The following is a 115,343-nucleotide window of genomic DNA, read 5'->3' as shown; positions in this document are numbered from 1 at the left end:
GTGGCACGCGGGCACCGGGTCACGTTTTGCGCCAGCGCGGCGTTCGCGCCGTTGATCGAGCGCTGTGGTTTCAATTTCTTGCCATTGGGTACCCGTGAGGAATATGACGAGGTCATGGCTGACCCGGCGCTGTGGCATCCGCGCACGTCACTGCCGACCCTCTGGAAAACCATCGCCAGCACCCTGCGTGAACAGTACCGGCTGCTGGAACAGGCCTGTGACGACGAGACAGTCATGCTGGGTTCCCTGTGGGCATTCTCGGCGCGTCTGCTGCAGGAAAAGCACGGTGTCCCGCTGATCACCGCACAGGTGTCGCCGTTCGGTTTCTGGTCGGCCGCAGCGCCCTCGACCCATCCACCGGGCGCCAACCTGCCGGCCTTCGTGCCTTATCCCGTGAAGCGGCTGCTGCTGGGAATGATCGAACGGGCATTTCTCGACCGAGTCATGGCGCCTGAGCTCAACAGCTTCCGCCGCGAACTGGGGCTCGCGCCGACCAAACGCATCATCAGCCAATGGATTTCCTCGCCTGACCGGGTGCTGGGGTTGTTTCCGGAGTGGTTTGCCCCGGTGCAACATGACTGGCCTGCCCAGACCGTCCTGACCGGCTTCCCATTGTTCGACGAGTCGGGTCTGCAACCGCTCGACGCCGAACTGGAAGACTTCCTGAACGAGGCATCTCCAGTGGTGTTCACCCCGGGCTCGACCATGGTCAACGGCGAGCAATATTTCACCGCGGCGGTTCAGGCGCTGAAGCTGGTCAACCGCCGCGGCGTGTTCCTGACCAGCCAGTCGGTGGGTCCTTCAGTATCCGGTGAAGGCAGAATCCTGGTACGGCGCTACGTGCCGATGAGTCGCATCCTGCCCCACAGCGCGGCGCTGGTGCATCACGGCGGTGTCGGGACCACGGCCCTGGCCATGGCCGCCGGCGTGCCGCAGATCGCCACGCCATTCGCTCACGACCAGTTCGACAATGCTGCACGAATGGAACGTCTGGGCTGTGGCATGCGGGTCTTCCCGCCCGCCTCCGCCGAGTCGCTGGCCGCAGCGCTGGACAAGGTCTTGAACAGCCAGGAAGTACGCGCCAGTTGCGACCGCTACCGCACGTTGATTCCGAGCGGTGACAGCGCCAGTGAAGCGGCAGCCCTGCAGATCGAGGCGCTCGCCCGGTCTGCCAGGTCACGCGCTGCCTGAGGCCGACATCGCCCAGCGCAATCATGGATGAAACAGCCACCGACAGGAGAACGCCAGCCGTTCTTCTGTCAGGGCTTTGAAAAGGACGACGAACATGGACGTGCTCTACCCGCTTACCGCCCCGCAACTGGACATCTGGCTGGATCAAGTGCTGCACGGCGACAGCCCGCTGTACAACATTGGCGGGTATGCCTGCATCAACGGCCCGGTCGACGCCGCAAAGTTGCAACAGGCGATCGACCAGGTGATCAGTCGTCACGACGCTCTGCGCATTCAACTGGTACCCGGCTCGGCGGAGCACCCCCTGCCGCGACAACGCTTCCTTGAATCGGCCAGCGCATCGCTGACCTTGCACGATGTGTCAGCAGAAGCCAATCCGCAGGCCAGCGCCCTGGCCCTGCTGCAAGTCAACCTGCAAACACCGTTTTCCTTTGAAGGCGGACTGCTGTTTCGCACGGACCTGATCAAGGTTCGCGAAGACCTCCATTACTTTTTCGTCAACTGCCACCACCTGATCATCGACGGCTGGTCCTTCGCCATGATCGGCCGAGCGATCAGCGAAGCCTACACCGCCGCATTGGATCCGGCGGAAGCGTCGCTGCCGGCACCGACCTACCGGGCGTATGTCGAGCAACATAAGAACGACAAAGACTCACCTGCCTTCCAGCGTCAGCGCCAATACTGGCTGGACAAATACCACAGCGTGCCCGAGCCCCTGCTCGCACCCCGTCACCCCGGTCGCTTCGAGCAACGCCTGGCCCCCAGCCAGAACCACGCCTGGCGCTTGCCCCGTGCGCTCTACAATCGTCTCGGCGAACGGGCGAAGGCCTGCGGGCAGGCGACGGTTTTCCATGCCATGTTGGGGCTGCTCTACAGCTATTTCGCGCGTATTACCCAACGCGATGAAATCGTGATCGGCATGCCGGTCCTCAACCGAGCCAATGCCACACACAAGGCCACCCTCGGCCTGTTCGTCGGCATGAGCCCGGTACGCCTCAGCCTGGGCACCGAACTGAGTTTCAGTGAGCTGGTGACCAGGATCGCCTTGACACTCAAGCAGGACTATCGTCATCAACGCTATCCATTGAGCGAACTGAACCGTGAGCTCGGCCTGCAGAATGTCGGCCGTCGGCAATTGTTCGACCTGGTGGTGTCCTACGAACAAGACCAGGACACCTGGTACGGGACCGCCCCCGCCCAACCGGTCAAACTCAGCAATGGCTACGAACAGATGCCCCTGTCGATGCACATTCGCGAAGCCGCGCCGGACGATGATGTGTGGATGCACTTCATCTACAACGAAGCCTGGTTCGACGCGGCGCAGATCGAGACCTTGCAGCAGCGTTTCATGACGGCGCTGCACTGTGTGGTCGATGATTTCGAAGTGCCAGTCAACGCCCTCGACATCATGCCTCCTGCCGAACGCTACCGGGTGGTCAATGAATGGAACCACACGGCTGTCGACTACCCCAGGGAGGTACTGCTTCATCAGTTGATCGAAGCCCAGGTAGCCGCGCATCCCGAAGCCACAGCGGTACGCTTCGAAGACCAGGCGCTGACCTACGATGAACTTAACCGACGGGCCAATCAGGTAGCTCATGCCCTGCTCGAAACAGGCATCGGCCCTGACGCACGGGTTGCCATCTGCCTGGAGCGCAGCCTGGAAATGGTGGTGGGCCTGCTGGGCATTCTCAAGGCGGGCGGCGCCTACGTGCCCCTGGACCCGGGCTATCCTGCCGACCGCTTGCGCCACATGTTGAGCGACAGTGCCCCCAGCGCACTGATCACCACGCGCACGTTGCTCTCGAATCTGCCCGCGGTGACAATGCCAATGCTGTGCCTGGATACCGATCTCGAGCACCTGTCCCGGCAACCGCAGCACAACCCGGACCCCATCGCGCTAGGGTTGACGCCCCGGCACCTGGCCTACGTGATCTACACCTCCGGCTCCACCGGCCTGCCCAAAGGCGTCATGAACCAGCATGACGGGGTGGTGAACCGATTGCTCTGGGCCCGCGACGCTTACCAGGTCGATGAACACAGCCGTGTCCTGCAAAAAACCCCGTTCAGTTTCGACGTGTCCGTCTGGGAGTTTTTCCTGCCGCTGCTCAGTGGCGCGCAACTGGTGGTCGCCGCTCCCGGCGGGCATCAGGACCCCCGCTACCTGCTGGACATCATGGCGAGTGCCGGCATCACCCTGCTGCATTTCGTGCCATCGATGTTGCAAGTGTTCCTCGATCAGGTCACGGCGCAACCGCTGCCAGACCTGCGAAAAGTCCTGTGCAGTGGCGAAGCCTTGCCTTATGCATTGCAGACGCGTTTCTTCGAGCGCCTGCCAGGGGTGCAGTTGCACAACCTCTATGGCCCCACCGAGGCGGCCATCGACGTGACGGCCTGGCATTGCCGGCCCGACGTGCACCCGGGCATCGTCCCCATCGGCCAACCGATCGCCAATACCCAGCTGTACATCCTCGACGCCAACCTGCAACTGTTGCCGCCGGGCATCACCGGCGAGCTTCACATCGGCGGTATAGGGGTCGCACGGGGTTACTTGAACCGTGAGCAACTGACCGCCGAACGGTTCATCCGCGACCCGTTCCAGGCCGACCCGCAGGCGCGCCTGTACAAGACCGGCGACCTGGGTCGCTGGCTGGCCGACGGCAGCATCGAATACCTGGGTCGCAACGACTTCCAGGTGAAGATCCGTGGCCTGCGTATCGAGCTCGGTGAGATCGAAGCGCGCCTGGCGGCATGCGCAGGCGTCAAGGAAGTCGTGGTCATTGCGCGCCAGGAAAGCGAAGGCGATGCCTGCCTCAGCGCCTACCTGGTGGGCGAATCCGATTGCGTGCTGTCACCCCAGGCCCTGAGTACAACTTTGCGCCAGCACGTGCCCGACTACATGGTGCCCCGGCACCTGATCCAGCTCGAACAATTGCCCTTGAACGCCAACGGCAAGCTCGACCGCAAGGCCTTGCCGGAACCCGCGCAATCCTTCGGCAGCACCGACGCAACCGAACCGCGCAACGCTCTGGAACAGGCACTGGCCGAGCTCTGGGCAGACAATCTGCAACGCCCCGTGCCCGGCGTTCACGACAATTACTTCATGCTCGGTGGCGACTCCCTGAAAGTCATCCACTTGCAGATCAAGGCCCGTGAACACGGGATCGGCCTGACGCTGGCACAGGTCTATCAGCACCCGACCATCGCTGAACTGGCCCAGAGCCTGCAGGCGCAGGCCGTCGCGCCGGCAGACCTGTCGCCCTCGGCCCATGTCGCCCCGTTCGCCCAGGTGCCGGAGGCGATCCGCCTGACCAATGAAGGTGAGTTCGAGGATGTTTTTGCCGCCTCGCAACTGCAGGTCGGGATGATCTACCACTCGATGATGCACCCGGATTCGGCGATCTATCACGACATCTTCCGCTACCGCCTGCGCCTGCGCTGGGATCCGCTCGCCTGGGACCGCGCCTGCCGCGCGTTGATCCGCCGTCACCCGGCATTGCGCATGTCGTTCGACATCGGCCATGCCGAAACCCCCATGGCCCGGATTCATTCAAGCGTCGAACCGCCGGTGCAAGTCATCGACGCCGTGTCACTGAGCCCTGAAGCCAGGGCCCAGGCGATTGATGCCTATGTGGAGGAGCGCAAGCGCTACCGCGAAGACTGGCAACGGGCGCCGCTGTATCAGTTCTGCGTGTTTGTCGCGGCCCAGGAAATCGACCTGGTGTTGAGTTTCCATCATGCGATTCTCGATGGCTGGAGCGTCGCCACCCTCATGCGTGACCTGATCAGGCTCTATACCGCGGAACCCGGTACGGACGCACTGCCCGCGCTGACCACCACCCCTGCCGACTTCGCCGTCCTGGAGCGGGAAGCCATGGCGTCCGACGTCCACCGCCACTTCTGGAGCGAATACCTGCGCGATGCACCGGCCGCCTCCATGACCAGTTGGGTCTCCGTGGTCGCCCCCGACCCGGTTCAGCACCGCTCGGCCTGGCGGGAACTGCCCCCGGCGGACCTGGCGCGGCTCGAGGCGTTCTGCCGCGTCCAGGACCTGCCGTTGCGCGCGGTCCTGCTGGCGGCCCACGGTTTCGCCCAAGCCATTCTGTCCAACCAGACGGAAGTGCTGTGTGGCGTCATCAGCCACGGTCGGCCGGAATTCGAAGATGCGGCCTCGGTGCTGGGCCTGTTCCTCAATACCCTGCCCATCCGCTTCAACACCCAGGGCGGCAACTGGCTTGAGATGATCCGCGCACTGATCGCCCAAGAGCAGCAGGTGTTCGCCCACCGGCGCTATCCGTTCGCACTGATCCATCGCGAAACCGCCGTGGCCCTGGACGTGGTGTTCAACTACGTCGACTTCTACGTGCTCCAGGACATGCTGGCGCAGGACGAGGAAATCCTCACCGAATGGGACACCACCGAAGCCAGCAACTATGACCTGCTGACCACCATCGGTCGCCATCCCGCCAACGGCTCGCTGATGCTGAAAATGGACTACTGCACGGCGCGGGTCGCCACCAGCCAGGTCGAGGCCTACGCCGATTACCTGCTGCGCACCCTTGAGCTGATGATCGCCGGGCCCGGTTCCGCGCCAAGCATACCGGCCTGGCTGCCCAACCCCGTCCAGGCCACGCCGGCGGAGGTCACGGCAATGCCCCATGCCAATCTGTCGTCCTTGTTGCTGGACCGCCTGGCGGGCCACGACGAACGAATCGCTGTGAGCTTCGAGCAGACCCACCTGTCCTATCGCCAACTGAGCGACACCTGCGCGCAACTGGTGAGTTGGTTGCACCGACACGGCATCGGACAAGGCGATCGGGTGGCGATCATGATGCCCCGCTCGCCCGAGCTGATCGTTGCCCTGCTCGGCGTGGTGCAGGCGGGCGCGGCCTATGTGCCGATTGACCTGAGCTACCCCCATGAACGTATCCGGCTGATTCTCGAAGACTCCCAACCGAGCCTGCTGCTGTTTGCCGATGCGTCGGCCACCCTGGCGACCACCCTGGCAGGCCAGACGGTCAAGCGTCATTGGAACGACGTGGCCGCCGGATTCGATGACGACCTGGCCCGCAGTCATGAGCTGGTGGCCCAGATTGCCGCCGGCATTGCAGGCGAAGATAACGCCTACCTGCTCTATACCTCGGGCTCGACGGGACGCCCCAAGGGCGTGGCCATGCCGCACCGTGCACTGACCAACCTGGTGCTCTGGCAGAACCGCCAGCAGGACATCGGCATACCGTTGAAGACACTGCAGTACGCGCCCATTTCGTTCGACGTCTCGTTCCAGGAGATTTTCTCCACCCTGTGCTGCGGTGCAGAGCTGGCCATGATCGACGAAGGGCTGCGCTATGACTTCATCCGGCTGCTGAAATTTATCCAGCTGCAAGACATCAATCGGCTGTTCCTGCCCTACGTCGCCTTCCAGGGGTTGGCGGAAGTCGCCGAGCAACTCGATCTCCGCCCCGCCTCGCTGCGCCAGATCAGCGTGGCCGGCGAGCAGCTGAAAATCACCGCCGAAATCCGCAACCTGCTGGATGGCCTCGACGATTGCCGAGTGGAAAATCACTACGGCCCGACCGAAGCCCATGTGGTCACTTGCCTCAAGCTTGAAGGCGCCGCAGCGTCCTGGCCGAGCATGCCGCCGATTGGCACCGCCATTGACGGGGTCCGCATGCATGTCCTGGATGCCACGGGCAACGCCTGCCCGGTCGGGGTCACAGGAGACTTGTTCATCGAAGGTATCTGCCTGGCGAACGGCTACTGGAATCGACCTGACCTGACTGACGAGCGCTTCATCTATCGCCAGTTGGACGGCAAGACCCGGCGTCTTTATGAAACCGGCGACATCGGGTTCTACCTGCCTTCGGGTGACCTCGTCTATCAGGGCCGCAGCGACGCGCAGGTGAAGATCCGCGGCTATCGCGTCGAACTGGGAGAGATCGAGGTGGCCATGCTCGGCTCCAGCCGGTTCGGTGCCGACATCCAGCAGGTGGCGGTCATCGACAAGGCGGCAGCGGACGGCAGTCGCTACTTGGTGGGCTTCGTCCAGGCCATGCCGGGGCGCGAGCCGGACCTGGATCAACTCAAGGCCGAGATGCGCCTGGCGTTGCCCGACTACATGGTGCCGAACACCCTCGTCGGCATCGCGCGGATACCCCTTGGCCCCACCGGCAAGATCGACCGCCGGCAACTGCAGAAGATCGAAGTGCAAACCACTCTGTTGCGCCCATTCACCGCGCCCAGGAACGCCATGGAGGATTTGCTGCAAGCCTACTGGCAAGAGGCCCTGGGCCTGGAAGACATCAGCGTGCATGACAACTTCTTCGAGCTCGGCGGCAATTCGCTCAAGGCCGTGCAACTGGTTGCCATGCTGACCCGACACCAGGGCCTGGAGCCGTCACTGTCCGACTTCATCCAGGCACCGACCATTGCCGAGTTCGCCCAGGTCCTGCAGCGGACCGACGCCGTGCCCTCTGACACCGGTGCGCTGGTGGACTTCAAGAATGCCGGCCGGGCGCCGACGCTGTTCCTGGTCCACCCCATCGGCGGGCATGTGCTGTGTTACGCCGCCCTCGCCCGGACGCTCAAGGATCAGGTTCATCTCTATGCGCTGCAAGCGCCAGGGACCTGGGATGCCCGTGAGCCGCTGCAATCGGTGCAGGCCCAGGCCGTGTGCTACGCAGACGCCATTGAACAGGTCGCACCCCAAGGCCCGCTGAACATCGGCGGCTGGTCCTATGGCGGCATCGTCGCCTATGAGCTGGCGAGCGAGTTGCGGCGGCGCGGACGGCGCCTGCACAACGTGTTCCTGCTGGATACCATCGTGCGCGTCAAGCAGGGCGAGGTCCGGATAGAACGCAGCGAGTTCATGAACTGGTTCATGTGGGAATTGCTCAGCGGCGACGGCCAGAAGGAATACGACTACCAGGCCCTGGACTTCTCTTCCATGACCGATGCGGACGCTTTCGATGCGATCAAACGGCACGGTATCGAGCAAGGCATTTTCGACAACAACATCACCCGGACCGCCTTGACGCAATTGTTCCAGGTATTCCATGCCAACTGGCAATCGTTGCTGGACTACCGCTTCCCGCCGCTGGACTTGCCGATCACCCTGTTCGCTGCGGATGTCGAGCTGCCCGATGTGTTGCAAGCGCCCCATGAGCTGGTGGGCACCGCCTTTCACGACCCGTATCGCGGCTGGCGGACAATTGCGCCCCAGGTGCAGCGGGTGGCCGTGGAAGGCGACCATCTGACCATGATGCGCGAGCCGTACATCGAGCGGGTGGGCGACATCATCCGCTCACGAATGGACGCGGCCCGGGCTGCACATGCCAGTGCCCTGGCGGCGCTGGCCTAGACGCTCAAGGGTCGACTGAAATTAATCCGTGGCGAGGGGATTCATCCCCGCTGGGCTGCACAGCAGTCCCGATACAGTTGATTGAATCCAGCTGACACACCGCTGTGCCTGGTTTGGGGCTGCTGTGCAGCCCAGCGGGGATGAATCCCCTCGCCACAACGATTCATACAAATCTCAAGTGAATAGCACCACGAAACAGGTGAAACCAACATGACAAAAACCAGGAAAGCCATTGTGGCGGGCGCCGGTATCGGCGGTCTGACCGCAGCCATCGCCCTGCAACGAGCGGGCTGGCAGGTCAAGGTCTTCGAAGCGGCCCAGACGTTGCGCACCGGTGGCACCGGTTTGTCCATTATGGCCAATGCCATGGCGGCGCTGCATTCGATCGACGCCCACGTTCCGGTGGAACAGGCGGGCCAGGCGATCCGGCAGTTTTTCTTCAAGAAGCACAACGGCGAACCCATCACCCGCATGCCGATCCACGAGGTCGGCGAGCAACTGGGCCATCCCAATGTGAATATCCAGCGCCCTTTGCTGCTGCGCGCCCTGGCCCAGCAGCTCGCACCCGACAGCCTGACCACCGGGTTGCGTTGCGTGGGCTACAGTCATCGCCCGGATAGCGTGGCGGTGCAGTTCGAAGACGGCAGTACTGAGGAGGCTGACCTGCTGATCGGCGCCGATGGCCTAAACTCGGTTATCCGCCGCCAGATGCTCGGCGAGACCCCTACACGCCCCTCGGGCTATATCGCCTGGCTGGCGGTAACGCCGTTGAGCCATCCGGCAATGACCGAAGGCTACGTGGCGCATTACTGGGGGCGCGGCAAGCGGTTCGGGCTGTGTGACGTAGGAGATGGCCACGCGTACTGGTGGGGGACCTGCAACCGCGCCAATGCGGCGGATGACGCCTTGAACGTCAGCAAACAGGAAGTGCTCGACGCCTATGCCGGCTGGGCACCGGAAGTCGTTGCCGCCATCGAGGCCACGCCCGAGAGCGCCCTGTTGAAAATGCATGCCCGGGATCGTCACCCCGTGAAGCAATGCCGTGACGGACACGTGGTGCTATTGGGCGATGCCGCCCATCCGATGCTGCCCAGCCTGGGCCAAGGCGCGGCACAGGCCATCGAGGATGCCGTGGTGCTTGCCGATTGCCTGACGCAGGCGCCGGATCTTGGCGGCGCGTTGGCACAGTACCAGGCGTATCGACTCCCTCGGGCCAACGGCATCGTCAATGCCGCACGCTTCATGAGCGGCATCGAACAGGCCGAGTCGACATTCGCCTGCTGGGCGCGGGAATGGTACTTCCGCCTGACACCACAGAGCAGCTGGCGCAAAAAGAACCTTGACATCCTGTCGTTCAAACCCGGCCTACAACCGGTTGCAGCCTACGTCAATGACTGAAATCGACTCGCACATAGACAAAAAATGAAAAAAAATTCAAAAATAGGAGGCGTCCTACAGATTTGGAACTTTAATTCTGAACGTTTGGCCAGGAAAAAAGCGCCATCGGGACGTCGAAAAACAGACGCAGGAAGCCTCCAACGATCCAGACTTCTCTGTAACCCTATGTTTTCAGATAGAAAATCCAAAAGCATTCGAACAGGCAGGATGCCTATACAAACCAAGGTTTTTGCAAGTGAGAGGTTTTCCCAGGAATCGTCAGCTAAAACAGGACCGTCAGACTGTCCCTGTTTTCCCTTACAGACTTTTCCTACATGAGAATGCTTAATAGTCCCACCGGCTGAATCGTTTTTCATGTGAATGGATTCACAGGTGATTTTGATCCTCAGGTCTTAAATCCAGAAAAGGCTTCAGCATTTTAGGAAGCGATCGGATTTTTCTCCGTCGACGGTCACTGAGATGCAGAGCAGTTTCGATATGCAGGATAAGCATATGAATCGACATGCGGTTTTTGGAGGTGCGCAAAACACGCACATCTACGCGGAGCTAGGGAAGCTGATTTCAAGTGTCGGACACGAGAGTTTCTTGACCAACATGCACCAACTGATCGAAACATCGGTGCCTGTCAGTCGACTCGAACTGAGTGAGTGGACAATTGACGATGCCCAGGCAACGGTCCTCGATGTGCAGTTGCTCGGGGATGCAGGCCAGCCGAAAAGCCCGCAGATGCAATCCGTCTGCCCTACCACTGCGATACAGCGCAACGACCATCCCCTGGTGAAACGGGTGCTGGAAGTGGACGACGCCCTGCTGATCCACCTGGGCGCACGGATGAAAAACGAAAGAGACAACAACTGCCTGGGTACTTCCCATCAATGCAGCCTGATTTCGCGCAAGGGCAACCGTCGCTGCGTGATCTCGTTGCATCGGCCCCAGGCACAGCGCGACTTTTCCCTGCAGGAACTGTCCTTTTTGAAATACCTCTCCGAGACACTGTTGCCGCTGGGGGAGCGCCATGCCCACCTCAATCGGCAGTCGTCTATCAGGAACCCGGGCAGCGCCGCCTCTCATCCGCTGAACATCGCCGACCAGACACAGTTGCAACGGGATTTCGATGAACGATTGAGCCCATGTGACGTGACCCTGTCGGTGCGGGAAAAAGAGGTCTGCCTGGGACTCCTGGCAGGCGGTACCGTCCCGGAGATTGCGGAAAAGCTGCAGGTCAAGAACAGCTCCATCGAAACCTACCTCAAACGCGCCGCCGCCAAGCTTGGCGTCAGCGGACGGCATGGGCTGGCGAAATGGATGATCGGATCCTGATGCGCAGGCACCGGCGAGCAAGGATCTAACCGAACCCCTCCTGCCAGAGCCACCGGGGCCTGGCAGGCATCACGATGAGGCAGGTCGATGCGTAAACTCCTGAGCCCCTTGACGGCCGCGACACTCCTGCTCGGCGGTTGCTCGCTGATCCCGGACTACCAGCGCCCCGATGCCCCCGTTGCCGCGCAATATCCCCAGACATCCGCCTATGCCCCGGCCCTGGCGGGACCCGCCGCGGCCGATCAGGGCTGGCGGGACCTGTTCCATGATCCGGCGCTGCAGCAACTCATCGAAAGCGCATTGGCCAACAACCGCGACTTGCGTGTGGCGGCCCTGAACGTCGAAGCCTATCAGGCGCAATATCGAATCCAGCGGGCGGACATCTTCCCGGCGATCAGTGCCAACGGCACCGGCTCGCGGCAGCGGCTGCCGGGCAGCCTGACGGGCACCGGCAAACCGGCAATCAGCAGCTCATATTCCACCACCCTGGGCATCAGCTCCTACGAGCTGGATCTGTTCGGACGCATACGCAGCCTCAGCGACCAGGCGTCCCTCATCTATCTGTCCAGCGAAGAAGCCCGCCGCAGCACCCAGTTGAGCCTGGTGGGCAGTGTCGCCAGTGCCTATCTGACCTGGCGGGCCGATCAGGAGTTGCTGGCACTGACCCGTGACACGCTGCAATCCTACGAACAGAGCCTGCGCCTGACGGAACGAAGCAATCAGGTGGGCACTGCCTCGGCCCTGGCCCTGAGCCAGTCACGCACCTCGGTGGAAGACGCCAGGGCACGCTTGGCGCAGTTCCAGCGCCAGGTCGCCCAGGACTTCAACAATCTCACTCTGCTGGTGGGCACTTCGGTTGCGGACGACCTGCCCGCCCGCCCCCTTTCCTCCGAGCTGCTGAGCGAGGTACCGGCCGGCTTGCCTTCGGACCTGTTGCAACGCCGCCCGGATGTCCTCGAGGCCGAATACCTGCTGCAAGCGGCCAACGCCAATATCGGCGCGGCCCGTGCCGCTTTCTTCCCGAGCATCAGCCTGACCGCCAACGCCGGCACTTCGAGCAACGAGCTGTCCGGGCTGTTCAAGGGCGGGTCGGGCAGCTGGCTGTTCCAGCCACAGATCAACCTGCCGATTTTCAATGCCGGCAGCCTTCGGGCAAGCCTGAACTATTCGAAAATCCAGAAGGATATCCGCGTCTCCCAGTACGAGAAGTCGATCCAGACCGCCTTCCGGGAAGTCTCCGATGGCCTGGCGGCGCGCAAGACCTACAAGGAACAATTGGTCGCGCAGACCGATCTGGTACAAGCCAACCAGGACTACTACAGGCTGGCGGAGCGTCGCTATCGAATTGGCGTCGACAGCAGCCTGACGTTCCTCGATGCACAACGCTCGCTGTTCAGCGCTCGCCAGACCCTGATCGTCGATCGGCTGTCGCAGCTGCTCGCCGAGGTCAATCTGTACAAGGCGCTGGGTGGGGGTTGGGTCGAACGCACAAACACCATGACTGTGAGGTGAACGAAGATGGGCACATTCGAACCTGGAACACTTGTCCGCTTACGCTCGGGAGGCAAGACCATGGTGGTCAAGCCGTCCTCATCGATCGCCCAGTTGCCCGATACCTTGCTGCTGCTTTGCGAGTACCGGGCCAAGAATCGGCTGGTGCAGGGATTCTATGCCGTGCGCGACCTGATCCCGGCGTCTGCGGCCCCCAATGGTGAAAGAACCTGACCTGGCTTGGGCACGTTTAACACCCACGCAAGCTGACCTATCGCCATCGCGAGCAGGCTCGCTCCCACAGGGGATTGGCGCCGGACGCAAATGCCGAACGCGCCCCGGATAATGTGGGAGCGAGCCTGCTCGCGATGATGGCGGCACAGTCAACATCGTAGAGCTTCATCACGGCCTTACACCGTTCGCGAATACTGGACCGTCGGGGCTGCTTCCAGGTAGGCGTCGAAGGCCATGGCGACGCTGCGCATCATCAGTTGTCCCTGGGGCAGCAGCACCAGCGCGTCGGGGTGGATCTGCAGCAATCCGTCGCGCACCTGTTCCTGGAGCCGGGCCAGCGCGCTGGCGAAGTATTCGCTAAAGCCAATGCCGTGACCGGCCTCGATCCGGCCAAAATCCACACGCCCATGGCACATCAGTTCGTTGATGACTTCACGTCGCAAGCGATCGTCATCGCTCAGGCGATAGCCGCGCTGCACCGGCAGCAGCCCCTGATCCAAGCGGGCGTAGTACTGGGACAGTTCCTTGACGTTCTGGTTATAGCTGTCGCCGACCTTGCCGATCGAGGACACACCCAAGCCGATCAGGTCGCAGTCCGCATGAGTGGAATAGCCCTGGAAATTGCGCTGCAGGGTACCTTGGCCACGGGCACGCACCAGCTCATCGTCCGGCAGCGCAAAGTGGTCCATACCGATGTAGACATAACCCGCCTCGCTCAGCCGGTTGATGGTCAGCTCGAGCAGCTCCAGCTTGCGCTCCGGCGGCGGCATGTCTTCAGGACGGATCATCCGCTGCGCCCTCACCCGCTGCGGCAGATGCGCGTAGCTGTAGGCGGCAATCCGGTCGGGTCGCAGGGCAATGATCTTGTCCAGGGTGACATCGAAACTGGCCAGGGTCTGCAACGGCAAGCCGTAGATCAGATCGACGCTGACCGACTTGAAGCGTGCCTCGCGGGCCGCCGCCACCAGCGCCGCGACCTGGGCTTCGCTTTGTACCCGATTGACGGCGGCTTGCACCTGGGCATCGAAATCCTGGACGCCGAAACTCAGGCGGTTGAAGCCCAGCCGACGCAACCCACTGACCTGCTCGGCAGCGATGGTACGGGGGTCGACCTCGATGGAAAACTCATGGGCATCGCTGTCATCCATGTCGAATGACTGGTGCAGGCAGGCCATCAATTCGGCCAGTTGCTCGTGGGTCAGATAGGTCGGCGTGCCCCCTCCCAGATGCAATTGGGTCAGTTTGCGCGAGCGGTCGAACAGGCTCGCTTGCAGGGCGATTTCCCGCTTGAGGTACGTCAGGTATTCGGCGGCGCGATGACTCTTGCGGGTGATGATTTTGTTGCACGCACAGTAGTAGCACAAGCTCTGGCAGAACGGGATATGGATGTACACCGATAACGGCTTGGGCACCAAGGCCTGGTTGCTGCGCCGGGCCGCCTCGCGGTATTCATCCATGGCAAATGCCTGGTGAAACTGTGGTGCCGTGGGATAGGACGTGTAGCGAGGGCCCGGACAGTCGTATTTCTCGACCAGGGCACGATTGAATGCGGATGGGGAACTCATGATGGATTCAACCTTTCAAAAGGCCTGGTAAGTATCGGTTCGAAGGGCACGGCAACTGCATCGTCAGGGCATGGGTCGAACAGATTGCAGATCGCGTCCACGTTCAACCGGCCGGCCGGCAGGATGCCGATGAAGCAGCTCGACAATTCGATCAGCCCATCGATATTCAAAGCTTCCAACTGCGGCCAGACCGACGCGAAATGCTCGCGAAAAACCAGCCCGAATCGGGCCTCGATGGCCGGGATGTCCAGTTCCAGGTCACAGGACAGCCGTTCGGTCACCGTCGCGCTGACCTGATCCGCAGCCTCGCAGCGCCAACCGTGACAAACCGGCAGTTGTCCGGCCTCCAGTTGTTGACGGTACTGCAACAAATCATTGGTGTTCTGCACGTACAGATCGTCGATCCGGGTAATGGCCGCCAACCCGAACCCCACGTGATCACAGCAACCATACCGGGTAAAGCCTTGGCAGTTATGGTGCAAACGTCCATGTTCCTGGGCGACCGCCAGGTCGTCGTCGGCCCGGACAAACAGTCCCTGGCCAATGTAGTGGTACCCCGCTCCGATCAGTTGTTCACAGCTGTCCCGGCGCATGACGTCCTTGTCCGCCTGACTGCAAAAACTGCCGGTCATGGCGTCTGTCGAACGATAGCGATAAGGTGCCCGGGCATAGTCGAAAACATGCAGCCGGTCCGGCTCCAGTTCGATCAAGGTGGCCAGCTTCAGTGCGAAACTGTGGGGTGTCTGCCAGGCGTGGCCATAACCGAGGTCAATGCTGATGGAGCGAAAGCCAAAAGTGCGCGCCGCGTCGATCAATGAATGGATCGGAGCCGGGTTCTGATAGCAATCCACCGACAGGTCGCGGTCGGCGCCCATGTCGGGGACCCCGATGCTGACGTGAGTGAAGCCCTGATCGCGAATCAGCCCCATGGTCGACCAGTCGGTGTGATGCAGGTCCAGCTCGATGCCCTGGTCGCCGCTTTCGGAAAAGTCGAAGCGCTTGCGCAGTTCTCCCATCAGCCGCTGTAGATGGACGATCACCGGTGTGCCGCCGGTCAACCAGAACTGATCGACCCGCCGGCCCGTCCCCAGGTGACAGCCGACCAGGCCCATCTCGTACATCAGCGATTGCAGATAGACGTCGATCTCGGCGCATTGGCAAACGCTGGCAAGGGGCGAACACGATGCCAGCCTCAGGCGTGACGGCAGGTGCACCGACAACGAGAACGGTCGCCGTTGTCGGCGGCTGTGGCGCAACCCCCGGAGCAGATCGAGGGAGCCGACGCCTCCGTGGAATTTATGTAGCGGGTCGAGCATGACAATCTCCGAGTGGCTGCGCGGGGATATTGTCCGGCTTCACCTGCCACGCCACCTTGACCTGTATCAAGCGCCTCGCCCCCTTACCAGCTGACGTAGAACATGCCCTTGGCCAACAGTACGATCGCCACCAGATGCAGGAACACCCGGGTATGGATGATCTGGACGTAACGGGCGTTCATGCGTCCACGCTGGAACAGCCACATGGCCCAGAGAAAATGCCCCAGCACGCTACCCGCCAACAGGATCTTCAGCCCCAGCAACACACCGAACGACGATTGCCACGGCGATATCAACAACGGCCAGTAGCGCAACCAGACCATCCCGCCACCCGCACCGAACAGCACCAGCAGCACCCAGGGCATCAACTGACGGGCACGCCGGCTGATGCCCTGTTCGAGCAGCACCATGACTTTTGCCGGCAGTTGCTGACGAATGCTCTCCAGGAACAGCACCTCGAAGAACACCGTGCCGATGAACACCAGGGCGGCGAAGAGGTGCAGGGTCAGGAACAGCGGATAGATCATGAGGGCCGTCCGGTTGCGCTCGATGGTTTACCCGAGACTAACGCGTGGGCCGGATCCCCGGGTTGATGCCAATCAAGGAACCGCTCATCAAGCACCACTCCCCTGTGGGAGCGAGCCTGCTCGCGATTGGCGGCGGCACATTCAGTATCCATGCAAACTGATCCACCGCTATCGCGAGCAGGCTCCCCACAGAGGCATGCGGCGTCAATGGAACGTAACTTTCCCGCACAAGGTTCCCGACCGCTGATCCGTTAGTTCAGCTTTTTGACACTTCCCCGACATTCGGTCACAACTTTCGCGCTCCGTCAGGTCCTAACCCTGTGGTCGCCGATGGAATATTGGCATCTACCGTGGTTCCAGCCCGATACGGAGATAAGCTCATGATTTTCAACGTACAAAATTTTGGCGCCAAAGGAGACGGTATTACCGATGACACCGCGGCCATTCAGGCAGCGATTGATGCGGCGGCAGCGGCAGGCGGGGGGCAGGTGTATGTGCCGGCCGGGACCTACATCGTTTCGGCAGGCGAGGAACCTTCCGATGGCTGCCTGATGCTCAAGAGCAATGTTCATCTGTATGGCGACGGCATGGGCGAAACCACCGTCAAGGTGGCCGACGGCTCCGACACCAAGATCACCGGCATCATCCGCTCCGCCTACGGCGAAGAGACCCACGATTTCGGCATCAGCCAACTCACCATCGACGGCAACCGCGACCACACCACGGGCAAGATTGATGGCTGGTTCAACGGCTACATTCCCGGGGAAGAAGGCTACGACTCCAATGTCACCATCGACAGCGTCGAGATCAAGGACTGCTCCGGGTACGGCTTCGATCCCCACGAGCAGACCGTCAACATGGTCATCAAAAACAGCGTGTCACACGGCAATGGCCTGGACGGCTTCGTGGCCGACTTCCTCAGCGACAGCACCTTCGAAAACAACGTCGCCTACGACAACGACCGGCACGGTTTCAACGTCGTCACCAGCACCCACGACTTTACCCTCACCAACAACGTCGCCTATGACAACGGCGGCAACGGCATCGTGGTGCAGCGCGGCAGCGAGGACATCCCCTCCCCCAGCAACATCACCATCACCGGTGGCGAGGTGTACGGCAACGGCGCCGAAGGGGTGCTGATCAAACTGTCCAGCGAAGTGACAGTCACCGGCGTCGATATCCACGACAACGCCAGCGCCGGGATACGTATCTACGGCAGCAACCACGTCGAGATCATCGACAACACCCTCAACAACAACTCCCTGGGCGGCGCCGTTCCCGAGATCATCATCCAGTCCTACGACGACACCCTCGGCGTCTCCGGCAAGTACTTCAACGGCAGCGATAACACGATCCAGGGCAACCTCATCAGCGGCAGCGACCTGTCGACCTATGGCGTTGCCGAGCGCAACGAAGACGGCACCGATCGCAACGCAGTCATCGCCAACACCATCAGCCACACCAGCAAGGGCGCCACGTTGATCTATGGCGATGGTAGCTACGTCAGCGCCACGGCACCGATGACCACCGTACAAGGCACGGCCGGCAACGACACGTTGCTGGGCACCAGCGCCAGCGAGATTTTCTACGGTGGCGCCGGCAACGACACGATCAACGGCGCAGCCGGCGGCGACATTCTGGTGGGCGGCGCAGGCATCGATAAACTCACCGGCGGCACGGGCGCCGATACGTTCCGCTTCGCCAGCCAGTCCGACAGCTACCGCAACGCGACCACCAGCTTCGACGACATCATCACCGACTTCGACGTCACCCAGGACAAGATCGACCTCGCCGGCCTGGGCTTTACCGGCCTGGGCAACGGCCGTGGCGGTACCCTGCAGGTCAGCTACAGCGCCAGCAGCGACCGCACCTACATCAAGGACTTCGACGCCGATGCCAGCGGCAATCGCTTCGAGCTGGTTCTTTCCGGCAACCTCGCCAGCACCCTGACGGCCAACAACTTCATCTTCAACCGAGTGGTCACCGGCACCAGCGGCAACGACTCGCTGTCGGGCAGCGACTCGGCCGATACCCTACTCGGCCTGGCGGGCAACGACAGCCTCAGTGGCGGCGCCGGCGATGACAAACTCGACGGAGGGGCTGGTATGGACACCCTTACCGGCGGCGCCGGGGCCGACACCTTCGTGTTTTCCAACCGCCTGGACAGCTACCGCAACTACAACACCGGCGGCGCCAACCTGGGAGACCTGATCACCGACTTCAATGTCGCCTCCGACAAGATTGACCTGTCGGCAATGGGCTTCACCGGCCTGGGTGATGGCAAGAACGATACCGTGTACGTGGTGCTCAACAGCGCCGGCACCAAGACCTACATCAAGTCCCTGACCGCCGACGCCAATGGCAACCGCTTCGAGGTGGCCCTGGAGGGCAACTACCTCAACACATTGACCAGTGCCAACTTCGTGTTCGCGACGTCGTCGCCGACCAACCACGCGCCGGTGGTGGCGACGCCGCTGCTGGACCAGAACGCGACGGAGAACACACCGTTCAGCTACGTGGTGCCGGCCAACAGTTTCAGCGACCCGGACAACGACAGCCTCAGCTACACCGCCAAACTGGCCGACGGCAGCGCCCTGCCCGGCTGGCTGGTGTTCGATGCCGCCACGCGTACCTTCAGTGGTACGCCAAGCGACACCGCCTCGGGCACTTATTCCATACAAGTCACCGCAACGGATGGCAGCAACGCCACCGTCAGCGACAGTTTCACCCTCGCCGTCCAGGACGTGCCCGCCTCCGTCGTGATCAATGGCACGCCGAACAACGACACCCTGACCGGCACCGCGGCCAACGAACAACTGTTCGGTGGGGCCGGGAACGACATCCTGGTCGGTGGCACCGGGGTGGACAAACTCACCGGTGGCGCGGGTGCCGATGTGTTCCGCTTTACCTCGAAGCTCGACAGCTATCGCACCGGCACCACCAGCGCCAGTGACCAGATCCTCGACTTCGACGTAGCCGCCGACAAGATCGATGTCTCGGCGCTCGGCTACACCGGCCTGGGCAATGGCCTGAATGGGACCCTGCAACTGACCTACAGCACCTCGACCAACCGCACCTACCTCAAGGACCTGACGGTCGACGCGAACGGCAACCGCTTCGAAGTGTCGTTGGCAGGCAATCTGGTCAGCAGCCTGACGGCCAGCCACTTCGTGTTCGCCGACCAGAACACCCCCGGTAACGTCGCGCCGGTCGTGGCCATCCCGCTGCTCGACCAGAATGCCAGTGAAAGCACGCCGTTCAGTTACACCGTGGCCCACGACAGCTTCACCGACGCCAACCAGGACGTACTGACTTACACCGCGACCCTAGCCGACGGAGGGGCCCTGCCCGCGTGGCTGAGTTTCGATACCACCAGCCTGACCTTCAGCGGCACGCCGACCAGCACCGCAGCCGGAAACTATGACGTGCTGGTCAAGGCAACCGATCCTGCAGGTGCCTCGGTCAGTGACAATTTCGCCCTGGTAGTGGCTGACGCGCCGGCCAACACCATCACCGGGACCAACAGTGCCGAAACCCTCAACGGTACGGCTGGCGCAGACCTGATCCTCGGCCAGGGCGGCAACGACACAATCAGGGCCGGCACCGGTGCGGACATCGTCGACGGCGGCGTCGGGCGCGATTCCCTGTACGGCGGCGACGGAGCCGACACCTTCCGCTATACCAACGTGTTCGACAGCTACCGCGACTATGACACCGGCGGCGTCACGGCCACCGACACGGTCTATGACTTCACCGTGGGTGTCGACAAGATCGACGTTTCCAGCCTGGGCTTTACCGGCCTTGGCGACGGCACCCATGGCACGCTGTACATGACTTTGAACTCGGCCGGCGACAAGACCTACATCAAGTCCGCCGATGCCGATGCCGATGGCAACCGTTTCGAGATCGCCCTCAGCGGCAACTACCTCAATACCCTGACCGCCAGTGATTTCGTATTCGGCGAGCGCGCCCAGCAAGACATTCTCTATCTGCCGACCCTAGGCCAATCCAATGCCCGCCTGCTGCGCATGACCGAGGACGACGATCAATCCGGCACCTCGATGCTGGTCAACGACCTGGACCGCTACAGCCCCTACGACGTACGCAGCCAGTTCACCGACGCCGACGGCAATGGCATCGACATCGCGGTGGGTGGCAGTACCGTCAACGGCTTGTCGACGCTGCCCCCCGAAGAACTGAAGTTGTGCTGGTGGCTGACCGACACCAACCAGCCAGGGCCCGCACTGTTGCGCGCCGTGACGTTGCTGAAGGACCAGCTCAGTGAACTCGAGGCCATCGATAACGTCACCATGGGCATTATCTGGGGCCAGGGCGAAGAAGCCGCCCAGGAGATTGCCCGCGCCACCGACAAACAGGCAGCGACCGCTGCCTATCAGGCCGCGACGCTGAAGGTGTTCGACTACCTCCATGCCCAGTTCGGCAATTTCAGCGTGTACTTGATGGAAACCGGTCACTACGAGCAGGATGCGGCCCGGGCCCGTGGCTATTCAGAAGAGAAGATTGCTTCGATTGTCGAAGGTGTCGGCTATGTCCGCGCCGCCCAGGAAGCCATGGCCGCCGAGCGCGCCGACGTCAAGCTGGCGGTGGACTACACCGACTTGCCATTGCGCTACGAAGTCGATCCGTTGGTGTACCCCGATGACGTCTGGCATCTGCACGAGGAATCGGCGGAAATCGTCGGTCAACGACTGGCCGACTACATTGCCGATGATCTGGGCTTCCAGGGTAATCCCGACGACAACAACAGCGTGCAGGACATCTTCGACAACGCCCAGAACCAGGGTGGAATGATCTCCGGCACCGACCAGGCGGACACTCTGGTGGGCAGCTCGGGCAATGACACCCTGGATGGCGACCTGGGAGCCGATACTCTGACTGGCGGTGACGGAAATGACATCTATGTGGTCGACAACGCGTTCGACAGCGTGGTGGAAACCAACACCTCGACCTCACAGATCGATACGGTAAAAGCCTCGGTCAGTTGGACGCTGGGGGCCAATCTCGAGAACCTGGTGCTCACCGGCGTCTCGGATATTGATGGCACCGGCAACGAACGACGCAATTTCATCACCGGCAATATTGCCGACAACGTGCTCGACGGTGCCGCCGGCAACGACAGCATGAGCGGCGGCGATGGCGACGACACCTACTATGTCGACAATACCGACGATGCCGTGATCGAGACCAACAGCAATCCGCTGTCCGGAGGCATCGACAGCGTACACAGCCGCCTGGCGACCTACACCCTCACCAGCAACGTCGAGAACTTGTACATCGACACACCCGACGCGGCCAACGGCACGGGTAATGCGCTGGACAACACGTTGTTCGCCGGGGCCGGCAACAACGTGCTGGACGGGCGCGAAGGCAACGACACAGTGTCCTTCGAGCAGGGTCTGGCCGGCGTCACCGTGACCCTCTCGACGTCCGCGCAACAGAACACCGCAGGCTCGGGCCTCGATACGCTGAAGAACTTCGAGAACCTGACCGGCAGCGCCTACGCCGACACCCTGACCGGCAACAGCGCCGGGAACGTCCTGGATGGCGGTGCGGGCAACGATACGCTGGTGGGTGGCTCGGGCGATGACCGACTGATTGGCGGTGCCGGTACCGACACCCTGACCGGTGGAACCGGCGCGGATACCTACGCATTCGGTGCGCTGGCGGACACGGGCACCGGCGCCTTGCGCGACGTGATCAACGGCTTCAAGAGCACCGAACTGGACCAACTGGATTTCACCGGACTGGACGCCAACCCACTGACCGCCAATGTCGATGCCTTCACCTTCATCGGCAGCAACGCCTTCGACACCACCAACGCCACCGGTCAGTTGCGCTTTGCCGACGGCATTCTCTACGGCAGCGTCGACGCCGACGCTACCGCCGAGTTCGAGTTCGAACTGGTCGGCGTCAAGGAGCTGCACGCCAGCGACTTCACGGCGTGAACCTGATGTGAGGGCTCGGCTTGTCCGAATGCCAGTCAGTTAAGCCATAAACCTGTGGGAGCAAAGCTTGCTCGCGATTGCAGTAAGTCAGTCAGCAACAATGTCGACTGGTCTGTCGCTATCGCGAGCAAGCTTTGCTCCCACAGGTTTCCGCGCCGTTTGATTAGGGCAAGCCCGCTCCCACAGGGGCTAAGTGGTGTAAGCAAATCCAGCATTCACCCAGGAACCACTGTGGGAGCGAGCCTGCTCGCGATGCGGCCGTCCATCGAACCTCAACGGAGCGGCCGCCCCGCGATCGTCAGAGCGCGTCGCGGCCCGGTACCCCGTCCACCAAGCGCTGGATCCCCAGCGGATTGGCATTTTTCAGGGGTTCCGGCAGCAGGTTGTCGGGGTAGTTCTGGAAGCACACCGGCCGCAGGAAACGGTCGATGGCCAGGGTGCCCACCGACGTGCCTCGGGCATCGGAGGTGGCCGGGTAAGGGCCACCGTGGACCATCGAATCACACACCTCGACCCCCGTCGGGTAACCGTTGAGCAGGATCCGGCCGACTTTCTGCTCCAGCAGTGGCGTCAACTCGCTGAATCGCTCGAAATCACCCGGCTCGCCGATCATGGTCGCAGTCAGTTGGCCGTGCAGACCGTTCAGTGCGGCGCTCAGTTGCGCCTGGTCGGCTACTTCAACGAACACGGTGGTCGGACCAAACACCTCTTCCTGCAACGCCTCATCCCCTTCGATCAATAGACTGGCGTCGGCCTTGAACAACTGCGGCTGGGCCTGGTTGCCCTGCTGTGCGCGACCGGCCAGGTGCTCGATGCCCGGGTGGGCAAGCAACTTCTGCAAACCCTTGCCATAACTCTGCAAGGTGCCGGCATTGAGCATGGTCTGTGGCGCCTGGTCATCGATCAGCGCTGCGACCTGTTGAGTGAATGCCGTGAACTGCGGCGAACGGATGCCAATCACCAGGCCCGGGTTTGTGCAGAACTGGCCACAGCCCATCACCACCGAGGCGGTCAGGTCGCGAGCAATACTGTCGGCGCGGGTCGCCAGCGCTTCAGGCAGGACGATGACCGGGTTGATGCTCGACATTTCAGCGAACACCGGGATCGGCTGCGCACGCGCGGCGGCCATGTCGCACAAGGCACGCCCACCCCGGAGCGAACCGGTGAAACCCACGGCCTGGATCGCCGGATGCTTGACCAGCCACTCGCCGACGCCACCGCCGTAGATCATGTTGAAGACGCCGGCCGGCATCGCGGTTTTTTCGGCGGCGCGGATGATCGCATCGGCCACCCATTCGGCGGTCGCCATGTGGCCGCTGTGGGCCTTGAACACCACCGGGCAGCCAGCCGCCAGGGCCGACGCGGTGTCGCCACCGGCCGTGGAAAAGGCCAACGGGAAATTGCTGGCGCCGAACACCGCCACCGGGCCCAGGCCGATACGGTATTGACGCAGGTCCGGGCGCGGCAGCGGCTTGCGCTCCGGCAAGGCCTGGTCGATACGCGCACCATAGAAATCACCACGGCGCAGGACTTTGGCGAACAAACGCATCTGCCCGCTGGTACGCCCCCGCTCACCCTGGATCCGTGCGGCAGGCAACGCGGTTTCACGGCAGACCACGGCGACGAACTCATCGCCCAAGGCGTCCAATTCATCGGCGATGGCCTCGAGGAACTCGGCCCGGCGCACCGCGCTCAGGCTGCGGTAAGCCGGGTAAGCCGCGGCCGCCGCCTTGGCGGCTGCATCGACCTCTTCAGCCGTGGCCTGGATGAAATCACCCGGCAAGGCTTCGCCAGTGCTGGCATCGAGGCTCTGCAAACGCGTCTGGCCGGCCGCGCTGCGCGCCCCACCGATGTAGTTGTGACCAAGGATCTGGTTCATCGCAAGTCTCCTCTTAAAGTGTGCCGATAGTACCCGGGTTGAACACCGCGTCCACCGGGGCAATGCCGTTGACCAGCGGCGCGCCGAATTCGGCCTGGCTGATTTCGAACACATCCCCCGGCTGGGTACGGATGCCATCGGCGAACGACAGGGTCGCGGTGCCGAAGAAGTGAACGTGCACATCCCCCGGACGCAGGAACTGACTGTACTTGAAATGGTGGAATTCCAGGTTTTCAAGGCTGTGGCACATGTTGGCCTCGCCACTGAGGAATTCGTTCTGCCACAGCACTTCGCCGTTGCGCAGGATACGACTGCTCCCGGATAGATGTTGAGGCAATTCACCGACACGAAGTTCCGGACCGAAGCTGCAGCTGCGCAGTTTCGAATGGGCCAGGTACAGATAATTCTTGCGCTCCATTACGTGGTCGGAAAACTCGTTGCCCACCGCGAAGCCCAGGCGATAAGGCTTGCCGTCGAGACCTATGACGTACAGGCCGCTGATTTCCGGCTCTTCGCCGGCGTCTTCGGCGAACGGCGGCAACGGGAACGGATGCCCCGGACGGACGACGATGCTGCCGTCGCCCTTGTAGAACCACTCCGGTTGCACGCCGGCCTGGCCGGCCTCGGGTTTGCCCCCCTCCACGCCCCACTTGAAGATGCGCATGGTGTCGGTCATGGCGGCTTCGTCGCCGGCCTGCTGGTGCATCTTGTCCCGGGCCGAGGCACTGCCCAGGTGGGTCAGGCCGGTGCCGCTGACCAGCAGGTGCGCCGGGTCTGGATGATCCAGCGGCGGCAGGATGCGCAGCTCACCGCGCAACCGCGCGTAATCATGCTCGGCACCGAATCCCAGGCCGTTGACCTGCTCTTGCAGCTTCACACCCGCCCCGATGGCCGCCAGCGCCAGCTCACGCACGGTCGTCGCGCATTGCACTTCCCGCACCCGGTCGCCGTCGACCACACCGACGCGGCGCTCACCGTTATCCAATTCGAACTGAACTAAACGCATGGTTTTCTCCTGTAAACACAACTCAAATACAGCATCAGCCCCCTGTGGGAGCGAGCCTGCTCGCGATGACGGCGGCACATTCAACAGGGATGCAAGCTGACCCGACGCTATCGCGAGCAGGCTCGCTCCCACAGTGGATCGGGGCGCCCCCCCTGAATCAGGTACGCGTCGCCCCCCGCGCACTGGCTGCGAACTGGTCCGCCGGCAGCGCATGCTTGCGCTCCAGCAGGCGGTACACCACGCCGGTCAACACCAGGCCGAACACCATCACACAGGACAGGAAGTACAGCCCCGAAGCCAGGTTGCCGGTGTATTCCTTCAGTGCACCGATCACGAACGGCCCGATATAGCCACCCAGGTTACCCACCGAGTTGATCAACGCGATGCCCGCCGCCGCGCTGGCGCCTGCAAAGAACCGTCCCGGCAAGGTCCAGAACACCGCCGTGCAGGAGAACAGTGCAAACGCCACCAGGCACAGCGCCGCCAGTTGCAGCACCGGCACCGACAGCCAGGCGCTGAGGAACAGCCCCATGGCACCCAATACGTAGAGCACGGCCAGGTGACCATAGCGATCGTTCAAGCGGTCGGAGCTGCGGGGAATGACCAACAATCCGATGATGCCGAAAATATAGGGCACCGAAGACACGAAGCCGGTCACCAGGTCGCTGCCGCCGAACTGCTTGATCAGCGTCGGCAACCACAGGCCCAGGCCATAGATACTCAGGGTCACCGGCAGGTAGAACAGCGCCAGCAGCAAGACCCGCTTGTCCTTCAGGGCGTGCAGCGGATTACCGTGACGGGTCTGGCCGTACTCCTGCAGGTCCTTTTTCAGTTCACCGGTCAGCCAGTCCTTCTCGGCCTGGTCCATCCACTTCACCTGTTGCGGGCCATCCGGCAGGTAGCGCAGCACCGGCCAGGTCAGCAGCATCGCCGGCAGGCCAATGACGATGAACAACCACTGCCAGCCGTGCAGGCCCAATACACCGTCCATGCCTAGCAACCCACCGGAAACGGGACCGGTGATCATCATGGCAATGGGTTGGGACAGAATGAACAGGCCCAGGATCTTGCCGCGATGGCGAACCGGGAACCACTGGGTGATGTAGTACAGCACGCCGGGAAAGAAACCGGCTTCGGCCGCACCGAGCAAAAAGCGCATCACATAGAAACTGTGGGGGCCCTGCACAAACGCCATGCCGATGGTGATGGCGCCCCAGGTGATCATGATCCGGGCGAACCAGCGCCGGGCGCCGAAGCGTTCGAGCATCAGGTTGCTGGGAATTTCCAACAGGAAGTAACCGATGAAAAACAACCCTGCGCCCAAGCCGTAGGCGGCATCGCCGATACCCAGTTCAGCGCCCATGTGCAGCTTGGCAAAGCCCACGGCAGAGCGGTCTACATAGGCGATCAGGTACAGCAGGATCAGGAAGGGAATCAGTTTCAGTGTGATGCGACGGATAAGCCGCAATTCCTGGCTCATGGGACCGGTCTCCGATTGTTGTTGTTATGGAACCTCGGGGGATTTCTCTCGCGAATGCACGCCAGGACAACCCCTCCATTGAGCCGGACTATATAGTAATACTATTTACCCAACAACACTTCCAAACCGCACAAATTGCGCTTATGTTACGCTTCATCCAGAACAATATAGTCATACAATAAGAGAATCGATCATGTCTGATAAAAAACCCTCCCTGCGCTCGGCCCAATGGTTTGGCACCGCCGACAAAAACGGCTTCATGTACCGCAGCTGGATGAAAAATCAGGGCATCGCCGACCATCAGTTCCATGGCAAGCCGATCATCGGCATCTGCAACACCTGGTCGGAACTGACCCCGTGCAACGCGCATTTCCGGCAGATCGCCGAGCACGTCAAGCGCGGCGTGATCGAAGCCGGGGGTTTCCCGGTGGAATTCCCGGTGTTTTCCAACGGCGAATCGAACCTGCGCCCTACCGCCATGTTGACCCGCAACCTGGCGAGCATGGACGTGGAAGAGGCGATTCGCGGCAACCCGATCGACGGCGTGGTGCTGCTCACCGGTTGCGACAAGACCACCCCCGCCCTGCTGATGGGCGCCGCCAGTTGCGACGTGCCGGCTATCGTCGTCACCGGTGGCCCCATGCTCAACGGCAAGCACAAGGGCCAGGACATCGGCTCGGGCACAGTGGTCTGGCAGTTGAGCGAACAGGTGAAGGCCGGCACCATCACCCTCGACGATTTCCTCGCGGCCGAGGGCGGCATGTCCCGCTCGGCCGGCACCTGTAACACCATGGGTACCGCCTCGACGATGGCCTGCATGGCCGAAGCCCTCGGCACGTCGCTACCCCATAACGCCGCGATTCCGGCCGTGGATGCGCGCCGCTATGTGCTGGCCCACATGTCCGGCATGCGCGCCGTGGAAATGGTCCGTGAAGACCTGAAGCTGTCGAAGATCCTGACCAAGGAAGCCTTTGAAAACGCCATCCGGGTCAACGCGGCCATCGGCGGCTCCACCAACGCGGTGATCCACCTCAAGGCCATCGCCGGGCGCATCGGCGTGCAGCTGGATCTGGACGACTGGACCCGCATCGGTCGCGGCATGCCGACCATCGTCGACTTGCAACCCTCGGGACGCTTCCTGATGGAGGAGTTCTACTATGCCGGTGGCCTGCCCGCCGTGCTGCGTCGCCTCGGTGAAGCCAACCTGATCCCCCACCCGAACGCCCTGACCGTCAACGGCAAGAGCCTCGGCGAGAACACCAAGGACGCACCGATCTACGGCCAGGATGAAGTCATCCGCACCCTGGACAACCCGATCCGCGCCGACGGCGGCATTTGCGTGTTGCGCGGCAACCTGGCGCCATTGGGGGCGGTGCTCAAGCCCTCTGCCGCCACTCCCGAGCTGATGCAGCATCGCGGTCGCGCAGTGGTGTTCGAGAACTTCGACGAGTACAAGGCACGGATCAACGACCCGGAACTGGAGGTGGATGCCAACTCGATCCTGGTGATGAAGAACTGTGGACCCAAGGGTTATCCGGGCATGGCTGAAGTGGGCAACATGGGCTTGCCGGCCAAGCTGCTGGCCCAGGGCGTGACCGACATGGTGCGGATTTCCGACGCCCGCATGAGCGGCACCGCCTATGGCACCGTGGTGTTGCACGTGGCACCGGAGGCCGCGGCCGGCGGTCCGCTGGCCGCAGTGAAGGAAGGCGACTTCATCGAACTGGATTGCGCCAGTGGTCGCCTGCACCTGGACATTTCCGATGCCGAACTCGCCGCCCGCCTGGCCGATCTGGCCCCGCCACAGCAACTGCTGGTAGGCGGCTACCGTCAGTTGTACATCAACCATGTACTGCAAGCGGACCAGGGCTGCGACTTCGACTTCCTGGTGGGCTGCCGCGGCGCCGAGGTGCCGCGACACTCCCATTGATCCCACCAAATCCCTGTGGGCTTTTGTGGGAGCTGAGCTTGCTCGCGATAGCGGTGTAACAGACAACAGAGATGTTGACTGGAAGGGCCTCATCGCGAGCAAGCTCGGCTCCCACAAAAGCCCCACAATGGATCGGCATCTAAATCAAAAATCGCACTAGCGACCCGCCCTCGCTGCGCCTGCTATCATGCGCAGCATCTCCTCCACAGGATCGCGCCGCCCCCCATGGATTACCGCAAACCTTCCGACCGCAAAAGCATGCACGCGCGCATCGTCCAGGAACTGGGCATGCAGATCGTGTCCGGACGCTTCAAGCCCGATGACAAGTTGCCCGCTGAAGCCTTGCTGTGCGAAGAGTACGCCGTGAGCCGTCCGGTACTGCGTGAAGCCACGCGGGTGCTGGTTGCCAAAGGCCTGGTTTATTCGCGGCCGCGAGTGGGCACGGTGGTCAAGGCCCGTCGGGAATGGCACATGCTTGACCCGGATGTGTTGCACTGGTTGATGCAGAGCAGCCCGCAGAATGAGTTCTTCGGCTTGTTGACCAGCGTGCGCAGCATCATCGAACCGGCCGCTGCCGCCCTGGCCGCACAGTTCGCCACCGACGCCGACATCGCCGCCATCCGCGAAGCCTATGAGCGCATGGACGCGGCACCGACGCCCGAAGCGCTGCTGCAACCGGACCTGGATTTCCATAGCCGGATCGCCGACGCTACCCACAATGACCTGCTCGCCAATCTGTGCAACATGCTGTCGGTGGCCATTGCCGAAGCACTCAAGCATTCCAACCAGCGACCGAACCTGCATGAGCTGGCGATGCCACGGCACAAGGCGATCCTCACCGCCATCGAGAATCGCGACGCCCTCGGCGCCCGCCATGCGACGTTGGTGCAACTGGACGACGCCCGCAGCGCGCTGAACGTGGTACTGGGCAACGAAACCAACTGATCCCCCGCCATCGTTGCCGAACAGACCCGGCACACTTCTTCCCAGGCACGGTGGTATCTATGTACCACCCGCACCGGACTGAGCAGTCGATACTTTTCACGCCGTCATCCCGACGGCCATGTTTTGTGAAAAGGACTTCTCATGACCACCCCCTCCACCGCTGACGCGATCCCCGCGTTGGCCCAAAACGTCAGCCTGCACTTCGCCAGTCGCCCGACCTTCGAACAGGTCGCCCGAGGCATGCTCGAACAAGCGATCAAGCAAAGAGACCCCTGGCTGAAGATCGACCTCTCCAGGACCCAATTGGCGATGCCAGACCCGGTCACACGCGGTTGGCACTTCCAGCCCTTGATGTCCGCAGCCCTCGACTACCTGGCCACCGGCACGCCCCCGGACTTCGACCCACAGGGAGCGTTTGACTGTTTTCTCTCCGACAGCCCGCCACGCCGCCTCTGGTCAGGCGATCGGGGCCTGGACATGCAGCTCATCAAGAAATCCATACTTGAACTGGCCTGGACCCTGCCGATCGGGCTGGAGGATGCCCTGGTCCGCTACTGGAACGAGGACATCGACAGCGGTGACCAGACCGCGACAAGTGGCCGAACCAGCCGCTGGCGCTGGCTCAGCGATGTACTCAGGAACACACTGAGCATCCGTGGTCTGCAACAACCCGAGCTCACGGATACGGCACGGGAGGCCCTGGACCAGATCGTCCGTTGGCCGGACCGGGCGCTGCGCTTTTGTCTCAACCGACAGGCCCCTGTGTACGCCTACAACCTGGAAACCTGGCTCACCCAGGGCAGCACCCGCACCGTGCTGGTCGGCGGCGATATCCTCCTGGTCCGCATCAAGAACGGCACCGCCGAATTCCTGCTGTGCAGCCCCGGCAGCGCCGTCAAGTCTTTTGCTTCCCTGGAGGCCTTCAATCAGCATTGGGGCGAATGGATTGCCCGCCAGTACACCGTCGGCACCATCACTTGCCAACGCTACGAAATCGGCGGCAACGTCTTCGAGCGCCAGGCGGCGATGTTGCTGGAGCAGCAATTGGTCGACCTCAAGGCTGTGCAACTGCCTGCCCGAATCGACCAGCAAGACCTGAAGCGCCTCTATGCCGACTTGAGCGACCCGGCGCGCTCGCTGCTGGAGGCCCCCCGACCGTCGCCTGACACTTCGGCACGCCTTGGGTCGCTGTTGCCCGAATGGCTGAAAAACGCCTCCATCGTCGACCAGACGACCTTCCAGCACTACAGCCTGGTCCTGGCCAGCGCAAAAAAACGCCATCAGGGCCAGACATTTCTCGGTGGCATCGACGACATCAAGGCCTTCACCGTCGACGCCTTGCTCGGCCGCCTGCGACAGACCAACGACAGCAGCGCGGACAAGCTGCCATCGGGCCGTTACCAACCCGACGATGTAGTGCTGACGTTCAGCGTTTCGGCAGGCTATCCCGGAACCGTCGGCCTCACCGAGAAGCGGCAGATGAGCCTGACCGAACTGGCCATCCACAATCTCGTCGCCCGCCCCAGCGGCACCTTCACCCTCAGCCATCGCCAGGGCCAGACGCTGCCGACCTGGCTGACGCCGGGCTTCATAACCGCGCTGATCGAACAGGTCGATATTGGCGCGACCTATCCTCGCTATCTGCAACAGCATTTACTCGGCGACTCGCCCCAGGCACAGAACCGGCAACGGATCTTCGCCGAACAGATCCCGGCGCAACTGATGCTCGAGGCGCTGAAGCAGAGGCTGAACCACGAGAACGGCGTGACCCTCCAAGGCTTGCGCCTGCTGGAAGCGGTCCAGCAACCCGACGCGGCGAGCCAGCAGGTCGAGGGTCGCCCGGTAGTGATTCGCCACCTGGGTTTGCTGCGCAAACCCCAGGCCCAGCCCGATATCGTGACCAACATGTTCATCATCGAAGGGCAGGACACCGCCACCGGCCCGCACCTGTTGTATCGGCCGCTCTACGCGCCCTCGCTGCAAGAGTTTCCCACACGCGAAGCGCTGTTGCAGGCCATCGCCACCACTGGGAGCCTGCAGGACAGCATCCTGACCTGGTTGCCTGACGCCGCACGCCCGATCTATGCCAACGGCGGATTCCTGGAACCCCACATCGTGCGGTTCTTCAGCGGCGACGAATTCAATGTTCCCGACAAACCCGCCCCAGCCACCCTCGCCGTCGACGATACCCGCGGCGAGCTGCTGCAATCGCTGCACGAGGGCGAGCTGATGCAGTACCTCTACGGCTGCAACGCTCAAGCCCTGGTCACCCAGGCCGACCGGGACTCGGTGTCCAACAGCGAGAGCCGCTGGGCGGTGTTGCTCGAAGGTGGCAGTCTGTTGTTCAACACGCTGCTGTTTCCTTTGCTGCGCGGCCCGGCCATGACCACCGTCTGGCTCTGGAACCTGATGGCCAGCGCCCAACAGGACATACCGGCGCTGAGCGGCGAGGACCCGGTGGCCCGGGAGCTGGCTGCCGTCGATCTGCTCGTCAACCTGGCCCTGTTGGTGAGCCAGTCGCCCGCCGGTCATGGGCCTGCGACTCGTGCGGTCGTGCCCGAATCGATAAAGGAACAAGCCATGCGCCCTCCCGCGCCGCGCGCCATCGCCGAGCAATGGCCTGCACCGCAGGCGCCCACCCTCGTAGAGGGCACCGTCACCTTGCCCGACGCCAACATCGATACCGGCAGGCGCCTGGACTTCAGTTTCGCCAGGGCCAGTGGTCGCCTGACACCAGCACTCCAGGCCAGACTGCAACGTTTACAGGTATCGACCCCCTCTTCCCCCCTCGCACCGATTGAGAACGGCCCCTACAAGGGCCTGTACGTGATCAACAATAAATGGCATGCCAAGGTTGAAGGTGTCCTGTATCGGATCACGCCTGAAGCGGGCGGCAGCGCAACCATCGTTGACCCGCTCGATCCACTCGACGCTGAAAAAAACGGTCCCTCGCTGCGAGTCGATAAGAACGGACACTGGCACCTGGATCTGCGCCTGCGTCTACTCGGCGGCGCACCGCCCAAGCGGGTGGAGGCACAGCGCCGTGTCAACCTGCAGCGGGTCCAGCAGTTGACCGAAGAATCCAAGCGGTTGGAGGCGCAAGATGCCGATCGACAAAAAGCCCTGGACGTGGCCCAGCAAGTCATGACCCGGACCGAGGAAGGCGGCAACTACACCGAAGCCCAGAGGGCGGCGAAACGCAAGATTTTCTATGACCTGCTCAAGGAGCAGACCGAGATATACCTGAAGCTGGCGGATAGCGCGGCCGAACGCGTCAGCCTGGGCATCGGTTTCCCGTCCGGTTACATGCATGTGCTCATGGAAAACCTGATCAACAATGCCCGCAAGGCGTTCCTGATCACCGAAAAGGAGCGCGTGGCCATCCAGCGAGTACATCCCCAGTTTGGAGAGCGTGCCGACATCAGGGAAATTGTCGACCGCGACTACGAAGCCTACATGAAGTACCTCGACGCCAAGAGTGACATCAACGACCGAGCGATCTATTGGTTGGAACTCAAGGACAATTACCTCGAGCAGCTATCGAACCTTGATGCGTCGGGCGCGCGGGCATTTGAACGGCTGACCAGCAACCGGCCCCTGGATGAGAAGAACGCCATCGGCAGCAAAACCATGCAGCTCTCCACGCTCCCCGTACTGTCGGTGAAAAACCGGCAATCCGCCCTGCCCAACCGCCTGCTTCGCATTCTCATGCCATTGATGGAGCACATGCGCTCCCATTGGGACCTGCAAACGTACGACGTCTCCCCGGCGGAAAAACTCGAAGTGCTGGAAAGCCTGACCGAGCATTACGGCAAGACCCTGGATACGTTGAAGGGGACAAAGGCCCTTTACCTGGACGACATCAACGAGTCCTATTTCGACAGGTTGGTCAAACTGGTCGAGGGCCTATACCAGGAGGTCTCCAGCAAACTCGCCGCCGAAATCAAACCCGAGCCAAAACCGCGCAAGCGTACGCCGAAACGCCCCAGGACCGGCGCCGGGCTGCCACAGAAAAAGTTGATCAGAACCCGCCACAACGGGGTCTTGATCGGCGACCTGAAACCCGCCGGCACGAGCCTGCCCATCGAAGTCGTCGAAATGCGCTCCGAAGCCAACAACCAAGTACTCGCCACCTATTCGCGCCACGAGGATGTCTGGGATGTGGTCGACGTACGGCGTCCGACCCCGGCGCCCCAGACGCGATCGATCAAGGCGATCCGGGCCCATGGGCGAGCACTGCTCGACGAGCTGGACAAGCGCATGAGCCGCGCTGAAAGCTACAAGACCCACTGCCGTCATCCTCAGGAGATCGAGGAAATCCTGAACAATGAAGCGAGTCACTTCCGCACACTTTCCGAAGAACTCGATCGGGCCCTCACCGCATCGCCAACCTCACGCACCCCGGCAAACGATGCCCTGGGCCAGCTGTTGTCAGACGCCGCCGCCAACCTGACCGCCAAGGGCAGTGACCTGCGTATCGAACTGAGCCTGAAACTGCCACCCACCGACGGCAACCTTCGCTTCCTGTTCGAGAAAAACCTGATCCAGGTGGCCCGGCTCGGCGACCGCACGGCCCTGCAAGGAACCCGCAAGGACTTCCTCCAGGAATACGCCATCAACGACCCTGACGGCTTCCCTATCTGGTACGCGCACTTTCATTACGAAGCCGCCGATACGCCGAAAGACAACTTCAGCGTCGCGCACCTCAAGACCAAGGAACAACGCAAGGAGCACTACCACTCACTACTGGCCAAGGCCACCAGCCCTTATGCGGTGGTGAATGTGCATCGGGGGCAGATCAGCAAGTCGTTGGCGCAGAGCAGGTTCCTGCCGTTGGCGCCTTGATTGCTGGAGGGATAGCGTCCGCTTTTGTGGCGAGGGGATTTAGCGAAACGTCGCACCGCCCCGCTCTGTAGGAGCAAAGCTTGCTCGCGATAGCGACAGACCAATCAACATTGTTGCTGGCTTATCGCAATTGCGAGCAAGCTTTGCTCCCACAGGTATCAGTCAGTGGGCAAACAACGAATTACCTTTCTGCCCCGCCAGCTTCTCCGGCTTGATCAGGAACCGCGCCAATGCCGGCAGCAGCCACAACGCGCCGAACATGTTCCACAGCAGCATGAAGGTCAGCATCAACCCCATGTCCGCCTGGAATTTGATGGCCGAGAAGATCCAGGTGCACACCCCGATCGCCAGGCACAAGCCGGTGAACAGCACGGCTTTGCCGGTGGACTTCAGCGTCTGGTAATAAGCTTCCTGCAACGGCAACCCGGCCCGCAGGAAGCTTTCCAGGCGGCTGTAGATGTAAATCCCATAGTCCACGCCAATCCCCACCCCCAGCGCCACCACCGGCAGGGTTGCGACTTTCACGCCAATGCCCATGAAGGCCATCAGGGCGTTGCCCAGCACCGAAGTCAACACCAGCGGCAGCACGATGCACAGGGTCGCCGCCCAGGAGCGGAAGGTGATCATGCACATGGTCGCCACGCAGATGTACACCAGGATCAGGATGGTCAGTTCCGACTCCTTGATCACTTCGTTGGTAGCCGCTTCGATGCCGGCGTTACCGGCGGCCAGGATGAACTCCAGGCCCTCGCGGTTGTTTTCCTGGGCGAAGGCTTGCACCGCCTTCACTGCACGGTCCAGGGTCTCGGCCTTGTGATCGTTGAGGAACACCAGCACCGGTGCCAGGGAGCAGTTGTTGTTGTACAGGCCATCGGCTCGGGCAATGGAGTTGTTCAGCACGTCTGGGTTGCGCGACAGGGTTTCCCATTTCAGGTTGCCCTCGTTCATGCCCTTGATCATCTGCTTGGACACGGTCACCAGGGAAATCGCCGATTGCACGCCCTCGGTGTTCTGCATCTTCCACATCAAGTCATCGATCGGTGCCATGGCTTCATAGCGCGAGCAGCCTTCGGCCTTGGTCTTGACCATCACCACCAGCACGTCGGAACTGGTGGAATAGTTGCTGATGATGAAGTTGTTGTCCTGGTTGTAGCGCGAGTCGGGACGCAGTTCCGGGGCCCCTTGGTCGAGGTCGCCGATCTTCAGGTTCTGGCTGTACCAGAGACCACCACCGAAGGCGAGCACCGCCAGGGCAATGGACACCGGCGCGACCCTTGCGCTGGCGAAGTTCGACAGCGACCGCCAGAACGGATGCTCGCGCGTCGCGTCTTTCTTGCTGCGCTCGATGGCGCGCTTGCTGATGCCGACGTAGGAAATGGCCACCGGCAGCAGGATCAGGTTGGTGAACACGATCACCGCCACGCCGATGGACGCACCGATGGCCAACTCGCGGATCACGCCGATGTCGATGATCAGCAAGGTAATGAAACCCACCGCATCCGCCAGGATCGCGATCATCCCCGGCAGGAACAGTTGCCGGAAGGTGCGCCGCGCAGCCGTCAGAGCGTTGTCAGCCTCGCTGGACTGCAAGGCAATGCCGTTGATTTTCTGCACCCCGTGGGAAATCCCGATGGCGAAAATCAGGAACGGCACCAGCATCGAATAGGGATCCAGCCCGAACCCGGCCGCGTGCATCAGCCCCAACTGCCAGACCACTGCCACCAACGTGGTGCTCAACACCGCGATGGTGCTGCGCATGCAGTGGGTGAACCAGTACAGCAGGACCAGGGTGATAACGAAGGCCACGCCGAAGAACATCACCACCATGATCAGGCCATCGATCAGGTCACCGACCTTCTTCGCAAATCCGACAATGTGGATCTGTACGTTGGGGTTCTGGACTTCGAACTTGTGGCGGATCTTGTCTTCGAGCTCGTGGGAGAACTTCTGGTAGTCCAGTTTCAGCAACTTGCCCTGGTCCTGGGGATCCGGGTAGGACTCCAGCAACGGGATGTCGACGATGCTCGATTTGAAATCGTTGGCCACCAGGCGCCCGACCTGGCCGGACTTGAGCACGTTGTTGCGCAGCAGGTCGAGGCTGTCGGCCGAACCGTTGTAGCTCTGGGGAATCACCTCGCCGCCGGCGAAGCCCTCTTCCGTCACTTCGGTCCAGCGCACGCTCGGACTCCACAGTGACTTGAGGCCGGAACGGTCGACGCCGGGTATGTAGAAGACCTCGTCATGGATCTGGCGCAGGGTCTCCATGTAGTCCTTGGAGAAGATGTCGCCGTTGGTGGCTTCCACGGAAATCCGCACCGTGTTGCCAAGGTTCGCCAGGTCGTTGCGATGTTCGAGCATCTTCTCGATGAACGGATGCTTGAGGGGGATCATTTTCTCAAAGCTGGTGGAAGGACGGATCAGCGTGGCCTGCCAGAACAGAAAAACGCTGACCAGCAGGCAAATGACGATCACTGCCGGGCGGTTGTTGAAAATCAGGCGCTCGAGGAACGTCGCCTTGTCTTGGTGATGACTGCTCATGGGGTCCGCCTTCTTGTTATTGTGCCCGACTCATATCCGCGGCTCATTTGTTCAGTTCAGCGCCGCTGGCCGTGGTGGTGCGCACGCCGCCCTGTCCGGCCAGGACCAGGTTGCCATTACCCGCCGCCGTGACGGCTGCCACGGAAATCCGGTCCGGACGGTTGAAGACGCTGAAGCTCACACCGTCGTCGGTACTGCGCACCACGCTGCCGCCGTTGCCGACGATCACGATGGAACCGTCCGGCAACAAGGTCGCCCCTGACAAGCCGAACTCCAGGGTACCCCGGGCGACCTTGAGCTCGACCTGCTCCCAGGAGCCGCCGAAATCGGTGGAGCGATAGAGGTTGCCGCGCAAGCCGTAGGCCAGCAGCGTCGAAGGCTGCGCGGTGCCGATGACGCCGAACAGCGAGCCCTGGTACGGACCTTCGAGCTTCTCCCAGGTCTGGCCCCAGTCGGCGGAGCGGTACATGCTGCCAGCCTCGCCGACGATGAACAGCCCGGCGTCTTTTACCGCCGCGATGGCGTTGAGGTGGAACTGATCTTCGTTGTCGAGACGGTCGCTGGCGTCTTCCCAGTGCTTGCCACCGTCGGTGGTTTCGAGCAACGCACCGTACGCGCCCACGGCGAAACCCTGACGGACATCCTTGAACCAGACGTCCAGCAGCGGCGCTTCACGGGTGAGGTCTTCGAACTGCCGGGTCCAGGTGCTGCCACCGTCTTCGCTGGCAAGGATCTGCGCGTCGTGCCCCACGGCCCAGCCATGCTTGTCATCGACGAAGAAAACGGCGGTGAGCAGTTGCCGGGTCGGCACCTTGGCCTGGGTCCAGGAAGCGCCCTGGTCGTCCGAATAGACAATGTGCCCACGATCCCCGACCGCCACCAGGCGCTGGCCGGCGTGAACCACGTCGAGCATCAGGGTCTTGCTGGCCTTGGCCGATTCGACCGAATAGATGACATCGGTTGTCGTGGCTGCAACGGCCAGCGCCGGTGCCGACAACCCCACAGAGCCCAGCAGCGAGAGCGCCGAGGCCAGCAACGCGACTCGGCGCAGCACCGGCTGGCGGGCGCGACCCACGGCCATGACAGGCTCGTTCATAGACCTTTTCCCCCATTATTATTGTTAGGCCATTCGACCTTTCAGGGCGCCGTAGGCAGCTCGATCGGGGCGCAAACCTGCAATCTAGAGCCACTTCGGAAGCTGACCTATCCTATCGGGCTTTCGGAAGGCCTGACAATCGACGCCACGTTATCTTTTGTTAACCAGGGGGGTTGGTGCAGGGGGTGAATGGCGGGGTATTCGGTGGGGTGATAAGCGATTATTTCAGAACCGGCATTGTGGTGCGCCCAATCGCGAGCAGGCTCGCTCCCACAGGGGTCTCGGTTGGTCACACGATGTGTGTTCACTGAAGATCCACTGTGGGAGCGAGCCTGCTCGCGATTAGAGCGCCGCGGTTCACCAGGTAAACCACGGCATCAAGGTCAAGCCAGGCTCTTGCTCACCACCTCGAACACATCGCTGGACAGCGCGCCGGACGCCAGGATGCGCTCCAGCTCGGCTTTCATCAGCGCCTGACGGGCGCTGTCGTATTTACGCCAGCGGGTCAGCGGTGCCAGTTGCCGCGAGGCGATCTGCGGGTTGAAGCCGTTGAGCTGGATGACCAGGTCCGCCAGGAAGCGGTAACCCGAGCCGTCGGCGGCGTGGAAGTTGATCAGGTTCTGCCCGGCGAACGCACCGATCAGTGCCCGCACCTTGTTCGGGTTCTTGAGGTTGAACGCCGGGTGCTCCATCAACGCCTTGACTCGCTCCAGGCCTCCCGGCAGGGGGCTGCCGGCCTGGACACTGAACCACTGGTCCATCACCAGCGGGTTGCCCTTGAAGTTTTCCGCGAACACTTCCAGCGCCCGGGCCTTCTCGGTTTCGAACGGCGAATTGACCAGCACCGCCAGCGCCGTGAGACGTTCGGTCATGTTGTCGGCGCTGTCGAACTGCTCCAGGGTGGCACTCAGCACTTCGGGCTTGTCGGTCAGCATCAGGTAAGACAGGGCGATGTTCTGCAACGCACGGCGGGCAAAATGCTCGGCTTCGGCCACATAGGGCGTGCGTTTCGACAGGTCGCGGTTGGCCTCATAGCGCAACCACAAGGCCTCGAACAGGTTGTCGGCCAGTTGCTGGCGAGCGAACTCACGGGCGGCATGGATCGCCTCGACGTCGGCCACTTCGCTGATTTCCGTCAGGTAGGCTTCGCTTGGCAGCGAGAGCATTTCCGCGACCATGGCCTGATCCAGGGTTTCATCCGACAGTACCGTGCGCAATGCGCTGACCAGACGCGGGTCCAGCACCAGGCTCTCGCCCTTCTTATGCTGAGCAATCAGTTCCTGCAACACCTGCACCGACAGTTGCTGGCCGGCATCCCAACGGTTGAAGCCGTCGCTGTCGTGCTGCATCAGGAACATCAATTGGTCGCGGTCGTAGGGGAAGCTCAGCTTCACCGGCGCCGAGAAGCCCCGCAACAAGGAAGGCAGCGGTTTTTCAGCGATGTCGACAAACGTGAAGGTCTGTTCGGCTTCGGTCACCGAGATCACCCGGGATGTGCCGTTTGCCGTCGCTTCGCCGGTCAGGCGCAGCGGGATCCCGGCGCCCTGGCTGTCCAGCAGGCCCAGCTCGACGGGAATCACGAACGGCAGTTTTTCCGCCTTGTCCGGGGTCGGCGGGCAGCTCTGGCGGAAAGTCAGGCTATAGGTCCTGGCGGTCGCGTCGTAGGACTCGCTGACCGCCAGCCGTGGCGTACCGGCCTGGCTGTACCAGCGTTTGAACTGGGTCAGGTCGACACCGTTGGCATCTTCCATGGCCTTGACGAAGTCATCGCAGGTCACAGCCTGGCCGTCGTGGCGCTGGAAGTAGAGATCGCTGCCCTTGCGGAAACCATCAGCTCCCAACAGCGTGTGGATCATGCCGACCACTTCCGAGCCCTTCTCGTACACGGTCAGGGTGTAGAAGTTGGAAATCTCGATGAAGCTGTCCGGGCGCACCGGATGGGCCATGGGACCGGCGTCTTCGGCGAACTGGTGGGTACGCAGATAGGCCACGTCCTGGATACGCTTGACGGTGGCGGAGTTCATGTCGGCCGAGAACCCGGCGTCGCGGAACACCGTAAAGCCTTCCTTGAGCGACAGCTGGAACCAGTCGCGACAGGTCACGCGGTTGCCCGACCAGTTATGGAAATATTCATGGGCGACGATGGCCTCGACCCGCTGGTGCGCGGCGTCGGTGGCGGTTTCGGCACGGGCCAGCACCGCGCTGGAGTTGAAGATATTGAGGCCCTTGTTCTCCATGGCGCCCATGTTGAAGTCGTTGACCGCGACGATCATGAAGATGTCCAGGTCGTACTCACGGCCGTACACCTCCTCGTCCCAGCGCATGGACTTCTTCAGGCTGGTCATGGCGTGCTGGCATTTGTCGATGTTTTCCGGCTCGACATAGATGCGCAGCGCCACGGTGCGTTCGGTCATGGTGGTGAAGGTGTCTTCGACGCACCACAGGTCACCGGCCACCAGGGCGAACAGGTAAGCGGGCTTCTTGAACGGATCTTCCCAGGTCACCCAATGCCGGCCGTCTTCGCCGGGACCGCTGGCAATCGGGTTGCCGTTGGACAGCAGCACCGGATAGCTATGCTGCTCGGCCACCACGGTGGTGGTGAACGTGCTCATGACGTCCGGACGGTCGAGGTAGTAGGTGATCTTGCGGAAACCTTCGGCCTCGCACTGGGTGCAGAACATGCCGCCGGACTTGTACAGGCCCTCCAGGGCCGTGTTGGTTTCCGGGTGGATCCGCACAGTGGTGTCGACCGTGAACGCCGGGACCTTGGGCTGCAAGGTCAGGTGACTGTCGTCCAACTGGTAGTCGCCCGACCCCAGGTCGGTGTCGTCGAGCTTGATGGAGACCAGCTCCAGATGCTGCCCGTCGAGCACCAGCGGCGGCAGCCCGCCCCCCCGCTCGGGGTTGCGACGCATCACCAGTTGCGCATGGACCAGGCTGTGGTCCTCGAACAACTCGAAGGTCAGGTGTGTCTCGTCGATCAGGTACTCGGGCGCCTGATAGTCCTTCAGGTAGATCATCTTCGGTTGTTCGGTGCGCATGGGTCGAATCCTTCTACTGATGCACGGCGAGCTGGTAAGCCGTGTATTTACGAATGTTGATCACGCCGGTGTCGAAAATCAGGTACTGGCCCTTGATCCCCAGCAGCGTGCCTTCGGCAATCGGGTCCTTGTCCAGGTTGAAACTGACGATCTTGGCCGGGTATTGCTCCACCGGATAACGGATCTCGAGGGGTTCGACGTCCGCTATGGTCTGGATCGCCTGCAGGCCGAATCGTTCCTGCAAGCCCTGCAATCCCTGGGCGCAACTTTCAAACAACGAGTCGCGGATCCGCGGCAGGTCCACCGCGACGGCATCGCCCTTGAGCAAGGCGCGCCAATTGGTCTTGTCCGCTACCTGGCTGCGGAACAGATCTTCGACGAACCCCGACTGCTGACGGGTGGCAACCCGCAGGATCGGCAGCGCCTGGCTCGCACCCTGGTCCAGCCAGCGGGTCGGCAGTTGCGTGGCACGGGTGATCCCGACCTTCACCCCCGAAGAGTTGGCCAGGTACACCACATGATCGGTCATGCAGAACTGCTCGCCCCACGCCGGCTCACGGCAGGTGCCCGCGTCGAAATGGCAGCGCTCGGGGCTCATGATGCACACATCGCATTGCGCCAGCTTGGTCATGCAGGGGTAGCAATAACCCTGGCTGAAGCTGGTCTTGGTCCGGCGTCCGCAGTGGCTGCAGTGGATCGCGCCAAGGAACTCCAGGCGCACCGTGCTGCCGATCAACGGGTTGACCGGCACCTCGACATCACCCAGGCGAAAGGCATATTGAACGGTCGGTCCGTCCAGGCGTGCCGACATCTTGCTGATTGCACCGCGGCCAATCTCGATCAATGGATGGCATCCGACTTGAACAGGAGGTTCGGCACTTCGATCGATTTCGAATGGCACTCCTGCGGGCCCATGTAGCCGGTGCGCTCTTCTTCGGGCAGGTTCTGGATTTCCCAGGCGATCATTGCCTGCAACGACAACTCGCGTTGCTCGGCGGTGAGCTTGTTGCCATCGGCCCATTTACCGATTTCCACGGCCAGCTTCAGGCTCTTGTAGATGTCGGGGGTGATGTTCTGGATCATTTCGTTGAACGAGGACATGGGGTCTCCGCGCGTTCGTTTAAGTGCCAATAATAAAAAAGGTTAAGCTGACTATTGGGGCATTCGTATCATTGCCGGGGCATTTTACGGCGGGCGAAGAGCCCACCCAACAAGCCCGTGAAGCAGCCGACGAGCAGGCCGCCGACGTGGGCCCCGTTGGCGATTTCTCCGAAACCGATCATCGAGACCAGCCCGGACAGGCACAGCGCCAGCCACACCAGCATCATCACCAGCACCCCGCGGGGCAAGTGATAGGCCGGGTTGGGCGCCAGCAGTTGATAGATCCAGCAGTGTCCCAGCAGGCCGTACAACACACCGGACAAACCACCGAACAGCGTCGCGCCGCTGACCAGGTACTGGACGAAATTGGACACGAGGCTGAACAGCAGCGTCAGTCCAAGCAGGTTGATGCTGCCCTGGCGCGCTTCGATCCGCCGCCCCAGTTCCCAGTACCACATGCCATTCATGGCAATGTGCAGAAAACCGAAGTGAATCAGCATCGGTGTCACCAGGCGCCACCACTGCCCCGCAGCCAGGCTGTCGGCCAGGGGCGAGAACTGGATGTAGTCGCCGACGACGCGAAATTCCAGGAAGGTCAGCCACCGCAGGGCCTGGAGATTGTCCCCCAGCAGAGTCACGGCGCTGACGATCACGCTCAGCAACAGCACCAGGGTGGTAACGGGGCTGCGGGTCAGTTGTTCGACGATCCCGGGCCGCCGCGAGCCAGTGCCCATGGCCGGGAGTTCCAACAGTTGCTCCGGATCGCCCACCGGAAAACGCGCGTACAGGGAGCGCACGTCTTCACCGATCTCGTCCGGCACCCAGAGCACCTGCTCCCCCGCCTCTTCGCTGACGCGATGGGGTACTTGCATGCGCTGCAACAGCTTGACGAAGCCGCTCAGGTCCACGGTCAAAGGCAGGCGCAACACTGCGACAAGGCTCACTTCACCACCTCCGGCCGTTCCACATCGACCCAGACGAACTTGTGCGGGTCCAGGTGGGTTTCCTGGTCCAGCCGATAGGCGACCAACTTGCCGTAGAGCACCGCGCTGTAGTCCAGACACGCCAGGTTCGCGCGGATCGGCGCGGGTTTGCCGCTGCGCCAGTAGTGACCGACAAACAGCAAAGGCTCATCGACGCCGTAGCGCAGCAGGTTGTTCTTTTCATCCGGAGACAGTGGCCTGCGTGCCACCGGCTCGGGCAAGGCATCGGGTTGGAACACGATGTCCCCATAGGTTTTCGGATCGTCCTCCCAGAACTTGGTGCGGAAGAACGAGCGGGTCAGGCCATCGCCACCGGTCAGGGTCATGCCATGGGGCAGGCGCATGTCGGTGCCACGCAGCAGGCGGTCGAACACCGTGCAGGCGAAACTGCCCGCCTGCGCCGAGGCCTGAAGAAAGTGTTCGTCGATCCGGGCGTCCGGGAACAGACCACGCAACGGCTCGATCAGGCCGGCATCCCAGCAGGCGTGCACCACCCGGAAGCGCCCGGCATCGATAAACAGCGGCAGTTCATAGAACCACTGGAGGAAATCGTGCCATTCACCGGGGTACTGCTCGAACTGGGTCAGGGTTTCATTGAGCAGGCGGGCATGGCGCGGCGTGTGTTCACGCACATACCGCTGGCCACTGCCCGGCAGTGCCGGCGTGCTCCAGCCCAGGGCGTTGAACTCGTGGTTGCCCATGATGCACAACGCCTGGCCGGCCACGACCATGTCGTGGACGATATGCAACGCCTCGCGGATCCGCGGCCCACGGTCGATGATATCGCCCAGGAACACGGCCATGCGCGACGGATGGCGCCAGACCCCGCCCTGCTTGTGGTAACCGAGTCGGTCCAGCAGGTGTTCCAGGGTCAGGGCGCATCCGTGCACGTCACCGATCAGATCGTAACTGCGCGCAGGATCGAGCATCAGTCGCCTCTACCTCCCAATCGACTGCCCCAGCCGAGCTTGGTCCGGCAGACTTCGTAGTAATTGTGATCCAGTGGATGGATCAGGCGCAGCTTCTGCGCCTTCTTGCTGACGGTGATGGTGTCACCCGGCGCGCAGGTGAAATGGTTCTGGCCGTCGCAGGACACTTGCGGGTAGATCTGCATATCCTTGGACACGACGATTTTCAGCTCACTGTTGCCATCGACCACAATGGGTCGCCCAGACAAGGTATGGGGGTACATGGGTACGATCACAATGGCGTCGAGCTTGGGGTGCATGATCGGGCCACCAGCGGAGAGCGCGTAGGCGGTGGAACCGGTGGGCGTCGCAACGATCAGGCCGTCGGCCTTCTGGCTGCAGACGAACTGGCCGTCGATGTACAGCTCGAATTCGATCATGCGCGTGGATTTGCCGGGGTGCAGCACCACGTCGTTGAGGGCGTCGCCCTGGCCGATGGCTTCGGCGTGACGGCGGACCTCGGCCTGCAGCAGGAAGCGGTTTTCCACCAGATAGTGGCCGTCGAGCACCTCGGCCACTTTGGTTTCCAGCTCGTCGGGGCGGATATCGGTCAGGAAACCGAGGCTGCCGCGGTTGATCCCCAGCACCGGAATGTTGTGCCGCGCCAGGGCTCGTGCGGCCCCCAGCAGGCTGCCGTCGCCGCCGACCACGATCACCATGTCGCAGACCTCGCCGAGCATCTTGCGCGACGACGTCTGCAGGCCATGGCCCGGCAGCACTTCGGCGATGGTATCTTCGAGGATCACATGCAGGTGTCGCTCCAGGAGAAAACGTTTGAGGCGGCGAACGGTGTCCAGGACCTGCGAACTGCCCAGGCGACCGATGATGCCGATATTGCGAAATTGCTCCATGGGGCTCCTGCGAGGGTCTGCGGCGGGCGAAAAACCCGATTATGGGCGAAAGCGGCCCATAGACAAAATTCTTTAAGCCTTCTCTACAGGCTATGCTCGCAAAATGATCCTCTTTCCCGAATTGCTGGACCTGCCCCGTCGCTTGCGCCATCCCGAGGTGCGCGATCTTGCGTGGGTGATACTGGCCCCGCCGATGCTCATCGACACGCCCTGGCCCCAACGTCATCCCCTGACCGGCAGCGACTGGGTGCAACACCCTCACCGACTGGAACAGTGGCTGCAGCAGCTGGACCGCGACAGCTACCCGCTGCTGCACTGGCTGTCCCAGGGGCGGACCCAGCGCCTGGGCCTCTATTACGAGCGGTTGTGGCAGTTTGCCGTGCAGCATGCGCCGGGCATCGAGCTGATCGCCGCGAACCTGCCGATCCGCCGCGAAGGCCAGACCCTGGGTGAACTCGACCTGCTGCTGCGCGATAAAGATGGCATCCATCACCTGGAACTGGCGATCAAGCTGTACCTCGGACCTCAACAGGGCGATGGCCGGGACACCGCGCAGTGGCTCGGTCCGGGCTGTCATGACCGGCTCGACCGTAAACTGACTCATCTGCGGGAACACCAGCTGCCGATCTCGGCGCGCCCGGAAAGCCGTGAAGCCTTGGCAGCCCTGGGCATTGAACCGTCGGGGCTCGAGCTGTTTCGCTCCGAGCTGTGGCTGGGGGGCTACCTGCTCTATCCCTGGCCCGGACAGGCCGAACCGCCAAGCGGCGCGCACCCCAGGCACCTGCGGGGCAGTTGGCTGCGCCAGCGGGACTGGCCGGCGTTCATTGCCCAGCGTCCGCCCGGCCGCTGGCAACCCCTGCCCCGCGCCGCCTGGCTGGCGCCGGCCCACTATCCGGCGGAGCAGACCTGGAGCACTGCTCAACTGGACGCCTGGCGAATGGCCCTGGACCCAATGGCGCCCGCACAGCTGATGGTGCGCCTGAGTGAAAACGCCGAAGGTGAGTGGGAAGAGGCCGAGCGGGTGTTTCTGGTGGCGGATCCGTGGCCGGATGTGCCGGGCAATGGTTGAGTTTTGTGCTGCCTGGGCGGCCCCCATCGCGAGCAGGCTCGCTCCCACAACGGATCTTCAGTGAACACAAGTTTTGTGTTTGTCATACCCCCTGTGGGAGCGAGCCTGCTCGCGATAGCGTCGCTACGGTCTAAAAGGACAAACGCAACGCCAACGCCGCCAACGTCACCAGCAACACCGGCACCGTCAACACCACCCCAACCTTGAAGTAATACCCCCAGCCAATCCGGATGTCCTTGCGCGCCAGCACATGCAGCCATAGCAGCGTTGCCAGGCTGCCGATCGGCGTGATCTTCGGCCCCAGGTCGCTGCCGATGACATTGGCGTAGACCATCGCTTCCTTCACGGCGCCACTGGCCTGGCTGGCATCGATAGACAACGCGCCGACCAGTACCGTCGGCAGGTTGTTCATGACCGACGAGAGCAACGCCGTCAATACCCCGGTGCCTATCGCCGCGCCCCACACACCATAACCGGCGAAAGCGTCGAGCCAGCGGGCCAAGTGGTCGGTCAGCCCCGCGTTACGCAGGCCATAGACCACCAGGTACATGCCCAGAGAAAAGATCACGATCTGCCACGGCGCTTCCTTCATGACCTTGCGGGTGGAAATTTTGTGACCGCGTGCCGCAACCGCCAGCAGCAACGCGGCGCAGACGGCCGAAATGGCACTGATGGGAATGCCCAGGGGCTCCAGGGCAAAGCACCCCAGCAGCAGAATCACCAACACGGCCCAGCCCGCGTAGAACGTGGCGGTGTCGTGGATGGCACGGGCCGGATCGTCCAGTTGATGCGGGTCGTAGTCACGGGGGATATCGCGGCGGAAAAACCACATCAGGATCGCCAGGCTGGCCGCCACGGCCACCAGGTTCACCGGCACCATCACCGCCGCGTAGCGGTTGAAGCCGATGCCGAAGAAGTCCGCCGAGACGATATTCACCAGGTTCGATACCACCAGCGGCAGGCTCGCGGTGTCGGCAATGAAACCGGCCCCCATCACGAAAGCCAACGTCGCCGCCGGGGAAAACCGCAGGGCCAGCAGCATGGAAATCACGATAGGCGTGAGGATCAGCGCCGCGCCGTCATTGGCGAACAACGCCGACACCAGGGCACCGAGCAGCACCATGTAAGCAAACAGCTTGCGTCCACTGCCCCGCCCCCACCGGGCCACGTGCAGCGCCGACCAGGCGAAAAAACCCGCCTCGTCCAGCAACAGACTGATGATGATCAGCGCGACAAAGGTACCGGTGGCATTCCAGATGATCTGCCACACCAGCGGGATGTCGGAAATCTGCACTACCCCGCTCAACAACGCCAGCAGCGCGCCGAACGTCGCGCTCCAGCCAACGCCGAGCCCTTTGGGCTGCCAGATCACCAGGGTTATGGTCAGCAGGAAAATCAATGACGCGACAAGCATGCGTTACAGCCTTGGAAAGAGGGATTGATAAGCAGCGTCAGCAGCAACGCGCCAGCGGACGATCGGTCATCGCCGCCAGGCGCTCGACATCCGCCGCCAGCCAGGCCGCATTGGCCGCCAGGGCCTGCTGCAGCAAGGTGCTGATCCAGGAAGGCAATTGTGGGTGCAGACGGTAATAGACCCACTGCCCTTGCCGCCGATCACTGAGCAGGTCGGCATGACGCAACTGCGCCAGGTGCCGGGAGATTTTCGGCTGGCTCAGGTCCAGCGCGGCCGTGAGCTCACAGACACACAACTCCCCCTCGCGGGCCACCAGCAGCGCAATGCGGGTCCGGGTGTCATCCGCAAGGGCCTTGAAGACATCGACGGGATTGTGGGGATTGGACATGACGGAAAACAGTCTGGGGAAGCGAAGGACGAATATATGGAAACTCGAATATTCAGTAAAGCGGCGATTGGTGCTGCAAGCCCCCCTGTGGCGAGGGGATTCATCCCCGCTGGGGTGCGAAGCAGCCCTAAAATCCAGCAACTCGATATGCCAGATAGAATCAGGGGGCGCTGCGACGTTTCGCTAAATCCCCTCGCCACAGGGGGATGGGGTGTGCCTGCTAGCGCGGATCGACGTTATCCAGCGCCCGGTTCGCCAGTAATCCGCCCAGCTCGATCAATTGCTGAATGCCCAACGCTACATGTCGTCGCGAGCCGTCCAGTTCGAAGGCCAGGTCGCTGATCATGGCGTCCGCAGAGGCCAGGGTTTCACTGAGGTTCGCGAGCAGGCACTCCGTGTCGATGCCATTCACAAGGGTGAAGAGCTTGCCTGGCGGCGGATTCGTGTCGGACTCGGGTTTGAGGTAGAAGTCGAGGGCGCGCTTGGCGGCGTCGTCGAAGGTCGTTGAGTCTGGATCGGTGTCCGGCGGATTGGGTGTTGGTTTGAACATGATTGAAGCTCCTATGGGGTGAAGCCACCAAAAACTGTCGCTAAACAGAAATGGGTGGCAGCTGCACGCAGGTTAGCGAACCGGTCATAGGCACCCGGTAGACCCGAAGGTCTCCCACATACAGCCGCCATAACGTCATTGCAGTCATATCTGCCATGAAGCATGGAGCGCTCATGTGCCTAGAATGATCCGGGTCGCTAAACCCGATCGCTGATTTGTCAGCGACCGGCAAACGATAGAACCCGCGCCCCAGGCGCACAAGCCGGCGGATTCTGGCGCAGTTGTAGGCAATGGCGCAAGGCGGTGTAGCCCGGTGCAGCTGTGTCCTACATCGGACTTACTCTTACGAAAATAAATGCGTCCCCTTTTTTTGTCCTTCCAGTAAAGGTGGAAAACATCACCGACCTCCATCTGGGTCCAGGGATCGACGATGCATAGCAGTCCTCCCTCCACCAGCCTGGCCGGAATGCCCGCGTCATAATCCTCGACGAAAAGCGTCCAGCCCGGAAACCAGGGCGACTCAAGGCCGGCAAGCGGTTGGCTGTCTGGTGAATAGCGTGGGGGAAATCGCTTTTCCATGGGGGTACACCTCGGCTGGTTGAGGGGCCGCCAATAAAGCAGTAGAAACGCAATGACGGTGGGAAGGGCCTGCTTCGCAGTCCAGCGGGAGCAAGCTCCCTCGCCACGGGATTATTAGGACGCGCCGGGGTGAAGGCGTCTACTGTCAGAGCTGACAGTAGACGGGGGATCTGAAGCGAGAGATAAACCTGTGGCGAGGGAATTTAGCGAAACGTCGAAACGCCCCGCAGGGATGCGACGCAGCCCTAAAAGCTTTGGGACCGCTGCGCGCTCCAACGGGGATAAATCCCCTCGCCACAGAGGAAGTTGTTTGCCTAAGGCACCAAGGACATCAAGCCTTTTTGTGCTGCTCGACCCACTGGCCATAGGCATTGATGAATGTCTGCAGGAACGGCTTCACCGACTCCGACACATGACCCGCCTCATCGAACGCCGTACCGGCATTGCTCAGGTAGCCTTCGGGTTGCTGCATGCACGGCACATTGAGGAACACCAGGGACTGGCGCAGATGGTGATTGGCGCCAAAACCGCCGATGGCGCCCGGCGAGGCGCTGATCACCGCACCCGGCTTGCCGCTCAGGCAGCTCTGGCCGTAGGGACGCGAACCGACGTCGATGGCGTTCTTCAACGGTGCCGGCACGGAACGGTTGTACTCCGGGGTGACGAACAGCAAAGCGTCGGCTGCGCCCACCTGCTGGCGGAAGGTGCTGTAGGCAGCCGGGGGCGAGGCATCAATGTCTTCGTTGTAGAGCGGCAGGTCGCCTATCTCGACGATCTCCAGCTTCAGGTTGGCAGGCGCCAGATCCGCCAGTGCCAGTGCCAACTTGCGATTGATCGACGCCTTGCGCAGGCTTCCCACTAAAACGGCCACTGTATAGACATTACTCATTGGATGTTCTCGGCTAGGGATCAAAGGGGACTCTACTTATAGATGATCGGGCGGATTATTGGACCAGCGGAAAGTCGAAAACCGGCCGCTTGGACTATTTTTTTCTTGTAGGAAAACTTACCGCGCATGGGCAAGGTCTACAGAACCGTAAATCGAGTGATCTATTTCCAGAGGTTCTAAGCAATGGCAGCAGTACTTGTCGGACAATTTCATGCGCGGGACGCCGAAGGTCGCGTCTATTCGGTGCATGAATTCCAGGAATCGACCCCGTCGCCGGACGGAAACGGCAAGGAGCCTGTCACCACCTACAAACTGGCCATCGGTGATCGGGTCAGCAAGCTCGATGAGGACAGGTTCCTGCTGGTACAGTCCGGCATTGAATTGGTGCGCGAACCCGAAACGCAAATAGCTTTATGACATAAGCAGAAGTCATGCCCGGACTTGGGTTAGGATTCAGCCATTCAATGGCTCTCCCGCCGCACACGGACTTCTTGCATGCGACTACGCCACATCGAAGTGATCCAGGCGCTGCTGCAGACCGGCCACTTGGGCACGGCGGCCGAATGGCTGCAATTGCCGGTCGCTGACGTCGAGTCGACCCTGCGCGATGCCGAAGCTCAACTGGGCTTCATGCTGTTCGCCAGTGTGCGCGGACGATTGCAGGCTACTCGCGAAACCCTTGAATTGCGCGATGGCATCACGGGCGTGTATGACGCCCTCGAGCCGATACAGCGGTTGGCCAGCAGCTTGAAACACTACCAGGCGCCACCCCTGCGGATCATCTGCACCCCACCATTGGCCCAGCAACTGTTGCCGCGAAGCATGGCCGCCCTGCGCCGCCGCTATCCTGATGCGCCTTGCACGCTACTCAGCCAGCCAACCCGCGACATCGTCCGCAGCCTGCTGCTGCGCGACAGCGATCTGGGTCTGAGCCTGCACGACCCCGAGCATCCGGACATCCACTGCCAGATGATCGCCCAGGGAAAACTGCAACTGCTGGCCCCTCACGGCTGGCTGCAGCCGCGGCAAAAGTACATTTCTCTTCAGGATCTCGCTGGCCAGTCGCTGGTGGGGCTCGACGGCCAGGATCCGCTGAGCCCGGTGTTCGACAATAAACTCGGAGCGCTGCACCCGGCACCGGTAATCCAGATCCGCGTCCAGACCCACCAGATGATGCGCGCCATGGTCGAGGCCGGCGAAGGCCTGGCCATCGTCGATCCCTTTACCGCCTCGGGCGCCAAGGATGGCGGGCTGGACGTATGCCCGGTGTCACCCGCCATTCCCATCTGCCTCTATGCCCTGCGCCTGACCGGCGCGCCCGCGTCACCCACGCTTCAATCGCTGCTGGAGCTGGTTACGGAACAAGCCGAGGCATTGCTGAACCATTGACCGACATACCCAGCGGATCGTCGAACAACCGGTACCAGAACAGCGCCACTTCGGCGGTATGCCGGTCAATTCCGCGATAGCGCAATTGATCGATGCCGCCGAGGACATAACCGCAGCGCTCATAGAGCCGGCAGGCACCCAGGTTGTTGTTCTGGGTTTCCAGCATGATCCCCGGGAGTTTTTTCTTGCGGCTCCAGAATTGCGCCACGTCGAGCAGAGCCTTGGCCACCCCATGACGACGGGCCGGGGCATGCACCGCCAGTTCGTCGATGTGGGCAACGCCGTTCCAGTTGGTACTGATCACCAGGTGCCCCACCGGCTGGTCATCCAGATAGGCCATGAAGATTTCGCTGTCAGGGGCATCGTGAAAGCTGCTGAACTCTTCCGGGTCGATGCCATAGCACTTTTGATAGGGAACAATGGGCGTTACCGGCCATTGGCTCACGGGTTGGCCGATCTGCGCCGCGCCATAGGCGCTGACTTCAAAACTGAAATCACTGCCCCATATGTACGCAGCGAAGCCGTCATCGACGACCCGCACGGACAGGCCTGGGTGTTTGGGATTCATGACCGACTGCATACTGGTATAGGTCCTCATTCCTTGAGCCAACCAATGGCACGTTGCAATCCATTACCCTTGCCTCTCGAAACTGTATACATCAAACGGCTACCCATGGATTGCCGTTACCTCAGGTTAGAAGGTACTGGCGATTGTGGCGAGAAATGAACAATGAACAATGACACTGCTGTCCCCTGTGGGAGCGAGCCTGCTCGCGATAGCGGTGCGCCAGTCATCTCGTGAGTGACTGTTCGACCGCTATCGCGAGCAGGCTCGCTCCCACAGGGGTTCAATCGTCAATTCCTCACTGGCCGGCTTCAGCCAACTGCGTCCACAGTGCCGGGGCGCCAGCGGACTTGGCGATGGCTTCCAGGCGCGCGGCATGTTCGGCCAGGTCGGTTTCACTGGCACGAATGATCCGGGCGGGCTGACGGTCGGCGGGCAAACGACGAATTTCGCTGGCCCGGCCACCCGAGCCTTCGCCGGAGCCATTACCGTCCGACGCGTTGCCAGCAAGGGAGAGGCTGGTTTGACCGCCGGTCATCGTCAGGTAGACGTCGGCAAGAATCTCGGAGTCGAGCAAGGCGCCGTGCAGTTCACGGCCGGAGTTATCGACGCCATAACGCTTGCACAAGGCGTCGAGGCTGTTGCGCTGCCCCGGGTGCCGCTCGCGAGCCATGAGCAAGGTGTCGAGAATGGAGCAATGCTGGCTGATGTCGGCCCGGTCGTGCTGCCCCATCAAGGCGAATTCGTTGTTGATGAAGCCAACGTCGAATGCCGCGTTGTGAATGATCAGCTGCGCGCCCTGGATGAACTCGAAGAATTCATCGGCCACTTCGGCGAAACGCGGCTTGCCCACCAGGAATTCGTTGGTAATACCGTGGACACCGATAGCGCCCTCGTCGCTTTCGCGGTCCGGTTGCAGGTAGACATGGAAGTGGCGACCGGTCAGCCGCCGACCGATCAGCTCGACACAGCCGATCTCGATAATCCGGTGACCATCGGTCACCGGCATGCCGGTGGTTTCGGTATCCAGTACTACAGATCTGTTGGCCATCAGTGTTCAGCTCTCAACGGGCGTGCTTGCAAAGGCGGGGATGGTAACACGCCCAAGGAAAACTGCCGCAGTCGGACCTGTGGGAGCATGGCTTGCCCGCGATGCAGGCGATGCGGTATTTGAAATAGAGGCGTCTGTTTCGCGAGCAAGCTTTGCTCCCAGGGTTCCCCTCGCCGCAGGGGGCTTTGCTGAAGCATCAGGCCTGCTTGTAACCCCGCACCTCATCCACCCCACGGTTGGCCAACTGGTCGGCCCGTTCGTTGCCGTGGTGGCCGATGTGCCCGCGAACCCACTTCCAGGTCACGTTATGGCGGCTGACCTGCTCGTCCAGCAGCTTCCAGAGGTCGGCATTCTTGACCGGTTCTTTCGCGGCGGTCTTCCAGCCGCGCTTCTTCCAATTGGCCATCCACTCGTTGATGCCTTTCATCACGTACTGCGAGTCGGTCACCAGCAGCACGTCGCAGGGTCGCTTGAGTTCCTCCAGGCCGCGGATGGCGCCCATCAGTTCCATGCGATTATTGGTGGTATTGGCTTCGCCCCCCCAGAGTTCCTTCTCCACGCCCTTGAAGACCAACAGCGCACCCCAGCCGCCCGGACCGGGGTTGCCCTTGCAGGCGCCGTCAGTGAAGAGTTCTACGCTATCGCTCATGCCCATCCATCCAGAAAAAATGCAAAGGCCTGCCAGTCGGGAGCGCCAACCTCCAGGTTGACGATGCCGGCCAGGCCATCGGAAACAGTTATGGCTCGATATGGCGACGATTGACCTTGGCCATCGGCAAGGGAATCAGCTTGCCCATCGGCTCGCGTCGCACCTGACGCACCGGGCGCAGCCCGACCACGATCTTGCGGGCCACCAGCAGATAGAAGCCGCCACCGGACAGCTGCCAGTCGCCAGCTTTGCGCTCCCAACCGGCCAGGCGGGCCTGCCACTTGGGCGACGCAAGCGGCGGACGATAGCACCCGAAGCGGCGTTTCTCCAGCGCGAAGCCCAGCAGGTTGAGCCAGTCGCCCACCCTCGATGCCGAGATGCAGCGGGCCTGGCGCAGGGCGTCATGGGCGAAGACATGACGCAGCCCCCAAGTGCTCCAGGGGTTGAGACCGATGATCAACAGATGACCACCTGGGCGCACGCTGCTGGCGGCTTCACGCAGCAGGCCGTGGGGAGACAGGCAGAAATCCAGGCCGTGCTGCATCACTACCACATCGGCGGCGTGCTCGCTCAACGGCCAGGCCTGCTCCTCGCAGACGATCTCCACCCCGGGCAGCGGTGCGCCCAGGCGCACGTTGCGCTGGACCTGCGGTGCCGACGGCGGCGTCTGCGCCGACGGACCGTAGTGCACCAGGTAACCGCCGAAGAAGCGACTCAGCTCGTCTTCGAGCATGCGCCGTTCCTCTTCCAGCAAAAATTGCCCGACGGGGCCGGACAGCCATTCACGGGCCGCGCTGATCAAGGCCAGCCAGTCAGGATCGGCCTGAGCGAACGCTTCGTCAGTCATTGCATTCTCCAACGCGTCAGGAAGTTCTAAGATGCGCCTTTGTTTTCCGCTTGGCGAATTCCGCGATGATACAGATCAGTGCCCTGCCCGCCTTCACCGATAACTACATCTGGTTGTTACAGGATCACTCCAGCCGCCGCTGCGCCGTGGTCGACCCTGGTGACGCCGCGCCTGTCCAGGCCTGGCTCGATGCACATCCGGCCTGGGTCTTGAGCGACATCTTGATCACCCACCATCACCATGATCATGTCGGCGGCGTCCAGGCGCTGAAAAATGCGACGAACGCCACCGTCTGCGGCCCGGCCAGCGAGAACATCCCGGCGCGGGACGTAGCGCTCAAGGATAACGACCAGATCAAGGTGCTCGGCCTGGACTTCGATGTCTACGCCGTGCCCGGCCATACATTGGGGCATATAGCCTATTACCACCATGGCCTGTTGTTTTGCGGCGACACCCTGTTCGCCGCCGGTTGCGGACGGCTCTTCGAGGGCACGCCGGAACAGATGCACCACTCCCTCGGCCGCCTCGCCGCCCTGCCGGACGATACGCTGGTCTATTGCACCCATGAATACACCCTCAGCAACCTGAAGTTCGCCGCTGCGGTGGAGCCGGACAACCCGGACATCGCCGCCCGCTTGGAAAAAGTCGGCCGACAGCGCAGCGAGGGCATCATGACCCTACCGTCGACCCTGGCCCTGGAAAAACTCACCAACCCATTCCTGCGCACCACTGAAACATCCGTTAAACAAAAAGCAGACGAACGGAACAACCAGCGAAACGGGACGCCGAGTGAGGTTTTTGCGGCCTTGAGGGCCTGGAAAGATAAGTTCTAAGCCCCCCATCGACTGATACAAAAATTCTGAATGGTTGACCTGTTGGGGTGCGCTTTCTAGAATCGGCCGACATTTTTGCCCGGAACTTACTTCCAGCCAATGTCGTCATCCATACGCAGGTCCGTCCCGTCAGCTACTTTGACCCGCCTGGCTCAAGCCATCGCGGTGGCTGTGTCCGCGATCCTGGCGGGCTGCCAGAGCTCGGGCCAGATCCCCCAGAACGACGCGGTCACGCCGAAGAACATGGCGGCCCGTGCCAAGCAGAAGCCGGTCTGGCTCAGCGAGAAACCCAGCCCCCAGGCCCCCCAGGACATCTGGGAGCGCATGCGCCAGGGCTTCCAGTTGCAGGAAACCGCCGGGGTCAACCCGCGTATCGAGCAACAGCGCCTGTGGTTCGCCAGCAACCCGGCGTTCCTCGAGGGTGCCGGTGAGCGCGGCAGCCTGTACATGCACTACATCGTCGAACGCCTCGAAGAACGCAACATGCCACTGGAGCTGGCGCTCCTGCCGGTGATCGAAAGCGCCTACAACCCCATGGCCTATTCACGGGCCAACGCCGTTGGACTATGGCAGTTCATTCCGTCCACGGGTCGTTACTTCAACCTGCGCCAGACCCGCTTCTATGACGGGCGTCGCGACATCACCGCCTCCACCACGGCGGCCCTGGACTACCTGACGCGCCTGCACGACATGTTCAACGGTGACTGGCTGTTGGCGCTGGCCGCCTATAACGCCGGCGAAGGTACGGTCAGCCGCGCCATCGAGCGTAACGAAAAACTCGGCCTGCCCACCGACTACTGGAACCTGCCGCTGCCCGCCGAGACCCAGGCCTACGTGCCCAAGCTGCTGGCGCTGTCCCAGGTGGTGCTCGCCCCCGAAGCCTATGGGGTGAACCTCAACCCGATCGCCAATGAGCCCTACTTCCAGGTCGTCGAGATCAACCAGCGCATGGACCTGTCCAAGGTCGCGGAGGTGGCCAACATCGACGAAGACGAGCTGTTCCAGCTCAACCCGGCCTTCAAGCAGCGCACCACCATCGACGGCCCGCAGCACCTGCTGGTGCCCACCTCCAAGGCCCAGTTGCTGACCGCCAGCCTGTCGACCATGCGCCCGGAAGAGCTGATCAGCCAGCGCTCGCTCAAACCGGTTTTCGAATCCGCCGATGACGCTGAAGTGGAAGGCGCCAGGCGCACCTACCGCGTCAAGCGCGGTGACAACCTGGGCCAGATCGCCAAGGCCAACCACGTCCAGACGAAGGACCTGCAACGCTGGAACAAACTCAGCGGCAGCAAGCTCAAGATCGGCCAGACCCTGGTGATGCAGGACGCCAGGCCGGCCAAGGCGACCGGCAAGCGCATCAATACCGTGGTGGCCGCCAACAGCACCAAGGAAAAGACCAAGCAGACCCAATACAAGGTCAAGCAGGGTGATTCGTTGTATGTCGTGGCCAAGCGCTTCAATGTGGAAATGCAACACCTCAAGCGCTGGAACCCACGCATGGGCAAGGCCCTCAAGCCTGGACAGATGCTGACGGTCTATTCCCCACACTGACCTGTGAGAACCCCACAGACCTTTGAAGCAGAGCCCTGTGGGAGCAAAGCTTGCTCGCGATAGCGGTGCACCAGCCAACACAGTTGTCGACTGCCCCACAATCGCGAGCAAGCTTCGCTCCCACAGGTTTGCGGCTAACTGACCGGCATTCCCCCCAGGCCGCCTTTTTCCTGCCGATACAAGCTGTTACTGTACAGGCCATGAAAGCCCAAGCCGCCTGGATCGGATACCAGACTTGATACGTCCCCTCCTCCCGCTCCTGATCAGCCTGGCCCTGAGCTTCCCCGCCAGCGCAACCATCAGCGAAAGCCATGGCTACGCACAATTTGGCACGCTCAAGTACCCGGCCCGATTTACCCACTTCGACTGGGTCAACCCGCAAGCGCCCAAGGGCGGTACCTTGCGAGTCATGGCATTCGGCACCTTCGATACGCTCAACCCCTATACCTTCAAGGGCAGCAGCCCGGTTTCCACACCCAATTTCCTGCAATACGGCATCAACGAGCTGAACGAGCCGCTGATGGTCGGCACGGGCCAGTACGCGCCTTCCGGCGATGAGCCGACGTCGAGCTATGGCCTGATCGCCCAGAGCGTGGAATACAACGAAAACCGCAGCTGGGTGGTCTTCAACCTGCGACCCGAGGCGCGGTTTCACGATGGCGTCCCGATCACTGCCTATGATGTGGCGTTCTCCTACCGGACGCTGCTCAAGGAAGGCCACCCGCAATACCGCACCAGCCTGCAGGAAGTGCTGCGGGTCGACATCCTCAATCCGCTGAAGATCCGTTTTGTCTTCAAGCGCTCGGGCAATCCGTTGCTGATCCTGCGCCTGGGCGAGCTACCGGTGCTGCCTCAGCATTACTGGAAAGACCGCGACTTCAAGTCCACCACGTTCGAGCCGCCCCTGGGCAGCGGACCCTACCGCATCACCAAGGTGCAGCCTGGCCGCCAACTGGTGTTCGAGCGGGTCAAGGACTACTGGGGCAAAGACCTTCCGGTCAATCGCGGCAAGTACAACTTCGACCGGATGGAAGTGGAGTTCTACCGCGACAGCGACGTGGCCTTCGAAGCCTTCAAGGCGGGCGAGTTCGACATCTACATCGAACACCAGGCCAAGAACTGGGCCAACGGTTATGACTTTCCGGCGGTCAACCGTGGCGACGTGATCAAGGCGCAGATCGCCCACCAGATCCCGACGCAGACCCAGGGCCTGTTCATGAACACCCGGCGCAGCACGTTCGCCGAGATCAAGGTGCGAGAGGCCCTGGGGTTGATGTTCGACTTCGAGTGGACCAACCGCACGCTGTTCAGCAGCGCCTACAAACGCACCCTCAGTTACTACCCCAACAGCGAATTTTCCGCCAGTGACCTGCCGGTGGGCCACGAATGGCTGTTGCTCAAGCCATACCGTGAACAATTGCCGCCCCGGCTGTTCACCGAACCCTTCAGCCTGCCCCATACCGACGGTCGCGGCATTCCCCGGGAAACCCTGCGCAAGGCCCTCGGGCTGCTGAAAGAGGCCGGATGGACCCTCCACGGCCAGCGTCTGTTGAACAGCGACAGCAAGCCCCTGAGTTTCGAGATCCTGCTGGTGAACCCGAACCTGGAGCGCATCCTGCAGCCCTACGTCGAGAACCTCACCAACATCGGCATCCAGGCCCGTCTGCGCACCGTGGATCGCGCCCAGTACAAACAGCGCCTGGACCAGTTCGACTTCGACATGGTCCTGCTGACCCTGAACCAGACGCTCAGCCCGGGCCTGGAGCAATGGCAGTACTTCCATTCCAGCCAGGTCGGAGTCAAGGGCAGCAAGAATTACGCCGGGATCGCCAACCCCGTGGTCGACCACTTGCTGGAAAAACTGCTCGCCGCCCAGACCCGCGACGAACAGGTTGCCGCCGGCAGAGCCCTGGACCGTGTACTGTTGTGGCAGCACTACTGCATTCCCAACTGGTATCTGAATTATCATCGCCTGGCCTACCGTAACCGGTTCGCCTTTGTCACCACGCCGCCCTACACCCTGGGCCTGAGCGCGTGGTGGCTGAAATCTTCGGAGAAAGATCAATGAAGCCTTTACGCGCCCTGCTCCTGCAGGCCGGTGGCCTACTTTTCGCCGGGCTGGCCTGCGCCGCGCCGCAGCACGCCTTGACCCTGTACAACGAGCCACCGAAATATCCGGCCGATTTCAAGCACTTCAACTATGTGAACCCGGACGCGCCCAAGGGCGGGATATTCCGCCAGGGTGGCTTTGGCAGCTTCGACAGCCTCAACCCGTTCATCAGCAAAGGCGTGCCGGCTGATGACATCGGCCTGATCTACGACACCCTGGCCAAGCAAGGCCTCGACGAACCCTTCACCGAATACGGCCTGCTCGCCGAAAAAATCGAGAAAGCCCCGGACAATGCCTGGGTGCGTTTCTACCTGCGTCCCGAAGCCCGGTTCCACGACGGCCATCCGGTACGCGCCGAAGACGTGGTCTTTAGCTTCCAGACCCTGACCAAGGACGGCGCACCGATGTTCCGCGGCTATTACAACGACGTCGCCGAAGTCATCGCCGAAGACCCGCTCAAGGTGCTGTTCAAGTTCAAGCACACGAACAACCGCGAACTGCCGCTGATCCTCGGCCAACTGCCGGTGTTGCCCAAGCACTGGTGGGCTGATCGCGACTTCAACTCGGGTAACCTGGAGCCCCCCCTGGGCAGCGGCCCCTACAGGGTCGCCGAGGTGAAAGCCGGACGCTCGATCCGCTATGAACGGGTCAAGGACTATTGGGGCAAGGACCTGCCGGTCAATCGCGGCTTCTACAACTTCGATGTGCTGACCACCGACTACTACCGCGACAACACCGTCGCGGTCGAGGCCCTGAAAGCCGGGCAGTTCGATTTCTGGCTGGAAATGACCGCCAAGAACTGGGCCAACGCCTACAACATCCCGGCCGTCGCCGAAGGCCGGCTGATCAAGGAACAGATTCCCAACGGCAACCCCACCGGCATGCAGGGCTTCGTCTACAACCTCCGTCGCCCGGTGTTCCAGGACGTGCGGGTGCGCAAGGCCCTGAGCCTGCTGCTGGACTTCGAATGGACCAATAAGCAACTGTTCAACGGCGCCTATGCCCGCACCCGCAGTTATTTCGAGAATTCGGAAATGGCTGCCACTGGCCTGCCCGGTGAAGACGAACTGAAAATCCTCGAGCCCCTGCGCGGCAAGATTCCCGAGCAAGTCTTCACCGAAGCGTTCCAGCCTTCGATATGCGATGGCAGCGGCATGATCCGCGAGCAGCAGCGCAAGGCCTATCAGTTGCTGCAAGAAGCCGGCTGGCGCATCGTCGACGACAAGATGGTCGATACCCAGGGCAAACCGGTGGTGCTGGAGTTCCTGCTGGCACAGACCGAATTCGAACGGGTGCTGCTACCGTTCAAGCGCAACCTGAGTGACCTGGGCATCGAGCTGGTGATCCGTCGGGTCGACGTGTCCCAGTACGTCAACCGCGTGCGCTCCCGGGATTTCGATCTGATGGTGGGCAGCTTCCCGCAGTCCAGCTCGCCGGGTAACGAGCAGCGCGAGTTCTGGATGTCGGCCGCCGCCGACAGGCCCGGCAGCCGCAATACCATGGGTTTGAAGGATCCGGCCGTCGACGATCTGGTGGAACAACTGATCAACGCCGACTCACGCAAGAGCCTGGTGGCCCACGCCCGAGCCCTGGATCGCGTGCTCCAATGGGGCTACTACGTGATTCCCAACTGGCACATCAAGACCTGGCGCGTGGCCTACTGGAACCACATCGCTCATCCGAAAGTCACGCCGACCTATGACATCGGCACGACCACCTGGTGGGTCAAGCCGGACACCAAACCTGCCGATGAAGTAAAGCAAGTGATCGAACAACAGAACAACGCTGCCCCGGCGAGCGTGGAGTAACCCGATGCTGGCTTATATTTTCCGGCGGCTGCTGCTGATTATCCCGACCCTGTTCGGCATTCTGCTGATCAACTTCATCATCATCCAGGCCGCGCCCGGAGGGCCGGTGGAGCAGATGATCGCCAAGCTCGAAGGCTTCGAAGGCGCCACCAGCCGCATCGCCGGCGGCGGCGCGGAAGTGTCGGTGGCCGGTTCGTCCTATCGCGGCGCCCAGGGCCTGGACCCGGCGCTGGTCAAGGAAATCGAGCGCATGTACGGCTTCGACAAGTCGGCGCCCGAACGCCTGTGGATCATGATCAAGAACTACGCCCACCTGGATTTCGGCGACAGTTTCTTCCGCGACGCCAAGGTCATTGACCTGATCAAGGAAAAGATGCCGGTGTCCATCTCTCTCGGGCTATGGAGCACGCTGATCATGTACCTTGTGTCGATCCCACTGGGGATCGCCAAGGCCACGCGGCATGGCAGCCATTTTGACGTATGGACCAGTTCGGCGATCATCATCGGCTATGCAATTCCGTCATTCCTGTTTGCCATCCTGCTGATCGTGGTGTTCGCCGGTGGCAGCTATTTCGACTGGTTTCCGTTGCGCGGGCTGACCTCGAACAATTTCGACCAACTGACCTGGGGAGGCAAGATCCTCGATTATTTCTGGCACCTGGCGCTACCAGTGACGGCTCTGGTCATCGGCAACTTCGCTACGATGACCCTGCTGACCAAAAACAGCTTCCTCGATGAGATCAACAAACAATACGTGGTCACCGCCAAGGCCAAGGGCCTGACCCGCAACCGGGTGCTCTACGGCCATGTGTTCCGCAACGCCATGCTGCTGGTGATCGCCGGTTTCCCTTCGGCATTTATTGGCATTTTCTTCACCGGCTCCTTGCTGGTGGAGGTGATTTTCTCCCTCGACGGCCTCGGGCTGATGAGTTTCGAAGCGGCCATCAACCGCGATTACCCGGTGGTCTTCGGCACCCTGTTCATCTTCACCCTGCTGGGGCTGGTGGTGAAGCTGATCGGTGACCTGACCTACACCTTCGTCGATCCACGCATCGACTTCGAAAGCCGGGAGCATTGAGATGAACCTGTCCCCCCTCAATCGCCGCCGGCTCGAACTGTTCAAGGCAAACAAGCGTGGCTGGTGGTCGCTGTGGCTGTTCCTGATCCTGTTCGTGCTCAGCCTGGGCGCCGAACTGATCGCCAACGACAAGCCCCTGCTGGTGCATTACGACGGTGGCTGGTACTTCCCGGCCCTCAAGCGCTACCCGGAAACCACCTTCGGCGGCGAATTTCCGCTGGAAGCCAACTACAAGAGCCCATACATCCGCGACTTGCTGGCAGCCAAGGATGCCTGGGTGCTGTGGGCACCGATTCCGTTCAGCTACCAGAGCATCAACTACGACCTGAAGGTCCCGGCCCCCGCGCCTCCCTCCGAGGTAAACTGGCTGGGCACCGACGACCAGGGCCGCGATGTACTGGCCCGAGTGATCTATGGTTTCCGCATTTCGGTACTGTTCGCCCTGACCCTGACATTGCTCAGCTCGATCATTGGCGTCATTGCCGGCGCCTTGCAGGGGTTCTATGGCGGTTGGGTCGACCTGGCCGGCCAGCGGTTCCTGGAAATCTGGTCCGGCCTGCCGGTGCTTTACCTGCTGATTATCCTGGCCAGCTTCGTCCAGCCCAATTTCTGGTGGCTGCTGGGGATCATGCTGCTGTTCTCCTGGATGAGCCTTGTGGACGTGGTGCGCGCCGAGTTCCTGCGTGGGCGCAACCTCGAATATGTGCGCGCCGCCCGAGCCCTGGGCATGCAGAACGGTGCGATCATGTTCCGTCATATCCTGCCCAACGCCATGGTTTCGACCATGACATTCATGCCTTTCATCCTTACCGGCGCCATCGGCACCCTCACCGCCCTGGACTTCCTCGGTTTCGGCCTGCCTGCCGGCGCGCCGTCCCTGGGCGAACTGGTGGCCCAAGGCAAATCCAACCTCCAGGCGCCCTGGCTGGGCATCAGCGCATTCGCCGTACTCGCGATCATGCTGAGCCTGCTGGTGTTCATCGGCGAGTCCGCTCGCGATGCCTTCGATCCGAGGAAGTGAAATGAACCAGGACAATCTGATCGAAGTCCGCGACCTGGCGGTGGAGTTCGTTGTCGGGCAACACCGCCAGCGCGTGATCGAGGGTGTCAGCTTCGACATCAAGCGCGGCGAAACCCTGGCACTGGTGGGGGAAAGCGGCTCGGGCAAGTCGGTGACTGCCCACTCGATCCTGCGGCTGCTGCCCTACCCGCTGGCCCACCATCCCACCGGCGCCATTCAGTACGCCGGGCAGAATATGCTGGGGCTGAAGGAAAAAACCATCCGTCACATCCGTGGCAACCGGATCGCGATGATCTTCCAGGAGCCGATGACGTCCCTCAATCCGCTGCACTCCATAGGCAAGCAGATCAATGAAGTGCTCGGCCTGCACAAGGGCCTGATTGGCAAGGTCGCGACCCGACGGACCGTTGAGTTGCTGGAACTGGTGGGCATCCCCGAGCCGCACAAGCGCCTCAAGGCCCTGCCCCACGAACTGTCAGGCGGTCAGCGCCAACGGGTGATGATCGCCATGGCCCTGGCCAACGAGCCGGAACTGCTGATCGCCGACGAGCCGACCACGGCCCTGGACGTCACCGTCCAGCTGAAAATCCTCGATCTGCTCAAGGATCTGCAGGCACGATTGGGCATGTCGCTGCTGCTGATCAGCCACGATTTGAACCTTGTGCGAAGAATTGCGCATCGCGTATGTGTCATGCAGCGCGGTTGCATCGTCGAACAGGCATCGTGCGAGGAGTTGTTCCGCGCGCCGCAGCATCCGTACACTCGGGAACTACTGGGTGCAGAACCCAGCGGCACCCCGGCAAACAACGTTGTCGGTCCGCCGTTGTTGCAGGTCGAGGACCTGAAAGTCTGGTTCCCGATCAAGAAAGGCCTGTTCAAGCGCACGGTGGATTACATCAAGGCCGTGGACGGCATTCGCTTCAGCCTGCCCCAGGGCCAGACCCTGGGCATCGTCGGCGAGAGCGGTTCCGGCAAGTCCACCCTGGGGCTGGCGATCTTGCGGTTGATCGGCAGCCAGGGCGGGATCCGCTTCGAAGGCAAGCAGCTGGACAGCCTGACGCAGCAACAGGTACGACCGCTGCGCCGGGAGATGCAAGTGGTGTTTCAGGACCCGTTTGGTAGCCTGAGCCCGCGGATGTGTGTGGGCCAGATCGTCGGTGAAGGCCTGCGGATCCATAAGATCGGCACCGAAGCCGAACAGGAACAAGCGATAATCGCGGCATTGAAGGAGGTAGGCCTGGACCCGGACACCCGGAACCGCTACCCCCATGAGTTTTCCGGAGGGCAACGGCAGCGTATCGCCATTGCCCGGGCCCTGGTGCTCAAGCCGGCGTTGATTCTGCTGGATGAACCGACGTCGGCCCTGGACCGTACCGTGCAACGCCAGGTGGTGGAGCTGTTGCGGTCGCTGCAAACCAAGTACAACCTGACGTACCTGTTTATCAGCCATGACCTGGCTGTCGTCAAAGCGCTGAGCCACCAACTGATGGTGGTCAAGCATGGCCAAGTGGTCGAACAAGGTGATGCCCGCAGCATATTCGCCGCGCCGCAACACCCCTATACACAGCAGTTGCTGGAGGCCGCCTTCCTGGCCCCAACAACTGCCGAATAACCTGAAAGAGGAGCAACACATGGGTTTTCTCGCCGGTAAGCGCGTACTGATCGTCGGTGTCGCCAGCAAGCTGTCCATCGCATCCGGCATCGCCGCCGCCATGCATCGCGAGGGCGCTGAACTTGCCTTCACTTATCAGAACGACAAACTCAAGGGTCGTGTCGAAGAGTTCGCCCAAGGCTGGGGTTCGAGCCCTGAGCTGTGCTTCCCGTGCGACGTGGCCAGCGATGAAGAAATCGCCAAGGTCTTCGAAGAATTGAGCAAGAAGTGGGACGGCCTGGACTGCATCGTGCACTCCGTGGGCTTCGCCCCGGGCGACCAGCTGGACGGCGACTTCACCGAAGCCACCACCCGTGAGGGCTTCCGCATCGCCCACGACATCAGCGCCTACAGCTTCGTTGCCCTGGCCAAGGCTGGCCGCGAAATGATGAAAGGCCGCAACGGCAGCCTGCTGACCCTGTCGTACCTGGGTGCCGAGCGCACCATGCCGAACTACAACGTCATGGGCATGGCCAAGGCTTCCCTGGAAGCCGGCGTGCGCTACCTGGCCGGCTCCCTGGGCCCGGACGGCACCCGCGTCAACTGTGTCTCGGCAGGTCCGATCCGCACCCTCGCCGCTTCCGGCATCAAGAACTTCCGCAAGATGCTGGCCGCCAACGAAGCGCAAACCCCGCTGCGTCGCAACGTCACCATCGAAGAAGTCGGCAACGCCGGCGCCTTCCTGTGCTCCGACCTGGCGTCGGGCATCAGCGGTGAAATCATGTACGTGGACGGCGGCTTCAACACCACCGCCATGGGCAACATCGAAGAGTAATCTTCGCCGCGCCTGAAAAACGCCGCTCGCCCTGAAAAGGACGAGCGGCGTTTTTTTTCATTCCCGATGCCCCAGCCCCCATTTCCCTTGTGCGAGCCTGCTCGCGATGGCGGTGTTCAGTTGCAGGTGTTGGAGGGCATCAGCACCGTTTGCCCTGTTTATGGGCATACATGGCTGCGTCGGCGTCAGCCAGCAAGCTGTTGATCGATTCGTGGTGTTGTGGCCCGTACTCGACCTGCCCGACGCTGAAGCGGATGTCGTAGCCGCGCTGCAGCATCGCATTGCGCTCATCGAGGACTTCCCGGAGTCGCGCCATGATCGCCGAGATCTCGACATGGGAAGAGCCGGTGAGCAAGGCCACGAACTCATCACCGCCCAGACGACCGATCACGTCGCTTTCGCGAAAGGCGATGCGCAGCACGTCGGCGAAGGTTTTCAGCGCGCGATCACCCTCGGCATGCCCGAAGCGGTCGTTGATGGGTTTGAAATCATTGAGGTCGAAGTACAGCAGCGTCGCCGGTCGCGATAGGCGCTCACACACGTCCAGCGCATGTTGGGCCAGTGTCCTGAAGCCACGTCGATTGGACAGCAGGGTCAGTTCGTCCATGCTCGCCATCTGCACGGCGACCATTTCCTGCTCGGCCATGCGCGCCAGGTCGCGCAGCAGCTCGCGCTCTTCGTCATCGAGCTTGCGCGGACGGGTATCGATCAGGCATAGCGTCCCCAGCTTGCTGCCACCCTCCAGCCTCAACGGTTGCCCCGCATAGAAGCGAATGCCGGGGTCACCCGTGACCAACGGATTGTCTCGAAAGCGTTCGTCCTGCTCCGCGTCGCTAACCTCCATGATCTGATCCTGCAAGATCGCATGCCCACAGAAGGAAATCGCCCGCGGCGTTTCACTGATGTTCATGCCACTCCTGGATTTGAACCACTGCCGGTTGGTATCCACCAGGGACACCAGCGCGATAGGCACATCGAACAGGCGTCGAGCGAGGCGGGTCAATCGATCGAAGCGCTCTTCGGGTGCGGTATCGAGCAGTTTCAGCGATTGCAGAGTCTTGAGACGGACGGCTTCGTCGTCAGGTTTACCTGGTTCGAGCATCGGTCACTCCGTTGTCGGTACTGGTTCCAGTCTAGCCCAGCCCCACTCCGCTTCCACCGCTGATGAGGTCGCATGACTGAATCAGACGGGCATTTGCCGACGAGGGCTTATACACTGCGACACAGGTTCAATAAGAGGCGCTGACCGATGAAGCCCGTCCCCCAGGATTCCGCCCCCCGTTTCTGGCGCGATGCGGCCTTGCCCTTCATTGAAGCCCGGGCCATCGCGGATGGGCGCAAGGTCTGTTATTCACGGCATTCCCACGACCATTTCTCCATCGGGGCGATCACTGCCGGATGCAGCACCTACGTGCATGAGCAGTCGAATTTCAAAGTCGAAAGCGGCACCGTGGTGCTGATGAACCCTGGGGATGTCCATGCCTGCAACCCGATTGACGATCAGCCATGGTCATACGTGATGCTCTACGTCGACACCCTGTGGCTGAGGGACCTGCAACGGCGGATCGGCTTTGACGAGCAGCTGGATTTCCAGGGCTTTGCCACCACCCACAGCCGCGATGCCGAGCTGTTTGCCGCGTTGCAAGGGTTGTATGGGCAATTGGTGGATGAACGGCTCGCCCCCCCGTCCAAACAGGCCGCCGCCGAGGCGTTCTTCATCGATCTGCAACAGCGCCTCAACCCGGCGGGACGTCCGGACCGGGGCAGCCATCCCGGTTTGATGCGAGCGGCACAGTTCATCCACGACCATTGCGCCGAAGCCTTGAAGCTCGAAGACATCTGCAGCGCCGCTCAACTGTCACCGTCCTACCTGAGCCGGGCTTTCAAGCGCCATTACGGGATGACGCCCCATGCCTTCCTGGTCAATCGCCGGATCCAGTTCGCCCGCCGGCAATTGCGCGAAGGCAAGCTGATCGCCGACGTCGCCCTGGACAGCGGATTCGCCGACCAGGCGCATTTCCAGCGAGCGTTCAAGCAGCACCTGGCGGCGACGCCAGGGCAGTATCGCGGCTGACACGGGCCATCGGGTGATCCCCTGTGGCGAGGGGATTTATCCCCTCGCCACAAAAAAGCGTGCAGGTCAAAACACCCGAGATACCTCAAGGCAGCAACAAATACACCGCACTGGCTACCAACAACCCCGCCATCGTCCGATTGAACCAGCGCATGGTCGCCGGATTGCCCAGCCAGTTGCGCAGGAAACTGCCCGCATACGCCCAGCACCCCACGGAAACGTAGCAGATCACCAGGTAGACGGCTGCGAATTGCCAGACCAGCCTCGCTTCACCATCGGCCACGAAGGCGCCCATTCCCGCGACACAGGCCAGCCAGGCCTTGGGGTTGAGCCATTGCATCAGTGCCCCATGGAACATCGAGGGCGCGCGCCCTTCATCCGCGCTTCCCAGGTGTCCGTTATCCCGGGCCAGCTTCCAGGCCATGAACAACAGGAACGCCACGCCGCCCAACTGCACCACTCGCGTGAGGTCGGGCCAGCGCTGCAGGACTTCGTGCAAACCCAGCCCCATCAACACCAGCAGCAGGACGAAGCCCAAGGTTGCACCGGCCACATGGCGCAACGTCGCACGAAAGCCGTACCGGGCCCCGGAGCTGAGGGCTACGATATTGACCGGGCCGGGCGTGATGGAGGCGACAAGCGCAAACGCCGCCATGGAGAAAAACAGAGTCATCGCATACCTTCTTCATGTTGGTGAGGTGGCGCACACAGTAAATCTGCGAAAGACGCAGGTATTGAACAAAACTGCCCATTGCAACCACGCGGTATCGCGGTGATTTTTATGTAAATTTTATGCAGTATCCGGCCTGTGGAGCCGATACTGTGCGGCTCATTCAGTCAGGCGTGCCCTATGTCCTTTGCGGTATTGCGATTCATTGGTTTCATTCTCGGTATTTTCCTGATCACTCTGGCCGCGAGCATGGTGATTCCGCTCATCACGCTGATGATCTATGGGCGGAACGATGACCTCTCGGCATTTTTATGGTCGAGCCTGATCACCTTCACCTGTGGCATCGCGCTGGTCGCTCGCGGACGACCCGCACACACGCAGATGCGCCCTCGGGACATGTACCTGTTGACGACCGCCAGTTGGGTCGTTGTCTGCATGTTCTGCGCACTGCCGCTGGTGTTGATCCAGCACATCAGCTACACCGACGCCTTCTTCGAGACCATGTCCGGTATCACCACCACTGGCTCGACCGTCCTGACCGGACTGGACAGCGCATCCCCCGGTCTGTTGATCTGGCGCTCGATGCTGCAATGGCTTGGCGGGATCGGTTTTATCGGCATGGCGGTGGCGGTCTTGCCGCTGCTGCGGGTCGGCGGCATGCGGCTGTTCCAGACCGAGTCGTCGGATTGGTCGGAAAAGGTCACGCCGCGCTCCCACGTCGCGGCAAACTACATTCTGTGGATCTATATAGGTTTGAGCGCCCTGGCAGCCCTGGCCTTGTGGCTGGCAGGCATGACGCCTTTCGAAGCGATCAATCACGCGATGTCCCTGATCTCCACGGGTGGCTTTTCCACGTCGGACTCCTCCCTGGCGCACTGGCCTCAGCCGGCCATCCATTGGGTATCGGTCGTCGTCATGATGGCCGGTTCACTGCCATTTACCTTGTATGTAGCCACCTTGCGGGGCAACAGGCGAGCGTTGCTCAAGGACCAGCAAGTCAGGGGATTTATCGGCTTTTTGGTCGTCACCTGGCTCGTGGTTGGAACATGGCTGAGCCTGAACAGTGACTACACATGGTGGGATGCGGTCCGTATCGTGGCCGTCAACGTGACTTCCGTGGTCACCACCACGGGCGTTGCGCTAGGCGACTACACCCTTTGGGGCAGCTTTGCCTTGTTATTGTTCTTCTATCTCACGTTCGTCGGCGGTTGTTCCGGATCAACCGCCGGTGGCCTGAAGATCTTTCGCTTTCAGGTGGCCCGAGCCTTGCTGATGGGCAGCTTGAAACAATTGATCCATCCGCGGGCAGTGATCCAGAAGAAATACAACAACCATCCCATCGATGAAGACATTGCCCGCTCGCTGCTGACGTTTTCATTTTTCTTCGCCATTACCATCGGCGCTATCGCCCTGGGGCTGGCACTGATCGGCCTGGACTGGACAACAGCCCTGACCGGCGCAGCTACCGCCGTGTGCAACGTGGGACCGGGGCTGGGGTCGATCATCGGGCCGGCGGGCAACTTCTCGACATTGCCGGATGCCGCAAAATGGCTGTTGACCGTTGGCATGTTGCTCGGTCGCCTGGAGATCCTGACCGTCCTGGTATTGTTCACACCCGTATTCTGGAAGTACTGAACCCTTCGGTTCTTTTGCAAAATACGCGGCAAAAAAACCGCGCCGCCTCGATAGAGGCAGCGCGGTTTTTTCGGACAATCAGCGGTCGTTCTTGATTGAAGAGCTGGTCGCGTTGGTCAGTCCTTTAGTGTTGTGGGTACCGGGTGTGGTGTCGGAGATTGCCGAAGCCTTGGTCAAGCCGCGGGTGTCGCGATCATTGGCAATGCTCGACGTGACCGATGCATGGCTCGTACGGTCAGTGCGAGTGGTCCCGGTGTGTTTGCCGCTCACGCCATGATCGCGGGTGCGTGTCGCGGTGCCGGTGTGATCGCTGCTCAGGCCCTTGCCATGGCCACTGGAGTCGCTGGATTTGCCGTTGCCGCCGCCATTGCCTCCGCCGCTGCCGCCTCCGTTGCCACCGCCATGACCGCCCCCATTTCCACCCCCAGCAGCATAGCTCGCGCCGATGGGCGACAGATCCGCCGGCAGCAAGGCAGACGCCCCTAGCATCAGGGTGCAGACTGCGGCGACAATTAATGACTTCTTGTGCTTGGACATGTTGTCTCCGAAAGACAAAATCAACGGTTGAACCTTTAAGAGTCAAAGGTTCAGTTTTTGTTCGCGGTTGTCCGACCAACGACAGAAAATTCACTGTCGATTTTTCGGTGGAGCTGTACCGGATGCAGCTCTATGCTCAGCCCCATGAACAGACAAGACTCGCTGCTCCCACCCCACGCCGAGATGGTCCGCGCCATGCTCGAACGAGACACCGCTTACGAGGGGGTGTTCTTCACCGCGGTCAAGACCACCGGCATTTTCTGTCGCCCCGCCTGCACGGCGCGCAAACCCAAACCGGAGAACGTGGAGTTCTTCGCCCATGCCGACGAAGCCATGTCAGCCGGTTACCGCGCCTGCCTGCGCTGCAAGCCCCTGGATGCAGCCGCCATCGCACCGGACTGGATCCAGGCGCTGCTCAAGGCCGTGGACACTGAACCCGATCTGCGCTGGACAGACGCCCTGCTGCTGGAACAGGGCATCGAGCCCTTGAAACTGCGGCGCTGGTTCAAGCAGCATTTCGGCATGACCTTCCACGCGTACCTGCGGACCCGGCGCCTGGGCATCGCCCTGGGGGGGATCAAGGATGGCAACTCCATCGACAACGCGGCGTTCGATTCGGGCTATGAGTCCCTGAGCGGCTTTCGCGATGCGTTCGTAAAATCTTTCCACATCACGCCTGGCCGCGCAGCCCGCAGTGAACCCCTGCTGTTCACGCGCCTGACCACGCCATTGGGGCCGATGCTGGCCATGGCCGAACGACGCGGACTGGTACTGCTGGAGTTTCTCGACCGCCCCGCCCTGACCCGGGAAATCGAGGAGCTGCAACAGCGCTACGGCTACACCGTCGCGCCGGGGCACAACGCGCACTTGCAGCAGATCGAAACCGAACTGACGGATTATTTCGCCGGGAACCTCACGACATTCAATGTCCCGTTGCACATGCCTGGCAGTGCGTTCGCCGTGCGGGTCTGGGCCGAACTGCAAAAAATCCCCTATGGCGAGACTCGCAGCTATGGCGCCATCGCCGCCGTACTCGGTAGCCCTGGCGCCAGCCGTGCCGTGGGGCTGGCCAATGGTCAGAATCGCCTGGCCATCGTTGTACCGTGCCACCGGGTGATCGGTGCAGACGGTTCCTTGACCGGCTATGGTGGTGGGCAACCGCGCAAGGCCTTCCTGCTGCGCCTGGAAAAAGCCGCGGTGCAGGTTACCCTGCCCCTGGCGTTCTGATCAGTCCGAGGACAACGCCCTGATGCCCGTGCCGTACCACGATGCCAGCGTCTTTCTTGCCAACCTCGATGAAGATTGGCGGCGCCATGTCGAAACGACCGGCCCCTGCCTGCTGCAACCCAGACCGGCCCGCGATCCCTACGAAGTCCTGGTACGGGCCATTGCCTACCAGCAGCTGCACGCCCGGGCCGGCGATGCGATCTTCGGCCGGTTGCTGGCGTTGTTCCCGACGCAGACCTTCCCCAGGCCGGAGCAGATCCTGGCGACCGACTTCGAACAGCTGCGCGGTTGCGGATTCTCCGCCAGCAAGATCGCGACCATCCAGGGCATCGCCCAGGCGGCCCTGGATGGCGTGGTGCCGGACTATCCGACGGCGCTGGCCATGGACGACGAAGCCTTGATCGAGCGCCTGGTCACCCTGCGCGGCGTCGGACGCTGGACCGTGGAGATGTTGCTGATCTACAGCCTGGAGCGGCAGGATATCCTGCCAGTGGACGACTTCGGTGTGCGCGAAGGCTATCGACGCCTGAAGGGCCTTGAACAACAACCCGGCCGCAAGCAGATGATCGACATTGGCCTGGCCTGGAGCCCCTACCGGACGGTGGCGGCTTGGTATCTGTGGCGGGTGCCGGTGCCTGCCCGTGGGACCGTGTGATCGCCAAGGCGTCGGACCAGTCACCCTGCACACCAACCGTCTACGCTGTCCCGGGTCATTCCATCTCCCATCGGAGGCTCCCATGCAGCTCGAAGGTTCCTGCCATTGCGGCGAGGTGTCATTCAGCCTGACCTGTGCCCACCCCTATCCTTACCAGCGCTGTTACTGCTCGATCTGTCGCAAGACCCAGGGCGGGGGTGGTTTTGCGATCAACCTGGGCGGCGATGCCCGCAGCCTCAAGGTGCGCGGTCGCCGGCACATCTCGATCTACCATGCGCGACTCAAGAACGAAGGCGATAAACGCGCCCACCGCAGCAGTGCCGAACGGCATTTCTGCTCTCTTTGCGGTTCCGGATTATGGCTGTTCAGCCCCGAATGGCCGGAACTGATTCACCCTTTCGCCTCGGCCATCGACACGCCGCTGCAGGTTCCGCCGGAGCACACCCACCTGATGCTCGGTTCCAAAGCACCCTGGGTTGAAGTCGAAGCGCATCCGGGCGACCAGCGGTTCGAGGTTTACCCCGAGGAATCCATCGCCCAGTGGCATGAGCGCCTGGGGTTGACGGCTTAAGGCCCCATCGCGAGCAGGCTCGCTCCCACATGGAAACGCATTCCCCCTGTGGGAGCGAGCCTGCTCGCGATGGCGTCAGTACCGACAACGCCGCACTACAACGCCGGCACGCCACTGTGAAAACGAAACTCCACATCGGGCGACTCGATCAAGTCCCGCTCAGCCTCACGCACCTTGTCGATCACCTGGGCGATGTCCCTGGCATCGCCATACTGGCAGGCCAGTTTCAGATAGCCCTGGAAATGCCGGGCCTCGCTTTTCAGCAGACCGAAATAGAATTTGCCCAGTTCTTCGTCCAGATGCGGGACCAACGCCTCGAAACGCTCGCAGCTGCGGGCTTCGATGAACGCCCCCACCACCAGGGTATCCACCAGCTTGACCGGCTCGTGGCTGCGCACCACCTTGCGCAGGCCCGAGGCGTAACGCCCGGCGGAGAGCTGGCGCAAGCCGACCTTGCGCTTTTTCATCAGGCGCATGACTTGCTCGTGGTGCACCAGTTCCTCCCGAGCCAGGCGTGACATCATGTTGATCAAATCGACGTGGGAATGGTACTTGGCTATCAGGCTCAGGGCCGTGCTGGCGGCCTTGAACTCGCAGTTCTTGTGGTCGATCAGCAGCGTTTCCTGATCGGCCAACGCGGCCTGGATCCAGGCATCGGGAGTGCGGCAGCCAAGGAATTCGTGGATTTCGGGAAGGATCATGGGGCTCACGGGCAAAAGGTAGTCGAGCGAAGGGCGCCGATTATACCGGCCTGCCCCCAGACCACCAGTCACCGCTGTTGATATGCATCAAGTCGACGACGCTTCATAACAACTAGAACTATAGTTGAGCAACGCCACGCCTTTTCATCGCTGGAGACACCGATCATGCAAGCCATTCGCAGTATCCTGGTGATCATCGAACCCGAACACTCGGAAAGCCTGGCGCTCAAACGCGCCAAGTTGATTGCCGGCGTGACCCAGGCCCACCTGCATCTGCTGGTATGCGACAGACAGCACGACCATGCCGGCATGCTCAGCGTGCTGAAAGCCGCACTGCTGGCAGATGGCTACAGCGTGACCACCGAACAGGCCTGGAACGAAAGCCTCTACGAAACCATCATCGACGTGCAGCAAGCCGAAGGCTGCGGGTTGGTGATCAAGCAGCATTTCCCGGACAGCCCGCTCAAGAAAGCCCTGCTGACACCAACGGACTGGAAACTGCTGCGCCATTGCCCGTCGCCGGTGTTGCTGGTGAAAACCGCAGGGTCCTGGCGGGACAAAGTAATCCTGGCCGCCGTTGACGTGGGCAATGCCGACGGTGAGCACCGGCACCTGCACACCACCATCATCGACCACGGCTATGACATCGCTCGTCTTGCAAAGGCCCACCTGCATGTCATCAGCGCCCACCCTTCGCCCATGCTCTCGGCGGCCGATCCGACGTTCCAGCTCAAGGAAACCATCGAGGCCCGCTATCGCGAACAGTGCCGCTCATTCCAGGCGGAGTTCGACATCGACGACCAGCACCTGCACATCGAGGAAGGCCCGGCGGACGTATTGATCCCGTTCATGGCGCACAAGCTGCAGGCGGCGGTGACCGTGATCGGCACCGTGGCCCGCTCCGGGCTGTCCGGGGTGCTGATCGGCAATACCGCCGAAGCGGTGCTCGATACCCTGGAAAGCGATGTGCTGGTGCTCAAGCCCCAGGAGGTGGAGGATCATCTGGTGGAATTGGCGGTGAAGAGCTGAAGTGGGTCGTCATTGACCATTGTGGCGAGGGGATTTATCCCCGCTGGCATGCGTAGCGCGCCGCCTTCGGCTGTTTGATACACCGTTGGGGGCTGCTTCGCAACCCAACGGGGATAAATCCCCTCGCCACACAGTGTTTCAGCAGGATCCCTGGCGGAGCGTCAGCGCCCCATCGTATCCTTGAGGAACCCCGGCGCGATGTAGCGCTGGTAATGGGCTTCGGACAGCAGGAAAAACTCCCGATCGATGGCATCGCGCAGGTCCGGCAGTTCCCAGTCTCGAAACTCCGGCAGCAGCACCATGCCGTAGGCTTCGAGGTTGTTGATCACCCGGGCGCCCCGGGCGATCAACTGATAGGCCCAGCAGTATTCCGACTGGTGCGCCACGAAGCGGATCTGGCGCGCGACCAGTTGCTCGCGCAGCAGCCCGGGGTCGAACACCTCGAGCTTCGCCACCATGACCTGCACCAGCAATTGCTCCAGGCGCATCCACACCGCGCGTTTCTCGTCCTCGTTATAGCCGTTCCAGTGAATCACCTCGTGGTGGAAGCGCTTGCAGCCACGGCACACCAGGTCACCGTAGACAGTGGAGCAAAGGCCGACGCAAGGGGTCTTGATGAGCTGGTTGGGCATAACGGAACGCACACGCAAAAGCAGGACAGGCCGGCATGTTAGCCCTTTGTCTAAGATTGATCACCCCTCAAACTTCCCGGCCCAACTTACCTTTAATTTTTTTTTCCCGTAGAATCAGCCAGCCTTTTAAGGCGCCAATGTCCGTTAGAAGCTGTTTTCAAAGCGTCACGAGCACAGTCGTTCCTTCAGAGCGGTGTTGGCGAAGGGTCTTTCCAGCGGGGAAAGCCCAACGCCAACCCTCATCAGCTCCCCGTTCTGCAGGCGTAAAACTTTGAAAGCAGCTTCTGTGAGGAACCCCGGAAACCCTGGCGTGGAGGCCCAAAAAGCCCCCGACGCGCATGAGTACCGCGGGTTTCTGGATGAGCGTCCCGGACACCCATTTGGGACCACTGATGAGGGTAATACTGTGCTTGAAGCCTACCGCAAACATATCGAAGAGCGTGCAGCACTGGGTATCGTTCCCCAGCCGCTCAACGCCGAACAAACCGCAGGCCTGGTCGAGCTGCTGAAGAATCCCCCGGCTGGCGAAGAAGCTTTTCTCGTTGACCTGATCACCAATCGCGTTCCACCTGGAGTCGACGAAGCCGCCTACGTCAAGGCCGGTTTCCTCTCCGCCCTGGCCAAGGGCGAAGTCCAATCCCCTCTGCTGGACAAGAAGCGCGCCGTTGAACTGCTCGGCACCATGCAGGGCGGCTACAACATCGTGACCCTGGTGGAGTTGCTGGACGACGCCGAGCTGGCGCCAGTGGCCGCCGAAGAACTCAAGCACACCCTGCTGATGTTCGATGCTTTCCACGACGTGGCTGAAAAAGCCAAGAACGGCAACGTCCACGCCAAGGCCGTGCTGCAGTCCTGGGCTGACGGCGAGTGGTTCAAGAAGCGTCCGGTGCTGGCCGACAAGATCAGCCTGCGCGTTTTCAAGGTTCCCGGCGAGACCAACACCGACGACCTGTCCCCTGCCCCGGACGCCTGGTCGCGCCCTGATATTCCGCTGCACGCCCTGGCCATGCTGAAAATGGCCCGTGACGGCATCGTTCCGGACGAGCAAGGCAAGACCGGCCCGATGAAGCAGATCGAAGAAATGCGCGGCCAGGGTTTCCCGATCGCCTACGTCGGTGACGTGGTCGGTACCGGTTCCTCGCGTAAATCCGCCACCAACTCGGTGCTGTGGTTCTTCGGCGACGACATTCCGTACGTGCCGAACAAGCGTGCCGGTGGTTTCTGCTTCGGCAGCAAGATCGCTCCGATCTTCTACAACACCATGGAAGACGCCGGCGCCCTGCCGATCGAATTCGACGTGTCGAACATGAACATGGGCGACGTGATCGACCTGTACCCGCATGCCGGCAAGGTCTGCAAGCACGGTACCGACGAAGTCATCACCACCTTCGAAATGAAGACCCCGGTCCTGTTGGACGAAGTCCGCGCCGGCGGCCGTATTCCGCTGATCATCGGCCGTGGCCTGACCGAGAAGGCACGTGCCGAGCTTGGCCTGCCACCGTTCGACCTGTTCAAGAAGCCTGAAGCACCGGCCGAAAGCACCAAGGGCTTCACCCTGGCGCAGAAGATGGTCGGCAAGGCTTGTGGCGTAGCCGGTGTGCGTCCTGGCACCTACTGCGAACCGAAGATGACCACCGTGGGTTCCCAGGACACCACCGGTCCAATGACCCGTGACGAACTGAAGGACCTGGCATGCCTGGGCTTCTCCGCTGACCTGGTGATGCAGTCGTTCTGCCACACCGCGGCGTATCCAAAGCCGATCGACGTGACCACCCACCACACCCTGCCCGACTTCATCATGACCCGTGGCGGCGTTTCCCTGCGTCCGGGCGACGGCATCATCCACTCCTGGCTGAACCGCATGCTGCTGCCGGACACCGTCGGTACCGGTGGTGACTCCCACACCCGTTTCCCGATGGGCATCTCGTTCCCTGCCGGTTCCGGCCTGGTAGCGTTCGCCGCTGCCACCGGTGTCATGCCGCTGGACATGCCGGAATCGATCCTGGTGCGTTTCAAAGGCAAGATGAAGCCTGGCATCACCCTGCGTGACCTGGTTCATGCCATCCCTTACTTCGCCATCCAGAACGGTCTGCTGACTGTCGAGAAGAAAGGCAAGAAAAACGCCTTCTCCGGCCGTATCCTGGAAATCGAAGGCCTGGAAGGCCTGACACTGGAACAGGCTTTCGAGCTGTCCGACGCGTCGGCCGAACGTTCGGCTGCCGGTTGCACCATCAAGCTGTCGAAAGAGTCGATCACCGAGTACCTGCAGTCCAACATCACCCTGCTGCGCTGGATGATCGGCGAAGGCTACGGCGATGCCCGCACCCTGGAACGTCGTGCCCAAGCGATGGAAGCCTGGATCGCCAACCCTGAGCTGATGGAAGCCGATGCCGACGCCGAATACGCTGAAGTCATCGAAATCGATCTGGCCAACATCAGCGAGCCAGTGCTCTGCGCGCCGAACGATCCTGACGACGCCCGCCTGCTCTCCAGCGTTGCTGGCGAGAAGATCGACGAAGTGTTCATCGGTTCGTGCATGACCAACATCGGTCACTTCCGCGCTGCCGGCAAGTTGCTGGATCAGGTCAAGGGTCAGCTGCCAACCCGTCTGTGGCTGTCGCCGCCGACCAAGATGGACGCTCACCAACTGACCGAAGAAGGCTACTACGGTATCTACGGCAAAGCCGGCGCACGCATGGAAATGCCAGGCTGCTCGCTGTGCATGGGTAACCAGGCACGCGTCGAGCCGAACAGCACCGTGGTGTCGACCTCGACCCGTAACTTCCCGAACCGTCTGGGCGACGGCGCGAATGTCTACCTGGCTTCGGCCGAGCTGGCATCCGTTGCATCGATCCTGGGTCGCCTGCCGACCGTCGAGGAGTACATGGAATACGCCGGCAAGATCGACAGCATGGCAGCGGACGTGTACCGCTACCTGAGCTTCGACCAGATCGCCGAGTTCCGTGAAGCGGCTGCAAACGCCAACATCCCGGTCGTCCAAGCCTAAGGCTTCGACGCTCGACTGAAAACGCCGCCCTTCTTGCGAGGGGCGGCGTTTTTTTATGCCTGGGCTTTTGATGCAAGCCGGGCCGCCGCTATCGCGAGCAGGCTCGCTCCCACAGAGGATCTGGGCTGAACACAATTCCCGAGAACACCTCAGAGCCTGTGGGAGCCGAGCTTGCTCGCGATGGCGGCGACACATCCAGCATCACCGCAACTGACCCACCGCATTCGCGAACAAGCCCGCTCCCACAGAGGATCTGGGGTGAACACAATTCCCGAGAACACCTCAGAGCCTGTGGGAGCCGAGCTTGCTCGCGATGGCGGCGGCACATCCAGCATCACCGCAACTGACCCACCGCATTCGCGAACAAGCCCGCTCCCACAGGGGAGTTGTGGTGTCAAGCCGTAAGGGAATAGACCAACGCGGTAATCGCCACCAGCCCCACAGATACCACGAAGACGTTGGACGCCTGGCCACGATAGCGGGCCATGGCCGGGACTTTGCGGATGGCGTACATCGGCATCAGGAACAGGATGGCCGCGATCACCGGGCCGCCCAGGGTTTCGATCATGCCGAGGATGCTGGGGTTGAGCGTGGCGACGACCCAGCACACCAACAACATGAACACCGCCGTCAGGCGGTCCAGGGTCTTGGGTGCCGGGCGCCGGCCGCTCTTGACGATCAGCCCCTTGAGACCTTCACTGGCACCGATGTAGTGCCCCAGGAATGACTTGGAAATCGCCACGAACGCAATCAACGGTGCCGCAAACGCGATGGTCGGGTTGCTGAAATGGTTGGCCAGGTACGACAGGATCGACAGGTTCTGCGCCTTCGCTTCGGCCAGTTGCGCCGGCGACAGGGTCAGCACGCAGCTGAACACAAAGAACAGCACCATCACCACCATCAACCCGTGGGCGCGGGACAGGATCTGTGCACTGCGCTCCTCGGCACCGTCTCCGTGGCGACGTTTCTGGTCCACCGCGAACGCCGAGATGATCGGCGAGTGGTTGAACGAGAACACCATCACCGGAATCGCCAGCCAAAGGGTATGCAGCAGCGCCGAAGGGGCCGGCGGCGTGGACGCAGTGCTCAAGATACCGCCGCTCCAGTGCGGAACCAGGAACACCGCCAGGAACAGCAGCGCAACGATAAACGGGTAGACCATCAGGCTCATGGCCTTGACGATCGCCTGCTCGCCACAGCGCACCACCGCCAGCAGCCCCAGGATCAACACCAGGGACAGCACCGCACGGGAAGGCGGCTGGATATGCAATTGATGCTCCAGGAAGCTGCCCACCGTGTTGGTCAGCGCTACGCTGTAGATCAGCAGGATCGGAAAAATTGCAAAGAAGTACAGCAGGGTGATCAACGCGCCAGCCTTGATGCCGAAATGCTCCTCTACCACCTCGGTGATGTCCGCACCATTACGGCCAGACAGCACGAAACGGGTCAGGCCCCGGTGCGCGTAGAAGGTCATGGGAAATGCCAGCAATGCCAGGATCAGCAACGGCCAGAAACCACCCAGGCCGGCATTGATCGGTAGGAACAGCGTCCCGGCACCGATGGCGGTGCCAAATAGACCCAGCATCCAGGTCGTGTCCTGGCGACTCCATTGGCTGAGGGTGGCTGGGGCTGTCGATTCAAAGCGCTCTTCGACGCTATTGGCCTGATCATTCATCCGGTCGGATCTCCGCTTTCCGGTCATATGCACCCGGCCGGGACGAGTCGGAAAAACCCGACAGGCAGCGTCCTGGCCGAAACAGGGGCGCGATTGTCCGGGATTAACCAGCAGAAGCAAAGACTTAGCTGAGGAGCGGTGGTGCGGATCAGCTCAGCCCATTGCGAGCCCGCTCCCACACGGACGAAGCCAGACAGAAATGAGCATAAAAAGCCAAAGACCTCTGCCTTCGGCTCCTACAATCAAGTTGAATACACAAGCATCACCAAAAGTGCCCACAGGAGCCCAGCATGACCGCAACCGTCCTGGTACTGGTTGAAACCGTCAACGAATACCTGCCGATCCTCGAACGCCAGGGTTATCACCTGGAATTGGCGCCAACGCCGGCCGAACGCAAGGCAGCGATTTTCGAGCATGGCGAGCGGTTCAATGCGGTGCTGACCCGTGGCCCCCTGGGCCTGACAGCCGACGAGATGGCGGCCCTGCCCAACCTGCAGATCATCTGCGTGATCGGCGCCGGCTACGAGCAGGTGGACCTTCAGGCTGCCCGGAACCGCGGCATCGTGGTCACCAACGGTGCCGGGGTCAACGCGTCCTCGGTGGCCGACCACGCCATGGCGCTATTGCTGGCGCTGGTGCGCGACATCCCCCGAGCCGACGCTTGTATACGCCGCGGAGAATGGACGAAAGTCATGCGCCCTTCCCTGGCCGGCAAACGCTTGGGGCTGCTGGGCCTGGGTGCGGTGGGCATGGCGATTGCCAAGCGCGCGGCCCTGGGCTTCGACATGAGCGTCAGCTACCACAGCCGGCAGGTGCGCAACGATGTGCCCTACGCCTTCTGCGCTACGCCCACGGAGCTGGCCCGTGTTTCGGATTTCCTGATCGTCGCCACGCCTGGAGGGCTCGACACCCGACGCTTGATCAACAAGCAGGCCCTCGATGCCCTGGGTCCCAAAGGCTTCCTGGTGAACATCGCCCGGGCCAGCGTGGTCGCCACTGATGAGCTGATCAGCGCCCTGGAACATCGACGCATCGCCGGAGCGGCCCTGGATGTATTCGATCACGAGCCCGAAGTGCCCGACGCCCTGAAGCACCTGCCCAATGTGGTCCTGACGCCCCACGTCGCCGGCCTGTCGCCGGAAGCGACCCGAGGCACGGTGGAGCTGGTGGGGCAGAACCTGAATGCGTTCTTTTCCGGCAAACCCGTGCTGACACCGGTGCCAATGCCCGAGCCGAGTTGATTACAAAGCTGTAGAACTGACACCGAACCTGTGGCGAGGGGATTTATCCCCGCTGGGCTGTGAAGCAGCCCCAATACAATTTATCTGATGCACCGAGGTGTTAGGATTTAGGGCCGCTTTGCAGCCCAGCGGGGATAAATCCCCTCGCCACAAAAGCCATTCGCCTGCACTAGCACAACTCAGAGAACCCCCAACAACGTCCACAACCGTCGGGACTCGGCATCGGCGCTGATCAGTTCCCCCAGCAGCTCGCTCAACGGTTTGTTGCCCCACTCCACCCCCCGCCGGATCAAGTAAGGCACCGGGCTGTGGGGTTCGGTGCGCGACAGGTAGCCGGCGATGACCAGCAATTGCCGGTAGGCCTCTTCGCGACTGGCCGGTTCCTGGAAGACCTGGGCAGGCGTTGTACCTGCCTGGGCCTGGACAGTCGACGGCGCGACCGCGGGTGATGCTTGCACCGGCACGTTGCCGGGTTGCTGTGGATGCATCGCGATGAACTCCTCTACCAGTGCCAGCAAGGCTTGTATCACGTCCTGCAGGGATTTGTAGCCCGGGGCCAGGTTGCCCAGGTAGGCGTCGCTCCAGGCTTCGAGCCGCTGCAAGTGCTGGCGGCTCAACATGAGACTGCCCTGGCGATGCAGCCAGAACGACAACGGCGTGCCGCGAATCAGTTCATTGAGCTTCTTCTGATCACTGCGCGCCGCTTCCGTCGAGGCCTTGGCATTCTTGCTGTCGTTGGCCAGCACTTGCTGACGCTGCAAGCGTTGCCAGTCGTCCAGACTGAAGCCGTCGAAGGACGAGTCGCGGCCATTGAACAGCGGCACCCGCGTCAACAACACCTCACTGTAGCGCCGGGCCAGCCACTCCAGCGGGATCACCCGCCACGACTGGTCGCCCTCATCGGCTTGGGGATGCAGTTGATCGGGATAGCGTTCACACAGGCCCGCCACCAGCGCCAGACTGCCCGGCAAGCCCTCCATCCCGGCCAGGTGCAGCCAGGCTTCCCCCAGCCAGGCGCTGATCATCAGGTCTTTGCTGCGCTCAAGCAGCAGCGTGGTGGCGAGCTTTTCCAGCTCCGGCCATTGGGCACGCTTGATCTGGGACTGCCACACCCCGGTGGGCAGGCTGGTGTCGTCTTCTCGGCGCAGCTCCCGCAGTTGATCGTATTCCGGCTCATAGCGAAGGTCCTGTCCGCAGGGCGATTCGGCGCTGACCGGTTCGAGCAACTGGCTGATCAGCTCGGGCAAGGGGGAGACAGGTACGCTCACAGGCCTTCCTCACGGGTGGCGATGGCGGGACTCGACGAGGTCGCCATGAAAGGTGAACGGGGCGCCTGGGTCGGCAGCGGTGGCATCGACAGCGGCAGCTTCGAGCCCTGACTCATCAACGACAGGCGCATGAACATCATCGTTTGTTGCGTTGTCCGGGCCTGGAGCTGGGCCTGGGCCGGGCTCAGGGATGGAATCTGGCCCGTTACCGGCAGTTGCAGGGTCAGCGGGAAATCGGTGTAGTCGACATTCGGCTGGCGTTGCACCGACACCAGCGAACGCATCAGGCGCAGCAACGCCCACGGCCCCTGGTATTCCCAACCGGCCTCCAGGTCGCGCACCACCAGGTTCGGCTGCAATGGATCGTTGGCCGGTCGCTGGTAACCGTTGCGGGCCCAGCGCAAGGTCAGCCGCACGGGTTGTCCGACCATCCAGCGCAGGTTCTGCTGGGCGTCACCGGGGTAGTTGATCTGTTGGTTACCGGCGTTCAGTCCCCAGGCAATCACCTGGTCGGCGCCACGCTCCTCGTTGCGATCGGTGCGCCAGCGCACATCCATTTCCACGCCGAGAATGCCGCTCTTGTCCCGCACGAACAGCGGCCCCAGCCAGGTACCGGCCTGTTTCAATCGGTTGAGAAAGTTCTCGGCGGCGAGGCGCTCCGGTGTCTGGCTCAGTGCCAGCCCGGCCTCGGCCAGGGGCAAGCGTGTGTCGATCAGTTCCAGCAAACGCTGCACCCGCGCCGGGTCGGCGTCACTGGCCCGCAGGTCCTGGGAAAACGGAAAGCGCCCGGCCAGGTACTGGTTGAAGTAGTTGGCCACGTCGTTCCAGGCTGTCGCGGCCTGATTCTGTTGCAGGTACAGACACCGTTGCAGGGCCCCCTGTTGCAAGCTGACGGCGCGCTGGGCCAGGTCACCACGACCGCCGGACAGGTTGGAAGTCTGCAAGATCTGCGCACAGGACGAAGTGTCCATCTGGTTGAAATCCCGGCTCACCAACTGCTCCAGTTGCGCCGCCGAACTGGCCGGGTTCTGGCTCTTGTACTTGAGCAACTCGTCGTTGATGGCCATGAACCGCGACACCCGGTCGTGCTCCAGGGCCGAGAGGTCGTCCTGCTGGATAATCAACCATTCCAGAGCCGGCATTCGCTGCTCGGCGATCTGCACCATGGCGTCGAACTGCTGGTTCAGGCTCAGTTTCAGACCTTGTGGATCGCTGGCCCCGTAGAGCTGCAAACCGAAATTCTTCGAGCCATCCCAGCGCTGTACATCGGCTCGCTGGCTGAACAGTGGCTGGGCTTCGATTTCATCCAGGCCACTCTTGATCTGCGCCAGGGCGCGACGGTTGAGCAGCCGCTGGAAGCGCATCGCCAGGTCGGCACGGTGCACGTCCATGAACGCCTTTTGCAGCGCGACGGCCTGGGTGGTCTGGACATTGAAACCCATGCCCGGCAGCTGCTCCTCGCTTTCATCCAGGCTCAGCCACATCGCCCGGGCCGCAGCGCCTTCAGCCGCCTGTATGAGCGCATCACGGTAGTCCGGTGGAATGCGCGGCAGCTCCTCGTTGGCGTAGCTCTTGTAGCTGGCGAAATAGTTCAGGGCGACGCTGAAGTCGTCGCTGCCACCGCCCTGTCCCATGGCATTGGAACTGTTGCCAGATGGATCCTTCTGCAACGCCAATGCCACGAAGTCACGCTTGAACAAGGCTTTCACCGCGTCATCCAGAGCCGTGACATGCTCCTGCAACACCAGCAAGCCACTGCCCTGTTGGACCAGAAGATTGTCCCGGGAGCCAGTCTGGACGATCCATTGGTCGCGAAAGCTCTGTTGCAGCTTCGCCGCCTGGCTTTCCAGGTCCTGCGCAAGCTCCGGCCCCAGCAAGGTGCTGTGGCTGACTTTGTCCATCATCTGGGTGTAACCGGGAACCAGGTCCTGGCCCTTGCCTCGCCCCCAGGCCGCGTTAGTCAGGTTGACCAGGGTCTGCAAGTCGTCGACCAGCGCCATCAGGTCCTCGAGTTCGCTCAGCGAGTTGCCACTCCCCGCCTCCAACCGTTGCAGGTGCAGCTTGAGATAACCGGCCTGGCGCACGAAGTTGTCGGCCAGGAAGTAATGATCCAGCCAGCGCTGCATCAGGCCGGTGAAGTTATCACCGATCACCGTACGCGCCGCGTTCAGGTCCAGCCCCTGCAAGTCCTGCCCTGGTAAACCCGCGCCTTGTGCATTGAACAGCACCCGGTTGTAGAACCGCGCCTTGCTCAGCGTGCCGGCGTTGAGACTCAGCGACAAGGCGTTATTGCTCAATTGCACCAACTCGTCCAGCGGTGCCTTGGGATTGCTCACCAACTGGCTGAACATCTGGTTCTGCTGTTCGAGGCGCACGGCACGCTCCACCAGATCCTTGGCCTTCACGTAACTCTGCCATTGCGCCGGGTCTTCGCTTTCCACGTTGCCCCGCCGCTCGGTGTTGCGGATGGCCTGGAGTTGCCCCAGGTCCGACGCCAACAGGTCACGCAAGGGCAATACCCAGTGATGCCGGGCGGTCAGGCGCAAGCCTTCCTCCAACTGCGCGTCCACCGTAGAGAACCACGAGGTGGGAAACACCACTGCGACGTAGCGCCAGCTCGGGGCTTTTTCCAGCATGTTCCAATAGGTTTGCACGTTGTAGCGGGTGGGCTCCAACTGCGGTTGGTCAGGGTCGACTACCAGGTAATTCTTATGGGTGTGCAGAATCAACTGCGACAGCTCCTCGGCCTCCTCCACCGAATCGTGCCAGACCCAAAGCATGCCCCCCAACCAGACCAGCCCGACCACCAGCGCGACGACACCGGCCAGTCGATGCCAGCGCTGGCGCAAACGCAGCAGGCGCGGCACGGGCTGGGCCAGGCCGCGTTCGGCAACGAAACGGCGCGCCCACAGCTGCCGGGCGAACACTGTCTGACACAAGACCTTGTCGCTGGCGGCAAAACCGTCCCCGGTAACAGTGGGTGCCTGGGTCGCGGTGAAGTAGACGCCGCGAAAGCGTGGCGCCTCGCCCTGGGCATTGCCCTGGAAGACGGGTTCCAAGAGGATCTGCAAGGCCCGCCGCAACCTTTCGAAGCGCTCCGGCAGCCCATATAAATCGCCGCTCAACTGCCCTGAAAGCGCACCGATTTCGATAATCGACTGCGACAGTGCGGCATTGACCTGGTCCAGCGCCTGGTCACTCCAATGCGACTGCCATGCCGCATCGGGTGAATACGGGGATGACCAGCCGAGCGTCGCTTCCCGGGCCTCGGTGGGCAGCGCGCTGACCAGTTCCTGGAAACCGGGCAGCTCTTGCATCCCGGTAATCACCACGTACACCGGCAGACTAAGGCCGAACCGCTGCAACAGGTCAATGAAACAGCGGCGGACCTTGAGGCTCAACTCGGTGGTATGTTCGATGTCGTCGAGCTTGCCGAACGGCACGGTCCAGATCACCGCGTCTATCGGACGCCGGCTGCGCAGCCGCAGGATCAGCCCCAACAGCCGCCACCAATTGCCCCGTTGCCGGTTCATGCCTTCATCGGGCAGGAACAACGCTTGGGGCACCACCAGCACCGCACCCTCGGCATCCGACCACCAGCGCCCGAACCACGCGGCCTTGTCCGTCGCCTGTAAATGCCACTGGGTGCACAGCTGGGCCCCGTCGGTCTCGTTGCCGAGCATCAACAGCCAAGGGATCTGGTAGCGATCCCGGGTGCCCTGCTCCTGCTCCATGCGGCGGACCGCCCCGTAGAAACTGCGAATCGCCGCTCCACCCTGGGTCCGCAGCCACCCTATCAGCGCCGCGATCACCAGTACCACGACGATGACCGGCACCACCACGGCGATGATGCTCAAGGGACTCATGAGTCCTGCTCCTGAACCACCGACTCGTTCAATTGCAACACCGGCTCAAGCTCCGAGCGGATGTCGCGCCAGAACACATGCCCCAGCCCGGTCAGCAGCAACACCATCGCCATGATCGCCAGCCCCAGGCGCAATCCGTCCGGCAGTGATGTCTGCGCCGGCATGCGTACCGGCGGTGCCGACGCAGACATTGCCAGGCGCTGACTGACGTCGACATAGTCCGGGTCATGTTGCCAGGCGAACGTGAACAGCGCCGCGCGCCATTTCTCATGCTGTAGTTGACCGGGCTCGCCGCGCAATCGCCCCTGGAACCCGAGGATCAGGCATTGCAGGTAGACGTTTGCCAGGTCCCGGGTACCGGGCATCTGCTCATCCAGCAGTTTCTTGATGGCCGAGGGCAACCGTTCGCCAGCCTGGCGACTGGAGTACATGCGCGATTCAAGGGGATGCTGTTGCCATGCCAGTTGCCCCGGCCAGGGGGTGAACAACAAGGTTTCGTCCACCAGGGCGACGAAGGCATAGACCAATGCCTTGACCTGCTCTGTAGCCGAGTCGCCGACGGTGGCAAAGGCCACCCGCCACAAGCGTTGGGCGCTACGTCCGGAAAACTCCACCACCCGGCTGACCAGGGCCGCGGAATCGTTGTCCTTGGGCAAGTCCTGCCACTCCTGGAACCACTTCAACCAGGCCTGCCGAAACGCGCTGCTCAGCGGCGCCTCATGCAGACCCCGGACCGCCCCGCCACTTCCGTCAGGCATACGACTCCCCTTTTGCGATCAGGCACTTTCACCGACTTGCGGGACAAACAACACGACTTGCCACGGGCTGCTGGCCTGGGTCGAAGCCGGCGCCACGATGTGCAACGGCAGTTGCCCGTCGAACCATTGGCCGCTGGCAGCCACCACGAACAACCGGGTATCGTCGCCCACACTGTAGGCCACCTGCTCATTGCGGCTCATGGCCTGATGCGGCAGCCCGCTCATGCGCTGCCGGCTCAACAGCAGGACATGCGGTGCGGACGCGATGATCGCACCGCGCAACCAATCGGCGGCGGCCTGCTCACTGGCCCCGTTGGGCATGCGCAGCCCGATCACCAGACGCTGGCTCGGCTGATCGTCAGGCAACTGGATGGAGAACACCTGCTCATTGCGCTCGAAGGCCAGGCTGCGATAACCGGCACGGACCAGTTCCAGGGTGGTGTCGAGCCACTCGAGCAGCGGTTCGTAACCGCGTTGCAGCTCGAGGAAATCCAGTGGTGCAAACGCCGGTACGCCGGCCAGCGGGTCGAGGGCCGACCAGGCACCGGCCAGGCCCAGCAACAAACCGTACAGCGCCTGGGGAGTCGCCACCCGGGTGTTCAGGCTGCCTTCGACTTCCGGCAGGCGCGCCCACAAGGCGGTCATCTGCCGGCGGATCTCCAGCGCATCGTCCTGGTTGCCGGCCGCCTGAGCCTGGCGCAGCCGACCGGCGAGAAACAGGCACTTTTCCCGGGCCCGGGCACACAGCCCGGCCACTCGCCGGCCGAGCATCGATTCAGGCAACAGTACCGGCGTGGGCGGCGTATAGGGCATACGCAGAAAGCCGCCGCCGTCCTTGCGAATGCGCAGCAGCGGCAGGCAGATCGAATCGGCCTTGCTCAGTTGCGTGCACAGCCTCGGATTCGGGCGCCAGACGGTGATGGACTCGGGAAACTCGCCGCTGGTGAGATCCGGCAGCGCATCACCGACCACCGATTGCAGGCGCCCCTTGAGCGGCAGCAATTGCCCGGCACGCCAGAGCGGACTGATCGCCAGGTAGACGGTGACGGTAGCATCGTCGGTTTTGTTGACCGCCTCGGTGATATCCAGCTCCAGGGTCGGCCCGACGCCGGCCTGAAGATTGACCGGCAAGCCGTCCGGCAAGGTGCCCTGCAATTGCAGCAGCCGGACCTGGCCGGCGCTGAGGGCCGAAGGATCGACCTCCAGTTGACTGACACCCCAGAACCAGGGATTGCAGGCAGCCGCGACATGCGCAGCCAGGGCCTCGGCGCGCAGCCCTTGCAGTTGAAAATGTTGGGGCAGCAGTTGCATGCCCTCATGCCAGCACACCGCGTCAGGTAACAGACTCATACGACTCCCTTCGACATCCCAGTGTCGCCGCACAAGGCGGCCCGCGGTCATTCAAGGCTGACTTGCATTGAGCTGGCCATCATCGACGAGGCTCATCTCACGACTGTCGAACTTCAGCCAGGCCTTGCGCTGATCGTCCAGCCGGAGCCGGTGGGCTCCGGGAGTGTTATAGCTGGCGAAGACCAAAAGTCCAGCGGCGCGCCGGCCCTCCAGTGGGAAGGGCTGGCGGTCGATGAACTGCCCCGGGACCAGCTCCAGCCCCCACACCGACATGAGTTGACGATAGTCGCGCTGGAACTGTTCGCGCTCGGCGAACCACTGGCTGGCAGTGATAGCCGACAGTTGCTTGAGCAGTTCAGGATCATTCACGGCGATGAAATCCACGGCAATGGGCGTGTTGTCGTTGGCGCCGGACGCGACGTCGAGGGTCAGGCTGTCCAGGTCGACGCTTGGCGCAAAGAGCGAGCAACCGCTGAGCGCCATGCTGAAAAAAAATCCGTAAAAAAAAACACGCAAAATGAATTTTCCTTTTCGTCGCGGTCAAAATTTGTTTTTGCTTGCATTTTTATAGACCTGTTCTAGCTTCTTGGGTAGTTCGACCTGCACGGTCGAATGCACCAGGTTCGTCAAGGGAATGACAGATTTTCTGCTCTCCATTTGCAACCTGCGGATCAGCAAGGGAATGCGATGAGCGGGCCTCCCGATGCATTGCTCCCCCACATGCAATCGGAGTCGGCCGCCATGGCAGAAAGTACCCAGCACAAGCTTGACAGAGTCCGCCCTCCCCGCGTCCAGATCACCTATGACGTGGAAATCGGCAACGCCATCGAAAAGAAAGAATTGCCACTGGTCGTCGGCATTCTGGCCGACCTCTCGGGCAAGCCACTGGACCCGCTGCCCAAGCTGAACGAACGGCGCTTCACGGAAATCGATCGCGACAACTTCAACGAAGTGCTCGCCTCGATCTCCCCTCGCGCCACGCTCCAGGTGAACAACACCCTCAGCGGCGACGACAGCAAGCTCAACATCGAACTCAACTTCCGCCACATCGATGATTTCGACCCGGTCAAGGTCGTGGAACAGGTCACGCCGTTGCGCCGCCTGTTCGAAGCCCGTCAGCGCCTGCGCGACCTGCTGACCAAACTCGACGGCAACGATGACCTGGACAAATTGCTGCGCGACGTGATCGTCAACACCGAAGGCCTGCAAGAGATCAAGTCGGCCCGGCCCCAGGACGCGCCGCAAGAGCTGCCGGCCGTGGCCGCCAACGATGATCCGGCTCCGGCCGAACCACAGGCCTGATCGTGCTCATCACTCAAGGGAGATAAAGCCATGCCTGCTTCATCCAGCGCTCAAACCAGCGAGAGCACGACCCAGACCTTGTCCCTGCTGGACAAGATCATCGCCGAAGGCCGTATGGCCCATGACGACAGCCAACAGGACTACGCCCGCGACATGCTGGCCGAATTCGCCACCCAGGTCCTCGACGAAGGCATGGCCATCGACAAGGACACGGTGGCGATGATCAACGACCGCATCAGCCAGATCGACCAACTGATCAGCGCCCAGCTCAACGAAGTGCTGCACCACCCCGACCTGCAGAAACTCGAAGCGTCCTGGCGCGGCCTGCACCTGTTGGTGCAGAACACCGAAACCAGCACCCGGCTCAAACTTCGCCTGCTCAACGTCACCCAGAAAGAGCTGCAGAACGATCTGGAAAAAGCCGTCGAATTCGACCAGAGCGCGCTGTTCAAGAAAATCTACGAGGAAGAGTACGGGACCTTCGGCGGGCATCCGTTCAGCCTGCTGGTGGGCGACTACACCTTCGGCCGACACCCGCAGGACATCGGCCTGCTGGAGAAACTCTCCAACGTTGCCGCCGCGGCCCATGCCCCGTTCATTGCCGCCGCCAGCCCGCGCTTGTTCGACATGACCAGCTTTACCGAACTGGCAGTGCCCCGGGATCTGTCGAAGATTTTCGAGAGTCAGGAACTGATCAAGTGGCGCTCGTTCCGTGAAAGCGAAGATTCGCGCTACGTGTCCCTGGTGCTTCCGCACTTCCTCCTGCGCCTGCCCTACGGCCCGGACACCCGGCCGGTGGAAGGCATCAACTACGTCGAAGACGTCAACGGCACCGACCACAGCAAGTATCTGTGGGGCAACGCGGCCTGGGCACTGTCGCAACGCATCACCGAGGCCTTCGCCAAATATGGCTGGTGCGCGGCGATTCGCGGTGCCGAGGGTGGCGGCGCGGTGGAAGGCCTGCCGGCCCATACCTTCCGCACCAGTTCCGGAGACCTGTCCCTCAAGTGTCCGACCGAGGTGGCGATCACCGACCGCCGCGAGAAGGAGCTCAATGACCTGGGCTTCATCGCCCTGTGCCATAAGAAGAACAGTGACATCGCGGTGTTCTTCGGCGGCCAGACCACCAACCGGGCCAAGGTCTATAACACCAACGAGGCCAATGCCAACGCGCGGATCTCGGCGATGTTGCCCTACGTACTCGCGGCCTCGCGTTTCGCCCACTACCTGAAGGTGATCATGCGCGACAAGGTCGGCAGCTTCATGACCCGCGACAATGTGCAGACCTACCTCAACAACTGGATCGCCGACTACGTGCTGATCAACGACAACGCGCCCCAGGAGATCAAGGCGCAGTACCCGTTGCGCGAGGCGCGGGTGGACGTGACGGAAGTGGCCGGCAAGCCCGGAGCCTACAACGCCACGGTGTTCCTGCGACCGCACTTCCAGCTTGAGGAGTTGACCGCCTCGATCCGCCTGGTGGCGACCCTGCCGCCACCGGTTGCTGCCTGACCGCTGAAACCTGAGGCGAGGATGCTCGTTGTGGCGAGGGGATTTATCGAAACGTCGCACCGCCCCGCTGGGGCGCGAAGCGGCCCAAAATCCCGGCAACTCGGTCTATTCGAGAGATTGAGCTGACTGTTCAAGGGGCTGCTACGCAGCCCAGCGGGGATAAACCCCCTCGCCACAGGGGTTCGGCGTTCGTTTTTAGCGGTATTGGGTACCCCCCATTTGTCTTCTTCTGGAGTTCCACACCATGGATGCAATCATTCTCGACCTCGGCGGCGACATCAAGGGCGACAGCCTGCTGGAGGGTTTCACGGACAAGATCGAGGTCATGTCCTACAGCCACAACGTGGCGATGCAAGTCACCAACGACGTCAGCAACTCGGAGCGCACCTCGGGGCGACCGCATATCGGTGAGTTCACCCTGACCAAATTCATCGACAGCTCCACCCCTTCCCTCAACGAATATTGCTGCGCCGGCAAACCGATCCCGCAAGCCGTCATCACCATCGGACGCAATGCTGCCGAAGGCAGCGGCAAAATCATGCCCTTCATCGTCTACACCCTGACCAACGTCGTACTGTCCAACGTCAGTGTCAGCGGCGGCACGGGCGGCAAGCCGGTGGAAACCCTGTCGCTGAACTTCACCAAGATCAAATGGGAACTCACCGCCCAGAAAGACGACGGCACCAAGGAAGGCACGGCGGGCACGACCTGGGACCTGGCGGCCAACAAGATGACCAAGTAGGGACACTGCCCTGATGACTGGCTTCGGGCTTCGCCCGCCGCTGTTCGAACGCCTGGCCAGCCAGGCGGATGAACATGGCCGGGTGTTTGACCGACAGGCGCTGCAGGATTCGGTCCACGCCGAACTGCATCGCCTGTTCAACACCCGACGCGGCCCCCAGGCGCTGACCGAACCGCCGAGCATTCTGGACTACGGCATAGCCGACTGGACCGCATTGCAACAGCAACGCAGCGATGACCGGCGCCTGCTGACTCGGGAAATACACCAGGCCATCAGCCATTTCGAACCCCGCCTGCAACTGGGCGAGGTCCAGGTCGTCCCGGTACCGGGCCACCCACAACAACTGGGCATACGGCTGTTGGGGGTGCTGCGTGGCGACCCGCACTCATGGCCCGTGGCGTTTGTCATCGAGCACGCCGGCGACGGTCTTGAGGTGCGACATGAGCGACTCGATTGATCCGCAACTGCTGGATTACTACCAGCGCGAACTGACCTGGTTGCGTCATGCCGGAAGCCTGTTCGCCGAACGTTACCCCAAGGTTGCCCGACGCCTGGAGCTGTCCCCCGGCGAATGCCCGGACCCGCACGTCGAGCGACTACTGGAAGGCTTCGCCCTGCTGTCCGCCCGGCTGCAACGCCGGCTGGACGACGACTACGCCGAATTCAGCGATGCCCTGCTCGAACAGCTCTATCCGTTGGCCATGCGCCCGTTGCCTTCGTGCGCAATCGTGCAGTTCGAGCCCGACCCGAGCAAAGGCAACCTCGACGACGGCTATCCCCTGCCCCGGGACACGCCCTTGTTCGTCACCACGGACAAGGGTCAGAGCATTCACTTTCGCACCACCGCCGCCGTGCACCTGTGGCCGCTGGAAGTCAGCGAAGCCCTGTTGCTGGGCAGTGACGAGGCCCAGGCGCTGACCGGGGTGGTGCAGGCGCGCTCAGCCTTGCGCCTGAACCTGCGATGCCTGGGCGAGCGCCAATGGTCGACGCTGGGGATCGACACCCTGCGGGTGCACCTGGCGGCCTCGCCAATGATCAACGCCTGGCTGTACGACCTGCTCGGCGCCCACACGGTCAAGGTCTTGGCCGGCTCGCCGGGCAGCGTACCGGAACCGTTGGCCGGCCTGCCGCGGATCGTCGGTTTCGCCAGCGACGAAGCCCTGCTGCCGGATGAGGATGGCGTGCATCCGGGCATGCGCCTGCTGGCGGAATACTTTGCCTTCCCCGACAAGTTCGGTTTCTTCGACCTGCCCCTGGCCGGAGCGACCAGCGACAGCTCGTCCCTGTACCTGTACATCGTCTTCGATCGCGCCCCCGCCAATCGCCTGCCGCTCCAGGCCAGCGACATCGCCCTGGGCTGCACGCCGGTGATCAATCTCTTCCCCAGGACCAGCGAGCCGCTGCGCCCTGACGGCACCCGCAGCGAATATCGGCTGGTGGCCGACAGTCATCGGGAAAACAGTGTCGAGATCCACAGCATCCGCACCGTGCGTGCCACGTCCAGCCAGGGCGTGCGTAAAGTGCCGACCTATTACGGCAGCCAGCACGGCAACGACCAGCACTGCTATTGGCATGCACGGCGGGTCAGCGGCATGAGCCCGAACCGGCTGGGCACCGACTTGTTGGTCAGCCTGGTGGACACCCAGCTCGACCCGCTCGCCGACACCCGCGACTACAGCCTCACCGCCGAATTGCTGTGCACCAGCCGACACCTGGCCCAGAGCCTGCCGGCGGGCACGCCGCTGGGCTTCGAGCGTCCGGGCCCGGTGGCCTGGGCCCGCCTGCGCAACCCGCCGAGCCCGCAGAGTCTGCCGCGCCTGAATGGTGAATCGCGCTGGCGGCTGGTGTCGCAATTGACCCTCAACCATTTGTCCCTGGTGGAAGGCCCCCAGGCGCTGGATGCGCTGCGCGAGATTCTGGAGCTGCATAACCTGCGGGACGAGGCCAGTGCCCACCGCCAGATCGAAGGGGTCATGGGCCTGGGTTGCGACCGGGTCATCGCCCATGTCGGTGAAGATGCCTGGCGTGGCTGGCGCAATGGCCTGGAAGTACGCCTGCAACTGGACCCGCAGCATTTCGTCGGCAGCAGCGCCGTGCTGTTCTCCGGCGTCCTGGCGCAGTTCTTCTCACTCTATGCCACCGCCAATCGCTTCGTGCGCACGGTGCTGGTTCAGTCCGACAGGGAGGTTAAGACATGGCAACCCCAAGCCGGCAAACCCCTGACGCTCTGAACCTGAGCCAGCGCCTGAGACGCGATCCACAGCGTTTCGAATGGCTCCAGGCCTTGTTGCTGCTGGAGCGCGAACATCCCCAGGCCGAGCCTCTGGGCAGCGGCACCGCGCCCCACGCCGAAGCGTTGCGCCTGCGAGGACCGTTGACGCCGCTGTTCGCCGCCAGCGAAGTCGAGAACCTGAGCCAGGAACCCGGTTCGCCCCCCGTGCTGACCACGCCGATCTTTGGCCTCGGTGGCCCCGACGGCCCGTTGCCCTACGCTTATCAGGAATGGCTGCAACAGCGGGCACGGGCGCGGGACCATGCGCCGGCGGAATTTCTCGACCTGTTCCAGCACCGGCTGCTCAGCCTGCTTTACAAAGTGATGCGCAAGCATCGCATTGCTCTGGGCTTCACTCCCCCGGGCGCCTCCGCCGTGCAGACACAATTGCGCGCCCTGACCGGCCTGCTGCCCAAGGCCTTGCAGGAACGCCAGGCCGCCCCCGATTCCGCCGCGCTGGCGTGCACCGCGCTGTACGCCGACGGCCGCCGCTCCCTGGCCGGGTTCGCGGCCATTGTCCGCGAGCAGTTCGGTCTGCCAGTGGAACTGACCGCCTATGAAGGCGGCTGGCGCGAGATCCCGCCGGCCAGCCGCAGCCGCTTGCAACCGGGCGGCCGCAACTTGCGCCTGGGTCGTAGCGCCGTGGCCGGCACCCGGGTCTGGGACGAGCATGCCGGCGTGCGTCTGACCCTCGGCCCATTGAGCGCAGCCCAGGCCAGCGGATTGCTGCCCAACGGCGAAACCCATCCGTTGCTTGCCAGCCTGTATGCCCTGTATTTCGGCCCCGACCTGGATTGCACCCTGGTGCTGCTGATCCGGGGCGCCGGCCCACTGCAACTGGGCCACCAGGCCCCGCCACGACTGAACTGGAACGGCGGCCTGCAACGGCAGTCGAGCCTGGCCCTGCAACGGATCGAAACCCGCCTTCGTCAGCCGGAGATCGCCTGAAATGGAACTGGCCAGCCTGATCGGACGCCTCAACCCGGACAATCGTCGCGCCCTGGAACGGGCCGCCCAGCGCTGCCTGCAACGCAGTCATCATTACGTGGAAATCGAACACCTGTTGCTGGAGTTGCTGGACATCGAAGGCGGTGACTTCGCCTGTCTGCTACCGCGCTTCGGCCTTGAGCGTGACGCGGTGGCGGCGGAGACCAACAAGGCCCTGGACCTGTTCAAGTCCGGTAGCACACGCACACCCGCGCTGTCGGCGCAAACCATCGGCCTGCTGGAAGACGCCGTGGTCCAGGCCAGTGTGCTCGGCCTGGCCAGCATCCGCTCGGGGCTGTTGCTGCTGGCGCTGCTGGACCGCGATGAGCGTCGCAGCCTGTTGCTCAACAGCGCCTCGTCGCTGCTGCGTATTCCCCGGGATGCCCTGCGCACCCATCTGTTGGAATGGACCGAAAGCTCCCGGGAACATGCCGGCGTTGCCCGTCCGGCGAAACCCGGGCAGGCAGCGCAAAAACAGGACCCGGTACTCGACCAGTACACCCAGGACCTGACCGACGATGCCCGCAATGGCCGCATCGACCCCATCGTCGGGCGCGACGGCGAGATCCGCCAATGCATCGATATCCTGCTCCGGCGCCGGCAGAACAACCCGATCCTGGTGGGCGCACCGGGTGTCGGCAAGACCGCCGTGGTAGAAGGCCTCGCCTTGCGCATCGCCGCCGGAGATGTGCCGCCGTCGCTGCAGGAGGTCACGTTGCGGGTGCTCGATCTCGGTCTGTTGCAGGCCGGCGCGGGGGTCAAGGGTGAATTCGAGCAACGCCTCAAAGGCGTGATCGACGCGGTACGCAGTGCCGAGAAACCGATCATTCTGTTCATCGACGAAGCCCATACCCTGATCGGTGCCGGCGGCGCAGAGGGCGGCAGCGACGCGGCCAACCTGCTCAAACCGGCCCTGGCCCGGGGCGAACTGCGCACCCTGGCCGCCACCACCTGGCTGGAATACAAGAAATACTTCGAGAAAGACCCGGCCCTGGCCCGCCGCTTCCAGTTGGTACAGGTCGAAGAGCCGGACGAACTCACTGCCGTGGAAATGCTTCGTGGCGTGGCCAGCAAACTGGAACACCACCATGGCGTGCAAGTGCTGGACGCGGCGATCCACGAAGCGGTGAAGCTCTCCCACCGCTACATTTCCGGACGGCAACTGCCGGACAAGGCCATCAGCGTGCTCGACACCGCCTGCGCCCGGGTCGCCCTCGGCCAGCACGACGTACCGCCGCCACTGGAAAGCCTGCGACACCGGCAGAACAGCCTCAAGGACGAAGTCGAACGACTGCGCCGGGAACAAGCCACCGGGCTGGACCATCGCGAACGCATCACCCTGCTCGAAGGCGAATCCGCCGACAACGTGCAGGCCATCCGCGAACTGGAAACCCGCTGGGGCGAAGAGCGCGAAGCGGTGCGCGAACTGCTCGATACCCGGCGCGAACTGCTGGCCCTGAGCGAACGCGCCGACGCTGAAAAAGCCGACACCGATATCGATAACCGCATCGACCACCTGGCGGCCGAACTGCTGCGCCTGGAAGCCGGCCTCGATGCCATTCGTCAGGACGACCCACTGGTGCCCGAGCAGGTGGACAGCAAGACCGTGGCCGCCGTAATCGCCGGCTGGACCGGTATTCCCGTGGGCAAGATGCTCGCCGATGAAGCCCATGCCGTGCGCACCCTCGGCCAGCGCATGGGCTTGCGGGTCATGGGCCAGGGCACGGCCCTCAATACCATTGCCCAACGCCTGCAAGCCTACCGCGCCGGCCTCACCGACCCGCAAAAACCGGTGGGCGTGTTCCTGCTGGTCGGCCCCACCGGAGTGGGCAAGACCGAAACCGCCTATGCCCTGGCCGATGCCTTGTACGGCGGCGAACGCAACCTGATCAGCATCAACCTCTCGGAGTACCAGGAAGCCCACACCGTCAGCCAACTCAAAGGCGCCCCGCCCGGCTACGTCGGCTATGGCAGCGGTGGCGTACTCACCGAAGCGGTGCGGCGCAAACCCTACTCGGTGGTGTTGCTGGACGAAATCGAAAAGGCCCACCCGGACGTGCTCGAAGCCTTCTACAACGTGTTCGACAAGGGCCTGATGGAGGACGGCACCGGCCTGGTGGTGGATTTCAAGAACACCGTGATGCTTGCCACCAGCAACGTCGGCGCCGAATTACTGCTGGACACACCGGCTGCGCAACTGGGCAGCGATGCCTTCAACGAAGCCTTGCACAAGGTGCTGCTGCAAGCGTTTCGTCCGGCGTTCCTGGCGCGCATGACGGTGGTGGCGTATCGACCGCTCGATGAGGCAACGCTGGAGGGCATCGTGCTGGCGAAGCTGGAGAAATTGCGCGGGCGCTACAAGGCCGCGACGGGCAAGCAGTTCGAGTTCGATGCCGGGATCGTCAAAGCGGTGCTTGCCAAGTGCAGCGCGGCGGGGGCACGGGATGTGGAGAATGTGTTGATGACGCAGGTGACCGGAAAACTGGCGGAATGGGCATTGGAATAAAACGTTGCCCCAGTGCCTATCGGAGATGTGATCAAAACCTACAGGAGCTGCAAATATGGGCTATGCACAATCAACACTTACCGCAGCGAGTATTGCCACGCACGATCCTTGGACACCGATGGTGAACTCCATCATTAAATCCGGGGCTGTCTACGGAGAGGAACTTGATGTAATCGGTGCTGTGGGTGGTACAAATCTTGTCACCGGCACCCGTTCAGGGATGCTTCTGCTTGATGGCCTGAAGGTGGGTGACAATAGCGCGCATATTTCTATTACTCCGAACGATTCAGGCATGTGGACCTATTTTCATGTAACTATGGTAGGTGGAAAAAATAACGGATCTATTTACTTTCAACTTGAAACTGACCAAGACGATCAACTTGACGTCAAGTCTTCAACGAAGACCTTGCTGAAAGAAGAAGGTAAAAAAGCAAAAATATCCAAAGCCACTCATACCATTACCACGCCACCTGAACACTTACTCAAAGACCTGAAAACAGTGATGGAGAAGCTGTTAGGCAGTAATTTCGTGAAGGGTGAGGCGGTATAGAGGTATCAATCGATGGCCCGCTCCACCGACAGCAACACCACCCTATCCCTCACCGCCGCCACGGTGTCGGCGCTGTACCCTGAATCGCTATCCGGCGAAGAAAGACTCAATGCCTTGGGCTCGCACATCCTCAATGGCGTCGTCGACGGCGCCCCGCTGACGCTCGCCAGCGCAGTCGCCAGCCATGTCACCACTACCCTGCACAAGGACGCCCTGCTACGTCCGCTGGATTGGCTGGTCGCCGAAATCCGCCAGTTGCCCGCCGACGCTACCGCCGAGCGCTATCAGCTGTTGCTCAGGCCCTGGCTCTGGTGGCTGAGCCTGGCCAGCAACAACCGGGTGTTCCAGAACCTCGCCACGTCGGACATCGTCACCACGATCTTCAAGGCCCACGCGTTTACCGATTTCCAGCTCAAACTCAGCGGCAGCTACACGCCGAGGGAGTATTGCGTGCAGTACGGCGAAACCGATCTGGCCTTCATTTCCCGACTGTTGGAAGAAGATGGGATTTTCTGGTTCTTCAGCCATGAAGCCGGCACGCACACCCTGGTGCTGGCCGACAGCAACGACGCCTTCGCACCGATTCCCAACGGACCGACGGTGAACTATCTCGGGCAGGGAATGGGCGAGCGGGAACTGCATGGCATCCGCTCGGGGCACGTGTCCCTGCAAGCGGTGGCCGGGGTCTATCAGGCGACCGACTATGAATTCACCACGCCGACGACCTCGCTCTACAGCCAGGCCGAAGCCGTGGCCGGCCCCAGTTCGATATACGAACATCCGGGCGGCTACAACGCCAAGGCCCAGGGCGATGCATTGACCAAGCAGCGGGTGGACGGCTTGCGCAGCCAGGCGCAGCGGTTTGTCGGTGAAAGCGATTGCCGCTGGCTGGTGCCGGGGTATTGGTTCACCCTCGCTGGCCACGAAGATCCGTCGTTGAACATCGATTGGGTGGTGACCTCGGTCAGTCATGAAGCCAGCCACGACAGTTACCGCAATCGCTTCGAAGCGATTCCCAAGGCCACGCCATATAGACCGGCCCGCCTCACGCCGAAACCGCGCATGCACACCCAGACCGCACTGGTGGTGGGCAAGGCCGGCGAAGAAATCTGGACCGATGAATACGGGCGGATCAAGCTGCAGTTCCCCTGGGACCGCACCGGCAAGAATGACGAAACCTCGTCTTGCTGGGTGCGGGTGGTCCTGCCCTGGAGCGGCAAGGGTTTTGGCATGCAGTTCGTACCCCGGATCGGCCAGGAAGTCATCGTTACGTTCATCGACGGCGACCCCGACCGACCGCTGGTGACTGGCTGCGTCTACAACGGCGACAACGCCCTGCCCTACGCGCTGCCGGCGAACCAGACCCAATCCGGGATCAAGACCAACTCGTCAAAGGGTGGCGGCGGTTTCAATGAGTTGCGCTTCGAGGACAAGAAGGATGCCGAGGAGGTGTTTCTCCAGGCCCAGAAGGACTTCAACATCAACGTGCTCAACGACACCACCGCCACCGTCGGCCATGACGAAACCCTTACCGTGCAGAATGCCCGCACCCGCACGGTCAAGGACGGCGATGAGACTGTCACACTGGAGAAAGGCAAACGCAACGTGACGATCCAGACCGGCAGCGACAGCCTCGATGTGAAAGACACCCGCACCGTGACCGTGGGCTCGGACCAGACCCACAGCACCGGCGGCAACTACACGCACAAGGTCACCGGCAACTACGAGCTGACCGTGGACGGCAACCTGACCATCAAGGTCAGCGGCACCCTGACCCTGCAAAGCGGCGGCAGTTTCGCCATCAAGAGCGGCGCGGACCTGGCGGCCCAGGCCAGCACGTCCATCAGCCAGAAGGCTGGCACGGCGCTGAGCAATCAGGCCGGCACCTCGCTGGAGAACAAGGCCGGCACCACCCTGACCAATGACGCCGGCATCAGCCTGGTCAATAAGGCCGCCGCGGAACAGACAGTGGACGGCGGCGGCATGCTGACCATCAAGGGCGGCCTGGTGAAGGTCAACTGACAGGAGCGCGACGATGGCCTCGAAGAAGCTTGACCTGGAACGTGGCGACAGCCAACTGAGCGGTCAGTTGATCGACGGCCGGCTCGACGGCCCATTGCACATCGAAGAAGCCCGACGCCCGCAAGCGAAACTCAACTACAGCCAAGGTGAACTGCAAGGCACCAGCACCTTGTACCACCCCAATGGAAAGGTTTCGGCGGTGTTGCCGTTCGTCAAAGGCAAGTTGCAGGGCGTGGCGAGCTTTTACGCGGCCGAAGGTGGGTTGCAGCGCCAAGCCACCTATCGCGGCGGGTTGCTGCACGGCGAAACCAACAACTATTTCCCGGACGGGCAATTGGCCGAGGCGGAGTTTTATCGCGACGGCGTGCGCGACGGTCGCTATCGCCGCCTGCACCCCAACGGTAACCCGGCCATCGAAGCCCGCTACCTCAACGGCCAACTGCTGGAACCCGCCCACGCCTACGCCGAGGATGGGCGCCCGCTGGATGCCGACGGCAAGCCGATTTCCCGGGTACGCTGGTGGTTCCGGCGCTGGAATGATCCGGCGCAGGCCTGAGCGCCTGGCTTCTGCTGGACTTTGAGACCTGAACCCACCGGCAAACCTTGTGGGAGCGAGCCTGCTCGCGATGGCGTCGGCACACTCAACATCTTCATGACAGACACTCCGCTATCGCGAGCAGGCTCGCTCCCACACTGGATTTGAGATGTAGGCAGCAATTTCATACACCACCAGCCCTTGTGGGAGCCAGGCTTGCCCGCGATGGCGTCGGCACACTCAACATCTCCATGACAGACACTCCGCTATCGCGAGCAGGCTCGCTCCCACACTGGATTTGAGATGTAGGCAGCAATTTCATACACCACCAGCCCCTGTGGGAGCCAGGCTTGCCCGCGATGGCGGCGGCACATCCAACATCTTCATTTCAGACTCTCCGCTATCGCGAGCAAGCTCGCTCCCACACTGGATTTGAGATGTAGGCATCAATTTCATACACCACCAGCCCCTGTGGGAGCCAGGCTTGCCCGCGATGGCGTCGGCACATCCAACATCTTCATTTCAGACTCTCCGCTATCGCGAGCAAGCTTTGCTCCCACACTGGATTTGAGATGTAGGCAGCAATTTCACACACCACCGGCCCCTGTGGGAGCCAGGCTTGCCCGCGATGGCGTCGGCACATCCAACATCTTCATTTCAGACTCTCCGCTATCGCGAGCAAGCTTTGCTCCCACACTGGATTTGAGATGTAGGCAGCAATTTCACACACCACCGGCCCCTGTGGGAGCCAGGCTTGCCCGCGATGGCGTCGGCACATCCAACATCTTCATTTCAGACTCTCCGCTATCGCGAGCAAGCTTTGCTCCCACAGCAGATCCTCGATAAAACGCCCCTGTCAGGGAATCAACATCTGCACCTGCCCCGGCACAACAATCTTGATCACCCCCGCCCAGGTACACATCAAGGTGCTGTTGGCATCGATCGCCGGCATATTGCCCAACAACAAGGTAGGCGCACCGCCGGGTATCCAGGGTGCGGCAGTAGCGGGAATACAAGGCATGGGCGTCAACACACCCAGGGCCGCCGCAGTCGCAGCGGCTACGGTGGGGTTGGCCAGGCTCGTGCACATGCCGAACGTGGTGATGTTCACCAGCGGAATGTGATCCATGATATTCGCCGCCGGCATGCCACCGGTCAGCATTCGATTGACCGGCAATACGTTGAGCACCGCCGGGGCTGCACCGAAGCTGCATTGCAGGGTGGCGGTACTGCAGACTTGCGGGCATCCCATCGTGGGCGACTCCTTGAAGCGACCCCGAAACCATAGCTCACCTGCGCGCATCAGGCCCGCTGATTATCCGGCAACACGCTAACCTATAAGACCCGGGCGTGCTTGTGACGCCTCCCACACGCCATTAGATTAGCCAATGATTGATGGCCTCCAGAATAAGCAGAAGGGATAAGCATGGCGTTTACTGATCAGTCCACCCGCGTGCGCGACGGTGAAGAACTCGATGCCAACCTGATCGACCCGTACCTCAAGGCCCACATTCCCGGCCTGACCGGCGCGCCACGGATCAGTCAGTTTCCCGGTGGCGCATCGAACCTGACCTACCTGCTGGAGTATCCCGAACAGGAATTCGTCCTGCGCCGTCCACCGTTCGGCCACAAGGCCAAATCCGCCCATGACATGGGCCGTGAATTCCGCATCCTTAATCAGTTGCGCGACGAGTTCCCGTATTGCCCGAAAGCCTATGTGCACTGCACCGATGAGTCCGTCATGGGCGCCGAGTTCTACGTGATGGAACGGGTCAAGGGCATCATCCTGCGTTCCGACCTGCCGCCGGAGCTGGGTTTCGACGCCGCCCGCACCGAAGTGCTGTGCAAGAGCTTCATCGACCGGCTCGTCGAACTGCACCGAGTCGATTACCACGCTTGCGGCCTGGCCGACCTCGGCAAGCCCGAAGGCTACGTGGCCCGCCAGATCCGTGGCTGGAGCGAACGCTACGAAAAAGCCCTGACCCCCGACGCGCCGAAATGGGAGACGGTCAAGGCCTGGCTCAACGACAAGATGCCGGCCGACCATCCAGTTTCCAGCATCGTCCACAACGACTACCGCTTCGATAACGTGATCCTCGACCCGGACAACCCGATGCAAATCATCGGCGTGCTGGACTGGGAACTGACCACCCTTGGCGACCCGCTGATGGACCTGGGCAACAGCCTCGCCTACTGGATCGAAGCGACGGACCCGGCGCCGGTCCAGTTGATGCGCCGCCAGCCCAGCCACGCGCCCGGCATGCTGACCCGTCGCGAGTTCGTGGATTACTACGCCGAACGCGCCGGTATCCGCATCGACAATTTCGACTTCTATTACACCTACGGCCTGTTCCGCCTGGCCGGTATCGTCCAGCAGATCTACTACCGCTTCTTCCACGGCCAGACCCAGGACCAACGCTTCGCCCAGTTCGTTCAGATGAACAAACTGCTGGAGCAAATGAGTTTGCAGGTCATCGGCCAATCCACGCTCTGAGCGCTCCATGACAAGGAAACAGCATGTCCAAGACCCAGTTGTTCGACCTCGACGGTAAAATCGCTTTCGTTTCCGGCGCCAGCCGTGGCATCGGCGAGGCCATCGCCAAGTTGCTGGCCCAGCAAGGTGCCCATGTGATCGTTTCCAGCCGCAAGCTCGACGGTTGCCAGCACGTGGCCGACGCCATCATCGCCGCGGGTGGCAAAGCCACGGCCATCGCCTGCCACATCGGTGAAATGGAGCAGATCAGCCAGGTCTTCGCCGGCATTCGCGAACAGTTCGGGCGCCTGGACATCCTGGTGAACAACGCGGCCACCAACCCGCAGTTCTGCAACGTGCTGGACACCGACCTGGGCGCCTTCCAGAAAACCGTCGATGTGAACATTCGCGGTTATTTCTTCATGTCGGTGGAAGCCGGCAAGCTGATGCGCGAGCACGGCGGCGGCAGCATCATCAACGTGGCATCGATCAACGGCATCTCGCCGGGCATTTTCCAGGGCATCTACTCGGTGACCAAGGCCGCGGTGATCAACATGACCAAAGTGTTCGCCAAGGAGTGTGCGCAGTTCGGCATCCGCTGCAACGCCCTGCTGCCGGGCCTGACCGACACCAAGTTCGCCTCGGCACTGGTCAAGAACGACGCGATCCTAAAAACCGCCCTGGCGCAGATTCCGCTCAAACGCGTGGCCGACCCAAGCGAAATGGCTGGCGCCGTGTTGTACCTGGCCAGTGACGCGTCGAGCTACACCACCGGTGTGGCGCTGAATGTGGATGGTGGGTTCCTTTCCTGACATCGCACTTTCCCCCTGTGGGAGCGAGCCTGCTCGCGATGACGGTGGCTCAGTGGCATTGATGTTGACTGATACACCGCCATCGCGAGCAGGCTCGCTTCCACAGGGGCCCTCACCCAAGAAAGAATATTTATTCCAATATTTGCAATTTACGAATATTTATTCCATAAAGAGCCCTCCTGAACATCACTATTCAAAGGGCTCTTTCTCATGCGCGAACTTGGCATTGGCTTGATTGGCACCGGTTTCATGGGCCGTGCCCATGCCTTGGCATTCAACAATGCCAAAGCGGTATTCGACCTCCCCTTTAACCTGACCCTGGCGGCCCTGGCCGATGCCGATCCGCAGCGTGCCCTGCAATGCGCCAGTAGCTGGGGTTTCGAGACGGTTCATAGCGACTGGCAACAACTGATCGACGACCCGAAGGTCCATCTGGTCGCCATCACCACCCCCAACCACCTGCATTATCCGATGGCCATGGCGGCGCTGGCGGCGGGCAAGGCGGTCTACTGCGAAAAACCCCTGGCGGTGTCCCTGGAACAGGCCGAGCAGATGCGCCAGGCCGCCAAGGCCGCCGGCGTGGTCACGCGGGTCGGCTACAACTACCAGCACAACCCGATCATTCATCTGGCACGGGAGATGATCCAGCGCGGGGAGCTGGGCCGGATCATCAGTTTTCAGGGTGAGTTCAGCGAGGACTTCATGGCCGACCCGACTTCGCCATGGTCATGGCGCTGCGAAGCGGCCCATGCCGGTGGCGCATTGGCGGACCTGGGCAGCCATCTGCTGGCCATGGCCCGTTACCTGCTGGGCGATGTCGAAGCGGTCTGCGCCGACAGCCAGACCGTGCACAACCAACGCCCGGCCAGCACGGGCAATCCCGAACAACGCACCATCGCGGTAGATGATCAGGTCCACGCCCTGCTGCGCTTCAGCAGCGGCGCCCGCGGCACAGTGAGCAGCAGTTGGCTGAAACACGGGCGCAAGAATCATCTAGGCTTCGAGATCAGCGGCACCCTTGGCACGCTGATATTCGATCAGGAACGACTGAATGAACTGCAGGTGAGCCGTGTCGGCCAGGCGGGTTTCCAGCGGTTGCTGGCCGGCCCGGACCTGCCGGGCTATGCCGCGTTCAGCCCGGCCGCCGGGCACCAGTTGGGCTACAACGAATTGAAGACCCTGGAGGTACAGGAACTGATCATGACCCTCGCCGATCAAGGTGGCAGTGGGACGGACTTCGAAGAGGCCTGGGAAGTGGAGCGGCTGGCGGCGGCCATTCGCTTGTCGGCACGGGAACAGCGGTGGGTGCAAGTCTGCGGATTATGACCCCCTCTTCCACCTCACCACTGGCTGTCTCGTCTCCAGAGGTCAAATCACCACGTTGCGTACGAACCGCGTCGCCTCCGCCCCATCGTTGCGGTAACCATGGGGCTGGTTGCTGGCGAACATGAAAAACTCTCCCGCGCCGATCCGAAGCTCATCATTGCCCAGCAGCAAGGTCAGGCAACCCTCGAAGACATAAAGCTGCTCACTCCAACCATCGTTATCGGGCTCGGAGGCGTAGTGTTCGCCAGGCTCCAGGCGCCATTCCCACAGTTCGACTTCACGGCTGGCATTGGCTTTGGCCAGGAGCACGGCTTTACTGCCAGGGACCGCGCCGGCCCAGGCCAACTCGTTGATGCGACTCGGGTCACGGGCATCGGGGGCCTGGATCAAATCGCTGAAGGCCACATCGAGAGCTTCAGCCACACGGTCGAGGGTGGTCAGGCTGACGTTCTTTTCACCGGCCTCGATGGCGACCAGCATCCGCCGGCTGACCCCTGACAACTGCGCCAGCGCTGTCTGGCTGAGCTGCGCGGCGTGTCGCAAACGGCGGACGTTCTGGCTGACGTGTTGAAGGACTGAGGCGCGCGGGCCATTTTCTTTGTTCACGGTATGACTCATTTTTCGAGATTGCGCATTATACTGCCCAACTTCGGACGCATTGTGCGTCCCTCTCCAGTGGCGCGCAAGGTCATGGCATCGGTGAACTCTCCTCAAACTTCCTCCCGCTTTCTGCGGCTCAGCAAGGCCGAGTGCGTGCTGGTGCTGATCACCATGATCTGGGGCGGGACTTTCCTGCTGGTGCAGCACGCCATGACCGTCAGCGGGCCGATGTTTTTCGTCGGCTTGCGCTTCGCCGCCGCAGCGGCGTTTGTCGCGCTGTTCTCCTGGCGCCATCTACGGGACCTGACCCTGTTCGAACTCAAGGCCGGCTGCTTCATCGGCGTGGCGATCATGCTCGGCTATGGTTTGCAGACGGTCGGCCTGCAAACCATCCCCAGCAGCCAGTCGGCGTTCATCACCGCGCTCTACGTACCCTTCGTGCCGCTGTTGCAATGGCTGGTGCTGGGCCGTCGGCCGGGCTTGATGCCAAGCATTGGCATCATGCTGGCGTTCACCGGGCTGATGCTGCTGTCAGGCCCCGCCGGCGCATCGCTGAACTTCAGCTCCGGCGAAATCGCCACGTTGATCAGCGCCATCGCGATTGCCGCCGAAATCATCCTGATCAGCACCTATGCCGGCCAGGTCGATGTTCGCCGGGTGACCGTGGTGCAATTGGCAAGCACGGCAGTGCTGGCGTTCCTGATGGTGGTACCGACCCAGGAAACGATCCCGGGATTCTCCTGGCTGCTGCTGTCCAGCGCCGTGGGCCTGGGGGCCGCCAGCGCGGCGATCCAGGTGGCGATGAACTGGGCGCAGAAAAGCGTCTCGCCGACCCGCGCCACGCTGATCTACGCCGGTGAACCGGTATGGGCCGGCATCGCCGGACGCCTGGCGGGCGAGCGGTTGCCGGGGATTGCCTTGCTCGGCGCGGCATTGATCGTGGCGGCGGTGATTGTCAGTGAACTGAAGACCCGGAATAAAACTGCCGTCGAGGCGGATAACGTGCTGGAGGGTGAAGGTTGAGGTCCGCCACTGAAACAACGCAAAGCAGGAAAAATCTGCCTATCTTGTAGGATTCTGCGACACCCTCGCGGTTGGTGATCGGGGACACGCCACGTATGATCCCTCACTATCTCCCGCCGAATAGAAGCCTATGTCACTGATAGTTCTATTGCTTTTGCCCTTCATCGGCAGCGGCGTCGCGGCGCTGCTGCCGCATAACGCCCGTAACGCCGAATCGCTGCTGGCAGGCCTCGTCGCCCTGGTCGGCACCGTTCAGGTGGCCTTGCTTTACCCGCAGATCGTCGACGGCGGCGTGATCCGTGAAGAATATTTCTGGCTGCCGAGCCTGGGCTTGAACTTCGTGCTGCGCCTGGACGGGTTTGCCTGGTTGTTTTCGTTGCTGGTGCTGGGCATCGGTACGTTGGTGTCGTTGTACGCCCGCTATTACATGTCACCGGAAGATCCGGTGCCGCGTTTCTTCGCGTTCTTCCTGGCATTCATGGGGGCCATGCTCGGGCTGGTGATCTCCGGCAACCTGATCCAGATGGTGTTTTTCTGGGAACTGACCAGCCTGTTCTCGTTCCTGCTGATCGGCTACTGGCATCACCGCGCCGATGCCCGGCGCGGCGCCTACATGGCCCTGATGGTGACCGGGGCCGGCGGGCTGTGCCTGTTGGCCGGAGTGTTGCTGCTCGGCCATGTGGTGGGCAGCTATGAACTGGACAAGGTCCTGGCGGCGGGCGACCTGATCCGGGCCCATGCCCTCTATCCCATCCTGCTGCCGCTGATCCTGATTGGCGCCCTGAGCAAAAGTGCCCAGTTCCCGTTCCATTTCTGGCTGCCCCACGCCATGGCCGCGCCCACGCCGGTCTCGGCCTATCTGCACTCGGCGACCATGGTCAAGGCCGGGGTGTTCCTGCTGGCACGGTTGTGGCCGTCGCTGTCGGGCAGTGAACAATGGTTCTACATCGTCGGCGGTGCGGGAGCCTGTACGCTGCTGCTGGGTGCCTACTGCGCGATGTTCCAGAATGACCTCAAGGGATTGCTGGCCTATTCCACCATCAGCCACCTGGGATTGATCACCCTGCTGCTGGGCCTGAACAGCCCGTTGGCGGCCGTGGCCGCGGTGTTCCACATTCTCAACCACGCCACCTTCAAGGCCTCGCTGTTCATGGCCGCCGGGATCATCGACCATGAAAGCGGCACCCGGGACATTCGCAAGCTCAGCGGCCTGGTGCGGCTGATTCCCTTCACGGCGACGCTGGCAATGGTCGCCAGCGCGGCGATGGCCGGGGTGCCGCTGCTCAACGGCTTCCTTTCCAAGGAAATGTTCTTCGCCGAAACGGTGTTCATTTCCGCCACCGCCTGGGTCGAGCTGGCGCTGCCGATCATCGCCACCATCGCCGGGACCTTCAGCGTCGCCTACTCCTTGCGCTTCACGGTGGACGTGTTCTTCGGCCCCGCGGCCACCGACCTGCCCCATACCCCCCACGAACCACCGCGCTGGATGCGCGCGCCGGTAGAGTTGCTGGTGTTCACCTGCCTGCTGGTGGGGATCTTCCCGGCCCAGGTGGTCGGCTCCTTGCTGGCGGCGGCCGCGCTGCCGGTCGTGGGCGGCAGCCTGCCCGAATATAGCCTGGCAATCTGGCATGGCCTCAATGCGCCAATGATCATGAGCCTGGTGGCAATGTCCGGCGGCGTCGTGTTGTACCTGCTGCTGCGCAAGCAATTCAAGCGCGGGCAGATCACCCGCACGCCGCTCATTGGCCGGTTCAGCGGCAAGCGACTGTTCGAGCGCAGCCTGGTGCTGATGATGCGCCAGGGCCGGCGACTGGAACGACTCATCAGCACTCGGCGCCTCCAGGCCCAGTTGTTCCTGCTGGTGCTGGCTGCGTTGCTGGCCGGGCTGATCCCGATGCTGCACAGCTCACTGGCCTGGGGCGACCGGCCGAAGATCCCCGGTTCCATCGTCTTCGTCATCCTTTGGCTGCTGGCCATCGCCTGTGCCCTGGGCGCGGCGTGGCAGGCCAAGTATCACCGTCTCGCGGCCCTGACCATGGTCAGCGTCTGCGGCCTGATGACCTGCGTGACCTTCGTCTGGTTCTCCGCCCCCGACCTGGCCCTGACGCAACTGGTGGTGGAAGTGGTGACCACGGTGCTGATCCTGTTGGGCCTGCGCTGGCTGCCGCGGCGGATCGAGGACGCATCACCCCGGCCCAACAGCGAACGGCGCGCGCGTATCCGTCGCCTGCGGGATTTGCTGTTGTCCGGCGCAGTGGGCGGCGGCATGGCGCTGTTGTCCTATGCGATGCTGACGCGCCAGACGCCCAACGACATCTCGTCGTTCTACCTCAGCCGGGCCTTGCCCGAAGGCGGCGGCAGCAACGTAGTGAACGTGATGCTGGTGGATTTCCGCGGCTTCGACACCCTGGGGGAAATCACCGTGCTGGTGGCAGTGGCCCTGGCCGTGTTTGCCCTGCTGCGACGTTTCCGGCCACCTAAGGAAAGCATGCAATTGCCGGCGCAGCAGCGCCTGCTGGCGCCGGACGTGGTCACCGACCTGGTCAATCCGCGGCATGCCAGCGATACCGCATTGGGCTTCATGATGGTGCCGTCGGTGTTGGTGCGCCTGCTGTTGCCGATTGCCCTGGTGGTGTCGTTCTACCTGTTCATGCGCGGCCACAACCAGCCGGGTGGCGGCTTCGTTGCCGGCCTGGTGATGTCGGTGGCGTTCATCCTGCAGTACATGGTGGCCGGTACCCAGTGGGTTGAGGCGCAAATGAGCCTGCGTCCACTGCGCTGGATGGGTACCGGATTGCTGTTCGCAACGGCGACAGGCCTGGGCGCTATGGCCGTGGGCTATCCGTTCCTCACCACCCACACCTGGCATTTGAAGTGGCCACTGCTGGGTGACGTTCACCTGGCCAGCGCACTGTTCTTCGATATCGGCGTGTACGCCGTGGTGGTTGGCTCGACGCTACTGATCCTCACCGCACTGGCGCACCAGTCGGTGCGGGCCCACAAGCCGGCCCTGCTGTCCAAAACCGCCGCCCCCCTCAAAGGAGCCACCTCCTGATGGAAGAAGTCATCGCTATAGCAATCGGCGTCCTGACCGCCTCCGGCGTCTGGCTGGTGCTGCGGCCGCGGACCTTCCAGGTAGTCATGGGCCTGTGCCTGCTGTCCTACGGCGTCAATCTGTTCATCTTCAGCATGGGCAGCCTGTTCATCGGCAAGGAGCCGATCATCAAGGACCGCGTGCCCCAGGACCTGCTGCACTACACCGACCCCCTGCCCCAGGCCCTGGTGCTGACCGCCATCGTCATCAGCTTCGCCATGACCGCGTTGTTCCTGGTGGTATTGCTGGCCTCCCGGGGCCTGACCGGTACCGACCACGTGGACGGCCGGGAGCCCAGGGAATGATGCTGACGCCTCACCTGATCGCCGCGCCTATTCTCCTGCCATTGCTCACCGCCGCGTTGATGCTGATGCTGGGGGAAAAGCACCGCGCGCTCAAGGCACGGATCAATCTGTTCTCCAGCCTGCTGGGCCTGGGCATCGCGGTGCTGTTGCTGTACTGGACCCAGGACCAGGCCCTGCCCGCCTCCATCGGCGTGTACCTGCCGGGCAACTGGCAGGCACCGTTCGGCATCGTCCTGGTGGTGGACCGCCTGTCGGCGCTGATGCTGGTGCTGACCGGCATCATCGGCGTCAGCGCCCTGCTGTTCGCCATGGCCCGCTGGCATGGCGCTGGGGCCAGCTTCCATGCCTTGTTCCAGATCCAGCTGATGGGCCTCTATGGCGCCTTCCTCACCGGGGACCTGTTCAACCTGTTCGTGTTTTTCGAGGTATTGCTGGCCGCCTCCTACGGCTTGCTGCTGCATGGCTCGGGCCGGGCACGGGTGTCGTCGGGTTTGCACTACATCTCGATCAACCTGCTGGCCTCCTCGCTGTTCCTGATCGGCGCGGCGCTGATCTATGGCGTCACCGGCACCTTGAACATGGCCGACCTGGCGCTGAAAGTGCCTCTGGTGCCGGAAGCCGACCGCGGCCTGCTGCATGCGGGGGCGGCGATTCTCGCCGTGGCGTTTCTGGCCAAGGCCGGCATGTGGCCACTGAACTTCTGGCTGGTGCCGGCCTATAGCGCCGCCAGTGCCCCCGTAGCAGCGCTGTTCGCAATCATGACCAAGGTAGGCATCTATACGATATTGCGCTTGTGGACCTTGCTGTTCTCCGGCCAGGCCGGCGCTTCAGCGTATTTCGGCGGCGACTGGCTGATCTACGGTGGCATGGCGACCATCGTCTGCGCGGCCATCGCCATTCTGGCGGCCCAGCGCCTGGAGCGCATCGCCAGTCTGAGCATCCTGGTATCGGCCGGCATTCTGTTGTCGGCTATCGGCTTCGCGCAGCCGAACCTGGTGGGCGCTGCGCTGTTCTATCTGGTGAGTTCGACCCTGGCGCTGTGCGCACTCTTCCTGCTGGCCGAATTGATCGAGCGCTCGCGTTCGGCCAATGAGCTGTCGCTGGAGGACGACCTCGATACCTTGCCGCGACCGCTGGAGTCCCTGCAACCGCCCAAGGGCACCAACCTTGATGACGAACAGAAAGCCGTGGTCGGACAGGTCATTCCCTGGACCATGGCCTTCCTCGGCCTGAGTTTCATTGCCTGTGCGCTGCTGATTGTCGGCATGCCGCCATTATCGGGATTCATCGGCAAGCTGGGTCTGTTGAACGCCCTGCTCAATCCCCACGGGCTCGGAGTCGACGCCGGCCAGCCGGTGTCGCCTCAGGCCTGGGGGCTGCTGGCGCTGCTGATCCTGTCCGGGCTGGCCTCGTTGATCGCTTTCTCACGCCTGGGCATCCAGCGCTTCTGGACGCCGCAAGAGCGACCCTCGCCCCTGCTGCGGCCGTTCGAGTGCCTGCCGATCATTGCACTGCTCGGCCTGGGAATCGCGCTGACGTTCAAGGCCGAACCCCTGCTGCGCTACACCCGGGACGCCGCCAATGCGTTGAACACCCCCGAGCACTATGTGATGTCGGTGCTCGGCACCCGCAGTGTCCCCAGCCCTGATGCCCTCAGTGCAATGCCGGAGGTGCGACCATGAAACGCCTGTTTCCCGCGCCATGGCTGTCCCTGGCACTCTGGGCGCTGTGGCTGCTGTTGAACCTGTCCCTCAGCGCCGGGCACCTGCTGCTGGGGGCGGCGCTGGGCTTCCTCGCACCGCTGATGATGCGCCCGCTGCGGCCACGCCCCATTCGTATCCGACGCCCCGGGGCGGTGCTGCGGCTGTGCCTGCGGGTGGGACGCGATGTGCTGGTGTCAAACCTGGCGGTGGCCTGGGGCGTGCTGAATGCCGGGCGGCACCCGCCTCGCTCGCGGTTCGTCAAGGTGCCGCTGGACCTGCACGACGCCAATGGCCTGGCGGCATTGTCGATGATCACCACAGTGATTCCCGGAACAGTCTGGTCGGAACTGGCCCTGGATCGCCGTATCCTGCTGATGCATGTGTTCGATCTGGAAGACGAAGCGTCGTTCATCGCGCATTTCAAGGCCACTTATGAGCGACCGCTGATGGAGATTTTCGAATGAGTCCGTTGCTGTCCAATGCGATTTTGCTGAGTCTGTTCCTGTTTTCTCTGGCGATGGTGCTGACCCTGTTGCGGCTGTTCAAGGGGCCATCGGCGCAAGACCGGGTCCTGGCCCTGGATTACCTGTACATCGTTGCGATGCTGATGATGCTGGTGCTGGGCATTCGCTACGCCAGTGACACCTACTTCGAGGCAGCGCTGCTGATCGCCCTCTTCGGCTTTGTCGGCTCGTTTGCCCTGGCCAAGTTCCTGCTGCGTGGCGAGGTGATCGAATGACCGGGCACTTGTCGATGTGGATCGAGATCCCGGTGGCGGTCCTGCTGGTACTCGGCAGCCTGTTCGCCCTGGTCGGGGCGATCGGCCTGGTGCGGTTGAAGGATTATTTCCAACGCATGCATCCACCGGCCCTGGCCTCGACGCTGGGAGCCTGGTGCGTGGCGCTGGCCTCGATCATTTATTTCTCGGCGCTCAAGTCCGGGCCGGTGCTGCATGCCTGGCTGATACCGATCCTGCTGTCGATCACCGTACCGGTGACCACCCTGTTGCTGGCCCGGGCGGCGTTGTTCCGCAAGCGAATGGCCGGGGATGATGTGCCGGTGGAGGTGAGTAGCCGACGTCAGTGAAGGATCAGACGGTGCAAACCTGTGGGAGCATAGCTTGCTCCCACAAAATCTCCTGGGCACAACGGTGATGCTGTGTTTCAGGCCCAGGCCACCGCCAACAAGCCGGCACCCAGCACGACGCACAACGGGGAATAGACCCAGGTGTCGAGCCGGGCGAAGGTCGACTCCTTGAACTCCTTGAAGAAGCCCACCAGGTTCGACTCGCCAATGGCCCGGGCGAACATCAGCAAGGCAATCGCACTGATCAGCCACTGCAGCGCTCGATGGGTGACAGGCGGCGCCAACAGGCCGCCTCGCAGGCTCACCAGCACGGCTATGAACAGCAGCGCCAGGGCCACCAACAGGGTCAACCAGCCTGAGGGGTCGAACGCCGGTCGCAGGATATCCCCCTGCTTGACCGGAACCTGGGGTACCACCGCCTGGGCCGCCCAGCGTCCACCCAAGGCCCAGTACAAATGAATCAAACTGATGGTCGCAAACACAGCGACCAGCGTTCGTGCCAATAAAAGCGTCATTCGCCAGCCTCCTGGAACAGGTTGAACAATCATCCTAGCTCGAATTTGGCATTTCGCAGGACGAGCACAGATTGCCCGCTTCCAGCGGATGACACATTGCTCGAGATCAAGTGTTCAAACCGGTCCTGGTGGTCTGTACGGTCAGGTTGAGTGCTCGAGTCTGCCATACGGGCCACTAGAGGCCCGCAGAGACCTTGTCCGCCACTTCGCTGGGCAGCCAGGCCTGCCACACCTGGGGATGGGCCTTGAGGAAAGCCTCGGCAGCCTCGCGGGGCGGCGTACGCTTTTCGCTCATCTCGGCCAGGGCCTTGTTCAGCGGATCGATCGGCAGGTCGACCTTGCTGAAGAATTCGGCAATGTCCGGATGCTGTTTCTGGAACGGCGCCGAAACGCCGATCGACAGCTTCGACGCCAGCGAGCGGGTCGGCCTGGGGTTGGGATTGTCGGCGTCGGTCAGGGTTTTCCAGGCCTCGGCATCGAAGGGCGGCTCTTGCAGTTGCACCAGTTTGAATCGCCCGAGTAGCGGCGTGGGTGACCAGTAATAGAACAGGATCGGTTTGCCGCGGCGAATCGACGAGGTGATTTCCGCGTCCAGCGCCGCCCCGGAGCCACTGCGGAAATTCACATAGCTGTCGGTCAGGCCATACGCCTTGAGCTTCTGCTTGTTGACGACCTCGGATGTCCAGCCGATGGGACTGTTGAGGAAGCGCCCCTTGTCGGGACTCTCCGGATCCTTGAACACATGCTTGTAGCGCGCCAGGTCGCTGACGCTGCGAAGGTCCGGCGCCAGCGGTTTGATGCCCTTGGCGGGATCGCCCTTGATCACGTATTCCGGCACCCACCAACCTTCCGTCGCGCCCTTGACCGTATCGCCCAGGGCGATCACCTTGCCTTCGGCTTCGGCCTTGACCCACACCGGACTGCGACCGGCCCACTCTTCGCCGATGACCTGTATGTCGTTATTGGCCAGCGCGGTTTCCAGGGTGATGGTGGTACCCGGCAAGGTGTCGGTTTTCAGGCCGTAGCCTTTTTCGACGATGATCCGCAGGATATCGGTGATCAGGCTGCCGCTTTCCCAGTTCAGGTCGGCGAAGTGGATCGGTGCCGAAGCAGCCGATGCGGGAAATGATGAAGCCAATACAGCGCAGGTGGCCCAGGCAGCCAGCCACTGTCGAACGCGTTTCATGCGATGTTCCTCATACCAGACAGCAATAGCTGAACGGTCCTGCGTAACCGAACGCAAGTCCCTGAATAACTCAGTCAACTGACTTTAGCCGAGGTTCCAGCAAAACGGTCGCCGCCTGGGTGCGAACCGCAACTGTGAGTGCAAGCCTGCTCGCGAAGCGGCTTGTCAGTCTGCGAAGAAAGCCGGTAATCCATCATTTCGGCAAACGGCCAACTGCAGGCCCCCGACTCGACTTCCCCGGGTATCACTCGCTGGCCTTGAAGGTCACCAGTTCGCCCTTGCGCCATTTCGCGGCTTTGGCGGTGACTGCCTTGAGGGTCTTGGTCAAACCTTCTTGCAGTTGTTCGTTCGCCGCATACACCGTCACCACGCTGTGGCCTTCCTTGAACAGAATGGCCTGGCCGCCCGGGGTCGTTACAAATGCATAGTCCCCAATTCCATAGACCGTCAGCTTGATTTCGCGAAACCTGATCTCAAACTTTCCCCCCTCGCGACTTGGCAATACCGCCGCGCGAAAATGGTCGCCCACCTTGAGCTCCAGCCGGGGCTTGTCATCGACCACAAGGGCCGACTCGGTGTCGATTTCGGCGACGTAGATACCTTCGGCGGTCTGCTCGGTGATGTAGACAAAACGTGACTGGAACAATT

General features: G+C 62.1%; 88 protein-coding genes (2 of these 88 only partly in view). 49 read left to right on the top strand and 39 right to left on the bottom strand.

The features are described 5' to 3' along the window. The 6 genes from AD665_RS04670 to AD665_RS04645 all read left to right on the top strand — a co-directional run. Nucleotides 1–1,191 carry the 3' portion of a glycosyltransferase gene (locus AD665_RS04670; RefSeq protein WP_053191119.1) on the top strand. 72 nt of this gene lie to the left of the window's left edge, so only the last 1,191 of its 1,263 coding nucleotides appear in the window; its start codon lies beyond the left edge, outside the window; its stop codon occupies nt 1,189–1,191. Nucleotides 1,192–1,285: 94 nt separating this feature from the next. Continuing rightward, a complete protein-coding gene (locus tag AD665_RS04665) occupies nt 1,286–8,551 on the top strand; it encodes an amino acid adenylation domain-containing protein (protein WP_053191118.1) in 7,266 nt (2,421 codons plus the stop codon). Nucleotides 8,552–8,761: 210 nt separating this feature from the next. After that, nucleotides 8,762–9,949, top strand: coding sequence for an FAD-dependent monooxygenase (locus tag AD665_RS04660; protein WP_024776964.1), 1,188 nt, complete (start codon nt 8,762–8,764; stop codon nt 9,947–9,949). A gap of 492 nt (nt 9,950–10,441) precedes the next feature. Further along, nucleotides 10,442–11,269, top strand: coding sequence for a helix-turn-helix transcriptional regulator (locus tag AD665_RS04655; RefSeq protein ID WP_024776965.1), 828 nt, complete (start codon nt 10,442–10,444; stop codon nt 11,267–11,269). Nucleotides 11,270–11,356: 87 nt separating this feature from the next. Further along, nucleotides 11,357–12,781 (top strand): AdeC/AdeK/OprM family multidrug efflux complex outer membrane factor, encoded by a 1,425-nt coding sequence (gene adeC / locus AD665_RS04650; protein WP_024776966.1) that lies wholly within the window; start codon nt 11,357–11,359, stop codon nt 12,779–12,781. A gap of 6 nt (nt 12,782–12,787) precedes the next feature. Continuing rightward, a complete protein-coding gene (locus AD665_RS04645) occupies nt 12,788–12,994 on the top strand; it encodes a YodC family protein (protein ID WP_024776967.1) in 207 nt (68 codons plus the stop codon). Between the two features lie 176 nt (nt 12,995–13,170). Here AD665_RS04645 and hemN read toward each other — a convergent pair whose 3' ends face one another. The 3 genes from hemN to AD665_RS04630 form a co-directional block, all read right to left on the bottom strand. Then, nucleotides 13,171–14,559, bottom strand: coding sequence for an oxygen-independent coproporphyrinogen III oxidase (gene hemN / locus AD665_RS04640; RefSeq protein ID WP_053191115.1), 1,389 nt, complete (start codon nt 14,557–14,559; stop codon nt 13,171–13,173). Continuing rightward, nucleotides 14,556–15,875 carry an oxygen-independent coproporphyrinogen III oxidase gene (locus tag AD665_RS04635; protein ID WP_024776969.1) on the bottom strand — a complete coding sequence of 440 codons (1,320 nt, stop codon included), beginning with the start codon at nt 15,873–15,875 and terminating at the stop codon, nt 14,556–14,558. Before AD665_RS04635 ends, hemN begins: the two co-directional genes overlap by 4 nt. An 83-nt stretch (nt 15,876–15,958) precedes the next feature. Then, a complete protein-coding gene (locus AD665_RS04630; RefSeq protein ID WP_024776970.1) occupies nt 15,959–16,402 on the bottom strand; it encodes a CopD family copper resistance protein in 444 nt (147 codons plus the stop codon). A 380-nt stretch (nt 16,403–16,782) separates the two neighbouring features. On the opposite strand from AD665_RS04630, the gene AD665_RS04625 reads away from it, so the two are divergent. Beyond that, complete coding sequence (locus tag AD665_RS04625; protein ID WP_053191113.1) at nt 16,783–22,368, top strand: putative Ig domain-containing protein; 5,586 nt, start codon at nt 16,783–16,785, stop codon at nt 22,366–22,368. A 298-nt stretch (nt 22,369–22,666) separates the two neighbouring features. Here the strand turns inward: AD665_RS04625 and AD665_RS04620 are convergent, their stop codons facing one another. The 3 genes from AD665_RS04620 to AD665_RS04610 all read right to left on the bottom strand — a co-directional run bounded on the left by AD665_RS04620 (nt 22,667) and on the right by AD665_RS04610 (nt 26,733). Continuing rightward, nucleotides 22,667–24,247, bottom strand: coding sequence for an aldehyde dehydrogenase (NADP(+)) (locus AD665_RS04620; RefSeq protein WP_024776972.1), 1,581 nt, complete (start codon nt 24,245–24,247; stop codon nt 22,667–22,669). Nucleotides 24,248–24,260: 13 nt separating this feature from the next. Further along, complete coding sequence (gene araD1 / locus AD665_RS04615; protein ID WP_024776973.1) at nt 24,261–25,253, bottom strand: AraD1 family protein; 993 nt, start codon at nt 25,251–25,253, stop codon at nt 24,261–24,263. A gap of 157 nt (nt 25,254–25,410) precedes the next feature. After that, nucleotides 25,411–26,733, bottom strand: a complete 1,323-nt coding sequence (locus AD665_RS04610) for an MFS transporter (protein ID WP_024776974.1) — start codon at nt 26,731–26,733, stop codon at nt 25,411–25,413. A gap of 193 nt (nt 26,734–26,926) precedes the next feature. Here AD665_RS04610 and AD665_RS04605 point away from each other — a divergent pair, with 193 nt between their 5' ends. From AD665_RS04605 to AD665_RS04595, 3 genes are all read left to right on the top strand, one after another. Beyond that, nucleotides 26,927–28,663 (top strand): IlvD/Edd family dehydratase, encoded by a 1,737-nt coding sequence (locus tag AD665_RS04605; protein WP_024776975.1) that lies wholly within the window; start codon nt 26,927–26,929, stop codon nt 28,661–28,663. A 225-nt stretch (nt 28,664–28,888) separates the two neighbouring features. Then, on the top strand, nt 28,889–29,608 hold the full coding sequence (locus tag AD665_RS04600) for a FadR/GntR family transcriptional regulator (protein ID WP_024776976.1): 720 nt from the start codon (nt 28,889–28,891) through the stop codon (nt 29,606–29,608). Between the two features lie 141 nt (nt 29,609–29,749). Further along, nucleotides 29,750–34,453 (top strand): dermonecrotic toxin domain-containing protein, encoded by a 4,704-nt coding sequence (locus AD665_RS04595; RefSeq protein ID WP_053191111.1) that lies wholly within the window; start codon nt 29,750–29,752, stop codon nt 34,451–34,453. Between the two features lie 162 nt (nt 34,454–34,615). On the opposite strand, the gene AD665_RS04590 is transcribed toward AD665_RS04595, so the two are convergent. The 8 genes from AD665_RS04590 to AD665_RS04555 all read right to left on the bottom strand — a co-directional run bounded on the left by AD665_RS04590 (nt 34,616) and on the right by AD665_RS04555 (nt 45,031). After that, entirely contained in the window at nt 34,616–36,991 is a 2,376-nt protein-coding gene (locus AD665_RS04590) for an efflux RND transporter permease subunit (RefSeq protein ID WP_024776978.1), read from the bottom strand. Nucleotides 36,992–37,034: 43 nt separating this feature from the next. Next, nucleotides 37,035–38,087 (bottom strand): WD40/YVTN/BNR-like repeat-containing protein, encoded by a 1,053-nt coding sequence (locus AD665_RS04585; RefSeq protein WP_053191109.1) that lies wholly within the window; start codon nt 38,085–38,087, stop codon nt 37,035–37,037. Nucleotides 38,088–38,470: 383 nt separating this feature from the next. Further along, nucleotides 38,471–41,128 carry an aminopeptidase N gene (pepN, locus tag AD665_RS04580; protein ID WP_053191107.1) on the bottom strand — a complete coding sequence of 886 codons (2,658 nt, stop codon included), beginning with the start codon at nt 41,126–41,128 and terminating at the stop codon, nt 38,471–38,473. A 13-nt stretch (nt 41,129–41,141) separates the two neighbouring features. Then, the gene (locus tag AD665_RS04575) at nt 41,142–41,972 is read right to left on the bottom strand and encodes a DUF2797 domain-containing protein (RefSeq protein ID WP_024776981.1); all 831 of its coding nucleotides are present in this window, start codon (nt 41,970–41,972) and stop codon (nt 41,142–41,144) included. Continuing rightward, the gene (locus tag AD665_RS04570; protein ID WP_024776982.1) at nt 41,969–42,229 is read right to left on the bottom strand and encodes a YeaC family protein; all 261 of its coding nucleotides are present in this window, start codon (nt 42,227–42,229) and stop codon (nt 41,969–41,971) included. Before AD665_RS04570 ends, AD665_RS04575 begins: the two co-directional genes overlap by 4 nt. A 68-nt stretch (nt 42,230–42,297) precedes the next feature. Further along, entirely contained in the window at nt 42,298–43,173 is an 876-nt protein-coding gene (locus tag AD665_RS04565) for a rhomboid family intramembrane serine protease (protein ID WP_024776983.1), read from the bottom strand. Next, nucleotides 43,170–44,144, bottom strand: a complete 975-nt coding sequence (locus tag AD665_RS04560; RefSeq protein ID WP_392396982.1) for a metallophosphoesterase — start codon at nt 44,142–44,144, stop codon at nt 43,170–43,172. Before AD665_RS04560 ends, AD665_RS04565 begins: the two co-directional genes overlap by 4 nt. Beyond that, entirely contained in the window at nt 44,141–45,031 is an 891-nt protein-coding gene (locus tag AD665_RS04555; protein ID WP_024776985.1) for an NAD(+) kinase, read from the bottom strand. Before AD665_RS04555 ends, AD665_RS04560 begins: the two co-directional genes overlap by 4 nt. A 103-nt stretch (nt 45,032–45,134) precedes the next feature. On the opposite strand from AD665_RS04555, the gene AD665_RS04550 reads away from it, so the two are divergent. After that, on the top strand, nt 45,135–46,100 hold the full coding sequence (locus AD665_RS04550) for a DUF1853 family protein (RefSeq protein ID WP_024776986.1): 966 nt from the start codon (nt 45,135–45,137) through the stop codon (nt 46,098–46,100). Nucleotides 46,101–46,230: 130 nt separating this feature from the next. Here the strand turns inward: AD665_RS04550 and AD665_RS04545 are convergent, their stop codons facing one another. The 5 genes from AD665_RS04545 to AD665_RS04530 all read right to left on the bottom strand — a co-directional run bounded on the left by AD665_RS04545 (nt 46,231) and on the right by AD665_RS04530 (nt 49,920). Beyond that, nucleotides 46,231–47,514, bottom strand: coding sequence for an arsenic transporter (locus tag AD665_RS04545; RefSeq protein ID WP_053191103.1), 1,284 nt, complete (start codon nt 47,512–47,514; stop codon nt 46,231–46,233). A gap of 37 nt (nt 47,515–47,551) precedes the next feature. Continuing rightward, nucleotides 47,552–47,902 carry a metalloregulator ArsR/SmtB family transcription factor gene (locus AD665_RS04540; protein ID WP_024776988.1) on the bottom strand — a complete coding sequence of 117 codons (351 nt, stop codon included), beginning with the start codon at nt 47,900–47,902 and terminating at the stop codon, nt 47,552–47,554. 220 nt (nt 47,903–48,122) lie between these two features. Next, nucleotides 48,123–48,452 (bottom strand): DUF6124 family protein, encoded by a 330-nt coding sequence (locus AD665_RS04535; protein ID WP_053191101.1) that lies wholly within the window; start codon nt 48,450–48,452, stop codon nt 48,123–48,125. Nucleotides 48,453–48,623: 171 nt separating this feature from the next. Then, nucleotides 48,624–49,031 carry a hypothetical protein gene (locus AD665_RS27315; protein WP_147460414.1) on the bottom strand — a complete coding sequence of 136 codons (408 nt, stop codon included), beginning with the start codon at nt 49,029–49,031 and terminating at the stop codon, nt 48,624–48,626. Nucleotides 49,032–49,362: 331 nt separating this feature from the next. Continuing rightward, complete coding sequence (locus AD665_RS04530) at nt 49,363–49,920, bottom strand: NADPH-dependent FMN reductase (protein ID WP_024776991.1); 558 nt, start codon at nt 49,918–49,920, stop codon at nt 49,363–49,365. Nucleotides 49,921–50,103: 183 nt separating this feature from the next. On the opposite strand from AD665_RS04530, the gene AD665_RS04525 reads away from it, so the two are divergent. Together AD665_RS04525 and AD665_RS04520 are read left to right on the top strand one after the other, a co-directional pair. Further along, nucleotides 50,104–50,337: a hypothetical protein gene (locus tag AD665_RS04525; RefSeq protein ID WP_024776992.1), complete on the top strand. Its 234-nt coding sequence runs from the start codon at nt 50,104–50,106 to the stop codon at nt 50,335–50,337. A 78-nt stretch (nt 50,338–50,415) separates the two neighbouring features. After that, a complete protein-coding gene (locus AD665_RS04520) occupies nt 50,416–51,309 on the top strand; it encodes a LysR family transcriptional regulator (protein ID WP_053191099.1) in 894 nt (297 codons plus the stop codon). Here AD665_RS04520 and AD665_RS04515 read toward each other — a convergent pair. The 4 genes from AD665_RS04515 to AD665_RS04500 all read right to left on the bottom strand — a co-directional run bounded on the left by AD665_RS04515 (nt 51,275) and on the right by AD665_RS04500 (nt 54,421). Further along, complete coding sequence (locus tag AD665_RS04515) at nt 51,275–51,889, bottom strand: GNAT family N-acetyltransferase (RefSeq protein ID WP_024776994.1); 615 nt, start codon at nt 51,887–51,889, stop codon at nt 51,275–51,277. The two genes, AD665_RS04520 and AD665_RS04515, sit on opposite strands and share 35 nt — an antisense overlap. Nucleotides 51,890–52,172: 283 nt before the next feature. Beyond that, complete coding sequence (gene dnaQ, locus AD665_RS04510) at nt 52,173–52,925, bottom strand: DNA polymerase III subunit epsilon (RefSeq protein WP_053191097.1); 753 nt, start codon at nt 52,923–52,925, stop codon at nt 52,173–52,175. Nucleotides 52,926–53,121: 196 nt separating this feature from the next. Beyond that, nucleotides 53,122–53,574 (bottom strand): ribonuclease HI, encoded by a 453-nt coding sequence (gene rnhA / locus AD665_RS04505; RefSeq protein ID WP_024776996.1) that lies wholly within the window; start codon nt 53,572–53,574, stop codon nt 53,122–53,124. Between the two features lie 88 nt (nt 53,575–53,662). Next, the gene (locus AD665_RS04500) at nt 53,663–54,421 is read right to left on the bottom strand and encodes a class I SAM-dependent methyltransferase (protein WP_024776997.1); all 759 of its coding nucleotides are present in this window, start codon (nt 54,419–54,421) and stop codon (nt 53,663–53,665) included. Nucleotides 54,422–54,486: 65 nt separating this feature from the next. Here AD665_RS04500 and gloB point away from each other — a divergent pair, with 65 nt between their 5' ends. The 8 genes from gloB (at nt 54,487) to fabI (ending at nt 65,248) form a co-directional block, all read left to right on the top strand. Further along, nucleotides 54,487–55,254, top strand: a complete 768-nt coding sequence (gloB, locus tag AD665_RS04495) for a hydroxyacylglutathione hydrolase (RefSeq protein ID WP_024776998.1) — start codon at nt 54,487–54,489, stop codon at nt 55,252–55,254. 99 nt (nt 55,255–55,353) lie between these two features. Beyond that, nucleotides 55,354–56,805, top strand: coding sequence for a transglycosylase SLT domain-containing protein (locus AD665_RS04490; protein WP_024776999.1), 1,452 nt, complete (start codon nt 55,354–55,356; stop codon nt 56,803–56,805). A 235-nt stretch (nt 56,806–57,040) separates the two neighbouring features. Further along, nucleotides 57,041–58,873, top strand: a complete 1,833-nt coding sequence (locus AD665_RS04485) for an extracellular solute-binding protein (RefSeq protein WP_053191095.1) — start codon at nt 57,041–57,043, stop codon at nt 58,871–58,873. Next, a complete protein-coding gene (locus AD665_RS04480) occupies nt 58,870–60,723 on the top strand; it encodes an extracellular solute-binding protein (protein ID WP_053191093.1) in 1,854 nt (617 codons plus the stop codon). Before AD665_RS04485 ends, AD665_RS04480 begins: the two co-directional genes overlap by 4 nt. 4 nt (nt 60,724–60,727) lie before the next feature. Continuing rightward, entirely contained in the window at nt 60,728–61,801 is a 1,074-nt protein-coding gene (locus AD665_RS04475) for a microcin C ABC transporter permease YejB (RefSeq protein WP_024777002.1), read from the top strand. A gap of 1 nt (nt 61,802) precedes the next feature. Next, nucleotides 61,803–62,822 carry an ABC transporter permease gene (locus tag AD665_RS04470; protein ID WP_024777003.1) on the top strand — a complete coding sequence of 340 codons (1,020 nt, stop codon included), beginning with the start codon at nt 61,803–61,805 and terminating at the stop codon, nt 62,820–62,822. A gap of 1 nt (nt 62,823) precedes the next feature. Then, nucleotides 62,824–64,434 (top strand): ABC transporter ATP-binding protein, encoded by a 1,611-nt coding sequence (locus tag AD665_RS04465; protein WP_024777004.1) that lies wholly within the window; start codon nt 62,824–62,826, stop codon nt 64,432–64,434. Between the two features lie 19 nt (nt 64,435–64,453). After that, nucleotides 64,454–65,248, top strand: a complete 795-nt coding sequence (fabI, locus tag AD665_RS04460) for an enoyl-ACP reductase FabI (protein WP_003202751.1) — start codon at nt 64,454–64,456, stop codon at nt 65,246–65,248. Nucleotides 65,249–65,387: 139 nt separating this feature from the next. Here fabI and AD665_RS04455 read toward each other — a convergent pair whose 3' ends face one another. Then, complete coding sequence (locus AD665_RS04455) at nt 65,388–66,350, bottom strand: GGDEF domain-containing protein (protein ID WP_053191091.1); 963 nt, start codon at nt 66,348–66,350, stop codon at nt 65,388–65,390. A 147-nt stretch (nt 66,351–66,497) separates the two neighbouring features. On the opposite strand from AD665_RS04455, the gene AD665_RS04450 reads away from it, so the two are divergent. Beyond that, nucleotides 66,498–67,322, top strand: a complete 825-nt coding sequence (locus tag AD665_RS04450; RefSeq protein WP_024777006.1) for a helix-turn-helix transcriptional regulator — start codon at nt 66,498–66,500, stop codon at nt 67,320–67,322. A gap of 85 nt (nt 67,323–67,407) precedes the next feature. On the opposite strand, the gene AD665_RS04445 is transcribed toward AD665_RS04450, so the two are convergent. Then, a complete protein-coding gene (locus AD665_RS04445; protein ID WP_024777007.1) occupies nt 67,408–67,995 on the bottom strand; it encodes a LysE family translocator in 588 nt (195 codons plus the stop codon). 177 nt (nt 67,996–68,172) lie between these two features. Here AD665_RS04445 and AD665_RS04440 point away from each other — a divergent pair, with 177 nt between their 5' ends. Then, complete coding sequence (locus AD665_RS04440; protein ID WP_024777008.1) at nt 68,173–69,627, top strand: TrkH family potassium uptake protein; 1,455 nt, start codon at nt 68,173–68,175, stop codon at nt 69,625–69,627. A 78-nt stretch (nt 69,628–69,705) separates the two neighbouring features. On the opposite strand, the gene AD665_RS04435 is transcribed toward AD665_RS04440, so the two are convergent. Next, nucleotides 69,706–70,164 (bottom strand): hypothetical protein, encoded by a 459-nt coding sequence (locus tag AD665_RS04435; RefSeq protein WP_024777009.1) that lies wholly within the window; start codon nt 70,162–70,164, stop codon nt 69,706–69,708. Nucleotides 70,165–70,308: 144 nt separating this feature from the next. Here AD665_RS04435 and AD665_RS04430 point away from each other — a divergent pair, with 144 nt between their 5' ends. The 3 genes from AD665_RS04430 to AD665_RS04420 all read left to right on the top strand — a co-directional run bounded on the left by AD665_RS04430 (nt 70,309) and on the right by AD665_RS04420 (nt 72,617). After that, nucleotides 70,309–71,391 (top strand): bifunctional transcriptional activator/DNA repair enzyme AdaA, encoded by a 1,083-nt coding sequence (locus AD665_RS04430; protein WP_024777010.1) that lies wholly within the window; start codon nt 70,309–70,311, stop codon nt 71,389–71,391. 22 nt (nt 71,392–71,413) lie between these two features. Further along, nucleotides 71,414–72,046 (top strand): DNA-3-methyladenine glycosylase family protein, encoded by a 633-nt coding sequence (locus AD665_RS04425; RefSeq protein ID WP_024777011.1) that lies wholly within the window; start codon nt 71,414–71,416, stop codon nt 72,044–72,046. 82 nt (nt 72,047–72,128) lie between these two features. After that, nucleotides 72,129–72,617, top strand: a complete 489-nt coding sequence (locus AD665_RS04420; protein WP_053191089.1) for a GFA family protein — start codon at nt 72,129–72,131, stop codon at nt 72,615–72,617. A 95-nt stretch (nt 72,618–72,712) separates the two neighbouring features. On the opposite strand, the gene AD665_RS04415 is transcribed toward AD665_RS04420, so the two are convergent. Beyond that, nucleotides 72,713–73,318 (bottom strand): MiaE family protein, encoded by a 606-nt coding sequence (locus AD665_RS04415; RefSeq protein ID WP_053191087.1) that lies wholly within the window; start codon nt 73,316–73,318, stop codon nt 72,713–72,715. 165 nt (nt 73,319–73,483) lie between these two features. Between AD665_RS04415 and AD665_RS04410 the strand changes: the two genes are divergently transcribed. Next, nucleotides 73,484–74,347 carry a universal stress protein gene (locus AD665_RS04410; protein WP_024777014.1) on the top strand — a complete coding sequence of 288 codons (864 nt, stop codon included), beginning with the start codon at nt 73,484–73,486 and terminating at the stop codon, nt 74,345–74,347. A 161-nt stretch (nt 74,348–74,508) separates the two neighbouring features. Here the strand turns inward: AD665_RS04410 and AD665_RS04405 are convergent, their stop codons facing one another. Next, the gene (locus AD665_RS04405) at nt 74,509–74,979 is read right to left on the bottom strand and encodes a DUF1289 domain-containing protein (RefSeq protein ID WP_053191085.1); all 471 of its coding nucleotides are present in this window, start codon (nt 74,977–74,979) and stop codon (nt 74,509–74,511) included. Between the two features lie 406 nt (nt 74,980–75,385). On the opposite strand from AD665_RS04405, the gene acnB reads away from it, so the two are divergent. Then, nucleotides 75,386–77,986, top strand: a complete 2,601-nt coding sequence (acnB, locus tag AD665_RS04400; RefSeq protein ID WP_024777016.1) for a bifunctional aconitate hydratase 2/2-methylisocitrate dehydratase — start codon at nt 75,386–75,388, stop codon at nt 77,984–77,986. Nucleotides 77,987–78,380: 394 nt separating this feature from the next. Here acnB and AD665_RS04395 read toward each other — a convergent pair whose 3' ends face one another. Continuing rightward, entirely contained in the window at nt 78,381–79,661 is a 1,281-nt protein-coding gene (locus AD665_RS04395) for a serine/threonine transporter (protein ID WP_053191083.1), read from the bottom strand. Between the two features lie 290 nt (nt 79,662–79,951). Here AD665_RS04395 and AD665_RS04390 point away from each other — a divergent pair, with 290 nt between their 5' ends. Next, nucleotides 79,952–80,902, top strand: coding sequence for a 2-hydroxyacid dehydrogenase (locus AD665_RS04390; RefSeq protein ID WP_024776576.1), 951 nt, complete (start codon nt 79,952–79,954; stop codon nt 80,900–80,902). Between the two features lie 179 nt (nt 80,903–81,081). Here the strand turns inward: AD665_RS04390 and tssA are convergent, their stop codons facing one another. Genes tssA through AD665_RS04365 form a run of 5 tightly spaced genes read right to left on the bottom strand, consistent with a single transcriptional unit; the run spans nt 81,082 to nt 88,627 of the window. Continuing rightward, nucleotides 81,082–82,170: a type VI secretion system protein TssA gene (gene tssA / locus AD665_RS04385; protein WP_053191081.1), complete on the bottom strand. Its 1,089-nt coding sequence runs from the start codon at nt 82,168–82,170 to the stop codon at nt 81,082–81,084. Then, nucleotides 82,167–86,036, bottom strand: coding sequence for a type VI secretion system protein (locus tag AD665_RS04380; RefSeq protein ID WP_053191079.1), 3,870 nt, complete (start codon nt 86,034–86,036; stop codon nt 82,167–82,169). Before AD665_RS04380 ends, tssA begins: the two co-directional genes overlap by 4 nt. Then, nucleotides 86,033–86,794, bottom strand: coding sequence for a DotU family type IV/VI secretion system protein (locus AD665_RS04375; RefSeq protein ID WP_024776579.1), 762 nt, complete (start codon nt 86,792–86,794; stop codon nt 86,033–86,035). Before AD665_RS04375 ends, AD665_RS04380 begins: the two co-directional genes overlap by 4 nt. An 18-nt stretch (nt 86,795–86,812) precedes the next feature. After that, nucleotides 86,813–88,144 (bottom strand): type VI secretion system baseplate subunit TssK, encoded by a 1,332-nt coding sequence (gene tssK, locus AD665_RS04370; protein ID WP_024776580.1) that lies wholly within the window; start codon nt 88,142–88,144, stop codon nt 86,813–86,815. Nucleotides 88,145–88,195: 51 nt separating this feature from the next. Continuing rightward, nucleotides 88,196–88,627: a hypothetical protein gene (locus tag AD665_RS04365; protein ID WP_050593774.1), complete on the bottom strand. Its 432-nt coding sequence runs from the start codon at nt 88,625–88,627 to the stop codon at nt 88,196–88,198. A 258-nt stretch (nt 88,628–88,885) separates the two neighbouring features. Between AD665_RS04365 and tssB the strand changes: the two genes are divergently transcribed. The 10 genes from tssB (at nt 88,886) to AD665_RS04315 (ending at nt 100,593) form a co-directional block, all read left to right on the top strand. Continuing rightward, on the top strand, nt 88,886–89,446 hold the full coding sequence (gene tssB / locus AD665_RS04360) for a type VI secretion system contractile sheath small subunit (RefSeq protein WP_024776582.1): 561 nt from the start codon (nt 88,886–88,888) through the stop codon (nt 89,444–89,446). Nucleotides 89,447–89,476: 30 nt separating this feature from the next. Then, a complete protein-coding gene (gene tssC / locus AD665_RS04355) occupies nt 89,477–90,958 on the top strand; it encodes a type VI secretion system contractile sheath large subunit (protein WP_024776583.1) in 1,482 nt (493 codons plus the stop codon). A gap of 244 nt (nt 90,959–91,202) precedes the next feature. Further along, nucleotides 91,203–91,700 (top strand): Hcp family type VI secretion system effector, encoded by a 498-nt coding sequence (locus tag AD665_RS04350; RefSeq protein ID WP_024776584.1) that lies wholly within the window; start codon nt 91,203–91,205, stop codon nt 91,698–91,700. A 13-nt stretch (nt 91,701–91,713) separates the two neighbouring features. Next, complete coding sequence (gene tssE / locus AD665_RS04345) at nt 91,714–92,157, top strand: type VI secretion system baseplate subunit TssE (RefSeq protein ID WP_024776585.1); 444 nt, start codon at nt 91,714–91,716, stop codon at nt 92,155–92,157. Further along, entirely contained in the window at nt 92,141–93,931 is a 1,791-nt protein-coding gene (gene tssF, locus AD665_RS04340) for a type VI secretion system baseplate subunit TssF (protein WP_024776586.1), read from the top strand. Before tssE ends, tssF begins: the two co-directional genes overlap by 17 nt. Continuing rightward, nucleotides 93,895–94,920, top strand: coding sequence for a type VI secretion system baseplate subunit TssG (tssG, locus tag AD665_RS04335; protein WP_024776591.1), 1,026 nt, complete (start codon nt 93,895–93,897; stop codon nt 94,918–94,920). Before tssF ends, tssG begins: the two co-directional genes overlap by 37 nt. Nucleotide 94,921: 1 nt before the next feature. After that, complete coding sequence (gene tssH / locus AD665_RS04330; RefSeq protein ID WP_024776587.1) at nt 94,922–97,465, top strand: type VI secretion system ATPase TssH; 2,544 nt, start codon at nt 94,922–94,924, stop codon at nt 97,463–97,465. A gap of 55 nt (nt 97,466–97,520) precedes the next feature. Continuing rightward, a complete protein-coding gene (locus tag AD665_RS04325) occupies nt 97,521–98,015 on the top strand; it encodes a hypothetical protein (protein WP_024776588.1) in 495 nt (164 codons plus the stop codon). 12 nt (nt 98,016–98,027) lie between these two features. Then, nucleotides 98,028–100,037, top strand: a complete 2,010-nt coding sequence (locus AD665_RS04320) for a type VI secretion system Vgr family protein (protein WP_024776589.1) — start codon at nt 98,028–98,030, stop codon at nt 100,035–100,037. 13 nt (nt 100,038–100,050) lie between these two features. Continuing rightward, on the top strand, nt 100,051–100,593 hold the full coding sequence (locus AD665_RS04315) for a toxin-antitoxin system YwqK family antitoxin (RefSeq protein ID WP_024776590.1): 543 nt from the start codon (nt 100,051–100,053) through the stop codon (nt 100,591–100,593). 835 nt (nt 100,594–101,428) lie between these two features. Here AD665_RS04315 and AD665_RS04310 read toward each other — a convergent pair. Further along, the gene (locus AD665_RS04310; protein ID WP_024780030.1) at nt 101,429–101,824 is read right to left on the bottom strand and encodes a DUF4280 domain-containing protein; all 396 of its coding nucleotides are present in this window, start codon (nt 101,822–101,824) and stop codon (nt 101,429–101,431) included. A gap of 174 nt (nt 101,825–101,998) precedes the next feature. Between AD665_RS04310 and AD665_RS04305 the strand changes: the two genes are divergently transcribed. The 3 genes from AD665_RS04305 (at nt 101,999) to AD665_RS04295 (ending at nt 105,183) form a co-directional block, all read left to right on the top strand. Beyond that, nucleotides 101,999–103,066: a phosphotransferase family protein gene (locus AD665_RS04305; protein WP_024780031.1), complete on the top strand. Its 1,068-nt coding sequence runs from the start codon at nt 101,999–102,001 to the stop codon at nt 103,064–103,066. A gap of 23 nt (nt 103,067–103,089) precedes the next feature. Beyond that, nucleotides 103,090–103,857 carry an SDR family oxidoreductase gene (locus AD665_RS04300; protein ID WP_024780032.1) on the top strand — a complete coding sequence of 256 codons (768 nt, stop codon included), beginning with the start codon at nt 103,090–103,092 and terminating at the stop codon, nt 103,855–103,857. Nucleotides 103,858–104,067: 210 nt separating this feature from the next. Then, nucleotides 104,068–105,183, top strand: coding sequence for a Gfo/Idh/MocA family protein (locus AD665_RS04295; RefSeq protein ID WP_053191077.1), 1,116 nt, complete (start codon nt 104,068–104,070; stop codon nt 105,181–105,183). Nucleotides 105,184–105,225: 42 nt separating this feature from the next. Here AD665_RS04295 and AD665_RS04290 read toward each other — a convergent pair whose 3' ends face one another. After that, nucleotides 105,226–105,789: a helix-turn-helix domain-containing protein gene (locus AD665_RS04290; RefSeq protein WP_024780034.1), complete on the bottom strand. Its 564-nt coding sequence runs from the start codon at nt 105,787–105,789 to the stop codon at nt 105,226–105,228. A gap of 3 nt (nt 105,790–105,792) precedes the next feature. Here AD665_RS04290 and AD665_RS04285 point away from each other — a divergent pair, with 3 nt between their 5' ends. The 7 genes from AD665_RS04285 (at nt 105,793) to AD665_RS04255 (ending at nt 112,994) form a co-directional block, all read left to right on the top strand. Next, nucleotides 105,793–106,806 (top strand): DMT family transporter, encoded by a 1,014-nt coding sequence (locus AD665_RS04285; protein WP_080686267.1) that lies wholly within the window; start codon nt 105,793–105,795, stop codon nt 106,804–106,806. A gap of 130 nt (nt 106,807–106,936) precedes the next feature. After that, nucleotides 106,937–109,861 (top strand): monovalent cation/H+ antiporter subunit A, encoded by a 2,925-nt coding sequence (locus AD665_RS04280; protein ID WP_024780036.1) that lies wholly within the window; start codon nt 106,937–106,939, stop codon nt 109,859–109,861. Next, entirely contained in the window at nt 109,861–110,205 is a 345-nt protein-coding gene (locus AD665_RS04275) for a Na+/H+ antiporter subunit C (RefSeq protein WP_024780037.1), read from the top strand. Before AD665_RS04280 ends, AD665_RS04275 begins: the two co-directional genes overlap by 1 nt. Continuing rightward, nucleotides 110,202–111,887 carry a monovalent cation/H+ antiporter subunit D gene (locus AD665_RS04270; protein WP_024780038.1) on the top strand — a complete coding sequence of 562 codons (1,686 nt, stop codon included), beginning with the start codon at nt 110,202–110,204 and terminating at the stop codon, nt 111,885–111,887. Before AD665_RS04275 ends, AD665_RS04270 begins: the two co-directional genes overlap by 4 nt. Continuing rightward, complete coding sequence (locus AD665_RS04265) at nt 111,884–112,372, top strand: Na+/H+ antiporter subunit E (protein ID WP_024780039.1); 489 nt, start codon at nt 111,884–111,886, stop codon at nt 112,370–112,372. Before AD665_RS04270 ends, AD665_RS04265 begins: the two co-directional genes overlap by 4 nt. Beyond that, nucleotides 112,369–112,647 (top strand): K+/H+ antiporter subunit F, encoded by a 279-nt coding sequence (locus tag AD665_RS04260; RefSeq protein ID WP_024780040.1) that lies wholly within the window; start codon nt 112,369–112,371, stop codon nt 112,645–112,647. The genes AD665_RS04265 and AD665_RS04260 overlap by 4 nt, the downstream gene beginning before the upstream one ends. Next, on the top strand, nt 112,644–112,994 hold the full coding sequence (locus AD665_RS04255) for a Na+/H+ antiporter subunit G (RefSeq protein WP_024780041.1): 351 nt from the start codon (nt 112,644–112,646) through the stop codon (nt 112,992–112,994). The genes AD665_RS04260 and AD665_RS04255 overlap by 4 nt, the downstream gene beginning before the upstream one ends. A gap of 77 nt (nt 112,995–113,071) precedes the next feature. Here AD665_RS04255 and AD665_RS04250 read toward each other — a convergent pair whose 3' ends face one another. From AD665_RS04250 to AD665_RS04240, 3 genes are all read right to left on the bottom strand, one after another. Then, entirely contained in the window at nt 113,072–113,509 is a 438-nt protein-coding gene (locus AD665_RS04250; protein ID WP_024780042.1) for a DUF3995 domain-containing protein, read from the bottom strand. A gap of 175 nt (nt 113,510–113,684) precedes the next feature. Continuing rightward, the gene (locus AD665_RS04245; protein ID WP_024780043.1) at nt 113,685–114,695 is read right to left on the bottom strand and encodes an ABC transporter substrate-binding protein; all 1,011 of its coding nucleotides are present in this window, start codon (nt 114,693–114,695) and stop codon (nt 113,685–113,687) included. A gap of 244 nt (nt 114,696–114,939) precedes the next feature. Next, nucleotides 114,940–115,343, bottom strand: the 3' portion of a protein-coding gene (locus AD665_RS04240) for a hypothetical protein (protein WP_024780044.1). The gene runs 67 nt beyond the window's last position; the window shows 404 of its 471 coding nt (coding positions 68–471); the start codon falls outside the window, past its right edge; the stop codon is at nt 114,940–114,942.

The organism is Pseudomonas corrugata, from assembly GCF_001269905.1.
GTDB classification, from domain to species: domain Bacteria; phylum Pseudomonadota; class Gammaproteobacteria; order Pseudomonadales; family Pseudomonadaceae; genus Aquipseudomonas; species Aquipseudomonas corrugata.
Note: the sequence above shows the minus strand (reverse complement) of the source record. Positions and strands in the feature narration are given on the sequence as shown.

Excerpts from the sequence above, each read along its gene's own strand:
- AD665_RS04410 (WP_024777014.1), top strand. The coding sequence starts at position 73,484 with ATGCAAGCCATTCGCAGTATCCTGGTGATCATCGAACCCGAACACTCG.
- AD665_RS04550 (WP_024776986.1), top strand. The coding sequence starts at position 45,135 with ATGATCCTCTTTCCCGAATTGCTGGACCTGCCCCGTCGCTTGCGCCAT.
- gloB (WP_024776998.1), top strand. The coding sequence starts at position 54,487 with ATGATACAGATCAGTGCCCTGCCCGCCTTCACCGATAACTACATCTGG.
- AD665_RS04255 (WP_024780041.1), top strand. The coding sequence starts at position 112,644 with ATGACCGGGCACTTGTCGATGTGGATCGAGATCCCGGTGGCGGTCCTG.
- AD665_RS04620 (WP_024776972.1), bottom strand. The coding sequence starts at position 24,247 with ATGAACCAGATCCTTGGTCACAACTACATCGGTGGGGCGCGCAGCGCG.
- AD665_RS04520 (WP_053191099.1), top strand. The coding sequence starts at position 50,416 with ATGCGACTACGCCACATCGAAGTGATCCAGGCGCTGCTGCAGACCGGC.
- tssE (WP_024776585.1), top strand. The coding sequence starts at position 91,714 with ATGACTGGCTTCGGGCTTCGCCCGCCGCTGTTCGAACGCCTGGCCAGC.
- AD665_RS04465 (WP_024777004.1), top strand. The coding sequence starts at position 62,824 with ATGAACCAGGACAATCTGATCGAAGTCCGCGACCTGGCGGTGGAGTTC.
- AD665_RS04420 (WP_053191089.1), top strand. The coding sequence starts at position 72,129 with ATGCAGCTCGAAGGTTCCTGCCATTGCGGCGAGGTGTCATTCAGCCTG.
- AD665_RS04300 (WP_024780032.1), top strand. The coding sequence starts at position 103,090 with ATGTCCAAGACCCAGTTGTTCGACCTCGACGGTAAAATCGCTTTCGTT.
- AD665_RS04605 (WP_024776975.1), top strand. The coding sequence starts at position 26,927 with ATGTCTGATAAAAAACCCTCCCTGCGCTCGGCCCAATGGTTTGGCACC.
- dnaQ (WP_053191097.1), bottom strand. The coding sequence starts at position 52,925 with ATGGCCAACAGATCTGTAGTACTGGATACCGAAACCACCGGCATGCCG.
- araD1 (WP_024776973.1), bottom strand. The coding sequence starts at position 25,253 with ATGCGTTTAGTTCAGTTCGAATTGGATAACGGTGAGCGCCGCGTCGGT.
- AD665_RS04600 (WP_024776976.1), top strand. The coding sequence starts at position 28,889 with ATGGATTACCGCAAACCTTCCGACCGCAAAAGCATGCACGCGCGCATC.
- AD665_RS04395 (WP_053191083.1), bottom strand. The coding sequence starts at position 79,661 with ATGAATGATCAGGCCAATAGCGTCGAAGAGCGCTTTGAATCGACAGCC.
- AD665_RS04535 (WP_053191101.1), bottom strand. The coding sequence starts at position 48,452 with ATGTTCAAACCAACACCCAATCCGCCGGACACCGATCCAGACTCAACG.
- AD665_RS04450 (WP_024777006.1), top strand. The coding sequence starts at position 66,498 with ATGAAGCCCGTCCCCCAGGATTCCGCCCCCCGTTTCTGGCGCGATGCG.
- tssG (WP_024776591.1), top strand. The coding sequence starts at position 93,895 with ATGGCAACCCCAAGCCGGCAAACCCCTGACGCTCTGAACCTGAGCCAG.
- AD665_RS04325 (WP_024776588.1), top strand. The coding sequence starts at position 97,521 with ATGGGCTATGCACAATCAACACTTACCGCAGCGAGTATTGCCACGCAC.
- AD665_RS04665 (WP_053191118.1), top strand. The coding sequence starts at position 1,286 with ATGGACGTGCTCTACCCGCTTACCGCCCCGCAACTGGACATCTGGCTG.
- AD665_RS04315 (WP_024776590.1), top strand. The coding sequence starts at position 100,051 with ATGGCCTCGAAGAAGCTTGACCTGGAACGTGGCGACAGCCAACTGAGC.
- rnhA (WP_024776996.1), bottom strand. The coding sequence starts at position 53,574 with ATGAGCGATAGCGTAGAACTCTTCACTGACGGCGCCTGCAAGGGCAAC.
- AD665_RS27315 (WP_147460414.1), bottom strand. The coding sequence starts at position 49,031 with ATGGAAAAGCGATTTCCCCCACGCTATTCACCAGACAGCCAACCGCTT.
- AD665_RS04260 (WP_024780040.1), top strand. The coding sequence starts at position 112,369 with ATGAGTCCGTTGCTGTCCAATGCGATTTTGCTGAGTCTGTTCCTGTTT.
- AD665_RS04275 (WP_024780037.1), top strand. The coding sequence starts at position 109,861 with ATGGAAGAAGTCATCGCTATAGCAATCGGCGTCCTGACCGCCTCCGGC.
- tssC (WP_024776583.1), top strand. The coding sequence starts at position 89,477 with ATGCCTGCTTCATCCAGCGCTCAAACCAGCGAGAGCACGACCCAGACC.
- AD665_RS04635 (WP_024776969.1), bottom strand. The coding sequence starts at position 15,875 with ATGCTCGACCCGCTACATAAATTCCACGGAGGCGTCGGCTCCCTCGAT.
- AD665_RS04380 (WP_053191079.1), bottom strand. The coding sequence starts at position 86,036 with ATGAGTCCCTTGAGCATCATCGCCGTGGTGGTGCCGGTCATCGTCGTG.
- AD665_RS04490 (WP_024776999.1), top strand. The coding sequence starts at position 55,354 with ATGTCGTCATCCATACGCAGGTCCGTCCCGTCAGCTACTTTGACCCGC.
- AD665_RS04375 (WP_024776579.1), bottom strand. The coding sequence starts at position 86,794 with ATGCCTGACGGAAGTGGCGGGGCGGTCCGGGGTCTGCATGAGGCGCCG.
- AD665_RS04455 (WP_053191091.1), bottom strand. The coding sequence starts at position 66,350 with ATGCTCGAACCAGGTAAACCTGACGACGAAGCCGTCCGTCTCAAGACT.
- AD665_RS04445 (WP_024777007.1), bottom strand. The coding sequence starts at position 67,995 with ATGACTCTGTTTTTCTCCATGGCGGCGTTTGCGCTTGTCGCCTCCATC.
- AD665_RS04530 (WP_024776991.1), bottom strand. The coding sequence starts at position 49,920 with ATGAGTAATGTCTATACAGTGGCCGTTTTAGTGGGAAGCCTGCGCAAG.
- fabI (WP_003202751.1), top strand. The coding sequence starts at position 64,454 with ATGGGTTTTCTCGCCGGTAAGCGCGTACTGATCGTCGGTGTCGCCAGC.
- AD665_RS04655 (WP_024776965.1), top strand. The coding sequence starts at position 10,442 with ATGAATCGACATGCGGTTTTTGGAGGTGCGCAAAACACGCACATCTAC.
- AD665_RS04525 (WP_024776992.1), top strand. The coding sequence starts at position 50,104 with ATGGCAGCAGTACTTGTCGGACAATTTCATGCGCGGGACGCCGAAGGT.
- AD665_RS04585 (WP_053191109.1), bottom strand. The coding sequence starts at position 38,087 with ATGAACGAGCCTGTCATGGCCGTGGGTCGCGCCCGCCAGCCGGTGCTG.
- AD665_RS04540 (WP_024776988.1), bottom strand. The coding sequence starts at position 47,902 with ATGTCCAATCCCCACAATCCCGTCGATGTCTTCAAGGCCCTTGCGGAT.
- AD665_RS04660 (WP_024776964.1), top strand. The coding sequence starts at position 8,762 with ATGACAAAAACCAGGAAAGCCATTGTGGCGGGCGCCGGTATCGGCGGT.
- AD665_RS04645 (WP_024776967.1), top strand. The coding sequence starts at position 12,788 with ATGGGCACATTCGAACCTGGAACACTTGTCCGCTTACGCTCGGGAGGC.
- AD665_RS04390 (WP_024776576.1), top strand. The coding sequence starts at position 79,952 with ATGACCGCAACCGTCCTGGTACTGGTTGAAACCGTCAACGAATACCTG.
- AD665_RS04245 (WP_024780043.1), bottom strand. The coding sequence starts at position 114,695 with ATGAAACGCGTTCGACAGTGGCTGGCTGCCTGGGCCACCTGCGCTGTA.
- AD665_RS04515 (WP_024776994.1), bottom strand. The coding sequence starts at position 51,889 with ATGCAGTCGGTCATGAATCCCAAACACCCAGGCCTGTCCGTGCGGGTC.
- AD665_RS04595 (WP_053191111.1), top strand. The coding sequence starts at position 29,750 with ATGACCACCCCCTCCACCGCTGACGCGATCCCCGCGTTGGCCCAAAAC.
- AD665_RS04305 (WP_024780031.1), top strand. The coding sequence starts at position 101,999 with ATGGCGTTTACTGATCAGTCCACCCGCGTGCGCGACGGTGAAGAACTC.
- AD665_RS04415 (WP_053191087.1), bottom strand. The coding sequence starts at position 73,318 with ATGATCCTTCCCGAAATCCACGAATTCCTTGGCTGCCGCACTCCCGAT.
- AD665_RS04430 (WP_024777010.1), top strand. The coding sequence starts at position 70,309 with ATGAACAGACAAGACTCGCTGCTCCCACCCCACGCCGAGATGGTCCGC.
- AD665_RS04280 (WP_024780036.1), top strand. The coding sequence starts at position 106,937 with ATGTCACTGATAGTTCTATTGCTTTTGCCCTTCATCGGCAGCGGCGTC.
- AD665_RS04320 (WP_024776589.1), top strand. The coding sequence starts at position 98,028 with ATGGCCCGCTCCACCGACAGCAACACCACCCTATCCCTCACCGCCGCC.
- AD665_RS04365 (WP_050593774.1), bottom strand. The coding sequence starts at position 88,627 with ATGGCGCTCAGCGGTTGCTCGCTCTTTGCGCCAAGCGTCGACCTGGAC.
- AD665_RS04610 (WP_024776974.1), bottom strand. The coding sequence starts at position 26,733 with ATGAGCCAGGAATTGCGGCTTATCCGTCGCATCACACTGAAACTGATT.
- AD665_RS04265 (WP_024780039.1), top strand. The coding sequence starts at position 111,884 with ATGAAACGCCTGTTTCCCGCGCCATGGCTGTCCCTGGCACTCTGGGCG.
- AD665_RS04545 (WP_053191103.1), bottom strand. The coding sequence starts at position 47,514 with ATGCTTGTCGCGTCATTGATTTTCCTGCTGACCATAACCCTGGTGATC.
- AD665_RS04500 (WP_024776997.1), bottom strand. The coding sequence starts at position 54,421 with ATGACTGACGAAGCGTTCGCTCAGGCCGATCCTGACTGGCTGGCCTTG.
- AD665_RS04425 (WP_024777011.1), top strand. The coding sequence starts at position 71,414 with ATGCCCGTGCCGTACCACGATGCCAGCGTCTTTCTTGCCAACCTCGAT.
- AD665_RS04625 (WP_053191113.1), top strand. The coding sequence starts at position 16,783 with ATGATTTTCAACGTACAAAATTTTGGCGCCAAAGGAGACGGTATTACC.
- tssH (WP_024776587.1), top strand. The coding sequence starts at position 94,922 with ATGGAACTGGCCAGCCTGATCGGACGCCTCAACCCGGACAATCGTCGC.
- tssF (WP_024776586.1), top strand. The coding sequence starts at position 92,141 with ATGAGCGACTCGATTGATCCGCAACTGCTGGATTACTACCAGCGCGAA.
- tssK (WP_024776580.1), bottom strand. The coding sequence starts at position 88,144 with ATGAGTCTGTTACCTGACGCGGTGTGCTGGCATGAGGGCATGCAACTG.
- adeC (WP_024776966.1), top strand. The coding sequence starts at position 11,357 with ATGCGTAAACTCCTGAGCCCCTTGACGGCCGCGACACTCCTGCTCGGC.
- AD665_RS04250 (WP_024780042.1), bottom strand. The coding sequence starts at position 113,509 with ATGACGCTTTTATTGGCACGAACGCTGGTCGCTGTGTTTGCGACCATC.
- hemN (WP_053191115.1), bottom strand. The coding sequence starts at position 14,559 with ATGAGTTCCCCATCCGCATTCAATCGTGCCCTGGTCGAGAAATACGAC.
- AD665_RS04310 (WP_024780030.1), bottom strand. The coding sequence starts at position 101,824 with ATGGGATGCCCGCAAGTCTGCAGTACCGCCACCCTGCAATGCAGCTTC.
- AD665_RS04475 (WP_024777002.1), top strand. The coding sequence starts at position 60,728 with ATGCTGGCTTATATTTTCCGGCGGCTGCTGCTGATTATCCCGACCCTG.
- AD665_RS04440 (WP_024777008.1), top strand. The coding sequence starts at position 68,173 with ATGTCCTTTGCGGTATTGCGATTCATTGGTTTCATTCTCGGTATTTTC.
- AD665_RS04270 (WP_024780038.1), top strand. The coding sequence starts at position 110,202 with ATGATGCTGACGCCTCACCTGATCGCCGCGCCTATTCTCCTGCCATTG.
- tssB (WP_024776582.1), top strand. The coding sequence starts at position 88,886 with ATGGCAGAAAGTACCCAGCACAAGCTTGACAGAGTCCGCCCTCCCCGC.
- AD665_RS04295 (WP_053191077.1), top strand. The coding sequence starts at position 104,068 with ATGCGCGAACTTGGCATTGGCTTGATTGGCACCGGTTTCATGGGCCGT.
- AD665_RS04590 (WP_024776978.1), bottom strand. The coding sequence starts at position 36,991 with ATGAGCAGTCATCACCAAGACAAGGCGACGTTCCTCGAGCGCCTGATT.
- AD665_RS04570 (WP_024776982.1), bottom strand. The coding sequence starts at position 42,229 with ATGTCCTCGTTCAACGAAATGATCCAGAACATCACCCCCGACATCTAC.
- AD665_RS04405 (WP_053191085.1), bottom strand. The coding sequence starts at position 74,979 with ATGCCCAACCAGCTCATCAAGACCCCTTGCGTCGGCCTTTGCTCCACT.
- AD665_RS04480 (WP_053191093.1), top strand. The coding sequence starts at position 58,870 with ATGAAGCCTTTACGCGCCCTGCTCCTGCAGGCCGGTGGCCTACTTTTC.
- AD665_RS04435 (WP_024777009.1), bottom strand. The coding sequence starts at position 70,164 with ATGTCCAAGCACAAGAAGTCATTAATTGTCGCCGCAGTCTGCACCCTG.
- AD665_RS04350 (WP_024776584.1), top strand. The coding sequence starts at position 91,203 with ATGGATGCAATCATTCTCGACCTCGGCGGCGACATCAAGGGCGACAGC.
- AD665_RS04285 (WP_080686267.1), top strand. The coding sequence starts at position 105,793 with ATGACTCATTTTTCGAGATTGCGCATTATACTGCCCAACTTCGGACGC.
- AD665_RS04555 (WP_024776985.1), bottom strand. The coding sequence starts at position 45,031 with ATGGAGCAATTTCGCAATATCGGCATCATCGGTCGCCTGGGCAGTTCG.
- AD665_RS04470 (WP_024777003.1), top strand. The coding sequence starts at position 61,803 with ATGAACCTGTCCCCCCTCAATCGCCGCCGGCTCGAACTGTTCAAGGCA.
- AD665_RS04630 (WP_024776970.1), bottom strand. The coding sequence starts at position 16,402 with ATGATCTATCCGCTGTTCCTGACCCTGCACCTCTTCGCCGCCCTGGTG.
- pepN (WP_053191107.1), bottom strand. The coding sequence starts at position 41,128 with ATGCGCACCGAACAACCGAAGATGATCTACCTGAAGGACTATCAGGCG.